This window comes from Marinobacter sp. es.042 (genome assembly GCF_900188315.1).
Taxonomy (GTDB): Bacteria; Pseudomonadota; Gammaproteobacteria; order Pseudomonadales; family Oleiphilaceae; genus Marinobacter.
In genome coordinates this window covers 3,149,784-3,265,126 of the sequence record NZ_LT897781.1, presented here as the reverse complement: position 1 = coordinate 3,265,126, position 115,343 = coordinate 3,149,784, and the positions used below count along the sequence as shown (strand labels likewise).

Annotated in this window: 87 protein-coding genes, 1 tRNA gene and 1 riboswitch (2 of these 89 cut by a window edge); of the genes, 24 read left to right on the top strand and 64 right to left on the bottom strand. The window is 57.5% G+C overall.

The window, feature by feature from the left end; translation table 11 throughout:
- The 4 genes from betA to CFB02_RS15120 form a co-directional block, all read right to left on the bottom strand.
- Window positions 1–1,246 carry the 5' portion of a choline dehydrogenase gene (betA, locus tag CFB02_RS15135; RefSeq protein ID WP_088558656.1) on the bottom strand. It extends 440 nt beyond the left edge of the window, so only the first 1,246 of its 1,686 coding nucleotides appear in the window; its start codon is at window positions 1,244–1,246; its stop codon lies off the left edge, out of view.
- 291 nt (window positions 1,247–1,537) lie between these two features.
- A complete protein-coding gene (gene betB, locus CFB02_RS15130; RefSeq protein WP_088558655.1) occupies window positions 1,538–3,007 on the bottom strand; it encodes a betaine-aldehyde dehydrogenase in 1,470 nt (489 codons plus the stop codon).
- Between the two features lie 63 nt (window positions 3,008–3,070).
- On the bottom strand, window positions 3,071–3,664 hold the full coding sequence (betI, locus tag CFB02_RS15125; RefSeq protein WP_088558654.1) for a transcriptional regulator BetI: 594 nt from the start codon (window positions 3,662–3,664) through the stop codon (window positions 3,071–3,073).
- A gap of 195 nt (window positions 3,665–3,859) precedes the next feature.
- Complete coding sequence (locus CFB02_RS15120; protein ID WP_088558653.1) at window positions 3,860–4,072, bottom strand: acetyltransferase; 213 nt, start codon at window positions 4,070–4,072, stop codon at window positions 3,860–3,862.
- A 240-nt stretch (window positions 4,073–4,312) separates the two neighbouring features.
- On the opposite strand from CFB02_RS15120, the gene CFB02_RS15115 reads away from it, so the two are divergent.
- Window positions 4,313–6,907 (top strand): EAL domain-containing protein, encoded by a 2,595-nt coding sequence (locus CFB02_RS15115; protein ID WP_088559266.1) that lies wholly within the window; start codon window positions 4,313–4,315, stop codon window positions 6,905–6,907.
- Between the two features lie 50 nt (window positions 6,908–6,957).
- Here the strand turns inward: CFB02_RS15115 and CFB02_RS15110 are convergent, their stop codons facing one another.
- Both CFB02_RS15110 and CFB02_RS15105 read right to left on the bottom strand, forming a co-directional pair.
- Window positions 6,958–8,334, bottom strand: coding sequence for an alanine/glycine:cation symporter family protein (locus tag CFB02_RS15110; RefSeq protein WP_088558652.1), 1,377 nt, complete (start codon window positions 8,332–8,334; stop codon window positions 6,958–6,960).
- Between the two features lie 18 nt (window positions 8,335–8,352).
- Window positions 8,353–9,126: a CLCA_X family protein gene (locus tag CFB02_RS15105; RefSeq protein ID WP_088558651.1), complete on the bottom strand. Its 774-nt coding sequence runs from the start codon at window positions 9,124–9,126 to the stop codon at window positions 8,353–8,355.
- Window positions 9,127–9,290: 164 nt separating this feature from the next.
- On the opposite strand from CFB02_RS15105, the gene CFB02_RS15100 reads away from it, so the two are divergent.
- Both CFB02_RS15100 and CFB02_RS15095 read left to right on the top strand, forming a co-directional pair.
- Window positions 9,291–11,393 (top strand): molybdopterin-dependent oxidoreductase, encoded by a 2,103-nt coding sequence (locus tag CFB02_RS15100; protein ID WP_088558650.1) that lies wholly within the window; start codon window positions 9,291–9,293, stop codon window positions 11,391–11,393.
- A gap of 69 nt (window positions 11,394–11,462) precedes the next feature.
- Window positions 11,463–13,238 carry a diguanylate cyclase gene (locus CFB02_RS15095; protein WP_227519240.1) on the top strand — a complete coding sequence of 592 codons (1,776 nt, stop codon included), beginning with the start codon at window positions 11,463–11,465 and terminating at the stop codon, window positions 13,236–13,238.
- A 73-nt stretch (window positions 13,239–13,311) separates the two neighbouring features.
- On the opposite strand, the gene CFB02_RS15090 is transcribed toward CFB02_RS15095, so the two are convergent.
- The 11 genes from CFB02_RS15090 to urtA form a co-directional block, all read right to left on the bottom strand.
- Complete coding sequence (locus CFB02_RS15090; RefSeq protein ID WP_088558648.1) at window positions 13,312–14,370, bottom strand: ribonucleotide-diphosphate reductase subunit beta; 1,059 nt, start codon at window positions 14,368–14,370, stop codon at window positions 13,312–13,314.
- Window positions 14,371–14,400: 30 nt separating this feature from the next.
- Window positions 14,401–17,166: a ribonucleoside-diphosphate reductase subunit alpha gene (locus CFB02_RS15085; RefSeq protein WP_088558647.1), complete on the bottom strand. Its 2,766-nt coding sequence runs from the start codon at window positions 17,164–17,166 to the stop codon at window positions 14,401–14,403.
- A 128-nt stretch (window positions 17,167–17,294) separates the two neighbouring features.
- Window positions 17,295–17,503: riboswitch (cobalamin riboswitch) on the bottom strand.
- 126 nt (window positions 17,504–17,629) lie between these two features.
- Window positions 17,630–17,983, bottom strand: coding sequence for an FmdB family zinc ribbon protein (locus CFB02_RS15080; protein ID WP_041645822.1), 354 nt, complete (start codon window positions 17,981–17,983; stop codon window positions 17,630–17,632).
- Between the two features lie 5 nt (window positions 17,984–17,988).
- A complete protein-coding gene (gene fmdA / locus CFB02_RS15075; protein ID WP_088558646.1) occupies window positions 17,989–19,221 on the bottom strand; it encodes a formamidase in 1,233 nt (410 codons plus the stop codon).
- Between the two features lie 101 nt (window positions 19,222–19,322).
- Complete coding sequence (locus tag CFB02_RS15070; RefSeq protein WP_088558645.1) at window positions 19,323–20,366, bottom strand: AAA family ATPase; 1,044 nt, start codon at window positions 20,364–20,366, stop codon at window positions 19,323–19,325.
- 15 nt (window positions 20,367–20,381) lie between these two features.
- Entirely contained in the window at window positions 20,382–21,428 is a 1,047-nt protein-coding gene (locus tag CFB02_RS15065; RefSeq protein WP_014578802.1) for an aliphatic amidase, read from the bottom strand.
- Between the two features lie 14 nt (window positions 21,429–21,442).
- Window positions 21,443–22,132, bottom strand: a complete 690-nt coding sequence (urtE, locus tag CFB02_RS15060; protein ID WP_014578803.1) for an urea ABC transporter ATP-binding subunit UrtE — start codon at window positions 22,130–22,132, stop codon at window positions 21,443–21,445.
- Between the two features lie 2 nt (window positions 22,133–22,134).
- The gene (urtD, locus tag CFB02_RS15055) at window positions 22,135–22,893 is read right to left on the bottom strand and encodes an urea ABC transporter ATP-binding protein UrtD (RefSeq protein ID WP_162851866.1); all 759 of its coding nucleotides are present in this window, start codon (window positions 22,891–22,893) and stop codon (window positions 22,135–22,137) included.
- On the bottom strand, window positions 22,893–24,101 hold the full coding sequence (urtC, locus tag CFB02_RS15050) for an urea ABC transporter permease subunit UrtC (RefSeq protein WP_088558643.1): 1,209 nt from the start codon (window positions 24,099–24,101) through the stop codon (window positions 22,893–22,895). The genes urtD and urtC overlap by 1 nt, the downstream gene beginning before the upstream one ends.
- A gap of 9 nt (window positions 24,102–24,110) precedes the next feature.
- The gene (gene urtB / locus CFB02_RS15045; RefSeq protein WP_088558642.1) at window positions 24,111–25,037 is read right to left on the bottom strand and encodes an urea ABC transporter permease subunit UrtB; all 927 of its coding nucleotides are present in this window, start codon (window positions 25,035–25,037) and stop codon (window positions 24,111–24,113) included.
- A gap of 99 nt (window positions 25,038–25,136) precedes the next feature.
- Window positions 25,137–26,408 (bottom strand): urea ABC transporter substrate-binding protein, encoded by a 1,272-nt coding sequence (urtA, locus tag CFB02_RS15040; protein WP_014578807.1) that lies wholly within the window; start codon window positions 26,406–26,408, stop codon window positions 25,137–25,139.
- Window positions 26,409–26,705: 297 nt separating this feature from the next.
- On the opposite strand from urtA, the gene CFB02_RS15035 reads away from it, so the two are divergent.
- The 3 genes from CFB02_RS15035 (at window position 26,706) to CFB02_RS15025 (ending at window position 31,770) form a co-directional block, all read left to right on the top strand.
- Window positions 26,706–30,089: an ATP-binding protein gene (locus tag CFB02_RS15035; RefSeq protein ID WP_088558641.1), complete on the top strand. Its 3,384-nt coding sequence runs from the start codon at window positions 26,706–26,708 to the stop codon at window positions 30,087–30,089.
- Complete coding sequence (locus tag CFB02_RS15030) at window positions 30,076–30,981, top strand: DNA-binding response regulator (protein ID WP_088558640.1); 906 nt, start codon at window positions 30,076–30,078, stop codon at window positions 30,979–30,981. Before CFB02_RS15035 ends, CFB02_RS15030 begins: the two co-directional genes overlap by 14 nt.
- Window positions 30,982–31,089: 108 nt before the next feature.
- Window positions 31,090–31,770, top strand: coding sequence for a DUF3047 domain-containing protein (locus tag CFB02_RS15025; RefSeq protein WP_172835873.1), 681 nt, complete (start codon window positions 31,090–31,092; stop codon window positions 31,768–31,770).
- Between the two features lie 27 nt (window positions 31,771–31,797).
- Here CFB02_RS15025 and CFB02_RS15020 read toward each other — a convergent pair whose 3' ends face one another.
- From CFB02_RS15020 to CFB02_RS14935, 18 genes are all read right to left on the bottom strand, one after another.
- Complete coding sequence (locus CFB02_RS15020; protein ID WP_227519238.1) at window positions 31,798–32,535, bottom strand: substrate-binding periplasmic protein; 738 nt, start codon at window positions 32,533–32,535, stop codon at window positions 31,798–31,800.
- 189 nt (window positions 32,536–32,724) lie between these two features.
- The gene (nhaB, locus tag CFB02_RS15015) at window positions 32,725–34,230 is read right to left on the bottom strand and encodes a sodium/proton antiporter NhaB (protein WP_088558638.1); all 1,506 of its coding nucleotides are present in this window, start codon (window positions 34,228–34,230) and stop codon (window positions 32,725–32,727) included.
- A 333-nt stretch (window positions 34,231–34,563) separates the two neighbouring features.
- Complete coding sequence (glmS, locus tag CFB02_RS15010) at window positions 34,564–36,396, bottom strand: glutamine--fructose-6-phosphate transaminase (isomerizing) (RefSeq protein ID WP_088558637.1); 1,833 nt, start codon at window positions 36,394–36,396, stop codon at window positions 34,564–34,566.
- A 30-nt stretch (window positions 36,397–36,426) separates the two neighbouring features.
- Window positions 36,427–37,791 carry a bifunctional UDP-N-acetylglucosamine diphosphorylase/glucosamine-1-phosphate N-acetyltransferase GlmU gene (gene glmU / locus CFB02_RS15005; protein ID WP_088558636.1) on the bottom strand — a complete coding sequence of 455 codons (1,365 nt, stop codon included), beginning with the start codon at window positions 37,789–37,791 and terminating at the stop codon, window positions 36,427–36,429.
- Window positions 37,792–37,946: 155 nt separating this feature from the next.
- Window positions 37,947–38,369 carry a F0F1 ATP synthase subunit epsilon gene (locus tag CFB02_RS15000; protein WP_088558635.1) on the bottom strand — a complete coding sequence of 141 codons (423 nt, stop codon included), beginning with the start codon at window positions 38,367–38,369 and terminating at the stop codon, window positions 37,947–37,949.
- Window positions 38,370–38,404: 35 nt separating this feature from the next.
- The gene (gene atpD / locus CFB02_RS14995; RefSeq protein ID WP_088558634.1) at window positions 38,405–39,799 is read right to left on the bottom strand and encodes a F0F1 ATP synthase subunit beta; all 1,395 of its coding nucleotides are present in this window, start codon (window positions 39,797–39,799) and stop codon (window positions 38,405–38,407) included.
- 55 nt (window positions 39,800–39,854) lie between these two features.
- Window positions 39,855–40,715, bottom strand: coding sequence for a F0F1 ATP synthase subunit gamma (atpG, locus tag CFB02_RS14990; RefSeq protein WP_088558633.1), 861 nt, complete (start codon window positions 40,713–40,715; stop codon window positions 39,855–39,857).
- Between the two features lie 68 nt (window positions 40,716–40,783).
- Window positions 40,784–42,328, bottom strand: coding sequence for a F0F1 ATP synthase subunit alpha (gene atpA / locus CFB02_RS14985; RefSeq protein ID WP_088558632.1), 1,545 nt, complete (start codon window positions 42,326–42,328; stop codon window positions 40,784–40,786).
- Between the two features lie 28 nt (window positions 42,329–42,356).
- Window positions 42,357–42,893, bottom strand: a complete 537-nt coding sequence (locus CFB02_RS14980; RefSeq protein ID WP_088558631.1) for a F0F1 ATP synthase subunit delta — start codon at window positions 42,891–42,893, stop codon at window positions 42,357–42,359.
- Between the two features lie 12 nt (window positions 42,894–42,905).
- Window positions 42,906–43,376, bottom strand: coding sequence for a F0F1 ATP synthase subunit B (locus CFB02_RS14975; protein WP_088558630.1), 471 nt, complete (start codon window positions 43,374–43,376; stop codon window positions 42,906–42,908).
- A gap of 86 nt (window positions 43,377–43,462) precedes the next feature.
- Complete coding sequence (atpE, locus tag CFB02_RS14970) at window positions 43,463–43,690, bottom strand: F0F1 ATP synthase subunit C (protein WP_088558629.1); 228 nt, start codon at window positions 43,688–43,690, stop codon at window positions 43,463–43,465.
- A gap of 50 nt (window positions 43,691–43,740) precedes the next feature.
- Window positions 43,741–44,610, bottom strand: a complete 870-nt coding sequence (gene atpB, locus CFB02_RS14965) for a F0F1 ATP synthase subunit A (RefSeq protein ID WP_088558628.1) — start codon at window positions 44,608–44,610, stop codon at window positions 43,741–43,743.
- 15 nt (window positions 44,611–44,625) lie between these two features.
- Window positions 44,626–45,018, bottom strand: a complete 393-nt coding sequence (locus CFB02_RS14960) for an ATP synthase subunit I (RefSeq protein WP_088558627.1) — start codon at window positions 45,016–45,018, stop codon at window positions 44,626–44,628.
- Between the two features lie 208 nt (window positions 45,019–45,226).
- Entirely contained in the window at window positions 45,227–46,102 is an 876-nt protein-coding gene (locus CFB02_RS14955) for a ParB/RepB/Spo0J family partition protein (protein WP_088559264.1), read from the bottom strand.
- Between the two features lie 60 nt (window positions 46,103–46,162).
- The gene (locus tag CFB02_RS14950; RefSeq protein ID WP_088558626.1) at window positions 46,163–46,957 is read right to left on the bottom strand and encodes a ParA family protein; all 795 of its coding nucleotides are present in this window, start codon (window positions 46,955–46,957) and stop codon (window positions 46,163–46,165) included.
- A gap of 50 nt (window positions 46,958–47,007) precedes the next feature.
- On the bottom strand, window positions 47,008–47,652 hold the full coding sequence (rsmG, locus tag CFB02_RS14945) for a 16S rRNA (guanine(527)-N(7))-methyltransferase RsmG (RefSeq protein WP_088558625.1): 645 nt from the start codon (window positions 47,650–47,652) through the stop codon (window positions 47,008–47,010).
- Window positions 47,653–47,661: 9 nt separating this feature from the next.
- Entirely contained in the window at window positions 47,662–49,548 is a 1,887-nt protein-coding gene (gene mnmG / locus CFB02_RS14940) for a tRNA uridine-5-carboxymethylaminomethyl(34) synthesis enzyme MnmG (RefSeq protein ID WP_088558624.1), read from the bottom strand.
- A gap of 351 nt (window positions 49,549–49,899) precedes the next feature.
- Window positions 49,900–51,198: an MFS transporter gene (locus CFB02_RS14935; protein WP_088558623.1), complete on the bottom strand. Its 1,299-nt coding sequence runs from the start codon at window positions 51,196–51,198 to the stop codon at window positions 49,900–49,902.
- A 228-nt stretch (window positions 51,199–51,426) separates the two neighbouring features.
- On the opposite strand from CFB02_RS14935, the gene CFB02_RS14930 reads away from it, so the two are divergent.
- Window positions 51,427–52,692: an EAL domain-containing protein gene (locus tag CFB02_RS14930; RefSeq protein ID WP_088558622.1), complete on the top strand. Its 1,266-nt coding sequence runs from the start codon at window positions 51,427–51,429 to the stop codon at window positions 52,690–52,692.
- Between the two features lie 12 nt (window positions 52,693–52,704).
- Here the strand turns inward: CFB02_RS14930 and CFB02_RS14925 are convergent, their stop codons facing one another.
- Genes CFB02_RS14925 through CFB02_RS14915 form a run of 3 tightly spaced genes read right to left on the bottom strand, consistent with a single transcriptional unit; the run spans window position 52,705 to window position 57,548 of the window.
- A complete protein-coding gene (locus CFB02_RS14925; protein ID WP_088558621.1) occupies window positions 52,705–55,851 on the bottom strand; it encodes an efflux RND transporter permease subunit in 3,147 nt (1,048 codons plus the stop codon).
- Window positions 55,852–55,854: 3 nt separating this feature from the next.
- Window positions 55,855–56,949: an efflux RND transporter periplasmic adaptor subunit gene (locus CFB02_RS14920; RefSeq protein ID WP_088558620.1), complete on the bottom strand. Its 1,095-nt coding sequence runs from the start codon at window positions 56,947–56,949 to the stop codon at window positions 55,855–55,857.
- 38 nt (window positions 56,950–56,987) lie between these two features.
- Window positions 56,988–57,548, bottom strand: a complete 561-nt coding sequence (locus CFB02_RS14915) for a DUF3833 domain-containing protein (protein WP_008172557.1) — start codon at window positions 57,546–57,548, stop codon at window positions 56,988–56,990.
- Between the two features lie 247 nt (window positions 57,549–57,795).
- On the opposite strand from CFB02_RS14915, the gene CFB02_RS14910 reads away from it, so the two are divergent.
- Complete coding sequence (locus CFB02_RS14910) at window positions 57,796–59,616, top strand: acyl-CoA dehydrogenase C-terminal domain-containing protein (protein ID WP_088558619.1); 1,821 nt, start codon at window positions 57,796–57,798, stop codon at window positions 59,614–59,616.
- A 2-nt stretch (window positions 59,617–59,618) separates the two neighbouring features.
- Here the strand turns inward: CFB02_RS14910 and mnmE are convergent, their stop codons facing one another.
- The 5 genes from mnmE to rpmH form a co-directional block, all read right to left on the bottom strand.
- Window positions 59,619–60,989 carry a tRNA uridine-5-carboxymethylaminomethyl(34) synthesis GTPase MnmE gene (gene mnmE / locus CFB02_RS14905; RefSeq protein WP_088558618.1) on the bottom strand — a complete coding sequence of 457 codons (1,371 nt, stop codon included), beginning with the start codon at window positions 60,987–60,989 and terminating at the stop codon, window positions 59,619–59,621.
- 70 nt (window positions 60,990–61,059) lie between these two features.
- A complete protein-coding gene (yidC, locus tag CFB02_RS14900; protein ID WP_088558617.1) occupies window positions 61,060–62,775 on the bottom strand; it encodes a membrane protein insertase YidC in 1,716 nt (571 codons plus the stop codon).
- A gap of 4 nt (window positions 62,776–62,779) precedes the next feature.
- The gene (yidD, locus tag CFB02_RS14895) at window positions 62,780–63,073 is read right to left on the bottom strand and encodes a membrane protein insertion efficiency factor YidD (protein WP_088558616.1); all 294 of its coding nucleotides are present in this window, start codon (window positions 63,071–63,073) and stop codon (window positions 62,780–62,782) included.
- A complete protein-coding gene (rnpA, locus tag CFB02_RS14890) occupies window positions 63,073–63,480 on the bottom strand; it encodes a ribonuclease P protein component (RefSeq protein WP_088558615.1) in 408 nt (135 codons plus the stop codon). The genes yidD and rnpA overlap by 1 nt, the downstream gene beginning before the upstream one ends.
- Before the next feature lie 14 nt (window positions 63,481–63,494).
- Window positions 63,495–63,629: a 50S ribosomal protein L34 gene (rpmH, locus tag CFB02_RS14885; RefSeq protein ID WP_008172542.1), complete on the bottom strand. Its 135-nt coding sequence runs from the start codon at window positions 63,627–63,629 to the stop codon at window positions 63,495–63,497.
- 645 nt (window positions 63,630–64,274) lie between these two features.
- Here rpmH and dnaA point away from each other — a divergent pair.
- From dnaA to gyrB, 5 genes are all read left to right on the top strand, one after another.
- Window positions 64,275–65,729: a chromosomal replication initiator protein DnaA gene (gene dnaA, locus CFB02_RS14880; protein WP_088558614.1), complete on the top strand. Its 1,455-nt coding sequence runs from the start codon at window positions 64,275–64,277 to the stop codon at window positions 65,727–65,729.
- 55 nt (window positions 65,730–65,784) lie between these two features.
- Window positions 65,785–66,888, top strand: coding sequence for a DNA polymerase III subunit beta (dnaN, locus tag CFB02_RS14875; protein WP_088558613.1), 1,104 nt, complete (start codon window positions 65,785–65,787; stop codon window positions 66,886–66,888).
- A 15-nt stretch (window positions 66,889–66,903) separates the two neighbouring features.
- Window positions 66,904–68,175, top strand: a complete 1,272-nt coding sequence (locus CFB02_RS14870) for an ABC1 kinase family protein (RefSeq protein ID WP_088558612.1) — start codon at window positions 66,904–66,906, stop codon at window positions 68,173–68,175.
- 131 nt (window positions 68,176–68,306) lie between these two features.
- Window positions 68,307–69,434, top strand: a complete 1,128-nt coding sequence (recF, locus tag CFB02_RS14865; protein ID WP_088558611.1) for a DNA replication/repair protein RecF — start codon at window positions 68,307–68,309, stop codon at window positions 69,432–69,434.
- Window positions 69,435–69,489: 55 nt separating this feature from the next.
- Window positions 69,490–71,904, top strand: coding sequence for a DNA topoisomerase (ATP-hydrolyzing) subunit B (gene gyrB / locus CFB02_RS14860; protein WP_088558610.1), 2,415 nt, complete (start codon window positions 69,490–69,492; stop codon window positions 71,902–71,904).
- 97 nt (window positions 71,905–72,001) lie between these two features.
- On the opposite strand, the gene CFB02_RS14855 is transcribed toward gyrB, so the two are convergent.
- The 3 genes from CFB02_RS14855 to CFB02_RS14845 all read right to left on the bottom strand — a co-directional run bounded on the left by CFB02_RS14855 (window position 72,002) and on the right by CFB02_RS14845 (window position 76,069).
- Window positions 72,002–72,766, bottom strand: coding sequence for a VC0807 family protein (locus tag CFB02_RS14855; protein ID WP_088558609.1), 765 nt, complete (start codon window positions 72,764–72,766; stop codon window positions 72,002–72,004).
- A 205-nt stretch (window positions 72,767–72,971) separates the two neighbouring features.
- Complete coding sequence (gene gabT, locus CFB02_RS14850) at window positions 72,972–74,249, bottom strand: 4-aminobutyrate--2-oxoglutarate transaminase (RefSeq protein ID WP_088558608.1); 1,278 nt, start codon at window positions 74,247–74,249, stop codon at window positions 72,972–72,974.
- An 89-nt stretch (window positions 74,250–74,338) separates the two neighbouring features.
- Complete coding sequence (locus CFB02_RS14845) at window positions 74,339–76,069, bottom strand: ABC transporter transmembrane domain-containing protein (RefSeq protein WP_088558607.1); 1,731 nt, start codon at window positions 76,067–76,069, stop codon at window positions 74,339–74,341.
- 252 nt (window positions 76,070–76,321) lie between these two features.
- Here CFB02_RS14845 and CFB02_RS14840 point away from each other — a divergent pair, with 252 nt between their 5' ends.
- Window positions 76,322–78,145 (top strand): ABCB family ABC transporter ATP-binding protein/permease, encoded by a 1,824-nt coding sequence (locus tag CFB02_RS14840; protein ID WP_088558606.1) that lies wholly within the window; start codon window positions 76,322–76,324, stop codon window positions 78,143–78,145.
- On the opposite strand, the gene recD is transcribed toward CFB02_RS14840, so the two are convergent.
- From recD to recC, 3 genes are read right to left on the bottom strand one after another with little or no spacing between them, the layout of a single operon-like run.
- On the bottom strand, window positions 78,142–80,409 hold the full coding sequence (gene recD, locus CFB02_RS14835) for an exodeoxyribonuclease V subunit alpha (protein ID WP_088558605.1): 2,268 nt from the start codon (window positions 80,407–80,409) through the stop codon (window positions 78,142–78,144). The genes CFB02_RS14840 and recD overlap by 4 nt on opposite strands.
- The gene (gene recB, locus CFB02_RS14830; protein ID WP_088558604.1) at window positions 80,406–84,128 is read right to left on the bottom strand and encodes an exodeoxyribonuclease V subunit beta; all 3,723 of its coding nucleotides are present in this window, start codon (window positions 84,126–84,128) and stop codon (window positions 80,406–80,408) included. Before recB ends, recD begins: the two co-directional genes overlap by 4 nt.
- Window positions 84,125–87,751 (bottom strand): exodeoxyribonuclease V subunit gamma, encoded by a 3,627-nt coding sequence (gene recC, locus CFB02_RS14825; RefSeq protein ID WP_088558603.1) that lies wholly within the window; start codon window positions 87,749–87,751, stop codon window positions 84,125–84,127. Before recC ends, recB begins: the two co-directional genes overlap by 4 nt.
- A 155-nt stretch (window positions 87,752–87,906) precedes the next feature.
- On the opposite strand from recC, the gene CFB02_RS14820 reads away from it, so the two are divergent.
- Window positions 87,907–88,692 carry an SDR family NAD(P)-dependent oxidoreductase gene (locus CFB02_RS14820; protein WP_088558602.1) on the top strand — a complete coding sequence of 262 codons (786 nt, stop codon included), beginning with the start codon at window positions 87,907–87,909 and terminating at the stop codon, window positions 88,690–88,692.
- 18 nt (window positions 88,693–88,710) lie between these two features.
- Here the strand turns inward: CFB02_RS14820 and CFB02_RS14815 are convergent, their stop codons facing one another.
- The gene (locus CFB02_RS14815; protein ID WP_014578848.1) at window positions 88,711–89,001 is read right to left on the bottom strand and encodes a DUF6482 family protein; all 291 of its coding nucleotides are present in this window, start codon (window positions 88,999–89,001) and stop codon (window positions 88,711–88,713) included.
- A 77-nt stretch (window positions 89,002–89,078) separates the two neighbouring features.
- Here CFB02_RS14815 and CFB02_RS14810 point away from each other — a divergent pair, with 77 nt between their 5' ends.
- A complete protein-coding gene (locus CFB02_RS14810; RefSeq protein WP_088558601.1) occupies window positions 89,079–89,510 on the top strand; it encodes a hypothetical protein in 432 nt (143 codons plus the stop codon).
- 83 nt (window positions 89,511–89,593) lie between these two features.
- Complete coding sequence (locus CFB02_RS14805) at window positions 89,594–90,034, top strand: DUF4864 domain-containing protein (protein WP_062783665.1); 441 nt, start codon at window positions 89,594–89,596, stop codon at window positions 90,032–90,034.
- 5 nt (window positions 90,035–90,039) lie between these two features.
- Here CFB02_RS14805 and folM read toward each other — a convergent pair whose 3' ends face one another.
- The 5 genes from folM to CFB02_RS14780 all read right to left on the bottom strand — a co-directional run bounded on the left by folM (window position 90,040) and on the right by CFB02_RS14780 (window position 94,746).
- Window positions 90,040–90,747 (bottom strand): dihydromonapterin reductase, encoded by a 708-nt coding sequence (gene folM / locus CFB02_RS14800; RefSeq protein ID WP_088558600.1) that lies wholly within the window; start codon window positions 90,745–90,747, stop codon window positions 90,040–90,042.
- Window positions 90,748–90,758: 11 nt separating this feature from the next.
- A complete protein-coding gene (locus CFB02_RS14795; RefSeq protein ID WP_227519237.1) occupies window positions 90,759–91,781 on the bottom strand; it encodes a LysR family transcriptional regulator in 1,023 nt (340 codons plus the stop codon).
- A 145-nt stretch (window positions 91,782–91,926) separates the two neighbouring features.
- Complete coding sequence (locus tag CFB02_RS14790; RefSeq protein WP_088558599.1) at window positions 91,927–93,207, bottom strand: TRAP transporter large permease; 1,281 nt, start codon at window positions 93,205–93,207, stop codon at window positions 91,927–91,929.
- 1 nt (window position 93,208) lies between these two features.
- Complete coding sequence (locus CFB02_RS14785; RefSeq protein ID WP_088558598.1) at window positions 93,209–93,700, bottom strand: TRAP transporter small permease; 492 nt, start codon at window positions 93,698–93,700, stop codon at window positions 93,209–93,211.
- 59 nt (window positions 93,701–93,759) lie between these two features.
- On the bottom strand, window positions 93,760–94,746 hold the full coding sequence (locus tag CFB02_RS14780; RefSeq protein ID WP_088558597.1) for a TRAP transporter substrate-binding protein: 987 nt from the start codon (window positions 94,744–94,746) through the stop codon (window positions 93,760–93,762).
- Between the two features lie 459 nt (window positions 94,747–95,205).
- Here CFB02_RS14780 and CFB02_RS14775 point away from each other — a divergent pair, with 459 nt between their 5' ends.
- The 3 genes from CFB02_RS14775 to CFB02_RS14765 are packed head-to-tail and all read left to right on the top strand — an operon-like array spanning window position 95,206 to window position 99,935.
- The gene (locus tag CFB02_RS14775) at window positions 95,206–95,940 is read left to right on the top strand and encodes a polysaccharide deacetylase family protein (RefSeq protein WP_227519236.1); all 735 of its coding nucleotides are present in this window, start codon (window positions 95,206–95,208) and stop codon (window positions 95,938–95,940) included.
- Window positions 95,941–95,967: 27 nt separating this feature from the next.
- Entirely contained in the window at window positions 95,968–97,677 is a 1,710-nt protein-coding gene (locus CFB02_RS14770) for a VRR-NUC domain-containing protein (RefSeq protein ID WP_088558595.1), read from the top strand.
- Complete coding sequence (locus CFB02_RS14765) at window positions 97,674–99,935, top strand: ATP-dependent DNA helicase (RefSeq protein ID WP_227519235.1); 2,262 nt, start codon at window positions 97,674–97,676, stop codon at window positions 99,933–99,935. Before CFB02_RS14770 ends, CFB02_RS14765 begins: the two co-directional genes overlap by 4 nt.
- On the opposite strand, the gene CFB02_RS14760 is transcribed toward CFB02_RS14765, so the two are convergent.
- The 4 genes from CFB02_RS14760 to CFB02_RS14745 all read right to left on the bottom strand — a co-directional run bounded on the left by CFB02_RS14760 (window position 99,936) and on the right by CFB02_RS14745 (window position 105,457).
- Window positions 99,936–100,307: a VOC family protein gene (locus CFB02_RS14760; RefSeq protein WP_088558594.1), complete on the bottom strand. Its 372-nt coding sequence runs from the start codon at window positions 100,305–100,307 to the stop codon at window positions 99,936–99,938.
- Window positions 100,308–100,367: 60 nt separating this feature from the next.
- The gene (locus CFB02_RS14755) at window positions 100,368–101,657 is read right to left on the bottom strand and encodes a sensor domain-containing diguanylate cyclase (protein WP_088558593.1); all 1,290 of its coding nucleotides are present in this window, start codon (window positions 101,655–101,657) and stop codon (window positions 100,368–100,370) included.
- A 24-nt stretch (window positions 101,658–101,681) separates the two neighbouring features.
- On the bottom strand, window positions 101,682–104,057 hold the full coding sequence (locus tag CFB02_RS14750; protein ID WP_088558592.1) for an EAL domain-containing protein: 2,376 nt from the start codon (window positions 104,055–104,057) through the stop codon (window positions 101,682–101,684).
- Between the two features lie 131 nt (window positions 104,058–104,188).
- Entirely contained in the window at window positions 104,189–105,457 is a 1,269-nt protein-coding gene (locus CFB02_RS14745) for an FAD/NAD(P)-binding oxidoreductase (protein ID WP_088558591.1), read from the bottom strand.
- 281 nt (window positions 105,458–105,738) lie between these two features.
- On the opposite strand from CFB02_RS14745, the gene CFB02_RS14740 reads away from it, so the two are divergent.
- Window positions 105,739–106,647, top strand: a complete 909-nt coding sequence (locus CFB02_RS14740) for an MBL fold metallo-hydrolase (RefSeq protein ID WP_088558590.1) — start codon at window positions 105,739–105,741, stop codon at window positions 106,645–106,647.
- A 56-nt stretch (window positions 106,648–106,703) separates the two neighbouring features.
- Window positions 106,704–107,063: a hypothetical protein gene (locus tag CFB02_RS14735; protein WP_088558589.1), complete on the top strand. Its 360-nt coding sequence runs from the start codon at window positions 106,704–106,706 to the stop codon at window positions 107,061–107,063.
- Between the two features lie 148 nt (window positions 107,064–107,211).
- Here the strand turns inward: CFB02_RS14735 and CFB02_RS14730 are convergent, their stop codons facing one another.
- Entirely contained in the window at window positions 107,212–107,838 is a 627-nt protein-coding gene (locus tag CFB02_RS14730) for a peroxiredoxin (protein ID WP_088558588.1), read from the bottom strand.
- Window positions 107,839–108,082: 244 nt separating this feature from the next.
- Between CFB02_RS14730 and CFB02_RS14725 the strand changes: the two genes are divergently transcribed.
- The gene (locus CFB02_RS14725; protein WP_088558587.1) at window positions 108,083–109,639 is read left to right on the top strand and encodes a phospholipase D family protein; all 1,557 of its coding nucleotides are present in this window, start codon (window positions 108,083–108,085) and stop codon (window positions 109,637–109,639) included.
- A gap of 20 nt (window positions 109,640–109,659) precedes the next feature.
- Here CFB02_RS14725 and CFB02_RS14720 read toward each other — a convergent pair whose 3' ends face one another.
- Window positions 109,660–111,930, bottom strand: a complete 2,271-nt coding sequence (locus tag CFB02_RS14720) for a 7TM diverse intracellular signaling domain-containing protein (protein ID WP_227519400.1) — start codon at window positions 111,928–111,930, stop codon at window positions 109,660–109,662.
- A gap of 311 nt (window positions 111,931–112,241) precedes the next feature.
- Between CFB02_RS14720 and CFB02_RS14715 the strand changes: the two genes are divergently transcribed.
- Window positions 112,242–113,606 carry an OmpP1/FadL family transporter gene (locus tag CFB02_RS14715; protein WP_088558585.1) on the top strand — a complete coding sequence of 455 codons (1,365 nt, stop codon included), beginning with the start codon at window positions 112,242–112,244 and terminating at the stop codon, window positions 113,604–113,606.
- 26 nt (window positions 113,607–113,632) lie between these two features.
- Here the strand turns inward: CFB02_RS14715 and CFB02_RS14710 are convergent.
- From CFB02_RS14710 to glyS, 3 genes are all read right to left on the bottom strand, one after another.
- Window positions 113,633–113,709 (bottom strand) — tRNA-Pro (locus CFB02_RS14710).
- Window positions 113,710–113,744: 35 nt separating this feature from the next.
- Window positions 113,745–114,302, bottom strand: a complete 558-nt coding sequence (gene gmhB / locus CFB02_RS14705; protein WP_088558584.1) for a D-glycero-beta-D-manno-heptose 1,7-bisphosphate 7-phosphatase — start codon at window positions 114,300–114,302, stop codon at window positions 113,745–113,747.
- Between the two features lie 28 nt (window positions 114,303–114,330).
- Window positions 114,331–115,343, bottom strand: partial view of a glycine--tRNA ligase subunit beta gene (gene glyS, locus CFB02_RS14700; RefSeq protein ID WP_088558583.1) — the end only. The gene runs 1,069 nt beyond the window's last position; the window shows 1,013 of its 2,082 coding nt (coding positions 1,070–2,082); its start codon lies beyond the right edge, outside the window; the stop codon is at window positions 114,331–114,333.

Sequence of the window (115,343 nt, the reverse complement as noted above, 5' to 3'; positions counted from 1 at the left end):
CCTCGTGCTTCAGATAGTTGAAGCGGATGGTCGGTGCCTGTTTCGGATCGGCCGATTGCACATGCACAAAGCCCCGACTCTTCGGCTTGTTGTGACCAATGTGCAGCTGGAATCCGTCTCCGTTGAAGGCTTCTTTACCGTCGTAGCGCATGGCTGCCGGCAAAAAGTGATATTGCAGGTCGGGCCACTCGACGCCGGCCCTGGAACGGATAAAGCCACAGGACTCGAAGTGATTGGTGGCGCCCAGACCGTCCTTGCGGAGAATCCAGCGAACACCGATCTTCAGCTTGTTCCACCAGTCCAGCTTGCCGTTGAGCGACACCGGCTGTTTGCAGCGGTACTGAAAGTAAAACTCCAGGTGGTCCTGCAGGTTCTCACCAACGCCGGGTAGCTCATGCTTTACCTCGATACCAGCGTTCTCCAGTACCTCACGCTTGCCAATTCCGGACAACTGGAGCAGGTGGGGCGAACCGATAGAGCCAGCTGACAGGATGACTTCCTTGGCGGCTTTCGCCTCGTACACCTTGCCGTCCTGCTCGTAACGGACACCGGTGGCGGTTTTGCCATCGAGCAACACCTTGTGCACCAGGGCATGGGTGACCACAGTCAGGTTATCGCGCTCCATGGCCGGGCGCAGATAGGCGTTCGCAGTGGACCAGCGACGACCGTTCTTCACGGTCATGTGCATGGCGCCGAAGCCTTCCTGCTGGGTACCGTTGTAATCATCGGTCTCAAAGTAACCGGCATCGGAACCCGCCCTGATAAAGGCCTTGTAGAGCGGATTCTGCATGTTGTTGCCGTTATTAACACCGAGCGGGCCCTTATCGCCCCGGTAGTCGTCGCCGCCAAAGGCCCAGGTTTCGGCCTTCCTGAAATACGGCAGGACGTTGCGGTAATGCCAGCCGGTAGCGCCCTCGGAATCCCATTCGTCAAAATCCCGGGCGTGGCCACGGACATACACCATGCCGTTGATGGAGGAAGAACCCCCCAGCACCTTGCCCCGGGGGCAGTGCATGCGGCGGTTGTCCAGATACGGCTCCGGCTCGGTCTCGAACTGCCAGGCGTATTTCTTGGTGTTCATGGGAATGGACAGGGCGGTGGGCATCTGGATGAAGATGCTCTTGTCGCTGCCGCCGGTTTCCAGCAGCAGCACCCGGTGGCGCGCGTCCTCGGTCAAACGGTTGGCCAGTACGCAACCGGCGGAACCCGCACCCACAATGATGTAGTCGTATCGATTTTCTATCATACGCATTCTCCTGTGTGGCCCAGGGTCTGTTGCCGCCTCGTCTTCTCCTCTGCTGTGGCCATTTTTATGGCCAGCTAGGCAGAAGGAGCGCAGTTTGGTTGTTCCAAATAAGCGACTGATAACGACGCTGGGCATAAAAATGGCCGCAGCCCTTAGGGTTGCGCCTAATAAAGCGCCACTCGTCGTTGCTCGTTACTCATTTGGAACAACCAAACTTCGCTCCTCGCGCCTAAATTGGCGCTTTATTAGGCGCAACAGAGGTGAAGACGAGGCGGCAACAGACCCTTGGGATTAAAAGGGTGCGTCCAAATCTTCCATGCCCACATACACCGATTTGATCTGGGTGTAGTGCGCAATGGTTTCGCGCCCGTTCTCGCGGCCGATGCCGGAGAGTTTGTAGCCGCCGACCGGCATTTCCGCCGGGGAAGCGCCGTAGCTGTTGATCCAGCAGATGCCGGCCTGGATCTGGTGAATCACCCGGTGGGCCCGACGGATATCGTTGGTGAACACGCCAGCGGCCAGACCCGTATCTGTGTTATTCGCGCGGGCAATCACCTCGTCCTCATCGCGGAAAGTAAGGACCGACATCACCGGCCCGAAAATCTCTTCCTTTACGATGGTCATATCATCGGTGCAGTCGGTGAAAATGGTGGGTTCCACAAAATAGCCGCCTTTGGAATCCTCCGGCTCGAAGGCCCGACCGCCGTGGCTGAGAGTCGCGCCTTCGGACAGGCCTTTGGCGATGTAATCGAGCACCAGATCCCGGTGTTTTGCGGAGATAAGCGCGCCGAAATTGGTCTCCGGATTCATGGGGTCGCCCGGCTTGATGTTGTTGCGGGTGCGTTCCAGCAGACGTTCGATAAAGCGCGGATACAGATCTTCATGAACAAACACCCGGGTGCCGTTGGTGCAGATCTCACCCTGGGTATAGAAGTTGCCCACCATGGCGGCGGAAATGGCGTTCTCAAGATCTGCATCGTCAAAGATGATCAGAGGTGACTTCCCGCCCAGCTCCATGGTGACGTCCTTCAGTGTGGAGGATGCCGCTGCCATCACCTTCTTGCCGGTAGCAACTTCTCCCGTGAAGGAGACCTTGGCAATCTCGGGGTGGTGGGTCAGCCACTGGCCAACTTCGGCGGCGCCCTGCACCACGTTGAATACGCCCGCCGGCACGCCCGCTTCGGTAAAGATTTCCGCCAGCTTCACCGCACCCATGGGGGTTTCCTCGGATGGCTTGAAGATCATGGCGTTGCCGCAGGCCAGGGCCGGCGCGGATTTCCAGCAGGCGATCTGGATCGGGTAGTTCCAGGCGCCAATGCCGGCGCAGATGCCCAGGGGCTCCCGGCGGGTATAGTAAAAATCTCCCCCCAGGTCCTGTTGGTTACCTTCGATGGAGGGTGCCAGGCCGGCAAAGAACTCAACTGCATCGGCACCGGTGACCACATCCACGGCTTCTGCTTCCTGCCAGGGCTTCCCGGTATCGCGCACCTCTGCGGCAGCCAATTCATCATTACGCTCTCTCAGAAGCGCAACCGCCTGAAGCAAAATCCTGCTGCGCTCGATGGCAGTCATGGCAGACCACTCGGCAAAACCTGCGCGGGCACTTTCAATAGCGGCCTGCTGCACGGATTCATCCGCCACTTCCACTTCGTAGATAACCTGACCCGTGGCCGGATTCACCACAGGGAAGGTTTCGCCGGTGCTGTTGGCCAGGAAACGGCCATGGACGAAATTCTGAACAACAGGAAGAGATGCAGACATAGTCGGTAATTAACCTCTGTTCGGTGTCTTCAGGCCTTGTGGGCCGTTCGAATCAATCCCGGCTCAGGCGGTTGCCTGGGCCAGTGTCTCGTGGACAAATTTCTTGCAGAGCCGCTCGCCGGCTTCAAAACTCTCTGACGGGTCCAGGCTCAGGGCACTGCGCAACCAGAACCCATCGATCATTGCCGCGGTTTGCCGGGCGGCCTCAGTCGCTGCGCCGGGTTCAAGCACCTGTGCGAAGGAATATCGCAGGTTGCTGTACAGCCGGGCGTTGTTGATCTGCTGCAGCCGCTTGAGCCCCGGCTCATGCATCGACCGGGCCCAGAAGCTCAGCCAGGTCTTGGCCGCCAGCGCAGAACGCTGAAACTCGGAAAAGTTCGACTCAATAATGCAATTGAGCCGCTGTTCCGGGGAGCGGTCGGTCTTGGCCATGCGCTCCCGCAGTTCCTTGCCCAGTTGATCGAGCAGATAACGCAGGGCCGCCTCAATCAGACCCTGCTTGCCGCCGAAATAATGGCTGATAATCCCGGAGGACATGCCCGCCCGTTTGCTGATGCTCACAATGGTGGTGTTCTGCATTCCGAGCTCGGCAATCGAATGCATGGTGGCTTCAATCAGCTGCTGCTTGCGTGTGTCTTTGACCCCAACTTTTGGCATGGCGGCTTCGGTTACTCGTCTTGTTTCCGGTGTTGAAAAGCAGCACCAATCAGCCCTGCTTTTTATTAATTGAACGTTCAATTAATAAAAAGCTTACAGAAGCGAGGCGGGGAATTCAAACCTGATCAGAAAGCAGGGAAGCCTCGCGCCACTCTGATATGGCGCGGTTGTGACGGCAGGAAGGGCAAGCAAATATCAGCTATGGCGACGGTAATCCGGGTCTGTCCAGCACAAAGGAAGCGCTTCACCGGAGGGAAATGCGAGTTCGGCTTTTTTGAACAATTCAGGATCCTGCGCCTCCTCTCCGTAATGGAGGCTGCCTCGCACCTGCTGGCTATGGGGATCAAACAGCGCCTGTGTATCCAGAACTTCGATCAGGTGCCCGGTTGCTTTTTCAGCGACGAACATAGAGGCCTCCTTGGGAATGAATGTCTCCTTTCAACGTAGCAGATGGACCGGTATCGAGACAGGCGTTTAAGGGCTACGGAGAGCACCAAAGGACCGGTGGGCAAGGCGGAGAATCTGCAGATATGAGACATTTCGCTACATTAAATATTGGTTCTCGGCTTTTCCGGTGAAGAAAGGCTGTTAAGCTGATGATCAGGAAAATAAAAAAGCCTGATGGCGATATAACGGGGTCTACTGTTGGTGATCCTCAGCACTGCTCTCCGTATCTTTTTACTGAGTCTGGCGACGTTCACGTCGCATTTTGCGCATGCGGATAGCGCCCCGGTCACACTTGCCTCAGAAAAACCGATTGAAAGCCATTTCCAGTACTGGGAAGACGCCAGCGCGGAAGCGGAACTGGCCGATGTTCGCGCCCTTCCCGATACCGCCTGGCAGACCAACCCATCGGGAAAGGCCACCTTCGGCATTACCGATTCCGCCTACTGGCTGCGGGTTGAGGTGCAAAACCAGACCGGCCGCGACCAGCTTCTGATTGCCGAGCTGGGCTATTCCCAGCTTGATGACGTGGTGTTTCACGAGCTCTCCGGCGGCACCCTGCTCCGAGAATTCGCCACCGGGGACACCCGCTCTTTCTACCCCAGGGATGTCGACCATCCCAACATGCTATATCGATTCCATGTAGCCCCGGATGCCTCGAAAACTCTTTATATCCGGGTCGCCACCCAGGGCACGATGGTGGTGCCGCTGCAGATCTGGCAACAGAATGATTTTTACGAGGCCGCTGCCAACGAGCAGAAGCTGCACTTTTTCTATTATGGCAGTCTGGCAGTGATCATCCTGATCAACCTGGCCGTGTTCCTGACCCTGCGAGAAAAGCTGTACCTGTTCTACGCCCTGGCCATTTCCGGCTACTTCCTGTTCTTCGCCGCTGTGCGCGGCTATACACTTCAGCACATCTACCCGGGCGCACCGTTTCTTCACACGCATGTGCTTCTGCTGTCGATGCCATTCCTGGCGATGTTCTCGATACTCTTCTGCATGGAGTTCCTCCAGGTGCGCTCTAACAGCCCCAGGCTGTACCGGGCCCTGCAGGCGATGCTCTTGTTTGAAATGCTGTTTTTCCTGTCTGCGCCGCTGCTGGATTACGACACCGGTATCCGGGTGGCGGCCGTTTCCGCGTTCGCGTTCTTCTCGTTGCTCCTGGTGGCCGGCCCTGTGGCCTGGGCTGCCGGTGTCCGGGCCGGGGTGTTCTTCACGATCGCCTGGACACCTCTTACGATCGGGGTCTCAGCAACGGCGGGGCGGGCCCTGGGCCTGCTGCCGGAGAATTTCTTTACCGAGTACGCCATGCAGATCGGCTCCGGGCTCGAGGCTTTCATTCTCACGCTTGCCCTGGCCGACCGCCTATACCGGGAACGGGAACAGAAAATCCAGGCTCAGGCCGATATCCTCAAACAACAGAAGGCCCGCAACGAAGCCCAGACCCAGTTGAATGAAGCACTGACCCATGACCCGGTGACCGGGCTACCAAACCGGAACCGGTTCGAATGGATGGCGGATGAGCAATTTCGGCAAAACCCCAACGGGCGCTTCATGGCGGGCGTTACCCGGATAACGCAGCTCAAGGAAATCAACCGGACCCTGGGCCTGGACCGCAGCGAACGTTTGCTCAAGGCCATGGCCGAGCGGATGTCCCGATTAGCAGCAGACCTGCCTATGGTTCACCACATCGTCGATTCCTTTGGTAACGACGAATGGGTGTATCAGCTGTCCGGAGACAGCTTTGGCCTGCTGGTGGATGTCAGCAAAACGGGGGACGATTTCAAGGCACTGGATAATGCGCTCAAGCAACTGGCAGAACCCGTTTTACTGGACAATATCGCCATAGAGCCCAATCCGCGGTTCGGCGCCGCCAGCTACCCGGAACATGGAAAAAAAGCGGCTCTGTTGATCCGCAATGCCCACGTCGGCATGGAAATGGCGCCTCATGGGCCTTATCAGACCGGCCTGTATTCCCGCAAAGATGACATCTATGACGAGAGCCGGCTGACGTTGATGTCCGACCTCCGGGAGGCACTGCACCACAATCAGACCGAGCTCTACTACCAGCCCAAAATCAGCCTGGCGACAGGCAAAGTGGTGGGTGTGGAAGCCCTGATCCGCTGGCATCACCCGGACCGGGGCTGGGTGCCGCCGATTGAGTTTGTTCCAATGGCGGAGAAAACCGGGGTGATCAAACATCTGACCCGATGGGTGGTGGACCAGGCTCTGAACGATCTGAAGGAACTCCATACCCTCGATCCGTCTCTGACCGTTTCTGTGAATATCTCTGCCCGTGATCTGAGCTCTCCAGAACTGGTGGGCCTGTTCAAAACCCGAACAAAGCGCAATCAGCTGAACCCGGAACAGGTCATCATTGAGCTGACCGAAACCGCTGCCATGGATGATCCCCACAGGGGCCTGAACGCCCTGAACGAATTAACGGCTATCGGGCTGAAGCTGTCGATTGACGACTTTGGCGCCGGCTACTCCTCGCTTTCCTATCTCAAGAAACTGCCGGCCAGCGAAATCAAACTGGACCGCGCCCTGTTACAGGACATCGAATCCAGCGAGGGCGCGCGGATGATTGTCGAAACCGCCATCAGGATGGGCCAGGGCCTGGGCTATCAGGTGGTGGCCGAGGGTGTCGAAACCGAAAAGTCGGCCCGCCTTCTGAACCAGTTGGGAGCGGAAATGCTCCAGGGCTACTGGATCTGCTCGCCGAAGCCGCTGCACGAACTACAGGCCTGGCTGGAGGTTGAAAGCAAGACAACAGGCCTTCAGGGATTCCATTGATAATACATTTCACGGGAAGGAACCGTTATCGCTATTGGCCGTGGCCAGATTCATGAAACAGAAGGGCTGAAATATCGACGGGTTAACCGCACCACAAGCGGGGACAACAAAAGGATGGCGATCAGGTTGGGGATCGCCATCAGTCCGTTTGCAATGTCGCAGAGCCCCCAAATCAACTCAAGCTTCATAACGGCGCCAATGGGCAGAAGCAGGCAGAACAGGCGACGGTATTTCAGGATGGCGCCCTCACCAAACAGATAGCCCGTCCCCCGGTCTCCGTAGTAACTCCAGCCAAGCACGCTGGAAAAGGAGAAAAACAGCAGCGAAACAGTGACCGCCAGTTTACCCAGGTCCGGCACCGCAGAGTTGAAGGCCATGGTGGTCAGCTCCGAACCGCTGATCCCGGTCTGCCAGACACCCGTCGTGATTATCACGAGAGCCGTGATGGTACACACAATGAGGGTGTCGAAAAGAGGGCCATTCATCGCTACCAGACCAGCCCGAACCGGCTCCGCAGTACGCGCTGCAGCCATCGCCATGGGGGTTGTTCCCAGTCCCGCCTCGTTACTGAATACCCCTCGGGCGACACCGAACTGGATGGCAGCCATCACGCTGGCTCCGGTAAATCCGCCAACGGCCGCCGTACCGCTGAAGGCGTCCGTGAAAATGAGCGCAAACGCTCCGGGAATCGCGTCGGCCTTGATGACCAGCACCACGAGCGCACTGCCAACATAAACCAGAAACATCAGTGGAACCAGCCGGGACACGACCTGCCCGATTCGCTTGACGCCACCCACAATCACCAACCAGACCAGCCCCGCATAGACCAGTCCTATGGCAAGTTTTACCGAAAACACGCTGCTGTCGGTGGCGGTGTAACCAATAATGTCCCGGAGCGAAAATTCCAGGGTGTCGGCAACCGAATTTGCCTCCGCCATATTGCCGGTGCCAAAGGCTGCCAGGACCGCACAAAAGGCAAACATTTTGGCCATCGGCTTCCAGCGGGGCCCAAGACCCTGCTCAATGTAGTACATGGGGCCACCGACATAACCACGCTCCGGATCATGATGGCGAAAGGCCAGGGCCAGAGTGGTGCTGGCATAAACCGTAGCCATGCCCACCAGAGCCGTGACCCACATCCACAAAACCGCGCCCGGCCCGCCCAGGGCTATGGCAGTGGCAACACCGGCAATATTTCCGTTGCCAATGGCCGCCGACAGCGCCAGGGTCAGCGCGCCAAACTGACTGAGGTCACCCTCCTTTTGCTGTTCCGCATCCACGCCACTGGCAATCCTCAGGGACAGCCACATGCGGAACAACTGAATAAAGCGCAACCTGACGGTCAGATATAATCCCGTACCAACAAGCAGAACAATCGTGACAGGGCCCCAAACCCAGCTTCCAATGCTGTCGACGAATTCCTGCACATTACCTCCCAAGAGCCGTTATTTCTCCAGCAATCTGAGCGCTCGCCCCAGAGAAGTGTAGTAGTCCTGAAAGGACTCGTTGATACGCTCGCGTTGCTCAAACATTGGGTACAACCCCAGTTTTGCCTCTTCAGATTCCCGGGTTCCGCTCACCAGAAAGGCATTCTTCACGCCTGCATCCTGCACAAACGCTTCAAACGCCCGGGCGCAGAGTTCTTCAGGCAAGCTGAAATATTGAATTCCGGCCGCTTTGTCCGCTTTCACCGAGCACCGGAAGAGCTCGCTGGGCTCTGCGCCTTTTTCGTCCAGAAGAATCGCCTTGAAGCAGGCCTGCAGTCGATCGTTAAGCGGATGCCGCACAGCGTCGTCACGGCCAAGCCAGAGCTTCGAAGCAAACTGGCCTCTCTGGGCCTCGCCGAAAAGCTTCTCGCCGATGTAATGATCGAAGGCGTGAAACCACTCGTGGGCGATGCTGCCGGGCCCGGCATTTTTGGCCAGTGAGAAGCTGCGCGTGGCCGGTGTGTAGTGGGCCGACACACCGGGCCGCCCGCCAATGCCATATTGAAGAGCCAGGGTGCCACGCAGGGAAACCAGAGACTCGGTGCCGCCAAGAATGGTCATCAGGTCGCACAGGGCATCGTAGAACAGCGACGCACTGCGCTGTTTTTCCGGCTCGGTGACCCAGCGGCCAATCTCGATGGTACGGAACTGGAAACGACGACGGACATCAAGGAATGTGACCGGCGCACCGGCACGATGGTCCGGGCCCCGACGGTAAAAGTTTTTAGCCATGGCGCTATTATACGATGAAATTCCGGCCTCTCTTTCAGGCACCGGGAGAAACATTATTTGGCGGGATTGACCGGTTTTATGTGAATTATGACCGTCTGATTTTCCGCCGGCTTGTGCCACACTGCCAGAACCAATAACGACAATATCCGGACCGAGTGTTTGCCATGACCGACACCCAGACCCATTACCGCACCTGTAACATCTGTGAAGCCATGTGTGGCCTCGAAATCCAGCATCGGGGTAGCGAGATCCTGTCCATCAAGGGTGACAGCAACGACCCGTTCAGCCACGGCCATATCTGCCCGAAAGCCGTTGCACTGCAGGATTTCTACAATGACAAGGACCGCCTGAAAGCACCCATCAAGCGCAGCGCGGACGGCTGGCAGGAGATCAGCTGGGAAGCTGCCTTCGAGGAAATCGCCTCGCGGTTTCGCGGCATCCAGCAGGAACACGGGCAGGATGCGGTCGGGGTTTATCTGGGTAATCCAAACGCCCATAACTTCGGCAACGCCATTATGCTGCCGCGGTTCTTCAAGGCGCTGGGCACCAATAACCGCTACAGCTCCGCATCGGCGGACCAGTTACCACATCACGTGGCGTCCAATTACATGCTCGGTGCCGGCATGCTGATTCCGGTGCCGGACATCGACCATACGGATTTCATGCTGATCATTGGTGCCAACCCGATTGTTTCCAACGGCAGCCTGATGACCGCCCCCGGCGTCGGCAAACGCCTGAAGGCCATCCAGCAACGCGGCGGCAAGGTGGTGGTGGTTGATCCACGGCGCACCGAGACTGCGAGAAAGGCCGACCAGCACCTGTTTATCCGCCCGGAAACCGATGCCCTGTTCATGCTGGCCATGGTTCACACCCTGTTTGAGGAACAATTGGTTACCCTTGGTCATCTGGAAGACCGGATCGACGGGCTGGAGCAACTGGCCGAGGCCGTAAAACCCTATAGCCCGGAAAACGTGGCGACAGCCTGTGGTATGACCGCGGAGGCCATCCGCGAGCTGGCCCGGGAGATGGCAGCTGCGAAGAGCGCCGTTTGCTACAGCCGCATGGGCGCCTCGACGCAGTCGTTCGGCGGCCTCTGCCAGTGGCTCAACAATGTATTGAACATTCTCACCGGCAACTTCGATAGCCGCGGTGGCGCCATGTTCCCCCAGCCGGCCTTTGATCTTGTCAGGGACAAAAAGGGCAAGCCGAGTTCCTATGGCCGTTACGAGTCCCGGGTGCGAAAACTGCCCTACTTCAACAACGAATTCCCGGTCGCTACCCTGGCTGATGAGATCCTGACCCCGGGCGAGGGCCAGATCCGCGCCATGATTACCATCGCCGGCAACCCCGTGCTCTCAGCACCCGGCGGAGTCCGCTTGGAGGAAGCCTTCGACGCCCTGGATTTCATGGTGTCGGTGGATATCTACATGAACGAAACCACCCGCCACGCGGACATCATCCTGCCGGCCACAACCGGGCTGGAAGTGCCGCACTTCGATGTGTTCTTCAACTCTTTCGCCGTTCGCAATACCGCCAAGTTCTCGGAACCGATGGTCGAGAAAGCGCCGAACCAGAAACACGACTGGGAGATTCTGCGGGATCTGGCCCTGCAGTTAACGGGCCTGGAAGACGATGGTGTTACGCCGGAGGCCATGCTGGATCTGGGCCTTAAACACGGCGCCTACGGAAAAGAGGGCATGAGCCTGGAGACCCTGAAAGCCAACCCCCATGGTGTGGATCTGGGACCGCTCCAGCCCTGCCTGGCGCAGCGCATCCAGACCGAGGACGGCAAGATCCGCATTGCCCCCGCGCTATACCTGAAGGATCTGAAACGCCTGGATGCCTCGGGCCTGTTGCAGGTAGATGAGAACAGCGACTATCCGTTCACGCTGATCAGCCGCCGCCTGCCTCGCAGCCACAACACCTGGACCCAGAATTCCCACCGCCTGGTCAAGGGCAAGAACCCGTGCACGTTACAGATGAACGCGTCAGATGCCCTCAAAATCGGGCTTGAAGACGGACAACTGGCCACGGTTATGTCGGCTTCCGGGAGCATCAACCTGCCGGTGGAAATCGACGACGATATGTTCGAGGGTGTGATCAGCATACCCCAGGGCTGGGGCCACAACCGGCCGGACACCGCCATGTCGATCGCCGAGGGACAACCCGGCGTGAGCATGAACGACGTCACTGATTCCGGGCGCATTGACGTACTGACGGGCAATGCGGCGTTTAATGGCACGCGGGTGGCGGTGCACATGGCCTGACGTGAAATATGACACGGAGCAGGTTTGCCGATAGTCTAGGCAAAACCAGATAAAGGAATATGAAAATTGGTGCCACATTACTGGCCCCTGCTCTGCGTGCTGATCCTTCTGAACCTGACAACGTCTGCTACTGCCGAATCGGCAGACGAATATGGTTCAGTGCCGGTCATTGACGCGCAATCTGATTACCCGGGCGCCGTAACCGACCGGGTGGCGTTTCTTGCTGAACAGGGAGAGAGGCTGTCTGTTGAGCAGGTTCAGTCCCTGATTGGCCGCAATCCCACTGTCCTGGCCCGCCCCCAAACCAGCGTTTTGGTCAATGGCATCAATTCCGGTGCGATCTGGCTGGTGGCGGATGTCCTCAATCCTACCGATGATCCCATTTTGCGGCGCGTGTCCGTCAGAACAGGCTGGCTGGAGCGCGTTGACTTCTTTCTACTGCCAGACGACCGGCCGCCAGAGCACTTTGTCAGCGGTGATCAGATTCCGCTGGATGAACGCTCACTCGCCAAACGCATACCCAGTGCCGATTACCCGTTTCCGCCCGGCAAGACACGCCTGTTGCTGCGGATTGAGACAGCCGACCCCATGCTGGTGCCCCTGTATTTTTCCAGCCTGACCACCAGCCATGGCCGAGAACAGTCCGAGACGGCGTTCTACAGCTTCGTCTACGGCGCCATGTTTGCGCTATCGGCCTATAACCTGATGCTGTTCGCCGGGCTTCGGCAGCGGCGTTATCTGTTCTACTCGCTCTACATGGGCAGTTATCTTGCCATGACGGCATCCTACAGCGGCATCGGGATGGCTCTGCTCTGGCCCAACGCGGTGGGTTGGCAACAGTGGGCCCCGCCCCTGCTGATGCTGTGTTTCGCAAGCGCTGGCCTGGCGTTTGCGACGAATTTCCTGGATACCAAGCGCCACCAGCCGCGACTCCACAGAGCCATCCAGATCCTTTTAGGAGCCTATTTCGCGCTCGTTACGACCTGCATTGCCTTGAACGAGCAGGGCGCGGCGCTGCGTCTGGCATTCCTGGTTGTACCGGTGTTCAGTGCACTGATGCTCTACATGGGCGTGTCGAGCTGGCTGAGCGGCAATCAGGCCGCCCGCTATTTCCTGCTGGGCACACTGGCCTCTGTTGTCGGCGCTTCGATTTCTGCCCTGACGGTATCCGGCGTTATTCCTTACACCCAGCCTGGTTACTACGCCGTGGACATCGGCATGGTGTTGGATGCCATGCTGTTGGCGCTGGCCCTGGCCGATCTGGTTCGACGAAACGAACAGGCCCGGATGACCGCGGAGCGAAACGCACGGATTGATCCGCTGACCGGCCTGAACAATCGGCGCGGCTTTCTGCCCGTCGCCGAATCACTCTGGAGTCTGGTCTCGCGCAAGAACAGGAACATCTGCGTGGTTGTGATCGATATTGACCATTTCAAGAACATCAATGATCAATATGGCCATGCTGCTGGTGACAGGGTATTGAAGGCCATAGCCGGTGAGCTTGATCGCTCCCGTCGCAAGGGCGACCTCCTGGCCCGTTGGGGTGGCGAGGAATTCACTCTTTTGCTGCCGGAAACCGACCAGGCGGAAGCCCACAAGGTGGCCGAGCGTTTCCGCCATAATATTGAACAGCTGGTCACCACTGATCGGGGCAAAATGATCCGATGCACTATCAGCGTCGGTGTCGCCAGTCCCCATTCTGAACATGTCTCACTGGACCATGCGATTGCAACGGCCGACCACAATCTCTACCAGGCCAAGGTCCTGGGCCGGAACCAGGTCTGCATCGGCAGTACATCGGACGAGCCAGAGAAGGATTTACCGTCTACTGAAAAGATCAGCTAAAACACTCCATGTTATCGGTAACTTTTGATCAGAGTGTTCAGCTGTGACTGTAATTCCGGCCACTCGGACGGGCCTACCACTCCAGCTGCGCGCCCGTCTGGTATTCAATCACCCGCGTTTCAAAGAAGTTCTTTTCCTTGCGCAGGGTGGCCTGCTCATCCAGCCAGGGCGAGACGTTCTTTGCTCCGGGGAACGGCTCTTCAAGACCTACCGTTCTGGCACGGCGATTGGCCACGAAGCGGAACTGTTCGCTGTGGTACTCGGCGGAGTAGCCGAGTATCGGGTCCTGCAGGATGAAGTCCGCATAGGCCTTCTCGGCGGCTTCGGATTCGTCCCACATCTCACGCACGGCCTTCGGATCAAAGGTAATGTTCTCCTCTTCCACGATCTGGTTGACCACTTTCAGGCCGAATGAGAAGTGCATGGCCTCGTCCCGCAGGATGTATTGCAGCTGCTCGCCGGTGCCGCGCATCAGGCCCCGGCGCTGGAGGGCGAAGATGGGGCTGAAGCCGTTGTAGAACCAGGTGCCTTCGAACACCGCCGCGAAAAACAGGTAGGACATGATGAATTCCTGCAGGTCGTCTTTGTTGCGAAGATTCATGTCCGGGCGCATGGCCGCATCCAGCCGGCGATTGGCGATCTGGATCTTGCCGTTGATGGCGGGCACCACGCGGTAACGGTTGTAGATCTCGCTCTGGTCCAAGTTGAGGGTTTCGATGCAGTGCTGGTAGGCCCAGGTGTGCATGGCTTCCTCGTATACCTGGCGGGCCTGGTAAATCTGCAGTTCCGGTGCGCTCATCTTCTCCATCACCGCCAGGCCGATGTTGCGCATGGCGAGGATGTCGGAAGTGGTGAGGTAGGCCAATACGTTCTCGTACACATGTTTTTCCGGCGCGGTCAGCCGGTGGTGGTAGTCGTGAACGTCCTGGGCCATGTTCACGTCCAGGGGGGTCCAGTGGTTTTTGTTGGCGTTCATGAAATACTCCCAGGCCCAGGGGTACTTGAATGGCGCCAGCTGGTTGATGTCGGTTTCGCCGTTGATGACGCGTTTGTCGTCAACATTGACCGGCGCCGGGGCGCCGGGATTCGCCACTTTGGCTTCAGTTTTTGGTTCGTCGTCCCAATCAAGCATGGTTGTGCCTCGCAATCGTTAAGTGAGCAGTTACTGACAGGCTTCGCAGTCGGGGTCGTCGATGCTGCATACCTGGGGCTGCGGCGCTGCGACCGGGGCCGTTTTTTCGGCACCGGTGGCGCCCAGGGACCGCAGGTAATAGGTGGTTTTCAGGCCACGTTCCCAGGCCAGCTGGTACAGCGCATCCAGCTTTTTGCCGCTGGGCTCAGCCATATACAGGTTGAGGCTCTGGGCCTGGTCGAGCCATTTCTGGCGACGGGCGGCGGCCTCCACCAGCCATCTCGCATCGATCTCGAAGGCGGTGGCGTAACGGGCTTTGAGTACCGCCGGGATACGGTCGATCTGCTGCACGCTACCGTCAAAGTATTTGAGGTCATTCACCATCACGTTGTCCCACAGACCTTCGGCCTTGAGGTCACGAACGAGGGATGGATTGACCACGGTGAACTCGCCGGAGAGGTTCGATTTCACAAACAGGTTCTGGTACGCAGGCTCAATGGACTGGGACACGCCGACGATGTTGGAAATTGTGGCAGTAGGAGCAATCGCCATGACGTTGCTGTTACGCATGCCGTTTTTCGCGATCAGTTCGCGTATTGGCGACCAGTCCAGCCGGGCGCTGGTGTTTACAGACAGATCCCCTTCCCTGCGGTTTTCCTTCAGCAGGTTGATGGAGTCAATCGGCAGGATGCCCTGCTGCCAAAGAGAGCCCTCATAGCTTTCGTAGGCACCTCGCTCACCCGCCAAGGTGGCGGAGGCACGGATGGCGAAGTAGCTGAGCTGCTCCATGGCAACGTCGGCAAAGTCCACCGCTTCCGGGCTGGAATACGGCAGGCCCAGTTGATAGAGCGCGTCCTGGAAACCCATGAGGCCAAGACCAACCGGTCGATGCTTGAAGTTGGAGTTGCGGGCCTGGGGCACGGCGTAGTAGTTAATGTCGATAACGTTATCGAGCATGCGCACGGCGGTGTTTACCGTCTGTTCCAGGCGCTGCACGTCCAGCTCACCGTTGGCAATGTGGGCCGCCAGGTTCACGGAACCGAGGTTGCATACGGCAATTTCGTCCGCGCTGGTGTTCAGGGTTATTTCCGTGCACAGGTTGGAGCTGTGCACCACACCGCGGTGCTGTTGGGGGGAGCGCAGGTTACACGGGTCCTTGAAGGTGATCCAGGGGTGCCCGGTTTCGAACAACACGGTGAGCATCTTGCGCCAGAGTTGCTTGGCCGGGATTTTCTTGAACAGTTTGATTTTGCCCTGCTCTGCCAGGGCTTCGTAATGCTCGTAGCGTTCACGGAAGGCGTTGCCATACAGGTCGTGCAGATCCGGCGCATCGCTGGGAGAGAACAGCGTCCAGTCCCGATCTTCGCGCATGCGCTCGATCAGCAGGTCGGGCACCCAATTGGCGGTGTTCATATCGTGGGTGCGGCGACGTTCGTCACCGGTGTTCTTGCGCAGTTCCAGGAACTCTTCAATGTCCAGGTGCCAGCTTTCCAGGTAGGCACACACTGCGCCTTTACGCTTGCCACCCTGGTTGACCGCCACGGCGGTGTCGTTGACTACTTTCAGGAAGGGCACCACGCCCTGGCTCTGGCCGTTGGTACCCTTGATGTGGGAGCCCAGCGCACGGACTGGCGTCCAGTCGTTACCCAGACCGCCAGCCCATTTCGAAAGCATGGCGTTATCGCGGATGGCGCCATAGATGTCTTCAAGATCGTCGCCTACCGTCGTCAGATAACAGGACGACAGCTGAGAATGGCGGGTACCGCTGTTGAACAGCGTGGGTGTGGACGCCATGTAGTCAAACGACGACAACAGGTTGTAGAACTCAATGGCCCGGGCATTCGGATCGTCTTCGCGCAGGGCCAGGCCCATGGCGACGCGCATTAAGAATACCTGGGGCAATTCCAGGCGGCTTTTGTTCCAGTGCAGGAAGTAACGATCGTACAGGGTTTGCAGGCCCAGGAAGCCGAATTGCAGGTCCCGCTCCGGCTTCAGGGCAGCGCCGAGGCGCTCCAGATCAAAGGCGGCCAGAGCGTCATCCAGCAGTTCGTACCGGATTCCCGCCTCGATAAAGGCACTCAGGGCCTGTGGATAAATCTCAGCCAACGGCAGACTGATGGGCAGGCCCAGAGCAGCGGCATTCTCCAAACGCAGCTGTTCCAGCAGTAGACGGGCGGTGACGGCGCTGTAATCCGGTTCCCTTTCGATCCGGCTTCGGGCTGTCATGATCAAGGCCGACAGCACGTCTTCCTCGGCGATGCCGTCGTACAGGTTGGTGAGGGCATCGTCCACCAGGGAATCGCCATCAATGCCCTCCAGACCTGTGGCGGCCTGCTCCACCTGAAGTTTCATCAAGCCCAGGTCCAGCGGAGCAATCTCGCCACTGGTCTTTTTCACCGTCAGGTGGGGGTGTGCCTCAACCGGGGCATGGCGGGCGCGCTCGCGGGCATGCTCCTCCCGATACAAAACGTAGGCGCGGGCCACCTTCTGTTCTTCGGCTCGCATCAAGGCCAGTTCCACCTGATCCTGGATGTCTTCGATATGCACCTTGCCGCCGGCCTTCAGGCGCCGGCCAATCGCCTGGATAACCTGGTCGGTCACCCGGTGTACCGCGTCGTTGATACGGGCGGAGCCGGCGGCGGTGTCGCCCTCAACAGCGAGGAAGGCTTTGGTTACGGCGATGCTGATCTTCGAGGGGTCGAAGCCGACAAGCGTGCCGTTGCGCTTGATGACCTGAAGGGATTCGGTATCGGTGTGCGAGGTTGGCCGGGGTTCGACCAGGGCTGAGGCAGACATGCAATGTTCTCCTGAATACGCGTTGAGTTCCTTTCACCATCGCGTACGCAGGGGCACACCTCACCATGGGAATGGCTGGGCATAACCGGTCTGCTCACCCTGGGTCGCGAAGGTGCAGTTGGGAGCCGTAAGGCTCCTTCATCCCTGGCAGGTCTTCGGACTCAGGGGCGTGAATCGTTCGATTCGGCCTCGTGTGGCGACTTCCCGGCTTTCGCCAGTGTCTTGATGCCACGCTTGTTCCCCAATACCGCTGCGCGTCAGTTCCGGAGTCTCACCGGATTCCCGATACCAGAATGGCTGAGATGATCACACGTTGACCGAGTTGGTTACGCACTGATCACTACATCTGGTATTTGACCAAGGATAGAAACACTATATACACGATATTCGGAAGGGACAACCTGAAGCAATAAAAAAGGCCCCGGAGAGGGGGCCAAACACGTGACAGTCTCAACTCAGCCAATCAGTGGCTGATCATCCAGGGCCGCATGGAGGGAAACATCTTCTTCCCATCAGCGGTGTAGAACAGCATGGACTTGCCGGGTTTCGGGGAGCCACAGCCGCAGGCGCGACTGTGCTCCTTATCATTCGCCCTTCGGTCTGCGGTGGAAAACACCGGCTCATGCCGGGACCGCTCGTTCCGGTCCTCGGCCGCCCTTTTGGCCGGGTCCATGGCGGCAATGTGGGATGGCAATACGATCACCCGCGGCGACATGGCCTTGCAGGTGGGGCATTGCGCCGGCTTGGCCGCATCCTCCATGGTGGCCAGTGTGTGAAAGAGGCCATGTTCACGGCACTTGTAGTCATACACGGGCATGGCGATTACTCCTTATCTTTCGACAGCGGTACGTCCATGCCCCCGCTGACTTTCTTCTGCGGACCATCAGCCGAGGGGTTGATGTCGAAGTCGAAGATGCCCGTCGGCAACCAGAGCGTGGCGCAGGCGTTCGGGATATCCACCACGCCACTGATGTGGCCTTCCACCGGCGCACAACCCAGAATCGCGTAGGCCTGAGCCTCGGTGTAACCGAACTTGGTCATGTATTCGATGGCGTTCAGACACGCCTGACGATAAGCCACATGCACGTCCAGGTAATGCTGGCCGCCGTCTTCGTCTACGGAGATGCCTTCGAAGATTACATAGTCGTCGTAACGGGGCTTGATCGGGCTGGGCTTGAACACCGGATTCTTGATGCCGTACTTCTTCATGCCGTCCTTGATCAGGTTTACCCGCAGGTGAATCCAACCGGCCATTTCGATGGCGCCACAGAAGGTGATTTCACCGTCGCCCTGGCTGAAATGAAGGTCGCCTACGGAGAGGCCGGCCCCGTCCACGTAAACCGGGAAATACACCTTGGAGCCACGGGACAGATCCTTGATGTCACAGTTGCCACCGTGTTCCCGTGGCGGCACGGTACGCGCGGCTTCGGCGCCGGCAGCTTTGGCCGCGTCGCCGGTCATCTGGCCCATATGGGCGGTCTCACCGTTGGGCAGTGTTGCCAGTTCCGGCACCCGCTCCGGATCGGTCGCGACCAGTCCGGCCTCACGCTTGTTCCAGGTGTCCAGCAATTCTTTGGAGGGCAGACAGCCGATCAGGCCCGGGTGAATCAGGCCGGCAAATTCCACGTTGGGAATGTGGCGGGATTTGGTGAACATGCCGTTGAAGTCCCAGATTGATTTCTGGGCCTCGGGGAAGTGTTCGGTCAGGAAGCCACCGCCATTCTGCTTGGAGAAGAACCCGTTAAAGCCCCACTGGCTCTCTTCGAAGGTGCCGATGTCGAGGATGTCGACTTCCAGCAGGTCGCCCGGCTCAGCGCCCTCGACCCCGATCGGTCCCGACAGGAAGTGCACCTGGCTGAGATCGACATCGCGCACGTCGTCGGCGCTGTCGTCGTTCTTGATCTGGCCGCCGGTCCAGTCATAACACTCGACGATGAAATCGTCGCCAGGCTTGACGGTGGCCACCAGCGGAATATCCGGGTGCCAGCGGTTGTGGATTTTGTCGTTCTCATAGGCCGACTTGTTCAGATCAATCTTGATAATGGTTTCAGCCATAACGGGCGCTCCTTGGTGTTGGCTTGCACGATTAGGTAACGGCTTTACTATCCGAAATCCCGTCCCTGTGAGGTATTCGCGAAATGCCCCCGGTGCCTACGTCATTCGACGTATTGGTGCACCGTGACCTTCCTGCCCTGTACGCTGGCTTCAAACCGGCGACAGTCCGGATGCGCCAGCAACGCCCGGGCAACGGCGGGTTCCAGCCGCTGGCGAAAAGCCCGCAGCAGTTCCCGGGCGCCATAGCGAGCGTCGTAGCCACGGCACAGCTCTTCTCGCAGCTCCGGCGTCAGCGACAGCTCGGCGTGCTTTTTAGACAACCGGCGATTGAGGCCCGCCAGCTCAATGTCCAGCAGGGCTTCCAGCCAGTTGTCGGTAAGTCGGTTGAAGGTGAGGATCTGATCAATCCGGTTGAGGAATTCCGGGTCAAAGTGCCGGCGCAGAGCGGTATCGCGAATGGCCTCGCCGTTGCCGGGTGATAAACCGAGCCAGCGACGCCAGCCCCGCTGGTAGCTCTGCTCATACGTCTCCGCCTCCAGCGCACCGGCGTTGCTGGTCATGAAGATCAGGGTGTTGCGGAAGTCGATCTCCCGGTTGCCGGAGGGAAACACCAGCCGACCGGTGTCCAGCACGTTCAGCAGCGTGCGCACCACTTCCTTGCTGGCTTTCTCGATTTCATCAAACAACACAATGCCGGGTTTGCTGAACGAGCCCTGTACCTTGTCCAGATCGAACAGGCTGTGGCCTTCCTTACTGCCCACGTAGCCCGGCGGTGCACCCGTCAGGGCTGCGGCGTAATGCTCCTGGGCCAGGGTGTTCATGTCGATACGGCACAGGCCATCGCGATTACCGTGGATCGCTTCGGCAATGAGGCGCACTGTTTCGGTTTTGCCAACGCCGGTAGGACCCAGGAACAGGTGCACCGCCAGCGGCCGGTTGTCCTCGCCGATATCGGCTTTCACCCGCACCAGCATGGATTCCATGGCGGCCAGGGCCTCATCCTGGCCGACGATATTTTCTCGCAGTCTGGCCATCACGGCCTCGGGCTCGAAGCGGAACCGGGAAGCACGAACCGGGCCTGAGGCGGCCCGGTTCTTTTCAATGGTTTCCCGATTGGCTTCCAGCCGTTCGTTGATAAACGGCATGAACGCCTCCCGGGCTTAGGCCCCTGCGGATTTTTCCTTGCCGTCGAACGGCAGCTCGCCCACCGGGCACTCAGCGGTACCTACCGTCTTCCGGGTCATGGCCTCCACATTTTCCTGCGCCTTCTGGGCGTCCATTACCCAGGTACGGTAGAACTCGAACGGACAGTCGGCCACGCCCTTGTCGCCGTCCCCGGAGGCATGCACACCGGTGTAGCCCCGGTGCAACAGCTTGAACAGGTGATTCTGGGACTGGTCGTTCGCACGGGCATCACGGATCTGGCTCACGGACAGCTGGGCATACTGAATGCCCATGTCTTCCTCCCCGCATTCCCCGAGGGTACGGCCATCGAAGCCGATGATCGCGGAGTGGCCGAAGTAGGAATACACGCCGTCAAATCCGGCGGCGTTGGCCACCGCAACGTAACAGTTGTTGGCCCAGGCCATGCTCTTGGCCATCATCACCTGCTGTTCCTTGGCCGGGTACATGTAGCCCTGACAGCGAACAATCAACTCCGCCCCCTTCATGGCGCAGTCCCGCCAGATCTCGGGATAGTTGCCGTCGTCGCAGATGATCAGGCTGATCTTCATGCCCTTTGGACCCTCGGTGACGTAGGTGGTGTCACCCGGATACCATCCCTCGATCGGACACCAGGGGATACACTTGCGGTATTTCTGAACGACCTCACCCTCGTTGTTGATCAGAACCAGGGTGTTGTACGGCGCCTTGTTGGGGTGATCCTCGTGTCGTTCTCCGGTGAGCGAAAACACGCCCCAGGTGTTCGCCTCACGACAGGCTGCGGAGAAGATGGCCGTTTCGTCACCGGGCACGGTGGCCGCGGTTTCCATCATTTCCTCGTTGTCGTACATGATGCCCATGGTGCTGTATTCCGGGAACACCACCAGGTCCATGCCCGGCAGGCCGACTTTCATACCCTTGATCATGTCAGCGATGTTGCGGGCGTTGTCCAACACCTCGGCTTTGGTATGCAGCCGCGGCATCTTGTAGTTCACCACCGCCACGCCGACGGTATCGTTGCTGCTGGAAATATCACCGTGTCTCATCGATCTGCTCCTCGTTAAACCGCCAGATAGCTTGCAATCTTGTCCTGATCCGCTTCTTCCCGGCTCTCTTCGTGCACAATCGCGCCCTTTTCAATCACCAGGATCCGGTCTGCCGCATCCATCACGAAGCTCAAAACCTGCTCCGACACCACAATCGACAGGCCCCGCTCATCCCGGATACGCCGAAGGGTCTGCGCAATCTCCTTGATAATGTTGGGCTGGATACCTTCCGTGGGCTCATCAAGCAGCAGCACTTTGGGCCGGGTGGCCAGTGCCCGTGCAATAGCCAGCTGTTGTTGCTGGCCGCCGGAAAGGTTGCCACCACGCCGGTTCTGCATTTCCTTCAGTACCGGGAACATCTCGTAGAGGTCCTCGGGTACCTTCTTCTCACCCACGGCGGCAAGCCCGGTCTCGATATTCTCCCGTACGGTCAGGGTCGGAAAGATCATCCGCCCCTGCGGTACGAAACCGATTCCGGCGCGCACACGCTGGAAGCTCTTCAGGCCGGAAAGGTCGTTCCCATCCAGGCTGACCTCACCGCCTCGCGTGGGGGTCATGCCCACCAGGGATTTCATCAGCGTGGTCTTGCCCATGCCGTTACGCCCCACCACGGCGACAATTTCGTTCTTCGCCACGTCGAGGTTGAGGTCATCGATGATGGTGCTTTGGCCATAGGCCACCGAATGATGTTTGATGCTCAGCATGATCAGTGCCCCAGGTAGACTTCGATGACTTTCGGGTCCGATTTCACGTGCTCGATGGACCCCTCGGAAAGAACTTTGCCCTGATGCATAACCGTGACCCGGTCAGCGATATCACCGACAAACTGCATGTCGTGCTCGATCACCAGCACCGTGTGGTCCCTGGTAATCACCCTCAGCAGCTCGGCGGTTTTCTTGCGCTCGGTAACGGACATCCCAGCCACCGGCTCATCCAGCATTAGCAGGTCCGGTTTCTGGATCAGCAGCATGCCGATCTCCAGCCACTGCTTCTGGCCATGGCTCAACGAAGCAGCCGGCTCATTCAGTGCCTCGGTCAGGAAGATGGTTTCAGCCACTTCCTCCACAGCCTTGATGACCTCCGCGTCGCGCTTGAATCCCAGGGCGCCCATCACGCTGTGTCCCTTTGGGTAGGACACCTCAAGGTTTTCAAAGACGGTCAGGTCCTCGAACACTGACGGGGTCTGGAACTTCCGGCCCACACCCGAGTGAACAATCTGGTGCTCCTTGAGCTTGGTAAGCTCCTTACCGTCAAACTTGATGGAGCCGGACGTGGCCTTGGTCTTGCCGCAGATCAGGTCCAGAACCGTGGTTTTACCGGCACCATTGGGGCCGATGATGACCCGGATTTCCTTGGGATCCAGGTAGAAGGACAGATCATCCACGGCCTTGAAACCATCGAATGACACGGTCAGGCCTTCGACCGCCAGCAGGAAATCCCCACTTTTGCTTTTGGCTGCACTCATCACGATTTCTCCGGGCTGTAGGAATCGATCATCGGATCGTAATCAGGAGTCTTCTCAGCGGTCGGCTTTGGCTCTGCGGCTTTTTCCGCGGGCCTGGCCTCCAGCTTTTCACCCCTGTTGCGCTTGAAGATCCTGTCTTCCAGGGGCATGACGTAGGTCTGGTAAAGTCCCGCCAGACCGTTCGGGAAGGCCAGTACGACACCGATAAACAACGCACCCATGGCAAACGGCCAGAGTTCCGGGAAGGATTCCGAGAAGCCACTCTTGGCGGCATTCACCAGCAAGGCACCGTAGACCGCCCCGAGGATGGACAACCGGCCACCCAGGGCACAGAAGATGACCATCTCGATGGAAGCGACGATGCCGATGAACGACGGCGACATGAAGCCGACGATCAGGGTGAACATGGCGCCACCGACGCCGGCAAAGGCGGCTGCCAGGCAGAACACAAAGATCTTGAAGGCGGCAACGTCATAGCCGGAAAAACGCACCCGGTTTTCCTGGGCGTTCATGGCCACCAAGATGCGACCCAGCTTGCGGTTCTGGACAAGGCGCGCCACGAACAGGCAGAGGAACAGCATGCCGACACAGACAAAGTACAGAATGGTCCGGGCTTCATCGGTGCGGATGTCCCAGCCGTTCAGCGTCTGCAGATCGGTAATGCCGTTCACGCCGCCGGTATAGCCCTGCTGTCCGATAATCAGGATGGTCAGGATTGCGGCGATGGCCTGGGTGATGATGGCGAAGTACACGCCCCCCACCCGCCGGGTAAACATGGCGAAGCCGATAACGAAAGCCAGCAGAACCGGCACACCGATCACCGCCAGCAGGGTAAACGAGAAGCTGTGGAACGGTTCCCAGAACCAGGGCAGCTCGGTGAGCTGGTTCCAGTCCATGAAATCCGGGATGCCGGGGGTGGACTGAATGGCGGTGGCCTCCGGCGTGGAGGCCTCCAGCTTCAGGAACATGGCCATGCAGTAACCGCCAAGACCAAAGAACACACCCTGGCCCAGACTGAGAATGCCGGCCTTACCCCAGCACATCACCAGGCCAATGGCGACAAAGGCGTAGGTCAGGTACTTGCCCACCATGTTCAGGCGGAATGGGTCCAGCGCCAGTGGCAAAAGCACCACCAGCAACACGGCCAGTGCGACGTAATACAGTCCCTCGCGGGTGGCAAACCATTTCAATGGGGATGAACTCTTCATGACAATCTCCTAGCGACGGACCTTGAGGGCCATGAGTCCTTCTGGACGCAGCATCAGGATGCCGACGACGACCAGCAGGGTAAGCACCTTGGCCATGGAACCACTGAGGAAGAACTCCATGGTGGACTGGGCCTGGGATATGCCGAAGGCGGACACAATGGTGCCGATCAGGCTCTGGGCTCCGCCAAACACCACCACCAGGAAGGTATCGACGATATACGCCTGACCAGAGGACGGACCGGTGGAACCGATCATGGTGAAGGCAGCACCAGCGACGCCGGCGATGCCACACCCGAGGGCAAAAGTGGCTCGGTCGATACCGGCACTGTTGATGCCAACGGCTTCAGCCATGGGTCGATTCTGAACCACCGCCCGCACTTTCTTGCCATAGCCGGATCGGTACATCAGGAAATACACGCCCACGGCAATGGACAGCGCGATGATCATGACGAACAAGCCGTTGATGGGCAGCTCCACCAGGTCAGTCACCTGGATCGCCCCCATCATCCAGTCAGGCAGGTCCACACCCACTTCCCGGGCGCCAAAGATGGATCGGTAAGCCTGTTGCATGATCAGGCTCAGACCCCAGGTGGCCAGAAGAGTATCCAGTGGTCGGTGATAGAGTCGCCGTATCATGAGCCATTCAACGAATGCCCCCAGGGCAGCACAAATCAGGAAAGCCAGAACCATGGCGACAAAAAAGTAGCCTCCGAACAGGCTCGGCAGATAGGACTGGAAAAAACCGGATGTCAGGTAGGTTGTGTAGGCGCCGAGGATCATGAACTCCCCGTGGGCCATATTGATCACCCCCATCTGACCAAAGATGATGGCCAGGCCCAATGCCATCAGTACGAACACTGAAAACAGGGAGAGCCCGGCAAACCCCTGCATGGCAAATATCGACATCAATTCACTGCTGGTGTAGCCATCAAACATGACCCTTACTCCCCTTTAGACCAACTTACCCTTCAAACCCTTAATCTCGTGTTGCAGAGGCAACGGATGCTGGCGCCCGGGGGCGCCAGCAGTCCGGGCTTATTGGTAGCCTTCCGGGAACGGGTCCGGTTCCATCAGTTCTTCGGTCTCGTAGACAACCTTGTACTGGCCGTCAGGTTGAGCCTGGCCGATACGGGTCTTGGACCACAGGTGATGGTTTTCGTGGATGCGCACGTAGCCTTCTGGCGCTTTCGTGAACTCGATGCCTGCGAACTCTTCACGGATCTTGTCGATGTCGAATGAGCCGGCTTTTTCAACCGCCGCTTTCCACAGCCATGGGCCGAGATAAGCCGCCTGGGTCACGTCACCGATGACCATGTCATCGCCGTAGGCTTCCTTGAAGGCCGCAACAAATTCCTTGTTGTTGGGGTTATCGAGGCTCTGGAAATACTTCATGGAGGCGTAGATGCCGTCCACGTTCTCACCGCCGATACCGCGGATCTCGTCCTCGGTCACGGAGATGGTCAGCAGAAGGGGCTTCTCATCGGTGAAATCGATACCGGCCGCTTTCATCTGCTTGTAGAAGGCCACGTTGGAACCACCTACAACCGAGGCAAAGATCACGTCCGGCTTACGCAGCTTGATCTTGTTGATAACGGAGTTGAACTGGGTGTGACCCAGCGGATAGTACTCTTCGCCAGAGACCTTGAGGCCCAGCTTGTCCTCGATGTGCTTACGGGCGATCTTGTTCGAAGTACGGGGCCAGATGTAGTCCGATCCGAGCAGATAGAAGCTTTTGGCACCCTTGGTTTCTGCGGCCCAGTCGATACTGGCAAGGATCTGCTGGGTCGCTTCCTGGCCGGTGTAGACCACGTTGGGCGACTGCTCAAGACCCTCGTAGAAGGTGGGGTAATAGAGCATGCCGTTGTATTGCTCGATAACCGGGAGAACGGCCTTGCGGGAAGCCGAGGTCCAGGCGCCAAAGATCGCAGCAACGTTGTCCTGGCGCAGTAGCTTCCGGGATTTTTCAGCGAAGGTCGGCCAGTCACTGGCGCCGTCTTCCTGAACGAATTCAATCTGGCGGCCCAGGACACCACCGGAGGCGTTGATCTGGTCAATAGCCAGCTTTTCCGCCTGAACCGAGCCAATCTCACTGATCGCCATTGTGCCGGTGATGGAGTGCAGAATGCCGACCGTAACGGTGTCATCCGTCACCGCCAGACCAGTCGTGTTGACCTCTGCTGTGGCCGGCACTGCCGCCTGTGCCGACGTCGCAAGCATGACGGAAGCCGCCAGCGTCATCAGGCTCTTTTTCAGCCCCAGTCCCTTACCGAACGACCGCCCGTTGGCGGCTTGATCTGTCGTATCCATGGTGATTCCTCGCAGTTTTTGAAGTCCGGATCCGCGCTTCCCTTCGAAAGCACAGTGCCCACGAGAATCATTCTGCTCGGCACCCGTACAGGTGCCCATTCGGCAATCGCCCCAGCGCGCTACGTCATTTGACGCATTCCTGTAACCAACAGGACAGGCTAAAAACGCAGGCATGCAGAAGAAGAACATCCCTGCACCGGTCTATGGCACGGATATTGTTCCGGCTTTCTCATCCGGTGCATTTCAGCTTGAAGCTGCACTAACGCGGGGCAATCAAACACCAAAGGCAAGGCAGTCATGGCGGCAAGACAGAATATTTTTCGGGTTCGGCGCAGCTACAACCAGTGGGTAGCCAACCAGACCCTGGAAGACTATGCGCTTCGCTTTACCGCCAAGAGTGCCCGGCGCTGGTCCGCGGCCCGGGTAAGCAACACAGCCCTGGGCGCTATCTCCTTTCTGGCGCTGGAAGCCATCGGCGGCTCCATTACCCTCCACTACGGATTCGACAATGCGGTCGCCGCCATATTGGCCGTCAGTCTGGTGATTTTCCTAACCGCCATCCCGATCAGTTACTACGCGGCCCGTTACGGCGTCGACATTGACCTGCTGACTCGCGGTGCCGGCTTTGGCTATATAGGTTCCACCATCACCTCGCTGATTTACGCGTCATTCACGTTTATCTTCTTCGCCATCGAGGCGGCCATCATGGCCATGGCACTGGAAATGCTGTTCGGGATTCCCCTGGTCCTTGGCTACCTGATTTGCTCCGTGGTGATCATTCCCTTTGTAATCCACGGGATCACCACGATCAGCCGGTTCCAGGTCTGGACCCAGCCAGCCTTCATCTTTCTCCAACTGGTGCCCTTTGTTTTTATTGTTTACGCGGACGCCTCTTCAGTCAGCGACTGGACACAGTTCGAGGGACTTAACCCGGTTGATTCCGGTGGCTTCAGCATCGTTATGTTCGGGGCCGCGGCGGCTGTGGTTTTCTCATTGATTGCCCAGATCGGCGAGCAGGTGGATTTCTTGCGCTTCATTCCAGAACCCCGCAATGCCCGGGAAAAGCGGCGTTGGTGGGCCGCTGTTATGGCAGGCGGACCTGGCTGGATTGTGATCGGCATGTTGAAAATCCTGGCGGGCTCCTTTCTTGCGGTTCTTGCCCTGAAACAGGGCGTTACCGCCTCGGAGGCGGCTGATCCCACCCAGATGTATCTGATCGCCTTCAATTACATTACCCATTCGCCCGAGATCTCCCTGGCGATGGCGGGTATTTTCGTCATTCTTTGCCAGCTCAAAATCAACGTTACCAATGCCTATGCCGGCTCCATCGCCTGGTCCAACTTCTTCTCGCGACTCACCCACAGCCACCCCGGACGAGTTGTCTGGCTGTTTTTCAACGTCGCCATTGCCCTTCTGGTGATGGAACTGGGGGTTTACCGGGCGCTGGAGGAAACCCTGGGTTTCTATGGCATCGTCGCCATTGCCTGGGTTGGTTCGCTGGTGGCGGATCTGGTGATCAACAAACCACTGGGGCTCAGTCCCGCACACATTGAGTTCAAACGTGCCCACCTGTACGACATCAACCCGGTCGGGGTTGGTGCCATGCTGACGGCCTCTGTAGTAGGCATCATCTGCCATACCGGCATACTGGGCGTTTATCCGGAGGCTCTTTCCCATTTTATCGCCATGGGAGTCGCGCTGATCATGGCGCCTCTCATCGCCTGGAAAACCGGTGGCCGTTTCTACACAGCACGGCCATTCGTCCCCATCGCTACTGACCATCAGCTCGTGCAATGCACGATTTGTGAACATCACTTCGAACCGGAAGATCTCACCCATTGTCCCGCGTATGACGGCACCATCTGTTCACTGTGCTGTTCACTCGATGCCCGTTGCGCAGACGCCTGCAAACCGGGGGCCGGATATCAGGAACAGCTCAACCAGTTTCTCGGAAGCCTGATGCCAAAACCGGTGTTGGCCGGTCTGCGCTCAAGGCTCGGGCATTTTCTGAGCCTGCTGGTACTCATCAACGGCCTTTCCGGCCTGCTGCTGTCCCTGATCTATTTCAAGACGCCGGTCGCTTCACCCGCTGAAGGCCTTCTCTTGTCGGTGACCCTGTGGAAAGTGTTCTTCATTCTGGTGATCGTAACCGGCGTGATCTGCTGGCTGTTCGTGCTCGCCCACGAAAGCCGGGTAGTGGCCGAGGAAGAGTCCCGACGCCAGAACCGCCTCCTGATGGAAGAGATCGTCGCCCACGAACGGACCGACCAGGCTCTTCAGCAGGCAAAAGAACAGGCGGAGGCCGCCAATGGAGCGAAAAGTCGCTACTTGACGGGGATCAGTCACGAACTCCGTTCCCCGCTCAATGCCATCCTCGGCTATGCCCAGTTGATGGAAAACGACGAGACCATCCCTTCCCACCGCAAGGAAGCCCTCGGCGTCATTCGCCGCAGCGGTGAGTACCTCGCCGATCTGATAGAGGGGCTGTTGGATATTTCCAAGATCGAGGCTGGCCGCCTGGACCTGCACCGCGATCAGGTTCGAATAGAGCTGTTGATGGAGCAACTGGTGACCATGTTCCGCCTGCAGGCAGAAGATAAAGGCCTGGCCTTCGATTACCACTGCCCCAACCCGCTTCCGGAAATGGTCACCACCGATGAGAAGCGGCTGCGCCAGATCCTGATCAATCTTCTGTCCAACGCCATTAAATACACGGATCGGGGCGGCGTCTCCCTGACCCTGCGTTATCGCAGTCAGGTCGCCGAGTTCACCGTACGCGATACCGGGGAAGGCATAGCCCCTGAGAATGTGGAACGCATCTTCCGGCCGTTCGAACGTATCCGGACACCGGGGCAAAGCCGGGCCGGCACAGGTCTGGGTCTGACCATTACCCGCCTGCTCACGGAAATCATGGGTGGCGATATCTCGCTGGAGAGCGTACCGGGTCAGGGTAGTGTCTTCCGGGTCAGTCTGATGCTATCAAGCCTGCATTCGTCGACACCCCGCTCGATATCAATGCCGGCCAAACGCATCTACGGTTACCACGGTTCGCGGCGAAAAGTACTGCTGGTGGATGACGATATGTCCCACCGCCAGGTCATGAGGGCCATGCTCTCGCCCCTGGGCTTTGAAATCGTCGATCTTGGCAATGCTATGCAGGTTTTGGCTACCGTTGAGGCGGAGCGCCCTGACATTGTGCTTCTCGACGTGTCCATGCCGGGACAAAGCGGCTGGGAAGTCCTGGCAATGCTACGACAGCACAAACACACCGTGCCTGTCGTGATGGTTTCTGCCGACGCTAACGAGGGCCACCACGCCGCAGACTCACCGCGTCTGCACGATGGCTACATCATCAAACCGGTTCGGCTGAACCTGTTGCTCGACACCATTGCCAGCGTGCTGGATCTCAATTGGCGATTCGATAAGAGCCCGGATCCTCTGGCGGCTATTCCATCACCCGACCATGGCGTTTTGCCTTTACCCAAAATGGAGCATCGCCTGGCTCTGGCCAATCTGGCCCGGATCGGACACCGGAAAGGCCTGCTTGAGGCATTACATGACCTGAAACACAGCGGCGAGGCGGCCGAACCCTTTGCGATTGAGCTCACCAGACTCACCAATGATTTCCAGTTTGAGAAAATTCTTGAACTACTCGAGGTAGCCGAACATGAAGCTTCATAATGACCGGAAGACTGTCGTGATGGTCGTAGATGACGCAGTCGACTCCATTCGAATGATCAACGATGCCATGGAAGAGGCAGGTATGACGGTGCTCGTTGCGCTGGAAGGAAACCAGGCCCTTACGATCAGCCAGAATATCACCCCGGATGTGGTGTTGATGGACGCTTTGATGCCCCATATGGACGGCTTCGAAACTTGTCGTCGATTGAAAGAGAACCCCGCGTTCGCCGATATTCCCATCATCTTCATGACCGGTCTAAGCGATACCGAACACGTTGTTATGGGGCTCAATGCCGGTGGTGTGGATTACGTGACCAAACCGATTAACACCACCGAACTCCTGGCCAGAATGGATGTACACCTGACGAATGCCCGCATGACCCGCAGTGCTCGTAGCGCCCTGGATACGGCCGGTCAGAACCTGTTTGCGGTGGATCGCGAGGCGAATTTGCTGTGGGGCACGCCACAGGTTTGCCAGTACCTGCCCGACGCAGCGCACCCCGAATTCCCCGAGGTACGTGCCAGACTGGAGAAATGGCTGGGCCACCGTCCCGAGCCGGGCCACAGCATGCCAGTCGAAATCATGGGCATCGACAGAACGGTAGAGTTTCTTGCCCTTGTGGATAACCGGGAATACCTGCTGCGGCTGAAAACACCACAGAACCAGAACAGCGCAACAGCAGCCTTGCGGCAGCGGTTCGAGCTGACACTGAGAGAATCCGACGTGTTACTCTGGATCGCGAACGGCAAGACCAACCGGGAGATAGGTCAGATCCTGGATATGAGTCCCCGAACCGTAAACAAACACCTGGAGCAGGTATTCCGGAAACTGGGCGTAGAGAACCGGACGGCGGCCGCAGCCAGTGCAATCCGCTTGTTGGCAATCCAGTAATGGCCTCGGGCACTTTTGCTCATAGCGTCTGTCCATCGGGGTACTGTGAACCTGAAAGCGAGAAGCGCGATGAGAAAGACTGCCACATTTTTATCGGTGCTGGTTCTGATGGGCCTGTCAGGGCTCTTGTTAGCACAGACACCATCCCCCCTCACACCTTTCTCGGAAATGCAGTCCCTGAATGATGGCTGGGAGCCTCTGGAATTCCCCAAGATAGATCAGCTCAGCCGCTATGAACTGACAACCGAAGACGGTCAGCAGGTGGTGCGGGCGACCACGGACGGCGGTGCGTCGGGACTGATCGCACGGGTCAGGCTGGAGCCAACCGATTCGCTGATTCTGCAATGGCGCTGGAAGGTCTCGAATGTGTTCGAAAACGGGGATGCCCGGGAAAAGTCCGGGGACGATTATCCGGCAAGAATCTATGTGGCATTCGAGTTCCAGCCCGAGAAGGCGGGGTTTTTCGAGCGCGCCAAACGCAAGACCGTCGAAGTGTTGTTCGGTGAGTCCCTGCCTGGCAATGCCCTCAACTACATCTGGGCCAATACCCTCGCCGAGGGCAAGATCGTACCCAATCCATACACCGAAAAAACCATGATGATTGCCGTGAATTCCGGATCGGAACAGGTCGGCGAATGGGTCACGGTGGAGCGCGATATCATGGCCGACTATCGGGAAGCGTTTGGCGAGGAACCACCACCGGTGGTGGGTATTGCCATCATGTCGGATTCGGACAACACCGGGGAGAACGCCACGGCCTGGTATGGGGACATCCAGCTAAACCCCTGAACGAAAACCGCTATCGAATAACAGCCATCAGCGAAGTCCATCGGGATAACCGGGGATCATAAAGCCTTCTGTAAACTCTCGTACTGGTGGCACTTCGCCCTTTTCCATGAGCCGCAGATAGGCGTCATCGAACTCGTCACGCAGCAACGCAGCCCTGGGATGCGCGAGAGAGAAAATCCAGGCGGTGTTACGGGTGCGCACCTCCGCTTCACGAATAACGCTATCTGCCCCTTTGATGAGGATTTCCCGGACAGGTTGGCGGTAGTCCAACAGGTAATCGCCGCGTTTTCGTTTCAACATGTCCACGGCAGACCGGTGATTGGGAGCCTCGGTAACTCGAATGTCAGTGTCGTTTTCAAGCCAGGCAAGCAGGCCGGCATAGGTGTAGCCGCCGATTACGATCACTCGTTTTTGCTTGAGTTGATCCAGGTGCTCCAGGGCAGGCGTTTCCTCGCGATACCAGGCACTGAGATATACCGGGAAGGGGCTGACCCAGCTTTCGAGAACATTACCATGAAGAACGGGAACGTCTGTTACTCCTGGCCAGACATCTATCGCACCATTACTCAGATAGAGATAGACCCGACTAACAGGCAAGTAGAGAAACTCGGGCTCATAGCCTGCTTCGGCAGCAACTTTCCGGGTCAGCTCGATGAAGCTGCCAGATGGCGTTCCATCAGCAGACTGGTAGCTGACCGGCGGAAATTCCAGATAGGCCACGCGCAGTATTTTTTTATCCCCGGCTTCCTCGGCTGGTACAGCCATGCCTGCAAAAGCGAGCATTAAAAAGACAATGAACCGGCCAGTCAAAGACTTCCGGTTCATAAGTGCGGAAACAGACAAAAGTTCAGCGTTACTGTGCATGGAATTCGTTTTTTAAGATCTGTTGAAGCAAAGATTAACAGACCCGGGCAAATCTGCACTGACACCGCCCGCAAAAATCCGATCAGAATGTCAAATATGGTTAATAACCATGTACAGACCGACACCGCCCATGACCAGCATGTAGGGAAACGCCATCACCACCATCTTGCCGTAGGACAGCCTAACCAGCGGCGCGATGGCAGACGTCAGCAGGAACAGGAAAGCCGCCTGGCCATTGGGAGTTGCAACGCTGGGAAGGTTGGTACCGGTGTTGATGGCAACTGCCAACTTCTGGAAATGCTCATAGCTGATGGCGCCTGCATCCAGAGCCTGTTTGACTTCACTGATATACACAGTCGCTACGAAGACGTTATCGCTGATCATTGAGAGCACGCCGTTGGCAATGAAGAACATGCCAGGCTGACGGGCTTCAGGAAGCGACAACACGTAGTCAATAATCGGTTTGAACAGGTGCTGTTCGTGAATCACCGCAACCACCGCGAAAAACACCACCAGCAGCGAGGTAAACGGCAGGGATTCCTGGAAGGCCTTGCCAATCTGGTGCTCGTCGGTAACCCCGGTAAAGGAGGTAATCAGAATGATGACGAGCAGGCCAATCAGACCGACCTCGGCCAGATGGAAAGCCAGGCCCACCACCAGAATTGCGGCAGCAAAAGCCTGCACCCAGAGTGCCGCCTGATCAGCCTTGGTACGCTTCGCCCGCTCGTTCTCTGCAAACTCTTCCAGCACCCGGCGCACGGGTTTTGGCAGGCGCCCGCCGTAGCCGAACCAACGCAGCTTCTCCAGGGCCCAACAGGTAAACAACCCGGCCGCCAGCACCGGCACGCTCACAGGCGCCATGTGCAGGAAAAAGCCGGCAAAATCCCAACCCACTACTTTGGCAATCAGCAGGTTCTGGGGTTCGCCCACCATGGTTGCAACGCCACCAAGAGCGGTACCGATAGCACCGTGCATCAACAGGCTGCGCAAAAACGCCCTGAAGTTCTCCAGATCTTCCCGGTGCAGCTCGATCACCTCGTCATCACTGCCGGCGTTATGATCCTTGTGCTGATAGCCCTTACCGGATGCCACCTTGTGGTAAACCGCGTAAAAGCCCACCGCAACGCTGATGATCACCGCGGTAACCGTAAGTGCATCCAGGAAGGCCGATAGAATCGCTGCCGCGCAGCAGAACAAAAGAGACAAAGCCGACTTGGAACGCACACCCACCAGAATCTGGGTGAAGGTCACCAGCAGCAGTTCCTTCATGAAGTAGATGCCGGCCACCATGAACATCAGCAGCAGGATCACCGGGAAGTTGGTGAGCACTTCCAGATACACCGCATCCGGCGTTGTCAGACCAATCAAAAGCGCCTCGACCGCCAGCAGGCCACCGGGCAGAAGCGGGTAACACTTCAGGGCCATGGCCAGGGTAAAGATAAACTCGGCAATCAAAAGCCAGCCGGCCGTTCCCGGCCCCAGGGTCCACATGACAATCGGGTTGGCGATGAGAAACAGCAGGATGACCTGCTTGTACCAGACGGGCGCCTTGCCAAGGAAATTGTGGGTAAAGCCGGAAATAACGGTATTGGGCATTACGGAAATCTTCTGAGAAAACGGGTTATTGGTATTGTGTCGTTTAACGCCCGCATCTTCCTTGATTCTTGCGTACCGGGGTATTGGTCAAAGGTACAAATGGGAGACCGCTTTTGGTCTCACTAACCATCGAAAGGGAGGTGGACGACTAAAAACACAGATAGTGAGCTTGAAATTGCTGAGCAAAACAGCTTAACCGAGCCCACATTTTAACCGATTCGAGCCATAAAAAGACTGCTTAGTAAAAAATAAACTGCCTCGAAGCTGAGCAGATAGCAAGAATCCGCCAACAGGCGGATTCTTCGACAACCAATACGCTTTCCGTGAGGACGCTTATTCCACTGTAACACTCTTGGCAAGGTTCCGCGGCTGATCCACATCGGTACCCTTCAGTACGGCCACATGGTAGGACAGCAGCTGGAGTGGCACGGTGTACACGATCGGCGCGGTAATCGGATGCACGGACGGAATCTGCATCACATGCAGGCCCTCTTCCGCTTTGACGCCGGCCTTTTTATCGGCGAAAACGAAAAGCTCGCCACCGCGGGCCCGAACCTCTTCCAGGTTGGATTTCAGCTTCTCAACCAGGTCGTTGTTGGGAGCGACAGTGACCACCGGCATTTCGCTGTCGACCAGGGCAAGGGGGCCGTGCTTGAGCTCGCCGGCAGGGTAGGCCTCGGCGTGGATGTAGGAGATTTCCTTGAGCTTGAGGGCACCTTCAAGAGCCACCGGGAACTGGGAACCGCGTCCCAGGAACAGGCTGTGGTTCTTATCCATGAATGCCTTGGACATCTCGGCGATCTCGCCATCCAGGGCCAGCACATCACTGACCTGGCCAGGCACGAGGTGGAGGGCCTCGACGATTTCAGCTTCCTGCTCCTCGGGCAGCCCATTATGACGGGCCAGAGCTAGGGTAAAGATCAGCAATGCCGTGAGCTGGGTGGTGAATGCCTTGGTGGAGGCCACGCCGATTTCCGGTCCGGCCTGGGTCATGATCACCAGATCGGATTCCCGCACGAGGGAACTACCCGGCACGTTACAGATGGCCAATGCTGCCCGGAAACCTGCTTTTTTCGCCTGACGCAGGGCCGCCAGGGTATCGGCGGTTTCGCCGGACTGGGAAATACAGAGGAACAGGGTGTCCTGCTGGATCACGTGCTTGCGATAGCGGAATTCGGAAGCCACCTCCACGGAACAGGCAACGCCCGCCAGCTCCTCAATCCAGTAACGGGCTACCATACCGGCATGGTAACTGGTGCCACAGGCAATGATCTGGACGTGACGAACGTTCTCCAGGAGGTTAGCGGCCTCAGTACCCAAGGCCTGTTCAAGAACCCGGGTCTTGGTGACCCGGCCTTCCATGGTCGCCTTGATCACTTTGGGCTGCTCGTAGATTTCCTTGAGCATGAAGTGGCGGTACTCGCCCTTGTCGGCGGAATCGGCGCCGTGTTCGAAGCGGGTTACGTCCCGCTCCGCCGGCTGGCCCTCGCGATCAAGAATGCTGATGCCATCCTTCCGGATGTCGGCAATGTCACCTTCTTCCAGGAACATAAAGCGATCGGTTACCGGCAGCAGAGCCAACTGGTCGGAGGCGATAAAATTCTCGCCGATACCCACGCCAATCACCAGGGGGCTGCCCTCACGACAGACCACCATATGGTCCGGTTCATCGGCATGGACAACAGCCAGGGCATAGGCACCGCGAAGGCGAGCAATGGAGGCCCGAACGGAATCGTGAAGGTTACGCAGGGCGCGGTAGTTCTTCTCGATCAGGTGGGCAACGACTTCGGTATCGGTCTGCGAGGTGAACTCGAAACCGTCAGCCCGGAGTTCTTCGCGCAGCTCCTGGTAGTTCTCGATAATACCGTTATGGACGATGGCCAGATGCTCACCGGACATGTGCGGATGGGCGTTGACCTGGGACGGCTCGCCATGGGTGGCCCAGCGGGTGTGAGCAATGCCCAGATGACCGGCGAGAGGGTTTGCTGCCATGGCCTCCCCGAGAGCTGCAACCTTGCCTACTTCCCTGGCGCGCTGGACACTGTGGTCGCCACCTATTACAGCCATACCGGCGGAATCATATCCCCGGTATTCCAGACGGCGCAGACCCTCAAGCAGGATGCCCTGAACGTCCCTTTCCGAAACTGCGCCTACAATTCCACACATGCTGCTCTACCTGTCTGTTGATCGTTTGTATCAGTGTTTCTTCGGCTTTTCCCAACCGGCAATATTACGCTGCCGGCCCCGGGCGACTGCAAGCTCGTGATCGGCAACGTCGCGGGTAATGGTCGAACCCGCGCCAATGGTGGCATCCGCTGCTACAGTTAACGGGGCAACCAAAGCCGTATTGGAACCGACAAAGACGCCGTCACCGAGCACGGTGCGGTACTTGTTCACACCATCATAATTACAGGTGATGGTTCCTGCACCCACATTCACATTACGGCCCAGTGAGGCATCACCCACATAACTCAGATGATTGATCTTGCTGCCCTCGCCGACGATGGCCTTTTTGGTTTCCACAAAGTTGCCAACTTTGGTATTCGCCGCCAGCTCGGTGCCCGGCCGGATCCGGGCAAACGGTCCGATCTGGGCATTGGCGCCAATCACCGCGCCCTCGATCACACTGTTTGCCTTGATCTCCACGCCATCTTCAATGGTGGCGTCCTTGATGACGCAACCAGGGCCAATGGATACATTACTGCCAAGGCTGACGTTGCCCTCGAACACCACGTTCACATCAATCCAGAGGTCATTCCCGATACTCAGCTCGCCACGGACGTCAATCCGTGCGGGATCCGCGAGTGTCGCACCTTCTGTCATCAGCCGGTCAGCCTGCTGGCGCTGGTACCAGCGTTCCAGTTCGGCCAGTTGCAGGCGATTGTTGACTCCCTGCACTTCAAACGGATTCTCCGGCTGAGACACCGAAACACCCAGGCCCTGCTCCACCGCCATGGCGATAATGTCAGTGAGGTAGTACTCGCCCTGGGCGTTGCTATTGGAGAGCGTCGGCAGCCAGTTCTTCAGATGTTTCGCTGACGCCGCCAAAATGCCGGTATTCACCTCGCGGATCTGCTGCTGCTCGGGGGATGCGTCTTTCTGCTCGACGATTGACTGCACGTCGCCATCAGCATTCCGGACAATCCGTCCGTATCCCTGGGGATTGTCCATGGTGACCGTCAAAAGACCCAGGGTGTTGTCATCCAGGGTACCGACCAGTCCCTCGAGGGTTTCATAGCGGGTCAGCGGCACATCGCCATAGAGCACGAGAACCCGTGCGTCATCCGGCAGATCCGGCAGGGCCTGAGCCACAGCGTGACCGGTACCCAGCTGTTCGCTCTGGGTCACCCAGTTTACCGAGGCTTCGTCCGTGGCTTCCCGGACCTTGTCAGCCCCATGGCCGATCACCGTATGGATCTTTTCGGCACCCAGGAGTTTGGCGGTGTCGATGACGTGATGGAGCATCGGGCGGCCGGCAATGGGATGAAGCACCTTGGGCAGTGCGGATTTCATTCTGGAACCCTGGCCGGCGGCCAGAATGACGACGTGTAGCGGGCTCATCTCAGTTCTACCCCTGTGAGTGATCGGGTAAACATTCCAAAAAAGAAAAACCGCGTCCTAATTGGCCTCCAAGGTTGTTCATGGACAACAAACCTTGCCGGCCTTTTCAGGATGCGGTCTTGTCTCAGGCGAGATCCAGAAACGGAAAAACGATCCTATCGAACGTTCTTACGCAGTTTCTGCAAGGTGCGCAGCTGAGCAGCGGCTTCCGCCAGCTCAACAGCAGCACGTGAGTATTCAAACTCGCCTGTTTTGTTCGCCAGTGCCTTCTCGGCTTCTTTCTGCGCTTCCAGTGCCGCAGCCTCGTCCACATCCTTTGCACGAACGGCGGTATCGGCCATGAGGGTGATGATGTTGGGCTGCACTTCCAGGTATCCCCCGGAAACGTACAGTATTTCTTCATCACCACCCTGTTTGACAATCCGCACAGCGCCGGGCTTGAGCGCGGTCAGTAGCGGAGCATGGCCAAGCTGGATGCCCATTTCACCTTCAGTCCCGGTGGCAGTCAGTACTTCCACCAGCCCGGAGAAGATCTTCTCTTCGGCACTTACGACGTCGCAGTGTACGGTCATAACCATTTCTTACGCCTCTTGCGTCAGAAAGTGAAGGTCGCTTATTTGCTTTCCTTCGCTTTCATTGACTTCGCCTTCTCGATAGCTTCCTCGATGCCACCACACATATAGAAAGCCTGCTCCGGCATATCGTCGTAATCACCGTTGAGGATGCCTTCGAAGCTGGCGATGGTCTCCTTCAGGGAGACATACTTACCGGGAGAGCCGGTAAACACTTCCGCTACGTGGAATGGCTGGGACAGGAAACGCTCGATTTTACGGGCGCGTGAAACGGTCAGCTTGTCTTCTTCAGACAGCTCGTCCATACCCAGAATGGCGATGATGTCCTTCAGTTCCTTGTAACGCTGTAGAACGTTCTGAACGCCACGGGCAACATTGTAGTGTTGCTCGCCAATCACCAGCGGATCCAGCTGACGGGACGTAGAGTCGAGCGGATCGATCGCCGGATAGATACCCTTGGATGCGATGTCACGGCTCAGTACCACTGTCGCGTCAAGGTGCGAGAAGGTGGTTGCCGGAGAGGGGTCAGTCAAGTCATCTGCCGGTACGTATACCGCCTGGATGGAGGTGATGGAGCCATCCTTGGTGGAGGTAATACGCTCCTGAAGTTCACCCATCTCCTGAGCCAGTGTCGGCTGGTAACCTACTGCTGACGGCATACGGCCGAGCAGTGCGGATACTTCGGTACCGGCCAGGGTGTAACGGTAGATGTTGTCGACGAACAACAGAACGTCACGGCCTTCGTCACGGAACTTCTCGGCCATGGTAAGGCCGGTCAGGGCAACACGCAGACGGTTTCCAGGGGGCTCGTTCATCTGGCCGTAAACCATGGCAACCTTATCGAGAACGTTGGACTCCTTCATTTCGTAGTAGAAGTCGTTACCTTCCCGGGTCCGCTCACCAACACCTGCGAATACAGAGAGACCGGAGTGCTCTTTCGCGATGTTGTTGATCAGTTCCATCATGTTTACGGTTTTACCAACACCGGCACCACCGAACAGACCAACCTTACCACCCTTGGCAAACGGGCAAATCAGGTCGATAACCTTGATGCCGGTTTCCAGCAGGTCAGCTGAGGCTGACTGGTCGGCATAGCCGGGTGCTTTACGGTGGATAGCCCAGCGCTCGTCTTCGCCGATGTCGCCCTGCTCGTCAATGGGACGACCCAGAACGTCCATGATGCGACCCAGAGTCTTGGTGCCCACGGGAACGGAAATTGGTTTGCCGGTATTCTCGGCTTTCAGGCCACGCTTGAGGCCTTCAGTGCTGCCCATGGCGATGGTACGTACAATGCCGTCGCCCAGCTGCTGCTGAACTTCCAGAGTTGTCTCACCACCTTCAAGCAGCAGTGCGTCGTAAACGCCCGGAACGGAGTCACGTGGAAATTCCACGTCGATAACCGCGCCTATGATCTGAACGATGTGTCCGCTACTCATGCTCGGTTCCTCGTTATCTTAATAGTCAATAAAACCAGTAGGATTGTGGGCAGGATCAGACCGAAGCCGCGCCGCTCACAATCTCCGAAATTTCTTGCGTAATGGCTGCCTGACGGGCCTTGTTGTAAGCCAACTGTAGCTCGTCAATGATGCTACCCGCGTTATCTGTCGCGCTCTTCATGGCAATCATCCGCGCAGCCTGCTCGCAGGCCAGATTCTCTACCACTCCCTGATAGACCTGGGATTCGATATAACGTGGCATCAACCCATCCAGGATGGGCCGTGAATCAGGCTCGTAGATGTAATTCCACTGGTGACCAACTTCTTCATCCTGGCTTTCCGGCAGAGGCAGAAGCTGCTTGGACTTCGGCTGCTGGGTCATGGTGTTTACAAACTCGTTGTAAATGACATAAAGACGATCAATCTTGCCGTCTTCGAATGCATCAAGCATGACCTTGACGTTACCGATGAGCTTCTCTGCGCTTGGGCTGTCCCCCAAGTGGGTCAGGGCTGCTACCACGTTTCCGCCATAACTGCGAAAGAATGAGGCCCCTTTTTGCCCGATAGCGCAGAGATCGGTCTCTACACCTTTATCTTTCCACTGCTTCATTTCACGCACGAGCAATTTGAAGGCGTTACCGTTCAGGCCACCGCACAATCCCCGATCAGAGGAAATCACGATGTAACCCACACAATTAACTTCCCGCTCACGCATGAAGGGATGCACGTAATCCTTGTTGGACTTTGCTATGTGTCCGATTACCTGCCGCATCTTTTCGGCATAAGGGCGTGTCGCCTTCATGCGTTCCTGAGCCTTGCGCATCTTGCTCGCCGCGACCATTTCCATGGCGCTAGTGATCTTCTGCGTGCTCTTGATGCTTCCGATCTGATTGCGTATTTCTTTTCCTGCGGCCATAAGTCACTGCCTTTTCAAGTTAGACACTCATGTGGACAAGAAAGCCCGCCGCGACGGGCTTCCAGTCGTTACCAGCTTTGAGTGGTCTTGAATTTCTCCAAAGCAGCTTTCAGGCCGGAAATGATGTCATCATCGTACTTGCCTTCGGCGCCAATCTTATCGAGCAGGTCTTTTTGCTCAGCGCGCATCCAGTCGAGAAGCTGAGCTTCGAACTGAACCACTTTATTGACGTCGACATCATCCAGGAAGCCTTCGTTGGCTGCGTACAGTACGGTACCCATCTCAGCAACCGACATTGGGCTGTACTGGTTCTGCTTCATCAGCTCGGTGACGCGCTGACCATGCTCCAACTGCTTACGAGTCGCCTCATCCAGATCTGACGCGAACTGAGCGAACGCCGCCAGCTCGCGATACTGGGCGAGGGCCAGACGGATGTTACCGCCGAGCTTCTTCATGATCTTGGTCTGGGCAGAGCCACCAACCCGCGATACCGAAACACCCGCGTTCATTGCCGGACGGATACCGGAGTTGAAGAGGTTGGTTTCCAGGAAGATCTGACCATCGGTGATGGAAATTACGTTGGTTGGTACGAACGCAGAAACGTCACCGGCCTGGGTTTCGATGATCGGCAGTGCAGTCAGGGAACCGGTCTTGCCTTTCACTTCGCCATTGGTGAGTTTTTCAACTTCATCAGCGTTGATCCGGGACGCACGCTCGAGCAGACGGGAGTGCAGATAGAATACGTCACCCGGGTAAGCTTCACGGCCTGGCGGACGACGCAGCAGCAGGGAGATCTGGCGATAAGCCACAGCCTGCTTGGACAGATCATCGTAGATGATCAGAGCGTCTTCACCGCGGTCACGGAAGTATTCGCCCATGGAAGTGCCGGAGTACGGAGCCAGGAACTGCATCGCTGCGGGATCTGCGGCGCCTGCGGCAACGACGATGGTATGATCCATCGCACCGTGCTCTTCCAGTTTGCGCACAACAGCGGCAATAGAAGACTGCTTCTGGCCAACGGCAACATAGATACACTTGATGCCGGTATTCTTCTGGTTGATGATCGCGTCGATGGCGACGGCGGTCTTACCGATCTGACGGTCACCGATGATCAGCTCACGCTGACCGCGACCGATCGGCACCATGGTATCGATCGCCTTCAGGCCAGTCTGAACAGGCTCATCAACGGATTGACGTGCAATAACGCCCGGCGCAACCTTCTCGACCGGTGAGGTGAGGGAGGTGCCCAGATCGCCTTTGCCATCGATCGCGTTACCGAGACCATCGACCACACGACCCATCAGTTCTGGACCAACCGGCACTTCAAGGATACGTCCGGTACAACGAACCTTCTGACCCTCGGCCAGGTCTTCGTAGTCGCCCAATACAACAGCACCTACCGAATCACGCTCCAGGTTCAGCGCCATACCGTATGTGCCATTGGCAAATTCGATCATCTCGCCGTACATAACGTCGGCAAGACCGTGGATAAGTACGATACCGTCAGAAACCGACAGGATCGTACCTTCGTTTTTTGCTTCGGAAGAGATATCGAGCTTTTCGATCCTCTTCTTGATGATGTCACTGATCTCGGATGGATTCAGTTGCTGCATGCCTTTGTCCTCAAACCTTGTGCTGAAATCAGGAGCCCATAGCCCTGGCCATCTTGGCCAGTTTGCCTCGGACTGAAGCGTCGATAACCAGATCACCCGTATTTACTACCACGCCGCCAATCAGGGACTGATCGACGGCGGTTTCCAGGGCCACCTTGCGCTCCAGCTTTTTGGACAGCGCTTCGATGAGCTTCTGCTGCTGCTCTTCGGTCAATTCAAATGCCGTGCTCACCTTCAGTTTGACTGTGCGCTCAAGATCCGCGCGGTAAAGGCTGAACAGGGCTGAAATTTCCGGCAACAACGGCAGGCGCTTGTTTTCAGCAAGAATCAACAGGAAGTTTCTGAGTGCTTCAGGCAGCGGCTCTTCAAAACAGTCAGCGAAGAGTTCCGCCTTGCGTTGCTCAGACAGGCCAGGAATGGCCAGAATGTTCTTTACCTCTTGGTCAGCCGCCACCTGAGCCGCGAAAGCCAGAGCCTGATCCCACAGATCAACAGCTTTCTGGTCTTGCGCAGCACCAAAAACGGCCTTCGCGTAGGGTCGGGCTAACGTAGTAAGTTCTGCCATGGTGACCCTCGCTTAGAGTTCTGCGGCCAGCTTGTCCAGCATCTCGCTGTGAGCTTTGGCATCTACAGAGGTTTCCAGGATCTTCTCGGCACCAGCAACAGCCAATGTAGCGACTTCTGCTCTGAGTGCATCGCGAGCCTGGACACGCTCCTGCTGAATTTCCGCCCTGGCCTGTTCAAGGAGCTTTTCGCCTTCTTTGCGAGCATCATCCTTGGAGGCTTCTACAATCTGGGCGGCACGCTTGTTTGCCTGATCAATCAGGGCAGCAGACTCTTCTTTCGCCTTTTGAAGCTCTTGGGAAGCTTTTTGTTGGGCAAGCTCCAGATCCAGAGAAGCCCGATCTGCAGCAGAAAGGCCGTCGGCTATTTTTTTCTGGCGCTCTGCCATGGCAGCCGTGATAGGCGGCCATACATATTTGACGCAGAACCAGACGAAAATAGCGAAAGCAATCGATTGCCCTATCAACGTAAGGTTTATATTCACGGCGATATACCTCTTGCTATTCGTTGCGTCCCGGTTAACGGGAAGTGGGGCGCGGCATCAGCCGGCGCCCTCAGGTCTCGTTTTGATTAACCAGCAACAACGAAGATCAGGTACATAGCAATACCAACACCGATCATGGGAACGGCGTCAAGCAGACCAGCCATGATGAAGGCTTTGGTTTGCAGCTGGTTGGCCATTTCAGGCTGGCGAGCGGTGGAATCCAGAAGCTTGCCGCCCAGCAGACCAAAACCGATACCGGCGCCCAGGGCACCCAGACCGATAATAAGCGCAGCTGCGATGTATACCATTTCCATTGAAGACTCCTCAGTTTTTCAGATAGTTAAGGGTTTGTTTACAGAATAGATTAATGATCTTCGTGCGCTGCGCTGAGGTAGACCACAGTCAGCGTTGTAAAGATGAAAGCCTGCAGCGTAACCACCAAGATGTGGAAGATAGCCCAGGGAACATTCAGCGTCCACTGGATCCACAATGGCAGAAGCGCGATCAGGATGAATACCACTTCACCGGCGTACATGTTACCGAACAGACGCAGTGCCAGGCTGATCGGCTTGATGATCAAGGCCAGGATCTCGAGCACCAGGTTGAACGGAATCAGCAGCCAGTGATTGAACGGGTTAAAAGACAGCTCTTTGGCAAAACCTCCTGGGCCCTTGACCTTGAAGCTGTAATACAGAATAAGAAGGAATACGCCGATCGAGATTCCAAAGGTTCCGTTGGGATCAGTGGTAGGCACGATTTTGAAGTAGCCCAAGCCGAGAGCCGAAGCAATAGAAGGGATGTAGTCAACCGGGATCAGCTTCAGAGTGTTCATGAGCAGGATCCACACGAAAATAGTCAGCGCGAGCGGCGCAACAAGCGGATTCTTGCCATGGAACACGTCTCGTACGATGCCCTGAACAAATTCGAAGGTCATCTCTACTGCATTTTGAAGACCGCCCGGAGTATCAGTGGTCACCTTTTTGGCGACAAACCGGAAGAGTCCTAGAAAGAGAACTCCCATGGCAATGGACCAGCCGAGGGTATCGACGTGGAATGCCATGAAGCCCATATCGGCAGCTTCCTGGCCGGTTTTGGCGAATGTCCAGGTCGCTTCCTGCAGCACTGTGACGTCGCTACTGTAGGGATCGACTCGCTCATAGCCTTCCGGAAGTTTGCCGTAGGTGAGGTTGGTAAGGTGGTGCTTTATATACTCTACTGGGGTATCAGCTGCCATACTGCTCTCGTCCAGTCATCGCTGTGGGCGCGGCCGGATAAGCCAGCGCAAAGCCGTACCTATCGCAACCATCACAGCAAAAGTGAATAACAGAGCCGGCCCGTGGACTGACTCCATTAAAGTGAAAACGGCCGCAAAAAAAATCGCGGTAAGGGCAATTTTGATACTCGCTGCCCTGAACATATTACTGACCGCCAGTTGCATCTGGCGAGCACCCTCAAACCGATAGGTCCGGTGCGCAAAATAGGCGTTGGGTATGACAAAAATAAGACCGCCTATAAACGCGGAATACCCAGCTGCTCTGCTCTCGATCAACCACAGTAAGCTGATGACGACTAAAAGAACCATCTCTATGATCAGCCACTCTTTAAGCGGCACGTACGTGATGGCTTTTCTGAAACCTGTCATGTCACCAGCTGTTGTTACAAGCGCGCGAAATTATATGTGTTAACCGATGCCCGTTCAACAAGAGCCGCCCAAATTCGCGGTTAAAAATCAACCAGCACATCCGCTCAAATCGTTCTAATTGACACAGGTTGTGTCATCAAATATTGATGATTACAACATGTAGTATTTTTAAGAAAAACTAGCACTTTAGAATGATTTACATCTGGCACTAGCGAATATGACCCAAAATCCCGTCAAGTTCGTCGAGGGAACTGTACTCGATCACCAGCTTGCCTTTGCCACGCTGGCCATGATCGATCGACACTCGTGCACCCAGTCGCTCCGCGAGATCATCCTGGAGCGCGCGAATGTTGGGGTCCACCACTCCCTTTTTCCGGGATTTGCTGTCCGGTGTTTCCTGCTGCACCCGCCGTACCAAAGCTTCAGTCTGGCGAACCGACAGGGATTTGGCCACCACCTGTTTGGCCACCTGCATCTGCAGTTCCGGCGCCAGGGTCAGCATTGCCCGGCCGTGGCCCATTTCCAGATCGCCATGCTCGAGCATAATACGAACGTCTTCGGACAAACCGATCAGTCGAAGCAGGTTGGTAATGGTCGTACGGGATTTGCCCACGGCTTCGGCCACCTGGGCCTGGGTCAGGCCGAACTCGTCCTGCAAGCGCTGAAGAGCGAAAGCTTCTTCAATGGGATTGAGGTTCTCACGCTGGATGTTCTCGATCAGCGCCATCGCGATGGCGGCTTCATCGGGGACATCCCGGATGATGGCAGGGATGCTGTCCAGGCCGGCCATCTGGGTGGCCCGCCAGCGGCGCTCACCGGCGATCAGCTCGTACCGGCCTTCAGCGATGGGACGAACCACCACCGGCTGCATCACGCCTTGTTGGCGAATGGAATCTGCCAGTTCCTGCAGGGCGGCGGGGTCCATGTCGCGCCGGGGCTGGTACCGGCCACGCTGGATCAGATCAATGGGAACTTCGCGGAGCTCACCGTCGTGGTCTTTGAGCTCCTGGTCAAGATTGACCTTGGAGCCCGCCAGCAGGGCGCCCAGTCCACGTTCACCCAAACCTCGTTTCTTCGCCGCCATGGTGTCAGTCATTCTTCCCGTTGAATATCGTTGTGCTTAAGTGAGTGACAGGGCGGTATGTTACACCGCAACCGGCGCGGATGTCTTTTTTGAACCGTGGCGGCGAACCATTTCGCCCGCCAGGGCCAGGTAGGCGATCGCACCCTTGGAGGCGCGGTCGTATTTCAGGGCCGGAATCCCATAGCTGGGGGCCTCGGCCAGACGGACATTGCGGGGAATCACTGCACGATACACCTTGTCGCCAAAGTACTCGCTCAGCTGGCCGGAAACGTCCAGGGTAAGGCTGTTGCGAGGGTCGTACATGGTACGCAGAATGCCTTCCACCTGCAGATTCGGATTGACCGTTTCCTGAATCTGCTCAACGGTGTTCATCAGCGCGGCCAATCCTTCCAATGCATAGTACTCGCATTGCATTGGAATCAGCACCGAGTCTGCCGCCGAGAGCGCATTCACTGTCAACAGGCTGAGCGATGGCGGGCAATCGATGAGGATGTAATCGTAATTATCACGAACGGTGTTCAACGCCAGTCTCAGGCGGTGTTCGCGACCAATCTCGTTCATCAGTTCGACTTCGGCCGCCGTCAGGTCACCGTTGGCCGGAAGGATATCGAAGCCGGAAGCCTCGGCGGGAATGATCACCTCGGCGGCGCTGGCGCGCTTGGTCAGCATGTCGTAGCCGGACAGTTCCAGGGCGTTTTTATCCACACCGCTGCCCATGGTGGCGTTGCCCTGGGGATCCATATCCACCAGCAGCACCCCACGCTTGGTGGCGGCCAGGGAGGCAGCAAGGTTGACGCAGGTGGTGGTTTTGCCCACACCGCCTTTCTGATTGGTCACTGCAATCACGCGCGCCATGTCCTGCCTCCTTGTTTATGGGTTACCGGTTCAGAAATTGGACTGCCAAACTACCGGGAATTCACGGTCCGGGCGATCACCAGCAGATGGCGGTCGCCATCGGCGCCCGGTACGGCCAGGGAATGGCTGGATGTTACCTGCCAGCCAGCCGGAAGGGCAGACACTTCATCATCCGGAAACTGACCTTTCATGGCAAGGAACTCACCCTCATTTGCCAACAGATCGCCGCACCAGCCCACCAGATTCTCGAGCGCGGTAAAGGCGCGGCTGCTGATCTGGCTGAAGGGTTCCGGAGGATTGCAATCTTCCGCGCGCCCGTGAACAACCTCGACATTTTCCAGGCCGAGCTCCAGCACACACTGGTTGAGAAAACGGGTCTTCTTGCCGTTGCTGTCGAGCAGGGTAAAGCGCTTTTCGGGCAGGGCGATCGCCAGGGGAATACCGGGCAGGCCGCCGCCGGCGCCCACATCCAGAAGATGATCCGTCGTTACCCACGGCAGAATGCTCAGGCTGTCGAGCAGTTGCCGGGACACCATCACACGCTCATCACGTACAGCCGTGAGGTTGTACGCCCGGTTCCACTTGTTGAGCAGGCCCAGAAAAGCCAGAAGCTTTTCCTGCCGATCCTCATCCAGGAACAGGCCCATTGTGGCCAGTCCATCCCGGAGCTGGCCGTGCCAGGGTGACTTGGTCATGGGCGCGGATCAGGCCGACTGTTTGCGCAGCAGGTCGCGCTTTTTCAGGTGCACCAGGATCTGGCTCACCGCCGCCGGGGTCACACCCTGGATACGTGAGGCCTGAGCCACGGTTTCCGGCCGCACGGTCTTGAGCTTCTGCTTGATCTCGTTGGACAGGCCGCCGATAACGTCATAATCCAGATCCACCGGCAGAGCGGTGTTCTCGTTTTTACGGAGCCGCTCGATCTCGTCCGTCTGACGGGAAATATAACCCTCGTACTTGATCTCGATTTCCACCTGATCCGCGACCACCGGATCGTCGGCCTGCTCTGCACCGATTTTGGCGATGTGGTTGTAGACAATCTCGGGGCGACGCAGCAGCTCAGCCAGGGACTGGTCCCGGGTCATCGGCTGCTTGAGAAAGCCGTTGGCCCGTTCACCGGCCTCAGTGTTCGGATGGATCCGGGTGGCTTCCAGGCGGCTGCGCTCGTTGGTGATCGCCTCACGCTTGTCATTGAACTTCTGCCAGCGCTCGTCGTTCACCAGACCGAGCTTGCGGCCGGTTTCGGTCAGGCGCAGGTCGGCGTTGTCCTCGCGCAGGATCAGACGGTACTCGGCGCGGCTGGTAAACATGCGGTAAGGCTCGGACGTACCCATGGTAATCAGGTCATCCACCAGCACACCCAGATAGGCCTCGTCCCGGCGCGGGTACCACTCGTCTTTGTCCTGGGACCGCAGGGCAGCGTTGATCCCTGCCAACAGACCCTGGGCCCCGGCTTCTTCATAGCCGGTGGTGCCGTTGATCTGGCCGGCAAAATACAGGCCCTGGATGAACTTGGTTTCCAGGGTATGGCGCAGGTCCTGCGGATTCAGGTAATCGTATTCGATGGCGTAACCCGGCCGGGTAATGTGGGCATTTTCAAAGCCGGGAATCGAACGCACCGCCGCCAACTGGATATCAAACGGCAGGCTGGTGGAAATACCGTTCGGGTAGAGCTCGTTGGTAGTCAGGCCTTCCGGTTCTACAAAGATCTGGTGTGAATCCTTGTCGGCAAAGCGGTTTACCTTGTCTTCGATAGACGGGCAGTAGCGGGGGCCCACACCTTCAATGCTGCCGGCAAACATCGGCGAACGGTCAAAACCGCTGCGGATAATATCGTGTGTCTGTTCGGTGGTCCGGGTCACGTAGCAGCAGACCTGTTCCGGGTGCTGGCTCCGGCTGCCGATAAAGGACATCACCGGGGTGGGATCATCCCCCCACTGCTCCTGCATTACCGAGAAATCCACAGACCGGGCGTCGATGCGAGGCGGCGTGCCGGTTTTAAGGCGACCAACGTTGAAAGGCAGTTCCCGCAAGCGCTGTGCCAGGGCATTGGCCGGTGCATCACCGGCCCGGCCGCCGGCATGGTGCTGCATTCCAATGTGAATAACGCCGCCCAGGAAAGTACCGGTGGTAAGCACCACGGTCCTGGCGTTGAAGCGAATACCGGTCTGGGTCACGACACCGGTCACCTGGTCGTTTTCCACAATCAGATCGTCCGCCGCCTGCTGGAACAGTGTCAGGTTCGGCTGGCTTTCCAGGGTATGGCGGATGGCGGCTTTGTAAAGCACACGGTCAGCCTGGGCACGGGTGGCGCGCACGGCCGGCCCCTTGCGGCTATTCAGGACCCGGAACTGGATGCCAGCCTTGTCCGTGGCCTCGGCCATGGCACCGCCAAGCGCATCGATTTCTTTTACCAGATGGCTTTTACCAATACCGCCGATGGCCGGGTTGCAGGACATCTGACCCAGGGTCTCAATGTTGTGGGTCAGCAGCAGGGTCTGGGAACCCATGCGCGCAGCCGCCAGCGCGGCCTCGGTACCGGCATGGCCACCACCAATGACAATGACATCGAAACGGGTCGGAAAATCCACAGCTCACCTCGGAAATCGGGCTTATAAAAGGGTATAAAAACAGGGCGGCGAGTATAACGCTTCACCCGGGAAATTGCAGTCAGGATGTGCAAATTTTAACCAGAGACGAACCACGTTGAAAGCGGCAGTGGCCTGGTCAGGGCTCAAAGGGGACTTTTCCGAGCGTTAAATGGATAGTGGAAAACCGAAACCTACGGCTTTTCATGGGTTTGGATCACTCTTCTCAGAAAAGTTTTCAAGAAAGTTATCCACATGCAAGACTACTTATTATTCACCCTAAAAAAACACCTAGGTTATTGTTTTATCTTATTATACAGAAAGTAATCCAGAGGCTTTCCGTAGGTTGTCCAACTAATTATCCACAGAACTGCCGGCTGTTTTTCGTCGAAGTCGCCATACCACCAGCAACACCAACCCGTTCAGGAGCGAGAGCAGCAGGAAAAACCCCGGAATGCTTACCTCCAACACACCGAGCACCACAATTCCGGCCAGGGCGCTCACCACCATGAACAACGCATTAATGACATTCAGCGCAGCAATGATACGGGCACGTTTGGTCCGTGGCGTTTCGTGCTGAATAAAGGCGTACAGAGGCACGATGAAAAGACCGCCACAAATCCCGATGCCGACCAGATCCATCAAAACTCTCAGATAGACAGGATCGGTCAACAGGGTCCACCAGGTGGAGGCCATGGGGTCATCCGGCACCGCAAAATACAGGTCTATCCCGAACAGGCTCAGCCCCAGGGCACCCCAGGGCACAGGTGACAGGGTGATCCGGTGTTTGGTGAGCCGCTCGCACATCATGGAGCCGATGGAAATGCCGATGGTGAACATGGCCAGCAGCAGGGTGACAACGGTTTCGTCGCCAAGCAGATTGGTGCGGGCAAAATTGGGAAACTGGGTCAGATAGGCAGCACCAAGAAACCAGAACCAGGATATGGTCAGTACCGCCAGCAACACCTGCCGGCGCTCGGCCGCCAGAGCCATCAGTCTCCAGGTTTCCACCACCGGCCGGAAACGCACCGTCACACCGGAACCGTCGGGTTCGGTCCCCGGCACCTGGCGCGCCGCCAGGTAGCCGAGTACCGCCATCACCACAACGGCAATCGCCGTCAAGCGGGCCGCGGTCTCAAGCCCCATCAGCAAACCCGCGGCAATAGTGCCCAACAGAATTGCTACAAAGGTGCCCATACCAACCAGGCCATTGCCGCCCACCAGCTCATCGTCCGCCAACACCTGGGGCAGGATCGCGTATTTCACCGGACCGAAGAACGTGGACTGGGTACCCATCAGGAACAGCAGAACCAGCAACAACTCGTACCAGCCGAACCACAGTCCGAGTGCAGCAACGGCCATGATGACAATTTCCGCCAGCTTCACATTCCGGATGATCCGGGATTTTTCGTAGCGATCCGCCATCTCGCCGGCAATCCCGGAAAACAGGAAAAACGGCAGTATGAAGAGGAAAGCGGCCAGGTTAACCACCACATTCACCGACATCCCCATCAAACCGCCGGCATTGAAGGTGATCAGCAGCAGCAGCGCGTTCTTGAACAGATTGTCGTTGAAGGCGCCAGAGAACTGGGTCAGATAAAACGGCAGGAACCGGCGTTGGCCAAGCAAACGGAACTGACTTTTCGATGGCATCAAGAAACCCTGTTTTGGTGCGTTGCCGCCATTGCGACCGAAAATCTGCCCGGATCCAGTGCGGTAGCGTAGAAAGCGGCAATCATGTTCATTTATTTGACGGGGTTAAGCATAGTTAAACGCTTGATTTTTGGCCGTCTGGTACGCAATTCGCTTGGTCTCCTTGTTCAGACACTTTTTCATCGGGCCAGGATGGCTAGATTATTAGCGAAACAAAGGTTCCTGACCATGAGCAGCGTAGTCCGACTTCCAAGGCGCATCTATCGCGGAGCCGAAATATCCACGACTCCCAAGATCATCGACGACTATGACTTCAGTTCTGTTTACCAGCCGATCCTGAGCCCGACCCATCGAAAACTGGTTGGCTATGAGGCATTGGTCCGGGTCAGAAAGAATAATGAGAACATCTCTCCGTTTACGCTTTTCGAACAGGCCGAAAAAAACAACCAGACGCCGGAGCTGGATCGGCACCTGCTGCAGCTTCACCTGGACAACTTTGCGGCCAGCTCCCAGGCCGTCTGGCTGTTCCTGAATATCAATCCCGGTACCTGCATCCATCCGGAAGCTTCCCTGGAGAAGCTTGCTCTGCAATGCCAGCGTAGCGGAATAGATCCCGAGAAAGTGGTTCTGGAACTGGTAGAAACCGCATCCGACAACCCGGCCGCACTTCTGGAATTCATCCTCAAGGCCAAGGCACACGGCTTTCAGATCGCTATCGACGATTTCGGTATGGGCGATTCCAATTTTGAGCGCCTATGGCGCATCAATCCGCTCATTGTGAAACTCGACCGGAGCCTATTGGTAAACGCCGAGAACAACAGTCGCGCCCGGATGCTGCTGGAAAGTCTGGTAAAGATGATTCGCGAAAGCGGCAGTCTAGTGCTTCTGGAAGGGATCGAGAACCACACCCAGGCTCACATTGCCCTGCAAACCGAGGCCGATCTTCTGCAGGGCTTCCTGTTCGCAAGGCCGTCCAACCTGAAACAACACAAGCCGGAACTGACCGAACAGGCGTTAAAACGCATCATTGCCGATTCCAGCGAGTCGTCAGCCCAGGACATACGCGATCAGGAGAGTTATTTCCGCCTTCTGCGTTTCGAAATTCTCGAAGCCTGCCATTCCCTGAGCCGGGAGCTGCCGTTCAGCACCGCCTGCAACAAGCTGTTGGAAGTGGATGGCGTAAAACGCTGCTTCCTGCTCAATCCACAGGGCATCCAGCAAGGCAACCTTGCCCGCGCCAATCCGGACATTCATCGCGGAAAGTTCAATCCGCTGTATCATTCCGCCGGCGCTCAATGGACCCACCGGGAGTACTTCCGGAATGCCCTGGAACGGCCCCAGCACATCAGCAGCTGTCGGCCCTATGTCGGTCTGCCGGACGCAAAACGTACCGTCACCCTGTCAACAATGCTGCCGGGGCAACAGGTTTTCTGTGTCGACATACACCCGGATGAGATGTTTGGCGGCCAGCTGGAGTTCCCGGCCACCCTGTAATCATCCGGTCAGTCAGAAATCGTCGGCGCGTTTCTGCGGCGCGGCTGCCAATCCCGTGCCACCCGCCTGTCCGGACGCTTGACGTTCCAGTTCTTTTTCCACCGCATTGGAAGACTTGGCAAACCGGGCCAACAGGTTGTAGAGCACCGGAATGATGAACAGGGTCAGCGTGGTGGCGAAGATCAGCCCGCCCAGAATGACCATACCAATCGCCGCCCGACTCTCGGCACCCGCACCGGTGGCAATGACCAGTGGCACGGCACCGAAAATCGTCGATATGGTGGTCATTAATACCGGACGGAAACGCAGACAGGCGCCTTCGAGAATCGCCTCCCGCACCTCGTAACCCTTGTCCCGGAGCTGGTTGGCGAACTCCACGATCAGTATCCCGTTCTTGGCCATCAACCCCAGCAACATGATGATGCCAATCTGGCTGTAGATGTTCAGACTGATACCCGTCCACCAGAGCGCCAGCAGAGCCCCGGTTACCGCCAGTGGCACCGACAGCATGATAATCAACGGATGTATCCAGCTTTCAAACTGGGCTGCCAACACCAGGAACACGATGACGAAAGCCAGCGCAAAGGTAACGTAGATTGCCGCCGAGGATTCCTGGAATTCCCGGCTCAGGCCCTTGTAACTGACGCGGGCTTCCGGCGGCAGGTTATCCACAGCCAGGTTGTTCAGGTAGGTCAATGCCGAACCCAGGTCGTAACCATCCGCCAGAGACGCACTGATCACCACAGCGGGCAGGCGGTCGATGCGGCGGAGGTCCGGGTTGGCCCCGATTTCCTGCACGGAAACCAGTGCCTGCAATGGAATCAGGTTACCGCCCTCCCGGGGCCGCAGGAAAATCTGGCCCAGGTCTTCGGGCGTTGCCCGGTTGGCGTCTTCCGCCTGAATGATCACATCGTATTCCCGGCCTCGATCGATGTAAGTGGTTACCTGCCGGGAAGCCAGCATGGTCTGCAAGGTGAGGCCCACGTCTTCTACCGTGATATCCAGATCCGCGGCTCGCTCCCGGTCGATGTTTACCCGCAGTTCCGGCCGGGTCAGCTCGAAATCGGTATCCAGGTCCTGAAGATTGGGGTTTTCCTTGGCCCGCTCCACGATCTCCTGGCTCCAGGCCTGCACCGATTCGTAGTCCGGGCCGGCCACCACAAACTCCACGGCCTGGCTGAACCCCCGCTGACCCAGACCCGGCGGGTTCACGGCCACGGTTCGAATGCCGGACACATCGGCCAACTTTTTGCGGATTTCGCTGGTCACTTCCTGCTGCTTGATCTCCCGATCTTCCCAGGGCACCAGGCCCATGATCATGAACGCATTATCCTCTTCATCACGGAACCCGACGATGGCGAGCAGGCGGTTGGCTATGCCTTCATCCAGATACGGCAGCAATGACTCTTCCACCTGGCGGACGTAGTGGTCGGTGTATTCCACCGTTGAGCCACGGGGCGCGCTGGTGGGCATGATGATCACGGCACGGTCTTCGGTAGGCGCCAGCTCCTGAGGTAATTTCGGATACACCACGGCGGCAATGACCAGCCCGACAAGTCCAAGGCCCAGTAACAATCCCGGCTGCCTCAGGGAAAACTCCAACAGCCTGCGGTAACCATTGGTCAGGCCATTCAGGACCTTCTCACTGGCGGCCCAGAAGCGGTGCCCTTCTGCCGATTCGGGGCTGTGCCTGAGCCACTTGGAACACAGCATCGGCGCCAGGGTCAGGGCCACGAGGCTCGAAAACACCACTGCCGCTGCCAGGGTAAAGCCGAATTCGGCAAACAACCGGCCAATGTTGCCGCCCATGAAGGAGATAGGAACGAACACCGCCACAAGGGTCAGAGTGGTCGCAATCACGGCGAAGGCAACCTGCTTCGCGCCCCGGTAGGCGGCAAGCAACGGGGGCTCACCCTCGTCAATCCGGCGCTGGATGTTTTCCAGCATCACGATCGCATCGTCCACCACCAGGCCGATGGCAAGAATCACCGCCAGCAGGGTCAGTACGTTGATGGAAAAACCCAGGAAGCCCAGACCGATAAAGGCACCAATCACCGCAACCGGAATGGTCACCGCGGGAATGAGGGTCGCCCGCCAGGAGCGCAGGAACAGGAAGATAACCAGGATAACCAGAGACACCGCAATGGCGAGCGTGGTGACGACTTCCTTGATGGAAGCCCGGATGAAAATGGATTCGTCGTAGCTTTCCGCGATGGTGACTTCCGGTGGCAGTGTCTCCCGGATCTTCTCCAGCTCGGCGCGAACGGCATCGGAAACCGCCACGGTGTTGGCCTTGGACTGGCGGATAATCCCCATGCCGATGGCGGTCTGGCCATTCGCGCGCAGCCGGCTTACATCCGACTCCACACCCATCTGGACATTGGCCACTTCGCCCAGGCGCAACAGATCATTACCATCCCGGCGAACCACCAGCTCCCGGAACTGTTCGACGTTCGATAGGCGGCCCTCGGCCCTTACGGTGAAATTCCGGGTGGACGAATCCACCGATCCTGCCGGCAGCTCCACGTTGTTGGCACGCAGGGCCCGTTCGACTTCTGCCACGGTGATATCCCGGGCCGCAAGACGTTCGCGGTCCAGCCAGACCCGGATGGCATAGCGCCGTTCGCCACCGATACGCACGTCAGCAACACCATCAAGTACCGACAACCTGTCCGCCAGGACCCGGTCGGCAAAGTCACTCAATTCGGCACTGTCCCAGACATCACTGCGCAGGGTCACCCACATCATCGGGCGTGCATCGGAATCCGCCTTACGCACCACCGGTGGATCAGCTTCGTCTGGCAACTGGTTGGCCACCCGGGACACCGCATCACGGACATCATTGGCGGCAATATCGACATCCCGGGCCGTGGTAAATTCGATACTGGTTCGGGATTCGCCCTGCTCGGTGGATGATTCGATGGACCGAATACCCTCAATGCCACTGATGGCACCCTCGATCACCTGGGTAATCTGGGTATCCACCACCTCGGCCGCGGCGCCGGTGTAGTCGGTGGAGATGGAAACAACGGGTGGGTCAATATCCGGATACTCACGCACCGGCAGGCCCATCAGGGCTGCCAGACCGAATACAACGATCAGAAGACTGAGGACCGTAGCGAACACCGGCCGCTTGATGGAGACGTCGGAGAGGACCACCGGTTAGGACTCCCTGGCCGTAATAAAACGGTTCTCGGGAATGGCTTTGTCGTCTTCCAATACCCGAACCCGGTCCCCACTGCTGAGCCGATCCTGGCCGGTCACAATCACCGGGTCTTCCTGGCTCAAACCGTTCGAAACTTCCACAAAACCGGGCATGCGTGAGCCCAGGCTCACCGAAACCCGCCGGGCCACACCGTCTTCAGCCACAAACACATATTGTTCATCACCCCGGATCATCACCGCCTGCTCAGGGATGACCAGCGCCTGCCGTTGCCGGAGTGTTAGCGTCGCAGACATGAACTGCCCCGGCCGGAGCAGACCATCCGGGTTATCGATCAGTGCCCGGACAGGCAGCGAACGACTCAACTCACTGACCCTGGAACCCAACTCCACCAGCTGACCGGAAAAGGTCTGGTCCGGATAGGCCGGCGATGCGCCCCTTACCTCTTGCCCGAGACTCACCTGCCCCAGGAAACGCTCCGGGATCGAAAAGCCCAGTTCCATACGGTCGGTGGTATCCAGGGTAGTCACCGAGGTTCCGGCAGTAATATAGGCGCCGACGCTGATGTCACTCAACCCGACCACACCGGCAAACGGCGCCTCGATCCGGTGGTTTTCCAGACGAACTTGAGCTGACTGGCGCTGTGCCTCGGCGACATCGACTGACGTTCTCAGTTGATCCACCTGGGACTGGGAAATACTGTTGTTCGAACGCAACCGCTGTGCCCTTTCAAGCTGTCGGCGGGCATCCGCCAGTTGCGCCTCGATAACCTGCAGATCTGCCCGGGCCTGGCGATCATCAAGCCGCAACAGGACGTCGCCCTGCCCCACCCGGCGGCCGGTTTCCAGATTCAATTCCACCACCCGGCCACTGACTTCCGTGGTCAATTCAACCGCGTTCAGGGCTTTGAGGCTGCCAACGGCGTTGACCACATCCCGTACTGCCTCCATCTGCGGAAGCATGGTGTTAACCGCGCTGGCGGGACGTTCGCGGCCGCCCTGGGCGGCGGTCCCATCATCGAAGTTCTGATACACAAAAGCGCCGCCGATAGCGACAGCCACCAGTACCAATGCAATCAACCACTGTTTCCACATAGGATTTCCAGGTATTTCGGGGTCAGGTTAGTCGTCTGTTACTTTTTCTGGATGACCAGAACCACCTCGCCCACGTCGATTCCCCACTTGCTCATGGTGGTCTGGTTGATCAACGTGTCGGGCGTAATCAGGTACATCCAGTCATCCATTCGTACGTCCAGGGTACCGTCGCCATAGGCCACCTGGAGCACATAATTCATGTGAATTGCATTGCCACTCCAACGCATGGTTCCAGGTTCAACCACGTCACCGGCGTCAGCATGGTATCCGTCTTCTGCGGGAGTCAGGGTCCAGACGCGGGTCTGCACTTCGCCATCATCGAAGCGGAACACCTCATCCAGGGTGCCCACGCCCTCGTCATCCCATGACGCGCTGATATCCGCATCAAAGGTGCGAATCACCTCACCGGAAAAATTCTTGACCACCCCCCGGGCGGAAAGTTCTCCGGTAAAGAACTCTTCAGGAACCAACTCTGGCGTGCGGTCGGCGTAGTCCTCGAGCGAGGGACTGGCACAGCCACTGAGCAGCAGTGCCGAAAACAATACCCAGAGTATAGGTGTCGACAGGCGTTTCGATATCTCAGTAAACAGGCTTTGCATGACTTTTACACTCTCTGAACAGGAATATGTGGGGGTCCTCGGCGCAAGGAAATACGCCGCAACCGTCTTTAACGATCATTACCCGAAATCCACGGCTTCTGCTACGTCATCTCAGCCAATTGTCCATTCTGACAGTCTGCCCGGTGCTTTTCGTCAATGGCACTGCCCGGGTATTGGCGTAAAACACAAGGCAAGGAACGGTGGTTGCCCACCCAATATTGTTGAGAAAGCCACAGAGGAATCCGCTATGCCGGTTTACAAAGCGCCCCTGCGCGACATGAAATTCCTGCTGAACGAGGTGTTCGATTACCCGGGTCATTACGCCACCCTGACCAGCGGTAAAAACGCCACGCCCGATATCGTGGACGCGATACTCGGCGAATGCGGAAAGTTTTGTGAAGAGGTGCTGAGCCCACTTTACCTCTCTGGCGACGAAGAAGGCTGCAAACTGGACAACGGTGAAGTCACCACACCCGCCGGTTACCGGGACGCCTACCAGCAATACGCCATGGGGGGCTGGCAGGGACTCTCAGCGCCCGAGGAATACGGCGGCCAGGGCCTGCCCGCGTCCATGGGACTGCTGAAACAGGAAATGATGGGTACCGCCAACTGGCCCTTTTCCATGTATCCGGGTCTGTCCCTGGGGGCCATGAACACGATTTTCCTTCACGGCACGGAAGACCAGAAACAGACCTACCTTGCGCCACTGACCGAGGGCCGCTGGGCGGGCACCATGTGCCTGACCGAACCCCAGTGTGGCACCGATCTGGGCCAGGTAAAGACCAAAGCCGAACCCCAGGCCGACGGCAGCTACCGGCTTACCGGAACCAAGATCTTCATCTCCTCTGGCGACCACGACCTGACCGAGAACATTGTCCACATTGTACTGGCCCGTCTGCCCGACGCCCCCAAGGGCACCCGGGGTATCAGCCTTTTTATCGTACCCAAGTTCCTGCCCGACCGTAACGGCGATGTCGGTGAGCGCAACGGTGTCGTCTGCGGCAGCCTGGAAAAGAAAATGGGCATCAAGGCCTCGGCCACCTGCGTGCTGAATTTCGATGGCGCCACCGGTTTTCTCATTGGCCCCGAGAATGAAGGCCTCAATTGCATGTTCACTTTCATGAACACCGCCCGCATCGGCACTGCCATTCAGGGCGTCGGGCCGGCGGAGCTGTCCTATCAGTGGGCGTTGGCCTATGCAAAAGATCGGCGCTCCATGCGGGCGCTCTCAGGCAAGAAAGAGCCGGACCAGGTCGCCGACAGCCTGATCCATCATGCTGATGTGCGCCGGATGTTACTGACCCAGAAGGCCATCGCCGAAGGCGGTCGGGCCATGCTGTATTACGCGGCCCGGCTGGCCGATCACATGGTCGAGGGATTCACCGAAGGTGACGATAAAAAGGCGGAAAAGTACGATGACAAACTTGGCTTCCTGACGCCAATTCTGAAGGGCTTTCTCACTGAACTCGGCTGCGAAGCGGCCAACCTGGGGGTCCAGGTTTTTGGCGGCCACGGTTACATCCGCGAACACGGCATGGAGCAGATTGTCCGGGATACCCGCATCGCCACCCTGTACGAGGGCACCACCGGAATCCAGGCGCTGGACCTTCTGGGACGAAAGGTATTGCTGATGACCCAGGGAGGCGCGGTGCGCGAATTCACCCTGAACATTGCCAATTTTGCCCGAAAGCATCTCACCGATAAACGGCTACGGCCCCGGGCTCTGGAACTGCTCAAGCTGACCGGGCAATGGAACCTGCTGACCGTCCGTATCATGCTCGCGGCGCGCAAGGATCGCGATGTGGTGAGTTCCGCATCCTACGATTTCCTGATGTATAGCGGCTACGTCACCATGGCCTATATCTGGCTGCGTCAGGCTGCGGTGGCTGTGGATAAACTCGATAACGGTGGCGAGGAATCCACCGGCTTTTACCAGGCCAAGCTCGCCACCACCGAATTCTATTTTGAACGTTTGCTGCCCCGGGCCCAGAGCCACGCCACCAGCATGCTCAGCCCCAGCAAGAACCTGATGCAGCTCGATGCGGAGGATCTGGCTTTTACAGGGTAGCCCTACTTTCCGATGCAGAAGCTGCTGAAGATCTTGCCCAGCAACTCATCAGGCGTCAGGTGCCCGGTGATCTCGCCCAGGCTATCCTGGGCGGCACGCAGGTCTTCAGCCAGAAGCTCACCGGCACCGAAACCCTCCAGCTGGCTCTGGCCCTGGATCAGCAGGTCCTGGGCGCGCTCCAGGGCATCAAGGTGGCGGCGCCGGGCGAGGAAACCACCTTCTGTGGTGCTGGCAAACCCCATGCATTGTTTGAGATGGTCCCGGAGTATCTCCAGACCCTCGGCAGACTTTGCCGCCAACCGGATCACCGGAGCACTCTGGTGGCCTTCGGCACTGATACCGACCGGTTCACCAGAGAGGTCCACCTTGTTCCGTATCACCGTCACCGGGGCGTTGGCCGGTAGCTGGTCGATAAAATCCGGCCAGATTTCATGGGGACTGGTTTTATCGGTGGTAGTCGCATCCACCATCAGAAGAATCCGATCGGCCTGACGGATTTCCTCCCAGGCCCGGGCAATACCGATCTGTTCCACTTCGTCCGGACTGTCCCGGAGGCCGGCGGTATCGATAATGTGCAGGGGCATCCCATCGATATGGATATGCTCCCGCAGGACATCACGGGTTGTGCCCTCAATCGCCGTAACAATGGCCGCTTCGCGACCAGCCAGGGCATTGAGGAGACTCGACTTGCCGGCATTAGGCCTTCCGCCGATCACCACTTTCATGCCGTCACGAAGAATCGTTCCCTGCTGGGCTTCGGCCAGGATTTTCCCGAGCCGCTCCAGGAGGTTTTGAAGGTCACTGGCTACCTTGCCGTCAGCCAGGAAGTCGATCTCCTCCTCGGGAAAATCGATCGCCGCCTCCACGTAGATCCGTAGATGAGTGACCGCCTCCACCAGATCCTCGATTTGCCGAGAGAACACACCCTGCATCGAACGAACCGCACAGCGGGCCGCCTGTTCCGAACTGCTTTCAATCAGGTCGGCAATCGCTTCGGCCTGGGCCAGGTCCAGTTTGTCATTCAGAAACGCCCGCTCGGAGAACTCTCCGGGCCGGGCGAGTCTTGCCCCCTGGCTGCACACCTCACGGAGCAGAAGATCGAGAATCACCGTACCACCGTGCCCCTGAAGCTCGAACACGTCTTCGCCGGTGAACGAGTGAGGGTTGGGGAAAAACAGGCCGATGCCTTCGTCTATTAACTCGCCATGGCTGTCATGGAAGGGGCCGTAATGGGCGTATCGCGGTTTCGGCTCAAACCCCAGCATCTTTTTTGCAATGGCGCGGGCCCTGGGCCCTGAGATACGAACAATGCCAACTCCGGCCTGTCCCGGTGCGGTGGCGATGGCTGCGATGGTGTCAGAACTCTGGCTCATGCTTTTTCCACAGGCTGAAAACAACAAAGGCTCCATACAGGAGCCTTTGCCGGGTCGGTTCGGGCACCGGTCAGTGCTTCTTGCCGGCCATTTCTGCTTCGATCTTGCGGGTAATGTACCACTGCTGGGCAATGGACAGAATATTGTTCACCAGCCAGTACAGAACCAGACCTGCCGGGAACCACAGGAAGAAGACCGTAAAGATCAACGGCATCATCTTCATGATCTTGGCCTGCATCGGATCCGGCGGCGTCGGGTTCAGACTCATCTGCAGGAACATGCTGGCACCCATCAGAATCGGCAGGATGAAGTACGGGTCCATGACCGACAGATCCTGAATCCACAGCATGAACGGCGCGTGGCGAAGCTGAACACTCTCAAACAGGACCCAGTACAGGGAGATGAACACCGGCATCTGCACCAGTATGGGCAGACAGCCACCCAGCGGATTGATCTTCTCCCGCTTGTACAACGCCATCATTTCCTGGGACATGCGCTGCCGGTCGTCTCCATACAGTTCTTTCAGCCGGGTCAGCTGAGGCGCAACGGCCCGCATCTTGGCCATGGACTTGTAGCTGGTGGCGGACAGATGGAAAAACACCGCCTTGACCAGAACCGTCAGCAGGATGATGGACACGCCCCAGTTGCCAACCAGGCTATGGAACCAGTCCAGAATGATGAACAGCGGCAGCGAAATGAAGAACAGCCAGCCGAAATCAACGGTACGGTCGAGGTTCGGAGCCATGCCTTCAAGACGTTCAATGATCTTCGGCCCAACGTAGGCCCGGGCACCGATCTCTGCGGTTTCGCCCGGCGCCACACTGGTAGCCGGATAAACAAAGCCCATTACATAGTTCGGGCCACGGCGTGTGGTCTGGTACTGGGCGGGAATATCGCGCTCCGGTACCCATGCCGACAGGAAGTAGTGCTGCAGGAAGGCCAGCCAGCCGTTGGTCACAGACTGATTGATCTGGTTTTCCTGGAGATCTCCGAAATCAAACTTCTCGTAGGGGTCTTCCGGGGAGCTGATGACCAGGCCCAGGAAGGCCTGGATACCCATGCTGGTCTGGGAGGTGGGGTCCGGGGACTGATCCCGGACGATCTTGCCGGTGAAATTGGCTTGCCATTCCTCGCTAGACTGGTTTTCAACCAGATATTTGACGCCAATTTCATAGCTGTTGCGTTCAAATTCATAACGCTTGGTGATTTGGACGCCATTATCAGAGGTGTAAGTCAAATCTACCTGAAGCTGGTTGTCGCCTTCCGCCAGTTCGTAGCTTGCAGCGTCAGCACTATAGACCGGAGCTGAACCGTTTTTGCGACTATCCGGGCCGTCACGACCAATCAGCCCACTTTCCAGAACGTACAGGCGATTCTGCGTGTTGTTCAGGAGCGTCAACGGCTTTTCGCTGTTCAGGGTATCGTCGTAATCAAGCAACTGGGCTTTCACCAGATTACCGCTGACCCGATCGATTTGCAGGTCGTAAACGTCAGTGCGGACGGTAATGAACTGCTCACTGACGGTGGTGGTGTTGTCTGTTGAGCTTACGACAGCCTGACCTGTTTCCGGTGTAGTGAACTCGCCGTCACCGGCCACCTGTGCAGTAGGTTCCTCCGGAAGCACCATATCGTCTGAATTGCCCATGCTGCCTGTGTTCTGCGAAGGCTGCGATTCAGCGACTTGAGCGGTCTGCGGCTGCTGATGGTAATCCTCATTCCAGGCAAGCACCATCAGATAACTGACAATAGCCAGGCCGGCAAATAATACGATGCGTTGAATATCCATAGAGTTACTGTCTGGTCTGGGTTGTTGTATGGGAGTGATCAGCGTGTGCGCAGGCTGTTGCGGTTTCCGGAACCCGGGGTTCTGCCGTTCCCGGTACAGGATCATAACCGCCTTCCGCCCAGGGATGACACCTTAACAGACGCCTGATTGCGAGAAATAATCCTTTTAGCGCGCCATGGTGGTTTATGGCTTCAACGGCGTATTGTGAGCAGGTGGGGTAGTGGCGGCAGTGACTTGCCATCAGCGGGCTGATTGCATACTGGTAGAAGCGGATGGGCAGAAGCAGGAGCTTGCGCATTAACCCGTTCCTCGATTGGCAGTTTCCGATGGTGCTGCCCGGGATGGCTGAGATTGAGCGTACTTTTTCCTGAGACGTCGCCAGAGGTCATCCATGGATGCCCGAACCGAGTGGTTGTCCAGGGAAACCAGCCCCTGGCGTCCCAGAACCACAAGATCCAGGCCGGGCAGGTCCGTCTGGTGACGGAAACTTTCCCTGACCTGGCGCTTTACCCGGTTTCTCTGGACTGCAAGCTTCAGGTTTTTCTTCGAGAAGATCAAACCGATCCTGGCGTGACCGAGATTGTTCGGTGTCGCCAGGATCAGAAAATTCCGGTGTGGAACTTTCAGCTGCACGTCGTTGAAAACTTTGCCGTAATCAGCAGGTCGCAAGAGACGATGTGATTTCGGGAAACTCAAAGCCTTCATGAGGCAATCAGAGCTTACGCGGACAGACGTGCGCGGCCCTTGGCACGACGACGGGAAATAACCTTGCGACCGTTGGCAGTAGCCATACGGGCACGGAAACCGTGAACGCGCTTACGCTTCAGGACGCTTGGTTGAAACGTTCTTTTCATGGTGATGATCTCACAATTCGTAAGTTGGAAATTCAGTAACTGGCTGGAAAATGAACAGCCAAAACAGGAGCGGCATTCTATGCAAATACCGGTGGGAATTCAATGCTTATTGCTACGGGGTTATGCGCATGCCCTAAATTCGGAATCGGCCAGGTCAGCTAATAAATTCAGTAAGTCTTTTTAGAATTCTTTTAAGGATTAATTATTACTGTTATTAGTACCGCAGGTTTCTGTGGATAAGCGAGGAAAATATTAGAAAAACAGTTCGTTGGGCGGTTTATAAGGGTATTGATAAGGCACCCTGAGATCTGTGGACGATGGCAGGGTGAAATGTGGGTAAGTCGTTTTCGAAGCGAGGTTCAAAGTTATCCCCGGTTGCATCCCGTGGTTCCTAACAGGGTTAAACCCGGGCTGTACACACAGGGCTGTGGGTAACTTTCATTGCAGGAATTTTCTGTACACAAGGTTGTAGGTAAGTTCGTAAAAAATTGAAATATAAAGAAATAAATTTCCACAGGCTGTTCATGAACTGGCTTTAGCCCTTTCACTGGAGGGCTGGTCGGGTTAGAATTCGGGGTCATCTCACAGGACAGGAAGTCCCTTGTCCGTTCAGAGACATTTCAGGGTTATCGGGAGCAGGCTGTCGTGCCAAACAGTATGTGGCATCAATGTCTTGAAGTACTCCGGGACGAGTTTCCCGCACAACAGTTCAATACCTGGCTCAGGCCCCTGCAGTCCGATCACCGGGAGGGGCAGCTGATGCTGTTCGCCCCAAACCGTTTTGTCATGGATTGGGTGAACGAAAAGTACCTGCGGCGTATCGAAGAGGTGCTCAAGGATTTGAACGGTGGTCAGGCTCCCCGGGTCAATATGAAAGTGGGTTCTGCACCCCGTGAAGGCGAACCGGTCAAACGGTCGGAAACACCTGCCCGCGTTAACGGTCAGGTTCAGGAAGAGGCCGGCAGCCGGGTAACCGAAGAAGAGAAAGGCGTGGCCGCCACCGTTGCATCGACACCATCCGTGCGCCCGAAGAGCGGCACCCAGCGGCGTCCGGTTCAGGTCGAAGGTGACATCAAACACCAGAGCTTTCTCAACGAGGGGTTCACCTTCGAAACCTTTGTGGAAGGCAAATCCAACCAGCTGGCCCGTGCTGCATCCATGCAGGTGGCCGAGAATCCGGGTGGAGCCTACAACCCTCTGTTTTTGTACGGCGGTGTTGGTCTTGGTAAAACACACCTGATGCATGCGATCGGCAACGAAATTGTCCGTCGTAACCCCAAGGCGAAGGTGGCCTATCTCCGGTCGGAGCGTTTTGTCGCAGATATGGTGAAGGCATTGCAGCTCAACGCCATCAACGAGTTCAAGCGCTATTACCGTTCAGTGGACGCGCTGTTGATTGATGACATCCAGTTCTTCGCCCGCAAGGAGCGTTCCCAGGAAGAGTTCTTCCATACTTTTAATGCGTTGTTGGAAGGCGGGCAGCAGGTAATCGTTACCTGCGACCGGTTTCCGAAAGAAATTGTGGATATGGAAGAGCGACTCAAATCGCGGTTTGGCTGGGGCCTGACGGTGATGGTTGAGCCGCCGGAACTGGAAACGCGGGTTGCCATTTTGATGAAAAAGGCCGATCAGGCCAACGTGAAGCTTAGCAGCGAAGCGGCCTTTTTTATTGCCCAGAAGATTCGTTCAAACGTTCGGGAGCTTGAAGGCGCACTTCGTCTGGTGATAGCGAATGCTCACTTCACAGGTTCTGAAATCACACCGCCGTTTATCCGGGAAAGTCTGAAAGACCTGTTGGCGCTGCATGAGAAACAGGTGAGCATCGACAACATTCAGCGCACGGTGGCGGAATATTACAAGATAAAGGTGGCCGATCTGCTCTCCAAGCGCCGGACTCGAACGGTAACCCGGCCAAGGCAGGTCGCCATGGCGTTGTCGAAGGAGCTGACCAATCACAGCTTGCCGGAGATTGGTGATGCCTTTGGCGGGCGTGACCACACCACCGTATTGCATGCGTGCAAGAAAATCGTGGAGTTGCAGGAGACTGATCCGGGCATCCGCGAGGATTATCAGAATTTTATGAGACTGCTGACCACCTGATGCCGGGCGTTGGCGAACAACATTCACCCTTCCAACATAAAGAAAGCTGAGTGCCATGAAACTGACGATCAGCCGTGAATCCCTGCTTACCCCGCTGCAAAGCATTGCTGGCGTGGTGGAAAAGAAACAGACCATGCCCGTGCTCTCCAACGTCTTGCTGGTGGCCGAGGACAATACCCTGACCCTGACCGGTACCAATATGGAAGTGGAACTGGTGGCACGGGTAACACCGGTGCATGTAGATCAGCCCGGCCGGATTACCGTTCCGGCCCGCAAGCTGTCCGATATCTCCCGGGCCCTGGGTGACGAAGCGCCGATGGAGCTGTCGCTTGAAGGCGATCGGTTGCACCTGCGGTGTGGCGCCAGCCACTTCACTCTGTCGACCCTGCCGGCGGAGCACTTTCCGAATGTGGAAGACGAAGACGAGAGCTTCCGTCTGGAATTGCCCCAGAAAGAACTCGGCCGGATGCTCGATGCCACGGCGTTCGCCATGGCTCAGCAGGACGTGCGCTACTACCTGAACGGACTGTTGCTGGAAGTGGACAAGGATCATGTGCGGACGGTAGCTACCGACGGCCATCGACTGGCCATGGCACACCTGGAACTGGCCACCAACTGCCCGGAGCTGCGTCAGGTTATTGTTCCGCGCAAAGGGGTACTGGAACTGGCCCGGTTGCTCGATGATGTTGAAACACCGGTGACCCTGGTTATTGGCGATAACCACCTGCGCGCGACGGTCGGGTCTTACACCTTCACCTCGAAATTGATTGAAGGCAAATTCCCCGATTACAATCGCGTGATTCCGCGCGGGGGCGACAAGGTGGTCCTGGCGGACCGCGCCACCTTGAAGAATACCCTGCAACGGGCGGGCATCCTGTCCCACGAGAACATCCGCGGCGTGCGCCTGAACCTGGCATCCAATGAACTCCAGGTATTTGCCAACAACCCCGATCAGGAACAGGCCGAAGACGCGCTGCCGGTGGACTACCAGGGCGAATCCCTGCAAATCGGTTTTAATGTAGGCTATCTGGTGGATGTCATGAACGCGCTGGATGAGGACCAGGTAAAAATAACCCTGTCGAATCCGAACAGCAGTGCGTTGATAGAGGCACAAAACGATAACCGTTGCCTCTATGTTGTCATGCCCATGAGGCTGTAGGAGGAGATGAGATTGATGAGTACCGTAACGAACGGAATCAAAGGCGCCTTCAGGATTGGCCAGACTGTGTCGGTACTCGGGCGCACCGGGATCAACTGGCTGCGGGGGGAGCGCCCTCCAACGCCCCGGCTGTTGAGACAGACGTTTGAATCCCTGGGTGCAACCTACATCAAACTGGGACAGTTCATTGCCAGCTCCCCGACGTTCTTTCCGAAGGAGTATGTCGAAGAGTTCCAGCACTGCCTGGATAGAACACCCAACCTGCCCTTCGGTGTGATCAAGAGAATTATCCGCGAAGAGCTTGGCCGGCCGCTCGAGGAAGTCTATTCAGAAATCGATCCGGTGGCCCTGGCGTCCGCATCAATTGCCCAGGTTCACGCCGCGCGTCTGGTTTCCGGCGAAGAAGTGGTGATCAAGGTTCAGAAGCCGGGTGTGGAAAACATTCTCTTAACCGATCTGAACTTCCTGTACCTGTCTGCCCGTATTTTGGAAACTCTGGCACCGAAACTGTCCTGGACGTCCATGTCCGGTATCGTTGAGGAGATCCAGCGGACCATGATGGAAGAGTGCGACTTCATCAAGGAAGCGAACAACCTGAAGGTGTTCCGGGAGTTTCTGCACGATACCCATAATGAAGATGCGGCAGTACCTAAAGTCTATGATCAGTGCAGTACGCGGCGGATCCTGACCATGGAGCGGTTCCACGGTGTGTCCCTGACCGATCTGGAAAGCATCCGTGGTTACGCGCGTGACCCGGAGCGGACATTGATCACGGCCATGAATACCTGGTTCTCCAGTCTGACCCAGTGTGAGTTTTTCCACGCGGATGTTCATGCCGGTAACCTGATGGTCCTCAAGGACGGGCGGGTTGGTTTTATCGACTTCGGAATTGTGGGTCGTATCAAGCCGGATACCTGGCAGGCGGTCAGCGATTTTATTTCATCTGTTATGGTTGGGAATTTCGAGGGAATGGCCGATGCGATGATCCGCATTGGTATTACCCGCCAGACGGTTCGGGTAGATGATCTGGCCAGCGATTTGAGACGGCTCTACCAGCAGATGGATCGGATGGTGCCCGACGAGGTTCCCTATGAGGCGGAGCAGGCAGAAGATGATGTTAATCATATCCTGATGGATATGGTTAAGATCGGCGAAAGCCACGGCCTGCATTTTCCAAGGGAATTCGCTTTGCTACTGAAACAGTTCTTGTATTTCGATCGCTACGTTCACATCCTTGCACCGGAAATGGATGTGTTCATGGACGAACGGTTGAACATGCTCCACTGAGGCTGTCGCCTTGAGCGATTGGCTTTTGTACACTAGGGCAGCGTTACCGACGGGAAGGTAACGCTGCCTTTTTCGTTAAACGGTTTTGTGTTGTTTCCTGCCCTTTTTGCCCCCTTCGAGTTTGCTTTTCTATGGCGCTTGTAAAATTCCAGACTGAGAACTTTCGCAACCTGTCGTCGGCGCCGGTCAGCTTTTCATCTTCGTTTAATCTTCTTTATGGAGAAAATGGAAGCGGTAAAACGAGCGTGCTGGAAGCCATCGGTTATCTGGGATTGGGCCGTTCGTTTCGGGTGAACAGGCACCAGGCAGTGGTGAGCCATGGCGAACAACGGCTGACGGTGTTTGGTGGCCTCGACCATGGGTTGGACGCACGCAATCATGGCAGCGAGACCGATCTGGTGCATCGTCTGGGAATATCCCGGGATGTGGGTCAGAAGGAAACTATGTTACGGGTGGATGGTGAGGCGGTCAGGAGCCTTTCTGCCCTCGCCAAGCATCTGCCGGTATCTGTGATCGACCCTGGTGTATTTGATGTGGTGGGGGGTGGACCCGGGAAGCGGCGTCAGTTTCTGGACTGGTTAGTGTTCCACGTGGAACCTTCCTTTGGATCTCTCTGGCAACAATGCCAGAGAGTGACTTCACAGCGGAATCAAACGCTGAGAAATGGTAGACTAGACGAAGCTTTAATGCGTGTCTGGGATCATCAGTACGCTACTCTGAGTGAACGTATTGCTGAGGCCCGTGCCGGCACCTTTCGCCGGTTCAAGTTGGCTTTTGAAAAGCTGGTTCAGGAAGTAGAGGTACCCTGGACCGAAGGTCTGAAGCTCGAGTATTACCCGGGCTGGGATGTCAGTCGGCCGCTGGCAGAATTACTGGTAGACCATCGTGATCAGGAGCGGAAGGTCGGGCACACGTTGTATGGTCCGAATCGCGCAGACATCCGGTTGAGGTTTCAGGGCAGGCCTGTTGCCGAAACGTTCTCCCGGGGCCAGCAGAAAACGCTGGTGATTTTAATGAAGATTGCCCAAGGCATGGTGTTGAGTGACATGGGCAAGCAGGTGACCTTTTTGCTCGATGATATTAACGCCGAGTTGGACGAAGGCCATCGTGCCATGCTGGCTATCAGGTTACAGGCATTACGTTGTCAGGTGTTTATCACGTCGATTGAGCGTCCCATAGTGGATCAGCTCTGGCCCGAGGGTAATGCACCGGATTACAGATTGTTCCACGTGGAACATGGCAAATTGACGGAAGAATAAGACCGGTGCGAAGAGCAAAGAATGCCCCGGCCTATCACGCTTCAGGAGTTTCCGAATGAGTGAATCGAACTATAATTCCTCCAGTATCAAAGTCTTGAAAGGACTGGATGCGGTGCGAAAGCGGCCCGGCATGTACATCGGGGATACCGATGATGGCACTGGTCTGCACCACATGGTCTTTGAATTGGTGGATAACTCCATCGACGAAGCGCTTGCGGGCTACTGCTCAGAGATTGGTGTGATTATCCACCCGGACGAATCGGTAACCGTGAAAGACAACGGCCGTGGCATCCCGGTGGACCTCCACGAAGAGGAAGGCGTTTCAGCTGCGGAAGTTATCATGACCGTGCTACACGCCGGCGGTAAGTTCGACGACAACTCCTACAAGGTGTCCGGCGGTCTTCACGGCGTGGGCGTCTCGGTGGTGAACGCCTTGTCCTCTACCCTCACCCTGACCATTCGTAGAGACAACAAGGTTTACGAGCAGACCTACACCCACGGGGTTCCCAATGCGCCTCTGGCAGCTGTCGGCGAGACTGACGCCTCGGGTACCAAGGTGCATTTCATTCCCTCGCCGGAAACCTTTACCCACATTGAATTCCACTACGACATTCTCGCCAAGCGTCTGCGTGAGCTTGCATTCCTGAACAGTGGCGTGCGCATACGTTTGACCGACGAGCGTTCGGGCAAGGAAGAAGTCTTCCAGTACGAAGGTGGCCTGCGCGCCTTTGTCGAGCATCTGAATTCCAACAAGACCCCGATCAACCGCGTTTTCCATTTTAATCGCGAGCGCGAAGACGGTATCGCAGTGGAAGTGTCCATGCAGTGGAACGATGCTTTTCAGGAGAACATCTACTGCTTCACGAACAACATCCCCCAGCGCGATGGCGGCACACACCTAGCCGGCTTCCGGGCGGCCCTGACCCGTTCCCTCAATAACTATATCGAGCAGGAGGGTCTGGGCAAGAAGGCGAAAGTTGCGACATCCGGTGACGATGCCCGGGAAGGTCTGACCGCTATTATCAGCGTCAAGGTTCCGGACCCGAAGTTCTCCTCACAGACCAAGGACAAGCTGGTTTCCTCCGAGGTGAAGACTGCGGTTGAGCAGGAGCTTTACCAGAGTTTTGCGGAGTATCTGCAGGAGCAGCCGAACGAAGCCAAGCTCATCGTCAACAAAATGCTAGAAGCCGCCAGGGCTCGTGAAGCCGCCCGCAAGGCGCGTGACATGACTCGCCGCAAAGGCGCCCTGGATATCGCGGGTCTGCCCGGCAAACTGGCAGACTGCCAGGAGAAGGACCCCGCCCTTTCCGAGCTGTACATTGTGGAGGGTGACTCGGCCGGTGGTAGCGCAAAACAGGGCCGTGACCGCAAGACCCAGGCAATCCTTCCGCTGAAAGGTAAGATTCTGAACGTGGAAAAAGCCCGCTTTGACAAGATGCTGTCCTCTGCAGAAGTGGGCACCCTGATTACGGCTCTGGGCTGTGGTATCGGCCGGGAAGAATTCAATCCCGATAAACTGCGTTACCACTCCATTATTATCATGACCGATGCGGACGTGGACGGTTCCCACATCCGGACACTCCTGCTGACCTTCCTGTTCCGTCAGATGCGTGAAATCATCGAGCGTGGCCATGTCTTTATCGCCATGCCGCCGCTTTACAAGGTCAAGCGTGGCAAGCAGGAGCAGTATTTGAAGGACGAGAAGGCCAAGGAAGCTTACCTTACCCAGACTGCTCTGGAAGGTGCCCAGCTCTATGTGAACCCGGAAGCGCCGGCGATCAAGGATTCCGCTCTGGAAACTATGGTCAAGGACTATCAGGCGGTCATGAACATGATTGGGCGACTGTCCCGGGCCTACCCGGCCAAGGTGCTGGAGCAAATGCTTCAGAACGTCACGCTCAAGCCTGAGCACCTGAAGGAAGAAGCTGCCGTCGCTCGCTGGGTTGCGCGTCTCGGTGATGGCCTGGATCTGGATACCCGCACAGGTACCAAATACACCTTCTCGGTCACCAAGGATACCGAGCGTGCGCTGTATCTGCCGAAGGTAACCATCTACGTGCATGGCATTCCCCACGAGCATGTATTCAGCCATGAGTTCTTCGAATCATCCTCGTACGCAGCGATCGCCCGCATGGGTGAAACCCTGGACGGCCTCATTGAAGACGGCGCCTATATCCAACGTGGCGAGCGCAAGCAGCCGGTTCTGTCGTTCGAAGGTGCCCTGGACTGGTTGATGAAAGAGGCCCAGCGAGGTTTGAATATCCAGCGCTATAAGGGTCTGGGCGAGATGAATCCGGAGCAGTTGTGGGAAACCACCATGGATCCGGAGACCCGCCGTATGATGAAAGTGACGATCGAAGACGCTATTGCGGCAGACCAGATCTTCACAACCCTGATGGGCGACGATGTCGAACCGCGTCGTAACTTCATTCAGACCAATGCTCTGGAAGTGACCAACCTGGACGTCTGATCACGACTGTCCGAAAGGCACAAAAAAAGCGGCGAAGGCTCAAATCTTCGCCGCTTTTTTTGTTTTCGATCCTGTTCGGCAACGACCCCTGGAGGTTTTATTTACCGGTGCTCGATTCCGACGATTCGTTTCTCTCCCTCTCTTTCTCGGCCAGATGCGGTGCCATCACTTCTTCCAGCGTGTACCCGGTCAGCCGGCGGATGGTGCGCCAGAGATAATAAAAGATCAGCATCATCATAATCATGGAAGGAATGGCGATCATGGGATAGCTCACCAGGGTCATCCGACCAAGCTCTTCATTGAACGCCTCAGTACCAGACGGGCTGACCACGATCCATTTGGCAATCACGTAGTTCATGATGGATGAAAACAGGAAGGTGCCCGCAAAGAAGTAACTCGCCTTGAGCAGGCGGGCCTCGAATTCCTCAACCCGATTGCGTTCTTCAAGGGTCTTATGGATCTTATCGACATCCAGAACACTTGGGTTATACAGAAGGGTGCGTACCAGAGGGTACTTGGTTCGTGTCGAAGCCAGTACCGCCAGACCTATAATCGCGGGAATCGCGGCTTCCTTGATGGCTAACCAACCCGCATCCAGCTCAAGCAGGCCAATGCCGCCGGTCAGCCCGACACTGACCAGACCGAGTACCGCAATGAAGTTTTTCTTGCGGTACTTGATCAGTTCGAACAACCCCCAGCCCAGTGGAAACGCCAGGCCGATGACCAGTGCGTTCACGCTGCCCAGATGTTCTTCGCCACTGAACTTCATCAGGATAACGGATGGAATGATAATGCTGACCAGCAAGTCGACCCAGGGCCTTGGCTTGTGGTCCGGAACGTTGGCGGAGCTCGGAGACGTCATGTTCTAGCCTGATTGGTGAAACTGGAGCAGGCCGGAAGGCACTGCCGGAGTAGTCTGGGCAGTATACGATGAATCCAAGTGCGGACGTAACCGCTGTACCCGCACAAACAAGCGGTGGTTTGGCTGAATAGATGCTTTCCAAACGAGCATAAAAAAGCCGGGCTTATGCCCGGCTTTTCTGTTTCCTCATGAACGTCAGAGCCGTTCAGGCACCCACTTCCTTGAGGCTTTCTTCCACAATCGCCAGTCCTTCTTCCAGCACCTCGTCTTCGATGGTGACCGGCATCAGGAACCGCAAGGTGTTGCCGTACATACCACAGCTCAGGAGAATCAGACCCTTCTCCTTCGCCTTCTTGGTTACCGCCGCTGCCAGTTCCGGCTTGGGTGTGCGGCTTTCCTTGCTTTCCACCAGCTCAAACGCAGCCATAGGACCGAGATTGCGCACATTGTCGACGTGGGCAAACTGTTCCTGCCACTGGCTGAAACGCTGCTTCAGTTTTTCGCCCAGCGCCTGAGACTTGCCGAGGATGTCCTCTTCCTTGAACACGTCGAATACTGCCAGGGCTGCTGCACAGGCGGTCGGGCTGCCCGTGTAGGTGCCGCCCAGAGAGTTCGGGCCGGACGCGTCCATGTACTTGTCGGTACCGACGATGGCGGAAATCGGCATGCCATCAGCCATACTCTTGGCCATGGTCATCATATCCGGCTCAACGCCACTGTGCTCGATGGCAAACATCTTGCCGGTCCGGCCAAAGCCGCTCTGCACTTCGTCTGCGATCATCAGGATGTCGTTTTCGTCGCAGATCTTGCGGATTTCCTTGAGGAAGCTGGTCGGTGCCGCGTAGAAGCCGCCCTCACCCAGCACCGGCTCGATGACGATCGCTGCGGTGTTGTGGGCCGGGGAATCGGCTTTCATGGCCATTTTCAGGCCACGCAGTGCTTCATCTTCACTGACGCCGTGGTACGGGACCGGGTAAGGCGCACGATAAACGGTGCCGGGCATGGGGCCGAAATCCGTCTGGTACGGCGCTGCCTTACCGTTCATGGCCATGGTGTAGAAGGTCCGGCCGTGATAACCACCGTCGAAGCAGATGACGTTGGTCTTGCCAGTCGCCGCACGGGCGATCTTCATGGCGTTTTCCAGGGCCTCGGCACCGGAGTTGGCCAGCATTACCTTGGCGTGGCCACGCACAGGAACCACACCGCTGAGCTTCTCCGCCAGTTTCACGTAGCCCTCATAGGGCATAACCGTTTGGCAGGTATGCATCAGCTTGTCCAGCTGTGCCTTGACCGCTTCCACCACCTTCGGATGGCGATGGCCGATATTCAGTACGCCAATGCCGCCGGCGAAATCGATCATGCGCTTGCCGTCTGCATCCCACAGCTCTGCATTCGTTGCATGGTCGGCAAACTGTTCATTGGGACTTGCCGCGCCCGCCGCAACGTAGCGTTCTTTGAGTGCCTGCAATTCTTTATTGCTCACTTTGCCATTCTCCCTGGGTTCAGGTTCGAAAGTTTCACCTAACAGTGTAAGTAGTACGGTCTCAGGAAACAAACCGACTATTGTCGCGCTCAGGCTGCATCATCCCGGAATTGCAGTTTCGCGAGGCGCCGATAGAGGGCGTTATGGTTCATCAGTTCCTCATGGGTGCCCACTGCCAGCAGTCGTCCCTGGTCTATAACGGCAATCCGGTCCGCGTCCCGGACTGTGGCCAGTCGATGGGCAATCACCAGGGTAGTCCGACCGGCTGTGAGGTCCGGCATCGCCTGCTGGATAAGGTTTTCGCTCTCCGCATCCAGGGCACTTGTCGCCTCATCCAGCAACAATATCGGCGCATCGGCCAGCAGCGCCCTTGCAATGGCAAGCCGCTGTTTCTGGCCACCGGAAAGACCGAGGCCGGCATCCCCAAGCGGCGTTTCATAGCCTTTTGGCAGGCTCCGAATGAAATCATGGGCATGGGCAATTTTCGCGGCCTGTTCGACATCCTGCTGGCTGGCGTCAGGCCGCGCGTAACGGATGTTGTCGGTCACCGTGCCATGGAAGAGAGCGGGATTCTGGGGCACCAGGGAAAAACACCGGCGCAGGGCATCGAGAGACAGATCGGCAGTGTCGACGCCATCGACCAGGATTCGGCCCTCTGTCGGCTGATAGAAGTGCAGCAGCAAATCGAACAGCGTGGATTTTCCGGCTCCGGACGGCCCCACCAGGGCCAGCGTTTCGCCTGCTCTGATCTCCAGCGAAAGATCCGTCAGCGCGGGCTGTTCCAGCCGCCCCGGGTAACTGAAGCTCAGCCGATCAATCCGGATTGCCCCCTGCACGTGTTCAGGGAGTTTCAGTGTCGACGCTTTGCGTTCAAACGCCGGCTCCGTCTGTAACAGTTCAAACAGCCTCGCCGCCGAGCCTGCAGCCCTCTGCAACTCGCCGATGACTTCGCTGATGGCGCCGGCCGCAACACCTACCAGCAGACTGTAGAAGACAAAGGCTGCCAGCTCGCCCGGGCTGATCCGGCCGTGAATAACGTCCAGGCCCCCTATCCAGATGACGATGCCCACAGCACCCATCACCAGGGAGATGGCCAGTGTGGTCAGCCAGGCGCGCTGACGGATACGCTGGCGGGCAATCTCGAACGCCCTTTCAGACACCTCGGAAAAATATTTGCGGTCATGGGGCTGATGGTTGAAGGCCTGAACGGTCTTGATCTGGGTAAGGTTCTCGCCCACGTAGCTGCCGACATCGGCAACCCGGTCCTGGCTGAGCCGGGATAGCGCCCGAACCCGCCGGCCAAAGAACAGGATGGGTGCGATCACCAGCGGGAAGCCCAGCAGAATAATACTCGCCAGCTTGGCATTGGTGATGAACAGCAGCAGCAACCCTCCGATCAGCATCAGGGCATTACGCAGCGCAATCGACACCGTGGAGCCAATTACTGACTGCAGCACGGTGGTATCGGCGGTAAACCGCGACTGGATCTCCAGGGCCCGGTTCTGCTCGAAAAAGCCGGGATGAAGATCAATCAGGTGGTTGAACACCTTTTTGCGGATATCCGCCACCACCCGTTCGCCGATCCAGGACACCAGATAGAACCGGGCAAAGGATCCGAAAGCGAGGCCGAGCACCAGCACGAAGAACAGCCCGATGGCCCTGGCCAGGTTCTCCGGCGACTCGGTGGCTAATCCCTGATCGACAAGAATACGTAAACCCTGCCCTAACCCGAGCGTAATTCCGGCCGTAAAAATCAGCGCCACCAGGGCACCGGCGACAGCCCGCCGATAGGGGCTGATAAAGTCGATGACCAGTCTCAGGGCTTTGCGGTGACGAGTGTTAATGATGTGCCTCCTTGATACGGGGTGCTGTAGACTCCGCTAACAATACGGTTTGTACTCCACACAAGACCTATCATACAGCTACGCAAGAGCGTGCGGGTGGAGCGGCTTGCCAGGACCGTCGAAAGCCAGGGATGGCTTTCGCCGAGCGTACATGGACGTATTTACAGCGTGTCCTGGCAAGCCGCTCCACCCGCGCGCTCGACTACTCCGAAGCGGAAGGAAAATGAATTGAGAGCCTACGCCGACAACGATTACCCGGCAGATCATAAACCGGACTGGAAAATCATTTCAGGCCTCTGGCCCTATCTCGCCGAATTCCGCGGCCGGGTAATCCTGTCCCTGGTTTTGCTGGTGTTGGCCAAGCTGGCAACCGTTGCCACGCCCATTGCCCTGAAATACATCGTCGACTATCTGGACCAGAACCGCGGCGCGGACATGCTGCTTTGGATCCCGGTGATCCTTGTGGTGGCCTACGGCGCGTTGCGCTTTGGTGCCACACTGTTCAATGAGCTTCGGGATGCGGTATTTGCCCGGGTGGCTGAACGGGCCATGCGCCGCGTGTCCCTGCGAGTATTTGAGCACCTGCATCAGCGGGAACTGGCCTTCCACCTGGATCGAAAGACCGGTGGCCTGGCCCGGGATATCGAGCGGGGTACCAACGGCATCAGCTTCCTGCTCCGTTTTACCTTGTTCAACATTGTCCCCACCCTGCTGGAAATCCTGATGGTCGCCGGCATCCTGTTCGTGGTGTTCAACGTGGGTTATGTGCTGGCGATCCTGGTAGCCGTGGTGGTGTATGTGGTCTTTTCCATCAAGATCACCGAGTGGCGGACGAAATTCGTGCGCGAAGCCAATGCCCGGGATAACCAGTCCAACTCACGGGCCATAGACAGCCTGTTGAACTATGAAACCGTCAAATATTTCAATAACGAGCGGTACGAGGCCGAGGTCTATGATCGGGATCTGGACGACTGGGAACAGGCCCGTCTGAAAAACCGCCTGTCCCTGGCGGCGCTTAACTCCGGTCAGGCATTAATTATTGGTCTGGCGATGATCGTGATCATGGCTATGGCCGTTCAGGAGGTGGCCAGAGGTGAGATCACCCTCGGTGACTTCACCATGATCAACGCCTACCTGCTTCAGCTGTTCATTCCCCTGAACGCCCTGGGTTTTGTCTACCGGGAAATCCGGCAGGCACTGGTAAATGTCGAGCGCCTGTTCAAACTGCTGGGGGACAAACCGGCGATTGAAGATGCTCCGGATGCTGCCGAGCTGGCCGTGGATAGAGGCGAAGTGCAGTTTGACCACATCCACTTTGCCTACCGACCGGACCGCCCGATTCTGAAGGATGTGAATTTTTCCATCCCGTCCGGCCACAAGATTGCCGTGGTGGGAGCCAGTGGCGCCGGCAAGTCCACCCTCGCCCGCCTGCTGTTCCGCTTTTACGACGTCGATCAGGGCGCCATACGGATCGATGGTCAGGACATTCGGCAAGTGACCCAGGACAGCCTGCGCTCGGCGATTGGTGTGGTGCCCCAGGATACGGTGCTGTTCAACGATACCCTGTACCGGAACCTGGCCTATGGCCGGCCGGAAGCCACGGAAGAAGAGGTGTACCGGGCAGCTCGAATGGCTCACCTGGAAGACTTTATCCACAGCTTGCCGGAGGGTTATGAAACCAAAGTCGGCGAACGGGGCCTGAAACTCTCCGGTGGTGAAAAACAACGGGTGGCCATTGCCCGGGTGATCCTGAAGAACCCGCCGTTGCTGATCCTGGACGAGGCTACGTCCTCCCTGGATTCACTCTCGGAGCAGGCCATTCTTGGGGCTCTCAACGAGGTCAGCCAGCAGCGGACCACCCTGGTGATTGCCCATCGGCTGTCCACTATCCGCGATGCCAATACCATTCTGGTGATGGATGCGGGACGAATTGTTGAGGGTGGCAGTCACAACGAGTTGTTGGCCGCCGGTGGCTACTACGCCCATCTTTGGGCTCAGCAGCACAGCCGTGACGAAAAAGGCAATGACGACCAACAGGACGCCAGTGACTAGTTCGCCCTGAGCCTTTCGGCCAGGCCGGAGGCCCGGACTACCTGCTGTCCGACTGCGTCCCTGAGCACGTCCACATTGCCGGCAATCAGGCTGAACCAGTTTCTGGCCCGGGTAATGCCGGTATAGACCAGCTCTTTTGTCAGGACCGGGCTCAACCGGTCCGGCAAGACCAGACAGGTGTGGTTGAACTCTGAACCCTGGGACTTGTGCACCGTCATGGCGTACACGGTTTCCAGCTGCTGCAGACGACTGGGCGAGATCCAGCGAATACCGCCAGCGGTGTCGCTATCCGGAAACGCCACCCGCAGGGTATAGCGGGGCTCACCGGTGTCGGTCCGATCCCAGGGCACGTTGACGGCAATGCCAATGTCGCCGTTCATCAGGCCCAGATTGTAGTCGTTGCCGGTAATCAGCACAGGCCGGCCCTCATACCAGCCCTCGGCCCGCGGGATCAGCTTTTTAGCCAGTAACTGCTTTGCGATCCGGTCGTTCAGGCCTTCCACGCCCCAGGGGCCCTTGCGCAGGGCACAGAGCACCTGGAAGTCACTGAAGGCTTCAAGGAGCTGCACCGCCATCGCATCCCAGTCTTCGCGGGGGCTGCTTTCGTTCAGACCATGATTCTGCAAGCGTTCGAGGTAATGGCGGTAACCAACGGGTGGTGACAGGCTCTGACCATTCACTTGCCGGCCCTGCCCGGCATTTCGGAATGCCTCGGGTGAGCCGGTGATGGCATGTCGACACACCAGGTCCAGGGTGTCTTCCGTATCCGCACTTTTCGACCGGCCGTTAAGCAGAATGACATCGTCGAATTCTGCTTCCCGGATCTGGCGCAACATGCCGTTATCAAGCGCATTGGTATTCACTGCTTCGGCAAAGGCGCGGATACCGCTGTCCTCCCGGAACCGGTAGCTCTTGCGCAGCATAGCCACGGCCTGATCCATAGGTTGGCCGGTTTCGTCCACCAGTGACTCCGGTATCTCGTCGCCGGCCATGGCGCCCAGCCACTGGGCCGTTTCCGGTGTGTAATGGGCCAGCAACGCCCGCTGGCAAAGCTCCCCCAGTACCGCACCGGCGTCCACCGAGGCCAGCTGGTCCTTGTCGCCCAGCAGGATCAGCTGGGCGTTGGCGGGCAGGGCATCGAACACCGATGCCATCAGGTCGACGTCTACCATGGAGGCCTCGTCGATGACCAGGATATCCACCAGCAAAGGGTTGTCCCGATTATGGCGGAATTTGCGGGTATCCGGCCGGCTGCCCAGTAACCGGTGCAGGGTAGTGACCCTGGTGGGGATATCATTCAGGTCCACGTTGCCCGGCAGTTCGGCAAGGGGTAACCGGCTCACTGCACCACCGATGGATTCGTTCAGTCGGGCCGCCGCCTTGCCGGTCGGGGCTGCCAGGCGGATCCGGTATTTCCGACCGGCCCGTTCGGAGGATTCCCCGGCCACTGCCTGCAGGGCCGCCAGCAGGTTGACCACGGTGGTGGTCTTGCCGGTGCCCGGCCCGCCGGTGATTACGGCGAAATGGTTGCGGGCCGCGAGGGCACAGGCCAGTTTCTGGTAATCCACCGGTTCTGACGACCGGAAGAGCGTATCCAGAGCGAGAGACAGGGTGCGGGCCGGCCCGGATTCCGGATCTGCCAGGGGTGATGGCAAAGCCAGGCGGTGCCGGATACCCGCCGCAATGCGTTGTTCGTAGCGCCAGAATCTGCGCAGATAGAGCCGGGTTCCGTTCAGCACCAGGGGTGTTGTATGTGAGCCATCACTTACGGCGCAGGCGCTCTCCAGTATGCTCAAGCATTCCGGCAGCGTTACAAGTGCAAGCACGTCGGCGGGCTTGGGCCGGTCCGGCTCGCTGGTGCCGGAATCGGTGAGCGGCTCCTGGACCGACTCCTCTGGCGGCAGTGACAGGGTATGCCCGGCATCGGCCAGGAGATTGCCCAGATCGACGCAGACATGGCCACGCCCCACCTGATGGGAGACCAGTGCCGCCAGCAGCAGGAGCAGCGGGTCCGGGCGTTCGCCCTGCTCTTCCGAGAGCTCCCGGATCAGCCGGGCAAACCCCACATCCAGCGCGCGGATCCACTCCGCCTGCTGCCAGTGCAGCAGCAGGGTCTCGGTTTTATCCGGGCTGGAGAGCAGATCTTTGATAGCGAAGGTGGTATCACCGGCAGCGGGTATGGTCGGCGTTTCCGCAGCGATTTCCTCCGCGAACAGATCAATCTGGTGGTCGGACTTTCCGGTTTGGGAGCGGGAACGGCTCATGCGGCCACCTCCGCAACCGACTCGCCATCAAACAGGGCATCCAGTTGTTCAATCAGGGCTCTGGGCGGTTTGTCGGTGAAGGCGCCACCTGTGCTGGAATCAATGCCTCGCAGGAACAGATACACCGCGCCGCCAATGTGTCGGTCGTAGTCGTAATCCGGCAAACGGGCTTTCAGCAGCCGGTGCAGGGCCAGCAGGTAGAGCACGTATTGCAGATCGTAGCGTTTATCCAGGATGGCGTTGCCCATGGCCTGATCGGTATAGGCGCTGTTGTCTTCGCCCAGGGTATTGGATTTGTAGTCCAGCACGTAATAGCGCCCGTTGTGTTCGAACACCAGATCGATAAACCCCTTGAGCATCCCGTTGAATCGGGTCTCTTCGACTCGGGGACGGTCCGCGCGATTCAGAGTGTGCGCGGTTACCAGCTCGTCGAGTTTCCGGATACTGACGTTGCGGCTTTCAAACCAGAACTCCAGTTCCGGGCGCAGGGTGGTCAGGTCCGCCAGGCAGACGGTTTCTGCACCGGCCCGGTCGAGGCTCAATGGTTTGCTGATCAATGCCAGCAACCAGCGCTCCAGCGGCTCCACCCACTCGTTCCAGCCACGGGTCCCGCAGCGCCGGGTCAGCTGCTCATGAAGCAGCGGCGGGTTATCCACAACCCGCTGGAACCCCTGCTGCGTGCACCATTCCAGCAATTCGTGCAGGAAGGTGCCGGGTCCGGCGCCTTTCGGAAAGTTATGCTGGTTGCGCTGGTTGGCCATTTGAGCCGGGTTTTCCTCTTCGTCCAGGGTACTTTCTTCCAGCAGGTTCTGGGTCTGGGCATCTTCCACCTCACCGGTAAACGCGATCCCGGTGCCGGTCATGCCGGTGTATTCGATGGAGGAGTAGCTGGCAATCCACCAATCCTCTCTGGCCTCGCGGGAAGAGACCATGGCCGGGCCAAGCGCTTCCGGCGCCGGTTCTTGGTAGTGCGTATCGTCCGGATCCGGTAACGGGGTTATCCGGATCTCTGCTCTGCCCTCTGCCAGTTTCCCCAGGCAGTCGCTGATACGGCTTTGCCCTTCGCCGGCAATCAGGTAGCCCAGTCCGCTTTGCTGCCAGTTGTCCAGGGCCGCCGTGCCGACCCAGGTGGCGAAGCGGGCCCGGGTCAGGGCCACGTAGAGCTTGCGGATATCCTCGCCGAGGCGCTCCCGGTCAGCCCTGGCCACGTCGTCCGGCGACGGGTCGAATACCGTGACCAGCCTGCCCCGGTCATTGTGATAGCGCGCGAAGGCCTGCTTTTCACTCTGGGCGCGAAAGGCCGTGCCGAAGGGAAGAAACACCAGCGGGTATTCCAGACCCTTGGACTTGTGCACGGTGATGACCTTCACCAGGCCGGCATCACTCTCCAGCCGCAGGGTACGGTGTTCATCTTCCTCTTCGGCTGCACGCAGAATCTGGGTGTAGTGGTGCACCAGGGCATGCTCGCCGTCCAGTTGCAGGCTGTCCTGCTGCAGCAACTCGGCAATGTGCAGAATGTCGGTCAACCGCCGTTCGCCGTCAGGGCGTTGCAGTAACCGGCCTGGCACCTCGAAATCCATCAGGAAGGTTCGCAGCATGGGCAGTACACCCTGCTTCTGCCATTGCTGCTGGTAACCAATAAAACGCTCGATTTCCCGTTCCAGCACGAGCTCATCGGTGAGCAGCTGATTCATGGCATGCCAGGACTGACCGAGGGTGGGTGTAGCCAGGGCCGCGCGGATATAGGCCAGCTGCCGGGGCTCGGCAAATGCCCGAAGCCAGCAGAGCATTTCCTGTGATTCCCGTGAGGTCAGCACCGAATCGCGGTCTGACAGGTACACACTCTTGATACGCCGCTGGCCCAGGGCCTCCCGCACTGCGCTGGCCTCGTTGCGGTTGTTGACCAGTATCGCGATGTCTTTGGGGGCAACCGGCTCCAGATCCCCGGGATTATCCGGTAAGGCAAAACCAGCCTGCCCGGCTTGGCCCAGGGTCAGCAAACTGGCGATCTCACTGGCGCAGGTTTCCGCCACATCGGCCGTGGCAGTGCCCTTGGCCATACCTTTCGGATTGCCATCCCTGTCCTCTTCCCCGGATTCGTGGGTCCAGAATACCAGGCTGGGCTGCGCTTCCCCGTTAATCGCCCAGACTCGCTTGGTGCCATTGGCGTCCACACCCTGGAACGGCAGCGGTGAGGTATTGCCCTTGCCGAACAGGAAGGCGCCGTCCCGGCTGTTCTGGTCACTGTGTTCAAAGACCCGGTTAACCGCCGCCACCATGGTCTTGGCGGAGCGGAAGTTCTTAGCCAGTGTATAGGTGCGCTCTTTCACGCCCTGCCGGGCCTGCAGGTAGGTGTAGATGTCGGCCCCCCGGAAACCGTATATGGCCTGCTTGGGATCGCCGATCATCAGCAGGCAGGTACCGTGGTCGCCGCCTGCCACGTTGTAGATGCGGTTGAAGATTCGGTACTGCACCGGGTCGGTATCCTGGAATTCGTCGATCAGGGCCACCGGAAACCGGCGACGGATGGTGGCCGCCAGCTGGTCGCCCCGGGGGCCGTGCAGGGCATCGTCCAGCCGGGTGAGCAGGTCGTCAAAGCCCATTTCCGAGCGTTTCTGCTTTTCCGATTCCAGCCTTTCGGCAATCCAGTGGCTGGCGTGGCGCAGAATGTCGGATTTGGCGTTGGGCTGGTTCTGGCTGAAATCCAGCAGCGCTCCGATGGCATCAAAGGCCGGGTGATGAGGGGCAGAATCATCGCCCTTGAGAATCTTGTCGAGCCCTTCGGGCGTCTGATTCCTGAAGCCCGCGGCGCTATCGATCTTTTCGGGCAAAAGGTCGTCCGATTCCGCCCAGGCAACCAGCAAATCCCAGACCTTGATCATGGCATTCTTGCTGGCGCCATGGAGTCGCTTGCTCTTGTTCAGATCGTTCAGCAGCTCGATGACGTCATCGCGCCACTGGCTCCAGGGGTGGGCTTTCAGAGACTGTGACTGTTCCAGACGCTGCTGGACCACCTGATTGATGGCCTGATGAACGCTCTCCGGGGGTGTGCCCAGGCTCAGGGGATCGTCAATCAGATTGCGAACACCCTGGCGCAGGTCCCCGGGGGTTTTCCAGTGGCTCAGGGCCTCGTCCATCAGCGCCGGCGGCAGGGGATAGACAAAGGTGCGCCAGTAATCCCGGGCGACCTCGTCCAGCAATTCGCTCTGGTCGGTTTCGAGGGTGAGTTTGAACAGGCTGCCGCTGTCGAAGGCGTGCTCGCTGAGCATGCGGTTGCAGAAACTGTGGATGGTGGATACCGCCGCCTCGTCCATCCATTCGGCGGCCAATAGCAGCTTCTTTCGGCATTCCGGCCAGCTGGCCGGATCCGGGTAGCTTTCATCCCGTAGCTGGTAGATCAGTGCCGTTTCTGCGGGTGGATTGGGCTCGTCGGGCGCGTCAGAAAACACCTCGGCGGCCTGGGTGAGCCGGGTGCGGATACGGTCACGCAGTTCCTTGGTGGCGGCCTCGGTAAAAGTGACCACCAGCAGGTTGGGAGGCAGCAGGTTCTGCAGAGGGCTGTCGGGCGACTGGCCGTGCCCAAGCACCAGGCGCACGTACAGAATGGCAATGGTAAAGGTTTTGCCGGTGCCGGCACTGGCCTCGATCAGGGCACTGCCGTTGAGGGCCAGTGCCAGGGGATCCAGGTTCGGATTCCGGTTGGTCATCTGCTCGGTCATTCCAGGCCTCCGATCTGATCTGCAGCCGATTTGTCCTGCTCGGCTTCCCAAACCGGCACGTAGAGCTGATGCAACAGGGCTTCGAATTCACCGCTGGCCATCAGCAGCTCCGGTGTTTCAAAGGCCCCTCTCAGGTAACCGGTATCCCGCTCCAGAGCAATGGAATAGGCCTGCTGCGCCTCCGATATGGCTCGCTCATGGTCACCGACGTACTTTTTGCTGCCGTAGAAACTGGTGATCCAGGCAAAGCCGGCCTCGCAGTGAATGGGCAGCGCCCGGGTGGTGGCGTCCATCCACCCGCTGAGCACCGCTTCGAACAGCGGTCTGGCCTGTTCCGGATGCAATGGAGCAAAGCGGAATTTCCGCCCCTCCTCCTTGCCCAGAACCAGGGTCTCAAAAGGTTGATCGCCGAGCTGGCCTGCCAGATGGATCAGCCAGTCCCGCATCAGATTGGCATAGCGTACTTTCTTGCTGGACCCGGAACCGGTCAGCAAACTGGAGCCGGCCACCACCAGCCGGCACAGTTCCCCCTGGGCATTGCAGCGCAGGTTGTCGATCAGATCCGCGATTTCCACCGAACCCAGGGCGTTTTCAAACCGGTAGTCAAAGGATAGCGGTTCAACGATTGCTTCCGGCCAGTCAGCCAGTGCGTTCTGGTAACGCTCGAACAGATCGGGCAAACGCCCGGCCAGCTCGGAACGCAGGCGGTGTTCGGTCACGCCCATACCCAGGTCCCCGCGTCGGGCCATGCGGTCCAGAGTTGCCTGCAACCGGTCGTGCAGTTCCTCTTCGTTGCTGGCTTTCAATAGCCCGCCCTGGATCAGCTCGTTGTCCAGGCGCCAGCGGTCGAGGCCGTCCAGCTCGAAATTCTCGTTGTCGGTGTCGTCGTCTTCGACATCCTCGAAGCGCACCTGCAGCCGGCGCTGGTAAAAGGTGTCGATGGGCTTTTTCAGGAAAGCCGCTAGATCGTTCAGACTGATGGGCTCTTCGGGCGCCTGGTAAGGTAGTGCCGACTGTGTCTGCGCGGCAGCCTCACCACCATGGGCACTGCGCCATTCCCGCTCGTAGGTGAATAACCGGCGTGCCTCCAACACCTCGGCCAGGGGACGGGGCGAACTGTTTTCCCCCTCTCCACCCTCCTCCAGCCCGTTGGCTTTCGGGAAATAGCTTCGGCTGAACGGCTGCAACGGGTGTTGGGTCGTCAGTGCCTCGATGACCTTGGTTTCGGGTTGCCCTGACACAGACCAGAGACTGTCCAGATGATCCTGAAGCTGCCCCACCAGAACCGACGGCGGCCGTTCCGAATCATCCTTGATGCTGCGGCCTACCCAGCTGATGTAAAGCTGCTCCCGGGCGGATAACAGGGCTTCCAGGAACAGGTAGCGATCGTCTTCCCGGCGGGAGCGGTCCCCCGGGCGGTAATCCTGGGCCATGAGATCGAAATCCACCGGCGGCCGGGAGCGGGGATAGTCGCCGTCGTTCATGCCCAGCAGGCACACTTTCCGGAAGGGTATGGCCCGCATGGGCATCAGGGTGGCGAAGTTGACCTTGCCGGCCAGGAAACGCTGGTTCAGGCCGCCTTCATCCAGCCCCTCCAGCAGCACATCCTTGACGATGTTCAGGGGCAGGGTCTGTTCCCCAAGGCCTGCTGCCAGGGCGTCTTCCAGCCACTGTTCCAGCTGGCGGCGGAAACGGTTAAGCAGCAACAGGTCGCTGCCTTCCACCCTGTGGAAAAACTGCCCGAGCATCTCTGAAAACAGACGCTCCCAGTCTTCGGGGGTGCGATTGGTCTGCAGCGCCTGCCAGAGGGTTTCAAGCTGATGCACAAAGTCGTTAAGGCGGCCCGCCAGGCTGGCCTGCAGGCCGCCGATCTCGCCGAAGGGTTCCACACCGGCCCAGGGCTCATCGTCGCCCATGCCATAACCCAGCAGCATCGAGCGCAGCCCGGATTGCCAGGTGTTGCGCTCCAGTTCGGCGGGCAGGTCCAGACTTTCCCGGTGCTGGCCGTGCAGACCCCAGCGGATATTGGCGCCTTCGACCCAGCGACGGGCCAGGGGGATCTCGTCTTCATTGATACCGAAGCGGTCTCGTATGCCAGGTACTTCCAGCAGGCTGATGATCTCACTCACCGCGAATCGGCTGCGGGGCAGTGACATCAGGGTTTCCAGGGCAATCAGCACGGGTTCATGGTGGCGCTGGCCCTGATCGGAAATGGTGAAAGGAATGTGGCGCTTGCGGCCCGGCTGATAACGACCAAACACGGCCTGGATGTGAGGCGCGTAGACGTTGATATCCGGCACCATCACGATGACATCCCGGGGCCGCAGCGTGGCGTCGGCGTTGAACGCAGCCAGCAGCTGATCATGCAGAATTTCCACTTCCCGCTGGGGGCTGTGGGCCTGATGGAACGCCAGGGAATGATCCTGGTGCAGATCCAGCCGGCGCTGCTGCTGGCGGATTTCCTGCAGGGGCGTCAGGTTGTGGATATCGTTCTGCAGCTGATGCAGCAGGCGCGGTGCTTCCGGGTTGCCATGATCCGAGAAGATATCGATTTTCTGGTCTGGTGTCTGGAAGCTGCCCCGGTACTGATCCGGGTTGTCGAACTCGTCCAGCAACCGGATATAGTCCCGGCCCTGCTTGCCCCAGGCGGCCAGCAGTGGATTGGCGTGTTGGTGCAGCTGGTCTGGATCTTCAATGTCGGAAAGTGTCGGATGGGCTCTGCCCCGTTTGCGTTCGGCGGTGAGCAGCTCCCGGTCGCTGATGATATCGGCCCAGTAAAACTGGCAGGGGTTGTGAACACACAGTACCACCTGACTGAACCGGCTCAGGACGTACAGGGCTTCCAGCGCTTGCCGGGGCAGCGAGGAGACGCCAAAGACGACAATGCGGGTCGGCAGCCGGAACGGGTTGGCCGGCGCCTGAAGTTGCTGGCCCTGTTCCATGAACCGGGTATGGATCTGCGAGCGGCTGGTATGAGCGTCTGCGCCCACATCCTCAACCAGCCGGCGCCAGAGCAGGGGTTGCCAGCGGGTTTCCGCATCCAGAGGCTTTTCCTCGGCCCGGGCCGTGATGATCACATCCTTGCCCTGCTCCCAGGCCGCCAGCCAGTCGGCCCGGAACACCTGGTACTGGTCAAACAGATCGGCCACCTTCTCCGCCAGCTGGAAATTGCGCAGGTCCGGATCGTTACCTTCCAGAAAACGGGCCAGCGGTGTAAAGGCCTCGTCCTGCCCCACCAGGCGTGGCAATAACCGGTACAGCCGCCACACCAGCCGCCGTTTGTCGAAGGGCGACTGTTCCGGTACCTCACCGTCCGGAAGCACGGCCCGGTAGGCTTGCCAGATAAACCGGGCCGGGAACAGGAAATCCATACCGGCAGCAATCCCAAGGCCGCCCTCAAGGCCATCTTCGGTGCGCTTCTCCGCCAGCGCCAGCTTCAGCCACTGGGCAATACCGTTGCTCTGCACCAGGAAGGTCTCGCTCTCCAGTGGCGGCATGGGGTTGTGCCGACAGATGTAGACAACGGCCCGGCGCAGGTCTTCCAGATGGTTGGCGTGGATCGCGTGAAACCCGGGTTCGATCCTGGCGCGTTGCTCGGTGGGCTCGGTGGAGAGTGCGGCCATGAATTTCCTTGTCTGGTGTGCAGTTCAATCCTGTTGCCACAGGTTACCGTATGTGACCACAGATGCGGACTGTCTGAAACGTCTGATCTCCAAAAATCATGACGGCCCGTCGTGACAAACGGTGTCGTGAATTATCGGCAAAAGGGAGAAGCACTATGTGGACACTGATCACTGGCGCGGGGTCGGGCATTGGGCGGGCTCTGGCCCTGGAACTTGCTGCTCAAGGCCACGACCTGATCCTTGCAGGTCGCACCGTGTCAAAGCTGGAGGAGGTCGCGACGAAGCTCCGCGTGGAGGCGCCCGACCGTGAAGTGATGACGCTGGAAGTGGACCTTGCGGATCCCGAAAGCACCCGCAATCTGGCTCAACAGGTAAGTGATGCCGTCGATCATCTCTCAGCGTTCGTGTATTGCGCTGGCGTGGGTGAGCCGGCTGCGGATTTTGCCAGCCTTGGGCTCATCGATTTCCAGGAAGCCCTGGCCGTGAACGTGTCCGCGCCCATGCTGCTCACCCAATCGTTGTTACCGATCCTCAAAGGGGGTGATCCCGCGTCGCGAATCGTGATGATTGGTGCGGGTATGGACAAGCATGCGCAACCCGGAACGGGCAGCTACGGGATCAGCAAGATGGCGCTGCGTCGGCTGGTGCGTCAGATGTCCGTTGAGTTCGACACCATGTCGGACGGGCCGGTTGTCAGCCTCTTTCAGCCGGGGCTGGTGGATACGCCGGGTATTCGAAGCCATATCGATAAGGCGGGCAAGTTAGATCTGCCCCACGCGGAGTGGCTGGCTAATCGTCTGGCGTCGGGGGATTGCCTGAGTGCCGAACAGGCCGCCAGTGCCATCGTGTTTACGCTCAATCAGATACCGGAGAGCGATTTTCACGGGGCCGTGTTCAACGGCGCCGATCTGGTGGATTCGCTCTCATTCGCTGGAAGCTAGGGGAACGTCAAGCGGGCCCTAGAGAGGGACCCGCATGGTTTCGGAGCCGCTGTCAGGCATACCAATCATTTCATCGGTTCCAGTCGGCGGAATCACCTCGGTGCGCTCGACCTCGTATTCGTGGAAATGTTCTCGCACCGCGCAGGCTCCGGTGAACATCACTGGCTTGTCGTAGGGGTCCGTCAGAACGTAGCCCTGACCATCCAGATAGAACCGCGCCATGTAATAGCGCCCTTCCATCGAGACAATCTCCAACAGAGAAATCGTGTCGTGCTTGTGTTTTTTCAGTTCGCCGGTGTCCATGTGCATGGGAAGTCTCCCGCAGGTTTATTGTCGTAAGGAACAGTACGAAACGCTTTCCGTTACAGGTCATAAAACGAGCAATTATGAGCAGGATTGATTTGGTCAAAGCCGCCGTGGACGAGCAGTTGAATGACAGCTACGACCTGCTGGCCATGCGGATGCTGTTTCCCCCGGACCACGTGGAAGTAAAAATTGATCAGGAAATCAAAGACCTGTACGTGTATCCGGAAAGGCTCGATACCGGGTATCGCGACGAATGGCGAGCCATTGCCACCCGGGCCCTGTTCCGGAACGCCTTTGGCGATCACTGGCGGCCTGATGAGGAGAATCTGGAGCGCTACCTGCATTTTCTGAGAGATGAGGCCATTCCCCGTTGTGTTCACGACAACATTGAACTGTTTCGTATGCTCGGCGAGGTCCTGTCAATCGCGAGGTCTGACAACGCCATTGCCTTCCCGGATCCAAAGCGTCGAGCCCTGATGAAGATTATCTGGCCGGAGAAGGGTCGTCGGTGAGAGTAAGCTGGCTGGCGGAACGCGAATCCGGAGCCCTGATCCGACCGTATTGTTTAAAAGATGAACAATAGAGAGGTGCCATCATGGGTCACCAACACATCGTTTTCGGAAAGTGGCTGATTCCCGTGCTTCTGGCTTTCATTGGCCTCGCGGTTCTCGGGTCCCCACAGTCTGTGGCCAGCGACAAAGACGCAGAAATCCGCGACACCATCCTGCGCCAGATCGAAGCGTTTGCGAACAACGACGAGGAGCAGGCCTGGGCCCACGCCTCCGAGGGTATCAAGCGTCGATTCGGCTCGTCACAGGTGTTTGTCGACATGGTTCGTGAAGCCTACCCGGCGGTGCACAACGCCACGGCCATCGAGTTTACCCAGCGCGTGCCCCACGGCGCCTTTGAAATCCAGGTGGTGCGGTTGCAGGGGCCGGAAGGCAAGCGATGGGACGCCTATTACCGGATGGTGCTCACGGAAGGGGCCTGGAAGGTGGCCGGCGTGAGACTCCAGCCGGCCGAGCTGGGTATTTAAAGGGATCAAACCAGGTGCCGCCCGCCATCCAGGGGCAGGGTCCGGCCCGTGATATAGGGGTTGTCCAGCAGAAACTGCAGCGTGGCGACAGCGACCTCAGCCCCCGGTTCTATTCCCATAAGCGACTTCTTCAGGGTTTTCTCCCGGTACGCCTGGCTATCGCCCTGGTTGAACATGATCAGGGAGGGCGCAACGGCATTGACCTTGACCCTCGGAGCCAGTAGACGAGCGAACGACAGGGTCAGGTTGGTCAGGGCTGCCTTGCTGGCGGCATAGGCAATGTGTTTGGCGCTGCCCTTCTCCACCACGTAGTCAGTCATGTGGATAATATCCGTGGTCGTATCGCCCTGCTCCAGCATCGATCGGCAGGCCAGGTTGATGAGGTATGGTGTGGTCACGTGAATCTGCATCATGGCGTTCATCACGTCTGCCGGGTCGGAATCTTCGCTCTCTGGTAACCAGTCCGAGGCATTGTGGATAATGGCACGGAGCGTGTCCGTTTTGGATTTCAGGGCCTGGATGAAGTCATCAATGCCTTCATTCGTGGCAAAATCCGCGTGGAGACACACTGCCCCCGCCTTCTGCAGCGCGTCGATAGCCGGTCGATAGCTTCGATAGGTGACGATGATGGGCTGGCCGCGGTCAAGACAGGCTCTGGCAAAGGCCAGACCAATGCGTTGGCCGGCGCCGGTAATCAGGATGGGTGCGGTCATGACGTCTCCAATCAGGTTTCAATCTGCTTAATCTCCGCATTGAATACGTCAATAATCGTTTCGCAGAGCCATTTATGGCCGGATTCTTTTTCTGAATTCTGATCCCAGCAGAGGTCAAAGGAGAACACGACCTCTTCCAGTGGCAGAGGCGCGGATTTGAAGTGTTTAAGACGGGGATCCAGCGCCAGCAGGCGACGCGGCGCTATGGCAATCAGGTCCGTCTTCATCAGAATATCGGGAATAGCGTCCCAGCTGGACACGATCAGCGCCGAATGCCTTTCAAAGCCGCGCCCGGCGAGCGCATCATCAATCACTGTTGTACCGGTGGACGCCTGGGACAGTTTTACATGGGGCAGCCGGGCGTACAGCTCTGGTGTCATGGGTTCCGAGGCGCTGGGATGGTCGGGCCGCATCAGTACTACAACGTCATCAGCCATGAGGCGTTTACTGCGGACCGCCTTGGGCTTCAGACGCCCGGGGGTCAAACGAATCTGTGCGTCGACCCGGTCCCACTCGGAGCTCTCGGTGGAAATTGAGAAGGGCAGAATATCGATGGTGACATTCGGCGCTTCCTCGCGAATCCGCTGGGAAAAACTTGGCAGGAAAAAACCGGAAACATAATTGGCCACCTGCATACTGAACACGCGCTTGGATTCGGCCGGCACGAATTGCTGTTGAGAACTGATGGCGCTGGACAGGTAGGACAGGCCATCTTCGACCTGAACAATGAGTTCTTTGGCTCTTTCGGTGGGTTCCAGCCCTTTGGCGGTGCGGTAGAACAACTGATCGTTGAGCATCAGACGCAGACGAGCGAGTGCATGGCTGACGGCCGAGGGAGATAGCCCAAGCTCATTGGCGACTTTTGAGATCGATCGTTGCTCCATGATGTTGGCGAAAATTACCAGTAAATTCAGATCAAAATCGCGTAAATTCACCATATTTATCAATACTCGCAGCTTGCCGTCATTATTGTTATCACAACGTGCCCCTGCCAGCGCGTTCTGTTCAGGCCGCCCGGTAATTGCCAGAGGCATTTGACAAGTCTCGCAGACCCGGCATATTTGCGCCAGATTCGGGGCGTCAGCAATCAGAGGAAAGCCGGTGCTCTGGTATCGAGCACCGGCTGACAGAAGCGGCTTTGGGGAGAGGTACTGAAAGGCGGCTCAGGAGGCCGGGAGCTCAGCCGAAGGTTGCGGGCAGCCAGAGGGTAATGGCTGGCACATAGGCCACCAGCGCGACAACCCCGAGCAATACCAGCATGAACGGCCAGATGTGGCGCGCGACAGTCTCCACTCGCAATCCGCTGATGCTTGAGGCCACGAAGATGGAATAGCCAACGGGGGGCGTTACCATGCCGACGGCAAAGTTGATGACCACCATGGCGCCCAACTGGATCGGATCCAGGCCGATCTGCTGACCCAGGCCGATCAACACGCCACTGAGGATGACCATCGCTGAAATGTTATCCATGACGGCGCCAAGCAGAAGCAACATGAGGTTGACGATCAGCAACAGGATGATTGGGTTGTCCGTGAGCGCAAGCAGCGCCTGGGTGAGCTGGGCCGGAATCTGTTCACTGGCCATTACCCAGGCAAACCCGTAAGCCACCGCCACGATAAACATGATAACGGCGGTCGTTCTCATTGAGCTCATCAGGATCGAGGGCATTTTTTTCCAGTCCAGATCGCGGTACAGGAACAGGCCAACGATGGTGCTGTACAGAACACCCACCATTGCGGCCTCGGTGGGCGTGAACATGCCGCTATAGATGCCGCCTAGGATGACAACCGGAGCAAGCAGAGCCCAGATGCCATCCTTCAGAGCGAAAAGGAATTCTTTACCGGTGGCCCGCTTTTCCTTGGCGACACCGTGATGCCGGGCGTAAAGGACACTTACTACGCAAAAACCGGTGGCGGCAATCAGACCGGGAATGATGCCAGCCAGGAACAGCTTGGCGATGGATTCCTCCGCCAGTACACCCCAGATGACCATCGGGATGGAGGGCGGAATCATTTGCCCCAGCGGTCCCACCGCGGTCGCAAGTGCCGCGGCATACCCGCGCTGGTAGCCGCGGTCTTCCAGCTCATCGATCATGATGGAGCCGACGGCTGCTGTCGTGGCGGGTGCGGAACCTGAAATCGCACCAAAGAAAGTTCCGGCCGCAACTGTGGACATGGACAAACCGCCAGTCAGATGCCCGAAGAAGGTTTCGGCAACACGCACCAGCCGCCGGGATAGGCCGCCGGCGCTCATCACCTCACCTGCCAGAATAAAACCGGGAATGGCGAGCAGGCTCGTGACGCTGCTTCCGGCAATGAATTGCTGGGGCAGAATCATCGGATTTACATCGGCCATCCAGATGCCCACAGCCGCCAGCAGTCCGATTGTGAACGCAATGGGTACACCGAGGGCCAGGAGAACAATCAGGCCAATTATCATGACCAGGCCAATCTCACCCATGTCAATGCTCCGAGGATTTGTGGATCGGCCGTGGCCGGACAAGAAGAATCAGGGCATGAATACTGATCAGCGCGCCTCCGACGGGAACCGCTGCATTCTTGACCCAGATTGGATAGCGGATAGCGGGCGATACCTGGCCGGCCGTGAACTCCGCGAAGTTCCAGCCAGTCCAGAGCATCACAAGCCCGAAGCTAATGATCAGCACCATGATGCTCCGTTCAACCAGTTCACCGAGGAGTGCCGGCAGTGAATCGACCAGCAGGGTTACCCGAACATGGCCTCCGGTGCGGACCAGCGCGCTGGCGAACAGGAAGACCGTCCAGGTGAACGCCAGAGCTGCAACTTCATCGCTCCATACCAGCGCATCACCAAGCACGTAACGGTAGAAGACACCAAGTAGCAGGCTGCCGATCATGACCAGAGCAGTCACCACTCCGGCAGCCTGGGACCCTAGGGCCAGGGCGTTTCCAAATTTATCCAGATACTGATACATCCAAACGGTTCCCGGTCAAAAGTCCCTTATAGCGTCGGGGTGTTCCCCGGCAGGTAGCGTTACTCGGCTACCTGCTCCAGGGCCTTGTCGAGAATATCCGCGCCAATCTTGCTGCGGTATTCGTCGTAGACGTTGGCAACCTTGCTCCGGAACGCCTCGACATCGTCGACTTCATTAACGGTCATACCCGCCGCCTCAATCTGGTCAAGAACCGCACCGTTATTGGATGCAACGGTCTCGCGCTGGCGATCAATGGCCCGTTTGGCGGCCTGCTGAACCAGTTCCTGGGTTTCCGGGGAGAGTTTGTTGAAGGTCTGCTTGGACATCAGCAGGGCCAGCGCGTTGTAGGTATGGCTGGTCAGTGACAGATAGTCCGTCACCTCCGGATATTTATTGGCAAAGATGACAGGCAGTGGAATTTCCAGTCCGTCGACCGTGCCCTGCTGTACCGCGGTAAAAACATCGCTCCAGGCCATGGGTACCGGGTTTGCGCCGATGGCGCGGAAGCTGGCAATAAACAGGTCGCTGGGCTGTACCCGCAGCTTCACACCGTTGAAATCCTCCGGTGTGCGGATTGGCCGCTCATTGTTAATGGTGTGCCGGAAGCCGGCTTCCGGAAAACCAAGCCCGATGATGCCTTTGGCGTCCAGCTTGGAAAGCAGCGTCTGGCCGACTTCGCCATCCAGAACTTTGTGTGCCTGCTGGTTGTTGGCGTACAGAAAAGGCAGATCGTTGAGCTGGAACGCAGACTCCAGAGTACCGACCTGGGTCCCCGTAATCACGCCAGCGTCCATGGTTCCGAATTGCATGGCCTGCAGCATCGCGGTGTCGTTGCCGAGTTGATGGTTCGGGTAGAACTGAACGTTGAATTCGCCGGGAGCGGCAGCCTCAAGTTCTTCCGCAAAGTAGTGGGCGGCGATGGCGTACGGGTCGACCTTACTGTCGGCCGTGGTCCAGCCGAGCTTGATGGTTGTCTGGGCTTGGCTCAACGTGGCGGCGCTGGCCAGGATGGCGGCGGCGATCAATTTACGATTCATGAGTTTCATTGTTTTTCTCCGATGTAAATCAAACTGGAAAAGGTTTTTTCTTGATGGCATTTGTTTTCCAGTCAGGCAGGTTGTGCCAAATTTATTTGTGATTATTTGCTCCGATTTCGATCGGTAAAATTAATTTAGGGCAGCAAAAACAAAAGCGCAAATTTAATATTATTCAGCTATTTGTGAATGAAACTAAAAAAGGATTTCTGCTGAATTTCATTCATAAGCAGCTGAATATAATTGAATTTGCAAAAAGGGATAAATCATATTATTTAAATGTTGTCTGATTATTTATTTAATGCGGTTTGCTATTTATAAAAAAAGGAAAAAGCGATGAGCCAGGAATTGTCATGTGAAATAGAGCGCCTGGGAAAAGACTTTTTATGGCCCGAAAACAAACGATTGGCGATTAATTTTAATATCGCGTTTGAGATGTGGACACCGGATTCCTGTTCCAGTGTAAATCCCATGGGCAATGTTCTTGCAGGAGACAGGGTAGATCCCAACGCTGACAGTTATGGACGCTACAACGCCAACGTCGGCGCAAGAAGGCTGTTCGATATTGCAGAGAGATACGGTGTGGCCACCAGTGTGTTTACCTCTGGACTGGTTGCAGAACACTGTTCGGCCGAGCTCAAAAAACGCTTTGATTATGGGCATGAGATTATCGGCCACAGCTATGGCCAGAACATGCTTTTCCCGTATCTGAACGAACAGCAGATCGAGGACAACATACAGAAATCGACCGCGCTGATTGCGCAAGCCACCGGCCAGAAGCCTGGCGGCTGGATCAGTCCCCGAATCACCTCCGATATGGACGTCCAGCACCGTCTGTCCCTGCATGGCTACAAATGGCACGGCGACGCACTGGATGATGATCGACCCTACCTTCAGCGGTTTTCCGAAAGTTCCATAATGGCGATCCCGGTAACCATCGATTTCAATGATCTGCCTCACGCCATGCGATTTGGCAGAACGCCCGAGCAGTTTGTCGAGATGTTCACCGCGACACTGGACAAGCTGTTGGCAAGCAATCGCGAAACGCTGATTCTCGACGTAATTGTTCACGGCCATTGCTACGGCAGGCCTGCGGGCGCCTGGGCCTTTGAGGAGATTGTCAAACGGTGTGCCGGGCAAAATGAACTGTGGCTAACCACCAGAGGACAGATCTTTGATTATGTGAGACCATTTTTCGACGATTGATACCGGAGGCATCACGCCCACATTGTTATGGCAGTACGGAACCCGATAAGCCGACAACCGGGTACCGCAGATCTGAACAATCCGCTGTACTACCTCGAGAACATGGAAACCGTCCTTGGCTGGGTCCAGAGCCATCACGGTGACTTGCTGACAGCAGAAGAGCTGGATCGACTGGCCAGTTTCCATACCCTTTCAATGCCGGCCCGGGCATTGCTGACCCGAATGGTGATGCGCACGGGCGATCTCTTCCGGTCGGACAAGCTCAAGTATCCGGAGCTCGGCGTACCAGAGGCCAGTGCCCTCGACGAAATCATGGAGGCAGGCTGGTTGGATACCAATCCCCTGCTCAGCCTGGATGAACTGTTCAGATTGTTCACGCTTGGAGAACTGCGTCCGGCCATGGAGCCGCTTTTAAAGGCAGCCGGAGAGCCCGCCAACCTGCCCAAGGGCCGGATGCGCGACGCCCTGCTTCTGCGGTTTCCCGACCCTCTGATCGTCGCCGACTGGCTCGGTCAGCACGCCAGGCCGGTTGTCAGGCTCAAGACCATGGCGCTTTTTGACCGGGTGCGCCTGATGTTTTTCGGCAATCTTCGCCAGAGCTGGTCCGATTTTGTGCTGGTGGAGCTGGGCCATCAGCAGTATGAGCCGGTCACTTTCACACCGGATTCCCGGGCCTTTCAGCAGCGTTCCGAGGTCGACCTGTATCTTGCCATGCACCAGTGCCGGGAATGGCTGGACCAGGGCGTACCCGCCCACGAGGTTTGGCAGGCGGTTCCTTCGCCCTCGAATAACGCCTGGCTGACCAGCCGCCGTGACCGGCTGTTGCTGGAATTGGGCCGGCAGGCGGAGCGCCAGGGGGAGCGGGAACTGGCATTAGAGGCTTTCGCCAGCAGCGGCCATCGGGAAGCGCGGCTGAAACAGCTCCGGTTGCTGGAGCGGATAAAGCGTCACCGGGAAGCCTGGGCCATTGCCTCCGAGTGGCAGAACCAGGAACTGAGCGATGCTGAAGCCCAGGGTCTGGCGCGGATTCTCAAGCGGCTTGCGAGCCGGCTTGGCGAGATAGCGCCGCCGCCTCCGGAGCAGCCGCTCATCCGGGAGATCACCCTGACCCTGCCGAAGCCAGAGGTCGGGTCGGTCGAATATGCCGTTCGGGACCACCTGTATCGGGACGAGGCGCCCGTGCTTTATGTCGAGAACACCCTGATCAACGGCCTGTTCGGCCTGCTGTGCTGGCAAACCATTTTTGCGCCGGTGCCGGGGGCCTTTTTCCATCCCTTCCATGTGGGTCCGGCGGACCTTACCCGGGAAGATTTCGTCAGCTGTCGGAAGGCATCGTTCGAGCAATGCTTTGCGCTGCTGGCGGATGGCAGCTATCGGGATCGGATACTGGCGAATTACCGGGCCAAACAGGGCACCACCAATCCGTTCGTGATCTGGCCGGTCCTCAATGAGGAACTGCTCGGCCTGGCGCTGGACTGTCTGCCACCGGCGGATCTGGAGCGCCTGTTCCGTCGCTTGCTGTTGAATATCCGGGGGCATCGCAGCGGCTTTCCTGATCTGATCCGGTTTCTCCCCAATGCGGCTGAGCCTGACAAGCGTTATGAAATGATCGAAGTGAAGGGGCCGGGTGACCGCTTGCAGGACCATCAGATCCGTTGGCTCGAATTCTTCGCGATTGAAGGCATCCCCGCCAGTGTCTGTTACGTGCGCTGGCAGGCGAGCGAGGCGATGGAATGACGGTGAGAGTTGCCGTCCGGACTCTGTGCGAGTTTGCCGCGCGCAAGGGCGACCTGGACTTCCGCTATACCCCGGCACCCAGTGCCGAGGAGGGCATTGCTGGCCATCAGGCAATCCAGTCCCGGCGCGGCTACGGCTATAAAAGCGAGCATTTACTGACCGGTGAATGCATGGGGTTATTGCTTTCCGGCCGCGCCGATATCTATAACCCCCACCGAGGCCGGCTGGAAGAGATCAAAACCCATCGGGGTGACCTGTCCCGAATCCGTGAGCATCAGCGGGCACTCCATCGCGCTCAGCTGAGAGCCTACGGCGCGCTGTTGTGCCGGCAGGAAAACCGGAAAACCCTGGAGCTGGCACTGATCTATTACGACACTGGTAGAGACGAGGAAACGCCAGTGGTGGAGACCGCCAGTGCCGAAGAGCTCTGGCAGGAACTGGAAACCCTGTGTAGTCATTACAAGGCCTGGGCTGAGCAGGAAGAACATCACCGCGAGCAGCGCAATGTCCTGCTTTCAGGCCTAAGATTCCCCTTCCCCGCGTTTCGCCCCCGGCAGCGCCAGCTGGCGGAGACGGTGTACAAAAACTCGGTAAAGTCCGGCACCCTTTTGCTGGAAGCCCCCACAGGCCTGGGTAAGACCCTCGGCACCCTGTTCCCGGCGTTGATGGCGATGCCAGCAGCCGGCCAGGACCGCCTGTTCTACCTCACTTGTCGCAATACCGCCCGTCAGCTGGCCATGGATGCAGTTGCCCGTCTGCGTTCGGCTCAAGCTGCCCAGCATTGGCCACTGCGAACCCTGGAACTGGTCTCGAAAGACGACGCCTGCGAGCACCCGGACAAGGCCTGTCATGGCGATTCCTGCCCACTGGCGAAAGGGTTTTTCGACCGGCTGCCCGACGCCCGGGCGGAAGCCGCCCAGAGCGAAGGCACGCTGGACCAGCTCGCCCTGGCGAAGATCGCCGCCGGTCACGATATTTGCCCCTACTTTCTGGCCCAGGAAATGGCCCGGTGGAGCGATGTGGTGATCGGTGACGTAAACCGGCTGTTCGATCAATCCGCCCTGCTCCACGGTTTGATTCGCCAGAACAGCTGGAAGGCCAGCGTACTGGTGGATGAGGCCCATAACCTGGTGGACCGTGGCCGGAGTATGTATTCGGTTCGGCTGGATCAGCAGCGTTTGCTGAGGATCAAAAAAACCGCACCGACGCCGCTGAAATCCGCCATTGATCGCACCGCCCGCGCCTGGCAGAGCCTGATCCGGGATTACCAGGCTGATACACAGAGCGCGGAGTTTCTGGAGACGTTGCCGACGCAATTGCTGGGTGCCCTGCAGGCGATGGTCTCGAACCTGACCGATTACCTGGCCGATAATCCCCCGGATCTGGCCCTGCAGGAGCTTTTGTTTGAAAGCGTCGCCTTCATGAAGCTGGCGGACTCCTTTGGTGATCATTCCCTGTGTGAATTCCAGCGCGCCGGTCGGGGGCGGGCCAGCCTGACCATCCAGAACCTGATCCCGGCGGATTTCCTGCGCGAGCGGTTTGAAGCGGCGCATTCGGTTCTGCTGTTTTCCGCCACCCTGAGCCCCGGTGTTTACTATCGGGATTTGCTGGGATTGCCCGAGGATTCCCGTTTTACCTCCTTGCCCAGCCCGTTCAGCGCCGACCAGCTGCAGGTGCAGTTCACGCCCGGCATCAGCACCCGCCAGGCTCACAGGGAGGCATCACTCAAACCGATTGCCGACCTGATCGCCCGCCAGTTCCGTGAGCGGCCCGGGCATTACCTGGCGTTTTTCAGCAGCTTCAAATACGCGAAGCAGGCCAGCGCCGCGTTGGCGGAGCAGGCGCCGGATATACCCCAGCGAGCTCAGCAACCGGGCATGTCGCCTCAGAAGCGAGCAGATTTTCTGGCCGGTTTCCGGAACCCGGAGGGCAGTGTGGCGTTTGCGGTGTTGGGCGGGGTGTTCAGTGAAGGCATTGATCTGCCCGGTGATCAGTTGATCGGTGCCTTTGTGGCCACCCTGGGCTTGCCGCCGTTCGATGCCTGGCATGAAATCCTCAAGGCTCGGCTCGAGCAGCGATTTGGCGCCGGGTACGACTACACCTATCTGATTCCGGGGTTGCAGAAAGTGGCCCAGGCGGCCGGGCGGGTGATCCGGACCCCGGAAGACAAAGGTGTAATCTGGCTGATTGATGACCGGTTTCTGCAGCCGGCCATCAACCGGCTGTTGCCGCGCTGGTGGTTCAGCGCAGCAGAGTAGTTAACCGAATACGAAAAACGCCAGCTTGTTGCCATCCGGGTCCTTCACGTAGGCACCGTAGAATTGGTTGGGGATTCGCTGACCGGGCTCGCCGTCGCAGGTGGCGCCGAGCTCAATGGCCTTCTTGTACATGGCATCCACGTCTTCTTTCGAACCCGCAGGCAGTGCGACCATGTTGCCGTTGCCGGGATGGTTGGGTTCTTCGTTGAAGGGAACGCAAACCGCGATCATGGGGGCGCTCATGCTCTTGCCGATAAATGCGATGCGTCCCATATCCAGAAGCACTTTGGCCCCCTGGTCGCTCAACAAATCGGCATAGAATGCCTTTGCTCTTTCCATATCACTGACGCCAAGGGTGACGTATCCGATCATGTTTTTTCTCCGTTGCTGATTGTTTTGGGCGTAATGAATACGTTGAATGTTGCGCCGGGATCATTCTCCGTTGCCATCGGCCACTATCCGGTTCCGCCCGGCTCTCTTGGCGGCATACATGGACTGGTCGCAGGCTGAAAGTAAATCCCGCACAGATGTGGTCTGGGACTCTGACCCGGACCAGTTAACCACACCCGCACTGAAGGTAATGCCAAATTTGTCGCCTTCATCACTGACAAAGCTTTCTGTCTGCAGGGCGATGCGCAGGGATTCCGCCACGTGCCCCGCCTCAGACAGCCCGGTGTTGGGCATGAAGATAATGAACTCTTCACCTCCGGTACGTGCCACGATATCGGATTTTCGGGTCCTGGATTCGATAATATCGGCGAACCGTTGCAGCACCGCATCGCCGGTGGGGTGTCCGTAGGAGTCGTTGATGGTTTTGAAGAAATCGATATCCAGGGAAATCAGCGAAAAGGTATCGCCGTACCGTTCGCTTAGTGCCACCGACTCTTGAAGTTTCCTCAACATGTACCGGCGGTTGTAAAGGCCGGTCAGCTCATCAGTAATTGAAAGCTGTTCGAGCTCGAGCTCCAGGTTCTTCTCGGTGTCGATATTGATGGTCATTCCATGCCAGCTGATTCTGCCATCCGTGTCTTTCTCGGGCCGCGACACGCCCTTAAGCCAGTACGTGCCGCGCTCGGTCTGAACGCGGTATTCGCAGATCCACTCGTCCAGGGTTTGGGCAGAAACGGCGATGCTCTCATGCACCCTCGGGAGATCATCCGGATGGATCAGGTTAAAGATTTTGTCGGGGTCATCCAGACACTCTTCGGCGGTCAACCCATAGAAATCCCGGGTTTTTTCGCTCAGATAGGAAAAGAAGTAGCGACCGCCTGGTTCCAGCACAAAAGTGTAGATGATGCCCGGCAGGGATTTGGCGAGTTGCTCCATCTGGTGTTGGCTGAGCTTCTCCCGGGTGACATCCAGATGGGTTCCCATCAGCCATCGTGTATCCACGCCCTGTTCGTCGGTAAGCAGTGTGCCGCGGGTGTGGATGTAGCGCCAGTCGCCGCCCTTGTGGAGCATCCGAACGACGCATTCGAACAGGGGGGAGTCACCATCCAGGTAGCGTCTCAGCGCTTCCCAGGCTTCCTTAAGATCCTCTGGGTGACAAAGGTTTTCCCAGATCTTGAAGGTGACGGGTTCCAGCTCTTCAAGCTGATAACCCAGAAGATCGGCCCAACGGGGGTTATAGATAACCTCCCCGGTATCGAGATTCCATTCCCAGGTACCTGCTCCGGTGCCTTCGAGAATCGCTTTCAGTCGGATTTCCGGTGTCAGTTCCATGTTCCTTCACTCTGAGTACGACGTTCAGATCACCCAGTCATTCCGTTTTTTCCGGCTCTCCCAGTCAAAACGCTGTGCCCATTCAAGGGCCTGCTCCAAAGGCAGAGGTTTGCTGTAGTAGAAACCCTGACCCAGATCACAGCCAAGTTCCATCAGTTTAGCTTCTACTTCGGCTGACTCAATTCCCTCGGCCACCAGTCTTCGCCGGAAGCTTTTCGACAGGCTGATGATGGCACTGACAATCATGTCACTGTCGGGATTATTGAGCATATCTAATACGAACGAGCGGTCTATCTTGATCTCTTGAGCCGCCAGCCGCCGGAAAAGATCCAGAGACGAGTAGCCGGTGCCAAAGTCGTCGAGCGAGACGTCAACACCCAGCTCACGGCAAGCGCTGAGATTCTCGAGAACGCGGTCGGTATCGTCCAGCGCAGTCGTTTCCAGGACTTCGAGAACCAGGCGCGAACGTATTGCTAACGGGCAATCGTTGAGGGCCGCCTTAAGGTCTCCCCGAAAGCTCGGGCCAAGAAAGTGCGACGGGCTCAGGTTCACGCTCAGGGTATAAGGCAGCTTATTACTGTTAAACTCCTGAAGGCGTGAGATGGCCTCACCCAGCACGAAGTTGCCGACTTTGCGTGCATATTCGGTGTATTCAATATGGTCCAGGAAATGGTGCGGGCCCAGTAGGCCATCCTCGGGATGGTTCCAGCGGATGAGTGCCTCGAAGCCCTCGACCCGTTGTTTGCCGAAATGAATCTTCGGCTGGTAGTAGAGTTCGAGCTGGCCCAACACGATGGCGCTATCCATCTGCTCAATGACTTTGATCCGTTCCTTTCGGGTGTAGTGGGAATCCAAATCGAAGAGTACGTAATGATTTTTGCCTGCCTCTTTGGCTGCGTACATTGCCTGGTCCGCATGGCGAAGCAACTGGTCGGTGTCCGAGTCGTCCTCGGGATAGACCGTCACACCCATGCTGCCGGATAAATGCAGAACATTGCGTTTGTAATTTATCGGCTGGCGGATGGCTTCCAGGAGCCTGGCATAGACCCGTTCGTCGTTGACATCCCTCAGGATGGCCACGAATTCGTCGCCGCCGAGACGTGCAACCACATCATGAGCCCTGACACTCTCAAGCAATCGATCGGCGACCGATTTCAATACGGCATCGCCGACGGCATGGCTATGCTGGTCGTTGATATCCTTGAAACCATCGAGATCAATAAAGCATACCGAAACCAGGCCTTGGCGCTGGTTGGCTTCAAACAGCTCCTGTTCAAACAGTTCGGTCATCCGACGCCGATTCGGCAGGCCGGTGAGTGCGTCGTAATTGGCCGCTTGTTCCAGATGTTTCTGGTGTTCCCGCTTTTCCTGATACAGACGCTTACGCTCGATCAGGTTGCCAACGGTCTGAGTCAACGGTTCCAGTTCCTCGGCCAGTCTGGCGTTGTAACCGCCCAGGCGATTGGCCAGGCCGATAAGCCCAATCTGCCTATCCCCGGAAAGGACCGGTATGCCTATGTAAGCATTGATGGGGGGATGGCCTTTTGGCAGACACTTTGCCCTGTTGTCCGAGGTCACCTCGTCGGAAACGATGACCTCGCCAGTGGTCATTGGCAGGCCGAGGATATTGTCGAGACGGTCGAAAATCATGCCCCGGCGCTCAACCTCTTGATAAAGTGCCTGGGTTTCCGGGCTCCATGCAATGTTGGTGATCGCACCGATTTTCAGGTAAGGCGTCTGGTCTTCACGGTGGAGCACCTCGCCAATGAATCCGAACTGGCTCCCGGTGAGTCCCAGCAGATCATTGAGCATCAACTCGAAGGCCGCGTGTTCGTTTTCGCTGGTCAAAAAGACATTCTGAGCCCGGTGAATCGCGCGGCTGAGGTGTGAGACTTTGACGTACTCGCCGGTCGCGGTGGAGAGAAAGGCTCTTTCAAGTTCGTCCTCCACAATACTCGCAAGGCTGCGCAGCACGTCGAGCTCGATCTCGGTGAAGTTTCGGGGCTTGTCATCAATGATGCAGAGCGTGCCGATCTTGAAACCACTGGGTTCGCGCACCGGCATACCGGCATAGAATCGGATATGGGGTTTACCGGTAACCAGAGGATTGTTCCGGAAACGGGGGTCTTTGGCAGCATCCTCTACCAGCAGGATTTTGTCCTGCTGGATAGCGTAGTCACAGAAGGCAACGGAACGGGGTGTCTCGGATGCGTCCAGGCCCTGGCGGGATTTGAACCACTGGCGTTCGGTGTCCAGAATCGAGAAGAGCGCGGTTTTCACCCCGTAATAATGCTTCGCAATCCGGGTCAACCGTTCGAAGCGCTCCTCTGGCGCTGTATCTAGAATACCGAGCCGCTCAAGCGCCGCCAGTCTGCGTTTCTCGATACCCGGGTTTGCCATCGGCCAGTCTCCGAACGAGGTTCAGTCGTTACTTGAACCTCACCACCAGTTCGCGGAGCTGGCTCGCAGACCGCTCCATTTACCTCACACTATGGGTGGATTCTTCGACTTTGGCCAGTTTTGTCGTATGACTAACGCCCTGCTGAGCGCGGCGCCGGTTTGGCCAGCCACTCGTGCCCCCTCAACATCCCGTGCCAGTACAGCATTGGCAGCTGCTTGGCCTTCAGCCACCAGGCCGCCCGGGTCGCTTTGGTGCCATCGTTGATCCATTTCGGGAAGCTGGGCTGGAGTACGCCGCCATAGCCAAATTCCGCGAGCACGATCTTGCCGTTTTCGACCGTCAGCGGGCAGGAGCCATAGCCCAGGTAGGCGGCTTCAAGCGGCTGGTTTCGGAGCGTGGCCACGAGGTTTTCAGCCACCACGGGTGCCTGCTTGCGCACGGCGGCAGCGGTTTTCGCGTTGCCGGTTCCGCTCGCGTCGCCAAGCCCAAAGATGTTGGCGTAGGTTTTGTGGCGCAGAGTGTCGTCTTCCAGGTCCAGCCAGCCGGCCTCGTTCGCCAGGGCAGAATCCCGGATCAGCTTCGGCGCCCGCTGCGGGGGCACCGCGTGCAGCATATCAAAGCTGACCTCGCGGTCTTCGGTATTGCCGTCGCCATCTGTTGAGCGGAACACAGCCGTTTTAGCAGGTCCGTTCACAGCAACCAGGGTACTTTGGAAATTCAGGTCGATGCCGTATTTTTCGATATAGGCTTCCAGGGCCGGGACGTAATCGGCGACACCAAACAAGACGGCTCCGGCGTTGTGAAACTGGATATCCACATTGTTGAGCACGCCGTGCTTGAGCCAGTAATCGGCAGACAGATACATGGCTTTCTGAGGGGCGCCGGCACATTTAATCGGCATTGGCGGCTGGCTGAAAAGAGCCCGGCCTTTCTTGAGCTTCTGCACCATGTCCCAGGTGTAGCTGGCCATGCCTTCCCTATAGTTGGAGGTGACCCCGTTGGAGCCCAGCGCTTCCTCAAGGCCGTCGATGCCGGCCCAGTTCAGCTCTAGCCCGGGAGCGAGCACCAGGGCTTTGTATTCCACGGAGGAACCGTCACCCAGAGAAACCTGGTTGTTGTCCTGGTCGATGGCGGTTACCGGTTGCTGGTACCAGGATACGAATTTTGGCATCACTTCTGACATGGGCTTGGAGGTGACTTCTGGCCGGAAAACCCCACCACCCACCATGGTCCAGCCCGGCTGGTAGTGGTGCCGGTTAGCCGGCTCGATAATGGCGATGTCGATATTGCCATCCCGCTTGTGGATGCTTGATGCCACCGATATACCGGCCGCTCCGCCGCCCACGATGACGACGGTATGGGTTTTGACGCTGCCCGTGGTGGTTGTGTTGCTGGTCATGCCTCGAACCTCTTGTCTTTGTTTGCTGTGCGCGAGTTAGCTTGAGATATATCAAAGGGTACCAAACAAAAGGTTCTATGGTTAGATTAATTAAGAATATTGCCGGCTGAAGCTCTAGTGCGTGGCTATAAAGTTAGGAAAACCTAATGACTTAGGAATATCCGAAAGGTTTTGTGCATTGCCTTTATGGGTACTCGCAATTGGAGCATTAAAATCCATAGCTATATCCTAATAATTAAAGTAAGCAATCACGCGTTTTCAATGCAGAGGAGGACGCACTTATGAGAACGTTTCAGCAATCACCGGCAAAACACGCTGGCACACCGAATGTGGCCGGGTTTTTCGATCCAAGAACGTTCAGTGTCCAGTACGTGATTAGTGATCCGGAAACAAAGCAGTGTGCGATTATTGATCCAGTGCTGGATTATGATGAAAAGTCCGGCGCAACGGCGACGCACCACGCAGATGAACTTCTGGCATTTATTCGTGAGCAGGGCTTTGAGGTGCAGTGGGTCCTGGATACCCACCCTCACGCCGACCACTTCTCGGCAGCCCAGTATCTTAAAGAAAAGACCGACGCTCCGACCGCGATCGGTGGCTATGTGACTGGCGTTCAGGAACTGTGGAAGGGCATCTATAACTGGCCCGATTTTCCGGCCGACGGTTCACAGTGGGACCATCTGTTCCGTGCCGGGGACGAGTTCCGGGTTGGCAATCTGCAGGGCCGGGTGATGTTTTCACCCGGTCATACACTGGCTTCTGTTACCTATGTGATCGGTGACGCGGCGTTCGTGCACGACACCATTTTCCAACCGGATTTCGGCACTGCCCGCGCGGACTTCCCCGGGGGAGACGCCCATCAGCTATGGGATTCCATCCAGGCCATTCTGGCCCTGCCGGACGAGACCCGCCTGTTCACCGGTCATGATTACATGCCCGGTGGTCGTGAACCTGAATGGGAAAGCACCGTTGGCGAGCAGAAGCAGGCGAACAAGCACCTGGCTGAAACCTCCGAAGCCGAGTATGTGGAGCTCCGGAACACCCGTGACAGCGAGTTGCCGATGCCGAAATTGATTCTGCATGCGCTGCAGGTCAACACCCGGGGTGGACGCCTTCCCGAGCCGGAAGCCAACGGCAGACGGTATCTGAAGATTCCATTGGACGCACTTGAGGGTGCTGCCTGGGAATAACCCTGGAGAGCGAGCACACAACCCCTTTGCCGGGCCGATAAAGCCCGGCTTTTTTTGTGGGTAAAGAAGTGCTGGTGATCCTGTCCAGCGATTCGCTGCAGACACAGGGCATGGCGATGGTGCTTTCGAACACCATGGCCCAGCAGGGAGCCAAGGTAAACGTGCTGCTGTGCGACAAAGCCGGTGACCTGGCACTTAAGTCCTACGAATCGCCCGCGCTCAAACCCAAAGATGTGACTCCGGGGCAGATGCTGCGCGGTCTGTTGAAAAATGGTGGTGGGGCGAAGGTCTGTGCGCTGTATCTTCCGAACAGCGACTACGGCAAGGACGATCTGATTGACGGCGTGGGCGTTGCCATGCCGCCGGAAATGGCCGGCCAGATGCTCAACCCGAAGATGCGTACGTTCACCTTCTGAGTTTGAAAGCCCGGTGTCCATTGACCCCGGGCGTTTACATCCGACTAAAGGACGATGGATCTTCTTGCCTTCTTTGGCGCCACTTCCCTGAAAGCCGTGGTCAAGGGGCCCGCCGAACGACGGGCCCCCTATCTATCCGCGAGTCGGATTAAAGCTTGGTGGTGCGGAGGTACGGACGGATTTCATTCCAGCCATTCGGGAACAGGCCCTTGGCTTCCTCGTTGGAAATGGAGGGCGGAATGATCACGTCGTCACCTTTGCGCCAGTCGGCCGGCAGGGCGCACTTGTTCTCATCACCACACTGCAGGGCATCAATGACCCGGAGGATCTCATCGAAGTTACGGCCTACCGCCATCGGGTAAGTCATGGTCAGACGAATCTTTTTGTTCGGGTCGATGATGAAGACGCTACGCACGGCTGCGGTTTCGCTCTCACCGGCGTGGATCATTTCGTACAGCTCGGCCACTTTGTGGTCAGCGTCGGCAACGATCGGGAACTGGAGGTCGCAGTTCTGGGTGTCGTTGACGTCTTCAATCCACTTTACGTGCTCTTCCACAGTATCGGTGGAAAGACCCAGGGGCTTCACGTTGCGGGCTTCGAATTCTTTCGCCAGCCGCGCGGTGCGGCCCATTTCAGTGGTGCACACCGGCGTGAAGTCGGCCGGGTGGCTGAAGAAGAATACCCAGGAATCACCTGCCCAGTCGTGGAAGTTGATCTGGCCGGCGGTGCTGTCGATGGTGAAGTTCGGGGCGGTAGAGCCTAGCAATAAACTCATGATGAATCTCCTGTCGGGTTTTGCTGGTGGAGGCGGGTTGCCTCTTGATGTCGCAGTAACAATAACCCGCCAGGAGGCCCTTAGCCAATAAAGTTATATCTATAGAACAAATAGGCTTAACGAATTGAAGGCGGGCCTTTCTCAGTAGATCGCTCTACCGTGAGGGTTACTTCTCTATCCTGATAAAGCGTTTACTCTGTGGCATGCTTCACATTGTGCCCATAATCGCAGGCTCCCTTTGAAAATGATCGAAAGCCGAACTCTCGCCTCTCTTGCACTGGTACTGCTGACAGGTCTGCTGGCAGGTTGTGCGTTGCCATCCCTGAAAGACCGCTCACAGTCTGTCGCATTCGTTCAGGCGCAGACGGCAGATACGCGCCTTGGCAGCGCAGTTGGCAGAGAGATTGAAACCCACCCCGATCTCAGTGGTATTGCAACGCTGGAGCATCCACTGGACGCTTTCGTTGCCCGCGCTTTGCTCGCCGAGGCCAGCGAGAGATCCCTGGATGTCCAGTACTACATCTGGCGGGACGATATTACCGGCAAGCTGCTTCTGTACTCGCTATATCGCGCGGCCGAACGCGGCGTTCGGGTTCGGCTGCTTCTGGATGACAACGGCATCGCCGGCCTGGACGATTTCCTGGCGGCGTTAAATCATCACGACAACGTCGAGGTTCGGCTGTTCAATCCGTTTGTGATTCGTAGTTCCCGGACTTTGGGCTTTCTGACGGACTTTGGTCGCCTGAACCGCCGGATGCACAACAAGTCATTCACGGCTGACAATCAGGCCTCCATTGTTGGCGGCCGCAACATTGCTGATGAGTATTTTGGTGTGGGTGACGGTACGCTGTTCGCGGATCTGGATGTTCTGGCGATCGGGCCCGTCGTGGAGCGTGTCTCCAGGGATTTTGATCGCTACTGGGCGAGTCAGTCCGCGTACCCGGTGGATCGGTTGCTCGCAGGCGCCGATGATGAAGATCTGGAGGCCATGGCAGCAAGTCTTGCTTCCGTTGAACAGGATACTGAGGCCCGGCGCTTCGTGGCTGCTTTGCAGAACTCGGATTTTCTCAGGGAATTGCTGGACCAGGAGGTCTCTTTTGTCTGGGCGCCGGTAGAGATGGTAAGCGACGATCCTGCCAAGGCCCAGGGGCTCGAAGGAGAGCAGGGTCGATTGAGCCAACAGTTGGCCCTGGCGTTGGGTGAACCAGAAAAAACAGTGACCCTGGTTTCGCCCTACTTCGTTCCCGGTAATCGTGGCGTCGAGCTGTTTCGCGAGCTGGAAAGCGCCGGTGTGCAGGTACGGATCCTCACCAACTCCCTGGAAGCCAACGACGTCGCCCTGGTGCATTCAGGCTATGCGAAATACCGGGAGGCGCTATTAAAGGCGGGTGTTGAGTTGTTCGAGCTGCGCAAATTCAGGTCTGAGGATGAAGACAGAAAGCCGAGCCCTGGCGGCATTGCCGGCAGCTCGGCCGCCAGCCTTCACGCCAAAACCTTTGCCGTAGATGGTCAGTCGCTTTTTGTGGGTTCCTTCAATTTCGACCCCCGTTCAGCGAACCTGAACACCGAGCTGGGTTTTCTGATCAAGAGCCCGGAGCTGGCGATCGCACTGGAATCCGCCTTTCCCGAGAAAGTCAGGCTGGCGGCTTATGAGGTTAGGCTGGATGAAGACGGTGATCTCCGGTGGCTGGAATTCACAGGAACAAACATGATTGAGCACCGCCATGAGCCCAATACCGGCCCTTTCAAACGGGCATTGGTGTATCTGTTCTCTTTGTTGCCCTTGGAGCCGTTGCTGTAATCCCGCATGCCCGATTACTCTCATGAATCTATCAGCGAATCCTTGAGTCCTCGTTGCTCACGTACCCTCGTGACGACACGGTGTTCTGCATAGTGAGTAACAAGTCGTTGCAGCTTTTCCATTCGCAGCGGCTTGGTGCAGTAGTCGTCCATGCCGGCCTTGAGACACTGGAGTCGATAGCTTTCGCTGGCGTTGGCGGTAACCGCGATAATGGGTGTATCCAGGTTGGCGGCGGCTTTCAGTCGGATCTCACGGGTGGCCTCAATGCCGTCCATGACTGGCATCTGGCAATCCATGATAATCATATCCCAGGGTTCGTTCTTGGCGGCTTGTAAAGCTTCCAGGCCGTTTTGGACCCCCTCTGAAATCACCCCTATTTTTTCGAGCTGTTTGCGAAGAATCATCCGGTTACCGGCGTCATCTTCCACCACAAGAACCCTGGGCACCTGAACCACGCCCCCAAGGTTGAGCTGGTCTGGATCGTGATGCTCTGACTGGTGAACATCGCCGTAGGGAATTGTGACTTCCAGCGTTGTGCCGTGATCCGATGTCTCAAGAACTCTCATCTGGCCGCCAAGGGCATTTGCCAGGGAACTGGCAAGGGGTAATCCCAGGCCCACACCACCGTAACGCCGAGTGAGGCCAGCCTCTCCCTGCTTGAAGGCCTGGAATACTTTCTCCCTCTGCGCATCCGGGATGCCTGGCCCCGTGTCTGATACCAGAACCCGCAAAACGGAATCGTCTGTCAGTCTGCCCCCTTGAACCAGCACCTCGCCCCCTGCAGGTGTGAACTTCACGGCATTATCGATTAGCTGGTACAGGACCTTTTCAAGCATCAAGCCATCCATGAAGACCTTTCCAGGTACTGAGTCTTCCATGTCGAAGGCGAGGGAAACCGGTTTGGCCCTTGCGGCTTCCCGGAACTCGTATTCGAGCAGGTCGAACAGGGACTGAGGCTCGAACACCTGGGGCGAGCTGAGCAGGTTCTCTTCCTGGGCATCAACGAAGTCCAGGATGCCACCGACCTGCCGGGTCATTCGCAGATTGGCGTACTCGATCAGACGGAATGCGTCGTTTTGCTCCCGGTTAAGCGGTGCCTCCCGTAGCAGATCCAGCTGGCCCTGAATGGTATGCAGTGGCGTGCGCAGTTCATGGCTGACCGCATTCAGGAAGTCATCCTTGATGCGGTTGCTACGCTCGAGAGCCTTTCGGGCTTTTTCGCTGACTTCGATCTGCTGGGCCTGCAGGGTGTCCCGTTCGTCGCGGAGGATTTTTATGCGGGATGCCAGGGCTAGCGAGAACAGGGCCATTTCCCAGGACATGGCGCCGGGAATGTAATACATCACCCATTGGCTACCTTCAATAATACCCAGAGAATCCAAAGCCGTTACATTTTGAGCAATGATCAGGGGAATCCAGCCAATGAGAAAATACAGAGCGGGCTGGTATTTCCTCTTTGCCTGAATGAAAGCAAAAGGAAGGAATGAAAGATAAGCAGCCATCCCGATAGTTGCGGCAAGGAAGGCAACGGTCTTGAGCGACAGAAAAGGCGTTGTAACCAAGAGGCCCAGATAAATGAGCGACAGCAAGCCGTACATCTGCTTAACCCATGGAGCGAACGTCCCGAGTTGAAGAACCCTGGAAACGAATTGGATGGTAAGAAGGGTCGGGAGGATCAAAAGTGTTTTACCTAGCCAATTAAACTGGGCTTCGTTCATTCCTAGATAGGCTTGAAGGTTTGTCAGGCTCAAAGAGTAGGCAAAAACACCAGATGCAATTGCCACGTAGAAAAGGTAGATCGGGTCTCTGATACTGAAAAACAGGAAAAGGTTATAAATCGTCAATGCAAAGATAATTGACGCCAAACTCACGCTTAGTGCGGTATGGAAGACCGACTCGTTGAACAAGGCTGTTTGATCCAGAACTTTTACGGGCGTACTTATGGGAAAGTCCGCCTCGAGTCGAATGTGAATATCAGAAACCGATGAAATCTTGGGCAGCTCGAAGATCAGGTGATGAAATGGAATAGCCTTTTGTTGCGGCGGTTCGAGAAAGGATTTGGGGTTCTGGGAAATCGGAGAACCATTGATAAAGACCTGGGCTTTTGAAGCAAGAGGACTTAATAGTAGCCAGCGTTGTTCAATGGTTTCGGCTGAATCTATCTTGCCCCTTATCCACACGAATGGCTCACGAGGTTCACTGGTAAAAACATCATGATTTATCGGAGACCAGGCAGCGTGTTTTTCTGGAGGCGGTGTTTCCTGATCCCAAGCTCCTTTAAAGACCTCCATCGTCTGGGTCAGATTTCTGGAGTATCCCTGTTGCTCTGCGGCGGTTGCGCAAAAAGACAGCAGCGAAAGAGATGCAATGATCACTACCAGGAGAGCGGCCCCTCTCCGATCAACGTCAGCCATTCAAAGTTCCTTGATCCATAGGCCCACAGAACACCCACAGGGCTTGCTATCGAATCCCTCGAACGATTGGTGCTTGAAGAGCATTATTCACTCCACTGATTGTCACGTAGTTAGCGTCTTTGTCTTCTTTGATTTGATAGGTGTGTCGCTGAAATCTATACTTCGGAGCCTACTCAAAAGGATGCTGTATGTATAGATCAAGATCCGGTTTTGTAAAGGAATTTCGCGCAGTTCTCCTGATATCCATGTTTACCCCATTGGTCGCTTCTGCGGGCGGTCTGTCCAATAGTGATCAAAGTGCCAGTACTTCTGCAGTCAGCAATGCTGGCAGTGTCGCCAACCCGGAAAATGCTTCCACGATATTTTTCAATCCTGCCGGAATGAGCGCACTTTCCGGGACCAACCTGTCTTTCGGAGCAATCCTGTTCGAGATCGACGCCGTCGGTCGGGATTCGCAAACATCAGCCACCCGTGCTAACGGGGACCTGGTGGTGGGCGATGGTGGTGGTGATCATGTTGAAACGTTTGCAGTACCCAATGCCTACCTGACTCATGAAGTGAACGACTGGCTGGATGTCGGGCTGGGGGTCTATGTTCCCTATGGCCTGGGCTTCGATTACGGCGATGCTTTTGCAGGGCGGTATATTGGTGATGAAATTGAACTGGTGTCCTACGGCGTGAGTCCTTCCTTTTCGGTGAACAGTGGCGAGGGATTCTCACTGGGTGGCAGCCTCAATGTGCTTTATGCCGATGCCGAGCAGCGTAATCCAGTTGATTTCAGTGGAATTGAATCACGTTTTTCACTTCCTCGCGGCACCCTGAACGATGGCTACGCGACATTGGAGGGCGACGATGTTGCATTGGAGTTCACCGTCGGCGTGCTCTGGCAGGCGACTGCCGAAACGTCACTTGGACTCGCGGCCCGTACGGGCACCGAATTCAATCTGAAGGGTACCGGCACGATCAACCAGTTTCCCACTTTGTCAGCCAATGGGCTGACTCAAACCACTGTCTCTGAGCAGATAGAAGTCCCGATCACGATTCCTCAAAGCCTGAGTGTCGGTCTTGCTCACCAGTGGAGTGACACACTTAAACTGCTTGCAGGCGCAACCTGGGCGAAATGGAGTGATGCCTCTGCCCTGTCCGTAGTGTCCCGAGAGACGTTGCCAGTTGCTTTTCCCGGCGAGCAGCCATCCGAGGAGCAGGTTCAGAGTTGGAAAGACACCTGGCAGTGGCGGGTTGGCGCAGTCTGGCAGGTGGCACCGACATGGTCACTAAAGGCCGGCTATTTGTTTGATGAATCGCCCGTTATCATCAAGACGCGTTCACCGCTGACACCATTTGATGATTACCACCAGGTTTCTCTGGGTGCACAGATTCGTGATCTGGCAGGCGACTGGACGGTAGACATGTTTGTCGCAAGAGTCTTTTATGAGGGCGATATTCCCATCGACTATAAGACGACAGATCCTCTGCAGGGGCAGACTTCATTTAAAAGCGAGTATGACGTGGTGCCCTGGACAGCTGGTTTGCAGTTAAGCAGGGAGTTTTAACGCGGCAGGGAATCAAAGCGGGAAAGTGGTCGGCGTGGCAGGATTCGAACCTGCGACCCCTTCGTCCCGAACGAAGTGCGCTACCAAGCTGCGCCACACGCCGATCAACGGCCGGTATTATACGGATTCGCTTCGGTTTTACCAGCCCTCGGCGGATAAAAGGGCATCGGTAAATTTGCTGAGATTATCGTAGATATTGACATCGGCGCCGGGTATGGGTCTGGCGTCCAGATGGCGTTCGGTGTCCAGTCCATTACCGGTTCTCACCAGTACCGGACGACAGCCTTCGGCGTGGCCGGCTTCCAGGTCCTTGCGGCTGTCTCCCACCATGATGACCCCTTCAAGGCTGGCGAGATGAAAATGCTCGCGGATCTGCTCCAGAAGGCCGGTGAGCGGCTTGCGGCAGCAGCACTGGTCGTCGGGGTGGTGGGGGCAGTAGGCAATGAAGTCGATGCAACCACCCTGGGCTTCCACCAGCTGCTCGAGCTTCTCGTGCATGGCATCCAGCTCATCGGTGTCGTAGTAGCCGCGGCCGATGCCTGACTGGTTGGTGGCGATGGCAATGCGATGGCCGGCAATACAGAGCCGGGCCACCGCTTCAACGCTGCCGGGAATGGGGTGCCATTCATCCGCCGAGCAGATGTAATTGCCATCGTACTCGTTGATGACCCCGTCCCGGTCGAGAATGATCAACATCGCTGTGCGCTTACCCCTTGGTCCGGTCTCAGCCTGCTGTGGGCAGCAGGGAGATGTCCGCAACGCGCAGGAACAGGTTGCGCAGGCGGTTCAGCAGCGCCAGCCGGTTGTTCCTTACCGCCTCGTCGTCGGCCATGACCATCACTTCATCAAAGAAGTTGTCCACCGGTGCCCGCAGGCTTGCCAGTGAGCTCAGGGCACTGGCGTAGTCGCCGTTCTCGAACAGCGGCAGAGCCTTGGCGGCCTGTTGATCGACCTGCTCGGCGAGCGCCTTTTCGGAGCTGTCCTGCAGAAGGCTGGCGTCGACCGTTTCACCGATGCTGTCGCCACCCTGTTTGGTCAGGATGTTCGAAACCCTCTTGTTGGCGCCGGCCAGGGCCTGCGCTTCAGGCAACTGCCGGAAGGCTTCCACCGCTTTTACCCGGCGGTCGAAATCCAGCGGGCGGGTCGGACGGCGGGCGTGCACGGCCAGGTAGACCTCGGCGCCAATGCCCTGCTCGTCGTAGTGGGCGCGGAAGCGCTCCAGCATGTAGTCCACCACGGTGCTGGCGGTGTTCTGCTCGGTCAGCACGGTGAAGTTCTCTTCGGCCCACTCGCAGCAGGTTTGCAGGTCCAGCGGCAGTTCGCGCTCGATGATAATGCGCAGCACCCCCAGGGAGGCCCGGCGCAGGGCGAATGGGTCCCGTGTGCCGGATGGCGGCTGGTTGATGCCGAACAGGCCCACCAGGGAGTCCAGACGGTCCGCGATGGCAATGGCACAGCCGGTCAGGGTTGTTGGCAAATCGTCGCCGGCGAAACGGGGCATGTATTGCTCGTTCAGTGCCTTGGCCACGTCTTCCGGCTCGCCATCGTTGGCGGCGTAGTACTGGCCCATGATGCCCTGCAGGTCGGTAAACTCCAGGACCATTTCGGTGACCAGGTCGGTCTTCGCCAGCATGGCGGCGCGCTCGGCCAGTGCCGGATCACTGCCGATGGCGTCGGCGATTTTCTTGGCCAGGGCGGCAACGCGCACAGACTTGTCGTAGATGCTGCCCAGTTTTT

Excerpts from the sequence above, each read along its gene's own strand:
- betB (WP_088558655.1), bottom strand. The coding sequence starts at position 3,007 with ATGTCTGCATCTCTTCCTGTTGTTCAGAATTTCGTCCATGGCCGTTTC.
- betI (WP_088558654.1), bottom strand. The coding sequence starts at position 3,664 with ATGCCAAAAGTTGGGGTCAAAGACACACGCAAGCAGCAGCTGATTGAA.
- CFB02_RS15120 (WP_088558653.1), bottom strand. The coding sequence starts at position 4,072 with ATGTTCGTCGCTGAAAAAGCAACCGGGCACCTGATCGAAGTTCTGGAT.
- CFB02_RS15105 (WP_088558651.1), bottom strand. The coding sequence starts at position 9,126 with ATGGCTAAAAACTTTTACCGTCGGGGCCCGGACCATCGTGCCGGTGCG.
- CFB02_RS15100 (WP_088558650.1), top strand. The coding sequence starts at position 9,291 with ATGACCGACACCCAGACCCATTACCGCACCTGTAACATCTGTGAAGCC.
- CFB02_RS15090 (WP_088558648.1), bottom strand. The coding sequence starts at position 14,370 with ATGCTTGATTGGGACGACGAACCAAAAACTGAAGCCAAAGTGGCGAAT.
- CFB02_RS15085 (WP_088558647.1), bottom strand. The coding sequence starts at position 17,166 with ATGTCTGCCTCAGCCCTGGTCGAACCCCGGCCAACCTCGCACACCGAT.
- CFB02_RS15080 (WP_041645822.1), bottom strand. The coding sequence starts at position 17,983 with ATGCCCGTGTATGACTACAAGTGCCGTGAACATGGCCTCTTTCACACA.
- fmdA (WP_088558646.1), bottom strand. The coding sequence starts at position 19,221 with ATGGCTGAAACCATTATCAAGATTGATCTGAACAAGTCGGCCTATGAG.
- CFB02_RS15070 (WP_088558645.1), bottom strand. The coding sequence starts at position 20,366 with ATGCCGTTTATCAACGAACGGCTGGAAGCCAATCGGGAAACCATTGAA.
- CFB02_RS15065 (WP_014578802.1), bottom strand. The coding sequence starts at position 21,428 with ATGAGACACGGTGATATTTCCAGCAGCAACGATACCGTCGGCGTGGCG.
- urtE (WP_014578803.1), bottom strand. The coding sequence starts at position 22,132 with ATGCTGAGCATCAAACATCATTCGGTGGCCTATGGCCAAAGCACCATC.
- urtD (WP_162851866.1), bottom strand. The coding sequence starts at position 22,893 with ATGAGTGCAGCCAAAAGCAAAAGTGGGGATTTCCTGCTGGCGGTCGAA.
- urtC (WP_088558643.1), bottom strand. The coding sequence starts at position 24,101 with ATGAAGAGTTCATCCCCATTGAAATGGTTTGCCACCCGCGAGGGACTG.
- urtB (WP_088558642.1), bottom strand. The coding sequence starts at position 25,037 with ATGTTTGATGGCTACACCAGCAGTGAATTGATGTCGATATTTGCCATG.
- urtA (WP_014578807.1), bottom strand. The coding sequence starts at position 26,408 with ATGGATACGACAGATCAAGCCGCCAACGGGCGGTCGTTCGGTAAGGGA.
- CFB02_RS15035 (WP_088558641.1), top strand. The coding sequence starts at position 26,706 with ATGGCGGCAAGACAGAATATTTTTCGGGTTCGGCGCAGCTACAACCAG.
- CFB02_RS15030 (WP_088558640.1), top strand. The coding sequence starts at position 30,076 with ATGAAGCTTCATAATGACCGGAAGACTGTCGTGATGGTCGTAGATGAC.
- CFB02_RS15025 (WP_172835873.1), top strand. The coding sequence starts at position 31,090 with ATGGGCCTGTCAGGGCTCTTGTTAGCACAGACACCATCCCCCCTCACA.
- CFB02_RS15020 (WP_227519238.1), bottom strand. The coding sequence starts at position 32,535 with ATGGCTGTACCAGCCGAGGAAGCCGGGGATAAAAAAATACTGCGCGTG.
- nhaB (WP_088558638.1), bottom strand. The coding sequence starts at position 34,230 with ATGCCCAATACCGTTATTTCCGGCTTTACCCACAATTTCCTTGGCAAG.
- glmS (WP_088558637.1), bottom strand. The coding sequence starts at position 36,396 with ATGTGTGGAATTGTAGGCGCAGTTTCGGAAAGGGACGTTCAGGGCATC.
- glmU (WP_088558636.1), bottom strand. The coding sequence starts at position 37,791 with ATGAGCCCGCTACACGTCGTCATTCTGGCCGCCGGCCAGGGTTCCAGA.
- CFB02_RS15000 (WP_088558635.1), bottom strand. The coding sequence starts at position 38,369 with ATGGTTATGACCGTACACTGCGACGTCGTAAGTGCCGAAGAGAAGATC.
- atpD (WP_088558634.1), bottom strand. The coding sequence starts at position 39,799 with ATGAGTAGCGGACACATCGTTCAGATCATAGGCGCGGTTATCGACGTG.
- atpG (WP_088558633.1), bottom strand. The coding sequence starts at position 40,715 with ATGGCCGCAGGAAAAGAAATACGCAATCAGATCGGAAGCATCAAGAGC.
- atpA (WP_088558632.1), bottom strand. The coding sequence starts at position 42,328 with ATGCAGCAACTGAATCCATCCGAGATCAGTGACATCATCAAGAAGAGG.
- CFB02_RS14980 (WP_088558631.1), bottom strand. The coding sequence starts at position 42,893 with ATGGCAGAACTTACTACGTTAGCCCGACCCTACGCGAAGGCCGTTTTT.
- atpE (WP_088558629.1), bottom strand. The coding sequence starts at position 43,690 with ATGGAAATGGTATACATCGCAGCTGCGCTTATTATCGGTCTGGGTGCC.
- atpB (WP_088558628.1), bottom strand. The coding sequence starts at position 44,610 with ATGGCAGCTGATACCCCAGTAGAGTATATAAAGCACCACCTTACCAAC.
- CFB02_RS14960 (WP_088558627.1), bottom strand. The coding sequence starts at position 45,018 with ATGACAGGTTTCAGAAAAGCCATCACGTACGTGCCGCTTAAAGAGTGG.
- CFB02_RS14955 (WP_088559264.1), bottom strand. The coding sequence starts at position 46,102 with ATGGCGGCGAAGAAACGAGGTTTGGGTGAACGTGGACTGGGCGCCCTG.
- CFB02_RS14950 (WP_088558626.1), bottom strand. The coding sequence starts at position 46,957 with ATGGCGCGCGTGATTGCAGTGACCAATCAGAAAGGCGGTGTGGGCAAA.
- rsmG (WP_088558625.1), bottom strand. The coding sequence starts at position 47,652 with ATGACCAAGTCACCCTGGCACGGCCAGCTCCGGGATGGACTGGCCACA.
- CFB02_RS14935 (WP_088558623.1), bottom strand. The coding sequence starts at position 51,198 with ATGCCATCGAAAAGTCAGTTCCGTTTGCTTGGCCAACGCCGGTTCCTG.
- CFB02_RS14930 (WP_088558622.1), top strand. The coding sequence starts at position 51,427 with ATGAGCAGCGTAGTCCGACTTCCAAGGCGCATCTATCGCGGAGCCGAA.
- CFB02_RS14920 (WP_088558620.1), bottom strand. The coding sequence starts at position 56,949 with ATGTGGAAACAGTGGTTGATTGCATTGGTACTGGTGGCTGTCGCTATC.
- CFB02_RS14915 (WP_008172557.1), bottom strand. The coding sequence starts at position 57,548 with ATGCAAAGCCTGTTTACTGAGATATCGAAACGCCTGTCGACACCTATA.
- CFB02_RS14910 (WP_088558619.1), top strand. The coding sequence starts at position 57,796 with ATGCCGGTTTACAAAGCGCCCCTGCGCGACATGAAATTCCTGCTGAAC.
- mnmE (WP_088558618.1), bottom strand. The coding sequence starts at position 60,989 with ATGAGCCAGAGTTCTGACACCATCGCAGCCATCGCCACCGCACCGGGA.
- yidC (WP_088558617.1), bottom strand. The coding sequence starts at position 62,775 with ATGGATATTCAACGCATCGTATTATTTGCCGGCCTGGCTATTGTCAGT.
- yidD (WP_088558616.1), bottom strand. The coding sequence starts at position 63,073 with ATGCGCAAGCTCCTGCTTCTGCCCATCCGCTTCTACCAGTATGCAATC.
- rnpA (WP_088558615.1), bottom strand. The coding sequence starts at position 63,480 with ATGAAGGCTTTGAGTTTCCCGAAATCACATCGTCTCTTGCGACCTGCT.
- rpmH (WP_008172542.1), bottom strand. The coding sequence starts at position 63,629 with ATGAAAAGAACGTTTCAACCAAGCGTCCTGAAGCGTAAGCGCGTTCAC.
- dnaN (WP_088558613.1), top strand. The coding sequence starts at position 65,785 with ATGAAACTGACGATCAGCCGTGAATCCCTGCTTACCCCGCTGCAAAGC.
- CFB02_RS14870 (WP_088558612.1), top strand. The coding sequence starts at position 66,904 with ATGAGTACCGTAACGAACGGAATCAAAGGCGCCTTCAGGATTGGCCAG.
- recF (WP_088558611.1), top strand. The coding sequence starts at position 68,307 with ATGGCGCTTGTAAAATTCCAGACTGAGAACTTTCGCAACCTGTCGTCG.
- gyrB (WP_088558610.1), top strand. The coding sequence starts at position 69,490 with ATGAGTGAATCGAACTATAATTCCTCCAGTATCAAAGTCTTGAAAGGA.
- CFB02_RS14855 (WP_088558609.1), bottom strand. The coding sequence starts at position 72,766 with ATGACGTCTCCGAGCTCCGCCAACGTTCCGGACCACAAGCCAAGGCCC.
- recD (WP_088558605.1), bottom strand. The coding sequence starts at position 80,409 with ATGAGCCGTTCCCGCTCCCAAACCGGAAAGTCCGACCACCAGATTGAT.
- recB (WP_088558604.1), bottom strand. The coding sequence starts at position 84,128 with ATGACCGAGCAGATGACCAACCGGAATCCGAACCTGGATCCCCTGGCA.
- recC (WP_088558603.1), bottom strand. The coding sequence starts at position 87,751 with ATGGCCGCACTCTCCACCGAGCCCACCGAGCAACGCGCCAGGATCGAA.
- CFB02_RS14820 (WP_088558602.1), top strand. The coding sequence starts at position 87,907 with ATGTGGACACTGATCACTGGCGCGGGGTCGGGCATTGGGCGGGCTCTG.
- CFB02_RS14815 (WP_014578848.1), bottom strand. The coding sequence starts at position 89,001 with ATGCACATGGACACCGGCGAACTGAAAAAACACAAGCACGACACGATT.
- CFB02_RS14810 (WP_088558601.1), top strand. The coding sequence starts at position 89,079 with ATGAGCAGGATTGATTTGGTCAAAGCCGCCGTGGACGAGCAGTTGAAT.
- CFB02_RS14805 (WP_062783665.1), top strand. The coding sequence starts at position 89,594 with ATGGGTCACCAACACATCGTTTTCGGAAAGTGGCTGATTCCCGTGCTT.
- folM (WP_088558600.1), bottom strand. The coding sequence starts at position 90,747 with ATGACCGCACCCATCCTGATTACCGGCGCCGGCCAACGCATTGGTCTG.
- CFB02_RS14795 (WP_227519237.1), bottom strand. The coding sequence starts at position 91,781 with ATGCCTCTGGCAATTACCGGGCGGCCTGAACAGAACGCGCTGGCAGGG.
- CFB02_RS14790 (WP_088558599.1), bottom strand. The coding sequence starts at position 93,207 with ATGGGTGAGATTGGCCTGGTCATGATAATTGGCCTGATTGTTCTCCTG.
- CFB02_RS14785 (WP_088558598.1), bottom strand. The coding sequence starts at position 93,700 with ATGTATCAGTATCTGGATAAATTTGGAAACGCCCTGGCCCTAGGGTCC.
- CFB02_RS14780 (WP_088558597.1), bottom strand. The coding sequence starts at position 94,746 with ATGAAACTCATGAATCGTAAATTGATCGCCGCCGCCATCCTGGCCAGC.
- CFB02_RS14775 (WP_227519236.1), top strand. The coding sequence starts at position 95,206 with ATGGGCAATGTTCTTGCAGGAGACAGGGTAGATCCCAACGCTGACAGT.
- CFB02_RS14770 (WP_088558595.1), top strand. The coding sequence starts at position 95,968 with ATGGCAGTACGGAACCCGATAAGCCGACAACCGGGTACCGCAGATCTG.
- CFB02_RS14765 (WP_227519235.1), top strand. The coding sequence starts at position 97,674 with ATGACGGTGAGAGTTGCCGTCCGGACTCTGTGCGAGTTTGCCGCGCGC.
- CFB02_RS14760 (WP_088558594.1), bottom strand. The coding sequence starts at position 100,307 with ATGATCGGATACGTCACCCTTGGCGTCAGTGATATGGAAAGAGCAAAG.
- CFB02_RS14755 (WP_088558593.1), bottom strand. The coding sequence starts at position 101,657 with ATGGAACTGACACCGGAAATCCGACTGAAAGCGATTCTCGAAGGCACC.
- CFB02_RS14750 (WP_088558592.1), bottom strand. The coding sequence starts at position 104,057 with ATGGCAAACCCGGGTATCGAGAAACGCAGACTGGCGGCGCTTGAGCGG.
- CFB02_RS14745 (WP_088558591.1), bottom strand. The coding sequence starts at position 105,457 with ATGACCAGCAACACAACCACCACGGGCAGCGTCAAAACCCATACCGTC.
- CFB02_RS14740 (WP_088558590.1), top strand. The coding sequence starts at position 105,739 with ATGAGAACGTTTCAGCAATCACCGGCAAAACACGCTGGCACACCGAAT.
- CFB02_RS14730 (WP_088558588.1), bottom strand. The coding sequence starts at position 107,838 with ATGAGTTTATTGCTAGGCTCTACCGCCCCGAACTTCACCATCGACAGC.
- CFB02_RS14725 (WP_088558587.1), top strand. The coding sequence starts at position 108,083 with ATGATCGAAAGCCGAACTCTCGCCTCTCTTGCACTGGTACTGCTGACA.
- CFB02_RS14720 (WP_227519400.1), bottom strand. The coding sequence starts at position 111,930 with ATGGAGGTCTTTAAAGGAGCTTGGGATCAGGAAACACCGCCTCCAGAA.
- CFB02_RS14715 (WP_088558585.1), top strand. The coding sequence starts at position 112,242 with ATGTATAGATCAAGATCCGGTTTTGTAAAGGAATTTCGCGCAGTTCTC.
- gmhB (WP_088558584.1), bottom strand. The coding sequence starts at position 114,302 with ATGTTGATCATTCTCGACCGGGACGGGGTCATCAACGAGTACGATGGC.